The sequence below is a fragment of the Kitasatospora sp. NPDC004669 genome, from assembly GCF_040609455.1.
Taxonomy (GTDB): Bacteria; Actinomycetota; Actinomycetes; order Streptomycetales; family Streptomycetaceae; genus Kitasatospora.
In genome coordinates, this window is sequence record NZ_JBEXKB010000009.1 from 1 (window position 1) to 115,343 (window position 115,343).

100 protein-coding genes, 1 tRNA gene and 2 riboswitches (1 of these 103 running past the window's edge) are annotated in these 115,343 nt (G+C 73.0%); of the genes, 40 read left to right on the plus strand and 61 right to left on the minus strand.

Annotated elements, in window-relative coordinates; genetic code table 11:
- Window positions 1–229 precede the first annotated feature (229 nt).
- Window positions 230–553 (plus strand): nuclear transport factor 2 family protein, encoded by a 324-nt coding sequence (locus ABZW30_RS09945; RefSeq protein WP_355670551.1) that lies wholly within the window; start codon window positions 230–232, stop codon window positions 551–553.
- Between the two features lie 10 nt (window positions 554–563).
- On the opposite strand, the gene ABZW30_RS09950 is transcribed toward ABZW30_RS09945, so the two are convergent.
- Window positions 564–1,784 (minus strand): serine hydrolase domain-containing protein, encoded by a 1,221-nt coding sequence (locus ABZW30_RS09950; protein WP_355670552.1) that lies wholly within the window; start codon window positions 1,782–1,784, stop codon window positions 564–566.
- Between the two features lie 85 nt (window positions 1,785–1,869).
- On the opposite strand from ABZW30_RS09950, the gene ABZW30_RS09955 reads away from it, so the two are divergent.
- The 3 genes from ABZW30_RS09955 (at window position 1,870) to ABZW30_RS09965 (ending at window position 5,307) form a co-directional block, all read left to right on the plus strand.
- Entirely contained in the window at window positions 1,870–2,388 is a 519-nt protein-coding gene (locus ABZW30_RS09955) for an NUDIX domain-containing protein (RefSeq protein WP_355670553.1), read from the plus strand.
- Window positions 2,389–2,542: 154 nt separating this feature from the next.
- The gene (locus ABZW30_RS09960) at window positions 2,543–3,352 is read left to right on the plus strand and encodes a TetR/AcrR family transcriptional regulator (RefSeq protein WP_355670708.1); all 810 of its coding nucleotides are present in this window, start codon (window positions 2,543–2,545) and stop codon (window positions 3,350–3,352) included.
- 140 nt (window positions 3,353–3,492) lie between these two features.
- Window positions 3,493–5,307: a hypothetical protein gene (locus tag ABZW30_RS09965; RefSeq protein WP_355670554.1), complete on the plus strand. Its 1,815-nt coding sequence runs from the start codon at window positions 3,493–3,495 to the stop codon at window positions 5,305–5,307.
- Between the two features lie 100 nt (window positions 5,308–5,407).
- Here the strand turns inward: ABZW30_RS09965 and ABZW30_RS09970 are convergent, their stop codons facing one another.
- Window positions 5,408–6,397, minus strand: coding sequence for a TetR/AcrR family transcriptional regulator C-terminal domain-containing protein (locus tag ABZW30_RS09970; RefSeq protein WP_355670709.1), 990 nt, complete (start codon window positions 6,395–6,397; stop codon window positions 5,408–5,410).
- Here ABZW30_RS09970 and ABZW30_RS09975 point away from each other — a divergent pair.
- Entirely contained in the window at window positions 6,330–6,521 is a 192-nt protein-coding gene (locus ABZW30_RS09975) for a hypothetical protein (protein ID WP_355670725.1), read from the plus strand. The genes ABZW30_RS09970 and ABZW30_RS09975 overlap by 68 nt on opposite strands.
- Window positions 6,522–6,619: 98 nt before the next feature.
- On the opposite strand, the gene ABZW30_RS09980 is transcribed toward ABZW30_RS09975, so the two are convergent.
- From ABZW30_RS09980 to ABZW30_RS10030, 11 genes are all read right to left on the minus strand, one after another.
- On the minus strand, window positions 6,620–7,351 hold the full coding sequence (locus ABZW30_RS09980; protein WP_355670555.1) for a spermidine synthase: 732 nt from the start codon (window positions 7,349–7,351) through the stop codon (window positions 6,620–6,622).
- Between the two features lie 151 nt (window positions 7,352–7,502).
- The gene (locus ABZW30_RS09985) at window positions 7,503–8,552 is read right to left on the minus strand and encodes a putative sulfate exporter family transporter (RefSeq protein WP_355670710.1); all 1,050 of its coding nucleotides are present in this window, start codon (window positions 8,550–8,552) and stop codon (window positions 7,503–7,505) included.
- Window positions 8,553–8,566: 14 nt separating this feature from the next.
- On the minus strand, window positions 8,567–9,148 hold the full coding sequence (locus ABZW30_RS09990) for a cysteine dioxygenase family protein (RefSeq protein ID WP_355670556.1): 582 nt from the start codon (window positions 9,146–9,148) through the stop codon (window positions 8,567–8,569).
- Between the two features lie 76 nt (window positions 9,149–9,224).
- Window positions 9,225–10,130, minus strand: coding sequence for a LysR family transcriptional regulator (locus ABZW30_RS09995; protein ID WP_355670711.1), 906 nt, complete (start codon window positions 10,128–10,130; stop codon window positions 9,225–9,227).
- A gap of 130 nt (window positions 10,131–10,260) precedes the next feature.
- Window positions 10,261–11,127 (minus strand): amino acid ABC transporter permease, encoded by an 867-nt coding sequence (locus ABZW30_RS10000; protein WP_355670557.1) that lies wholly within the window; start codon window positions 11,125–11,127, stop codon window positions 10,261–10,263.
- On the minus strand, window positions 11,124–11,768 hold the full coding sequence (locus ABZW30_RS10005; RefSeq protein ID WP_355670558.1) for an amino acid ABC transporter permease: 645 nt from the start codon (window positions 11,766–11,768) through the stop codon (window positions 11,124–11,126). The genes ABZW30_RS10000 and ABZW30_RS10005 overlap by 4 nt, the downstream gene beginning before the upstream one ends.
- 12 nt (window positions 11,769–11,780) lie before the next feature.
- Entirely contained in the window at window positions 11,781–12,704 is a 924-nt protein-coding gene (locus tag ABZW30_RS10010; RefSeq protein WP_355670559.1) for a glutamate ABC transporter substrate-binding protein, read from the minus strand.
- A gap of 9 nt (window positions 12,705–12,713) precedes the next feature.
- Complete coding sequence (locus ABZW30_RS10015) at window positions 12,714–13,442, minus strand: amino acid ABC transporter ATP-binding protein (RefSeq protein ID WP_355670712.1); 729 nt, start codon at window positions 13,440–13,442, stop codon at window positions 12,714–12,716.
- 47 nt (window positions 13,443–13,489) lie between these two features.
- On the minus strand, window positions 13,490–13,735 hold the full coding sequence (locus ABZW30_RS10020; RefSeq protein WP_355670560.1) for a LapA family protein: 246 nt from the start codon (window positions 13,733–13,735) through the stop codon (window positions 13,490–13,492).
- 131 nt (window positions 13,736–13,866) lie between these two features.
- Complete coding sequence (locus ABZW30_RS10025; protein ID WP_355670561.1) at window positions 13,867–15,639, minus strand: ABC transporter ATP-binding protein; 1,773 nt, start codon at window positions 15,637–15,639, stop codon at window positions 13,867–13,869.
- A complete protein-coding gene (locus ABZW30_RS10030; RefSeq protein ID WP_355670562.1) occupies window positions 15,636–17,582 on the minus strand; it encodes an ABC transporter ATP-binding protein in 1,947 nt (648 codons plus the stop codon). Before ABZW30_RS10030 ends, ABZW30_RS10025 begins: the two co-directional genes overlap by 4 nt.
- 420 nt (window positions 17,583–18,002) lie before the next feature.
- Here ABZW30_RS10030 and ABZW30_RS10035 point away from each other — a divergent pair, with 420 nt between their 5' ends.
- Window positions 18,003–18,866 (plus strand): aldo/keto reductase, encoded by an 864-nt coding sequence (locus tag ABZW30_RS10035; protein ID WP_355670563.1) that lies wholly within the window; start codon window positions 18,003–18,005, stop codon window positions 18,864–18,866.
- 199 nt (window positions 18,867–19,065) lie between these two features.
- Here ABZW30_RS10035 and ABZW30_RS10040 read toward each other — a convergent pair whose 3' ends face one another.
- The gene (locus tag ABZW30_RS10040) at window positions 19,066–19,932 is read right to left on the minus strand and encodes a MarR family winged helix-turn-helix transcriptional regulator (protein WP_355670564.1); all 867 of its coding nucleotides are present in this window, start codon (window positions 19,930–19,932) and stop codon (window positions 19,066–19,068) included.
- A gap of 403 nt (window positions 19,933–20,335) precedes the next feature.
- On the opposite strand from ABZW30_RS10040, the gene fabG (ABZW30_RS10045) reads away from it, so the two are divergent.
- Both fabG (ABZW30_RS10045) and ABZW30_RS10050 read left to right on the plus strand, forming a co-directional pair.
- Entirely contained in the window at window positions 20,336–21,103 is a 768-nt protein-coding gene (fabG, locus tag ABZW30_RS10045) for a 3-oxoacyl-ACP reductase FabG (protein WP_355670565.1), read from the plus strand.
- A gap of 233 nt (window positions 21,104–21,336) precedes the next feature.
- Window positions 21,337–22,122, plus strand: a complete 786-nt coding sequence (locus ABZW30_RS10050) for a phosphatase PAP2 family protein (protein WP_355670566.1) — start codon at window positions 21,337–21,339, stop codon at window positions 22,120–22,122.
- A gap of 30 nt (window positions 22,123–22,152) precedes the next feature.
- Here ABZW30_RS10050 and ABZW30_RS10055 read toward each other — a convergent pair whose 3' ends face one another.
- The gene (locus tag ABZW30_RS10055; protein ID WP_355670567.1) at window positions 22,153–22,371 is read right to left on the minus strand and encodes an I78 family peptidase inhibitor; all 219 of its coding nucleotides are present in this window, start codon (window positions 22,369–22,371) and stop codon (window positions 22,153–22,155) included.
- Between the two features lie 77 nt (window positions 22,372–22,448).
- Here ABZW30_RS10055 and ABZW30_RS10060 point away from each other — a divergent pair, with 77 nt between their 5' ends.
- Entirely contained in the window at window positions 22,449–22,721 is a 273-nt protein-coding gene (locus tag ABZW30_RS10060) for a DUF6343 family protein (RefSeq protein WP_355670568.1), read from the plus strand.
- A 69-nt stretch (window positions 22,722–22,790) separates the two neighbouring features.
- Here the strand turns inward: ABZW30_RS10060 and ABZW30_RS10065 are convergent, their stop codons facing one another.
- From ABZW30_RS10065 to ABZW30_RS10135, 15 genes are all read right to left on the minus strand, one after another.
- Complete coding sequence (locus tag ABZW30_RS10065; RefSeq protein ID WP_355670569.1) at window positions 22,791–24,191, minus strand: aspartate aminotransferase family protein; 1,401 nt, start codon at window positions 24,189–24,191, stop codon at window positions 22,791–22,793.
- Entirely contained in the window at window positions 24,181–26,091 is a 1,911-nt protein-coding gene (dxs, locus tag ABZW30_RS10070; RefSeq protein WP_355670570.1) for a 1-deoxy-D-xylulose-5-phosphate synthase, read from the minus strand. The genes ABZW30_RS10065 and dxs overlap by 11 nt, the downstream gene beginning before the upstream one ends.
- 107 nt (window positions 26,092–26,198) lie before the next feature.
- Window positions 26,199–27,227, minus strand: coding sequence for an adenosyl-hopene transferase HpnH (gene hpnH, locus ABZW30_RS10075; RefSeq protein WP_355670571.1), 1,029 nt, complete (start codon window positions 27,225–27,227; stop codon window positions 26,199–26,201).
- Between the two features lie 2 nt (window positions 27,228–27,229).
- Window positions 27,230–27,910, minus strand: a complete 681-nt coding sequence (locus tag ABZW30_RS10080) for a 1-hydroxy-2-methyl-2-butenyl 4-diphosphate reductase (protein WP_355670572.1) — start codon at window positions 27,908–27,910, stop codon at window positions 27,230–27,232.
- The gene (gene shc, locus ABZW30_RS10085) at window positions 27,907–29,988 is read right to left on the minus strand and encodes a squalene--hopene cyclase (RefSeq protein WP_355670573.1); all 2,082 of its coding nucleotides are present in this window, start codon (window positions 29,986–29,988) and stop codon (window positions 27,907–27,909) included. Before shc ends, ABZW30_RS10080 begins: the two co-directional genes overlap by 4 nt.
- Before the next feature lie 7 nt (window positions 29,989–29,995).
- The gene (locus ABZW30_RS10090) at window positions 29,996–31,027 is read right to left on the minus strand and encodes a polyprenyl synthetase family protein (protein ID WP_355670713.1); all 1,032 of its coding nucleotides are present in this window, start codon (window positions 31,025–31,027) and stop codon (window positions 29,996–29,998) included.
- Between the two features lie 230 nt (window positions 31,028–31,257).
- A complete protein-coding gene (hpnE, locus tag ABZW30_RS10095) occupies window positions 31,258–32,685 on the minus strand; it encodes a hydroxysqualene dehydroxylase HpnE (protein ID WP_355670574.1) in 1,428 nt (475 codons plus the stop codon).
- Window positions 32,686–32,851: 166 nt separating this feature from the next.
- Window positions 32,852–33,709, minus strand: a complete 858-nt coding sequence (gene hpnD / locus ABZW30_RS10100) for a presqualene diphosphate synthase HpnD (RefSeq protein WP_355670714.1) — start codon at window positions 33,707–33,709, stop codon at window positions 32,852–32,854.
- 41 nt (window positions 33,710–33,750) lie between these two features.
- Entirely contained in the window at window positions 33,751–34,698 is a 948-nt protein-coding gene (hpnC, locus tag ABZW30_RS10105; protein ID WP_355670575.1) for a squalene synthase HpnC, read from the minus strand.
- Between the two features lie 303 nt (window positions 34,699–35,001).
- Window positions 35,002–35,811 (minus strand): ABC transporter ATP-binding protein, encoded by an 810-nt coding sequence (locus ABZW30_RS10110; RefSeq protein ID WP_355670576.1) that lies wholly within the window; start codon window positions 35,809–35,811, stop codon window positions 35,002–35,004.
- Window positions 35,804–36,745, minus strand: coding sequence for an ABC transporter permease (locus ABZW30_RS10115; RefSeq protein WP_355670577.1), 942 nt, complete (start codon window positions 36,743–36,745; stop codon window positions 35,804–35,806). The genes ABZW30_RS10110 and ABZW30_RS10115 overlap by 8 nt, the downstream gene beginning before the upstream one ends.
- 142 nt (window positions 36,746–36,887) lie before the next feature.
- Complete coding sequence (locus ABZW30_RS10120; RefSeq protein ID WP_355670578.1) at window positions 36,888–37,787, minus strand: glycosyltransferase; 900 nt, start codon at window positions 37,785–37,787, stop codon at window positions 36,888–36,890.
- 73 nt (window positions 37,788–37,860) lie between these two features.
- Window positions 37,861–38,598 (minus strand): CDP-alcohol phosphatidyltransferase family protein, encoded by a 738-nt coding sequence (locus tag ABZW30_RS10125; protein ID WP_355670715.1) that lies wholly within the window; start codon window positions 38,596–38,598, stop codon window positions 37,861–37,863.
- 88 nt (window positions 38,599–38,686) lie between these two features.
- Window positions 38,687–39,748 (minus strand): iron-containing alcohol dehydrogenase family protein, encoded by a 1,062-nt coding sequence (locus tag ABZW30_RS10130; protein WP_355670579.1) that lies wholly within the window; start codon window positions 39,746–39,748, stop codon window positions 38,687–38,689.
- Window positions 39,736–40,491 (minus strand): phosphocholine cytidylyltransferase family protein, encoded by a 756-nt coding sequence (locus ABZW30_RS10135; protein WP_355670580.1) that lies wholly within the window; start codon window positions 40,489–40,491, stop codon window positions 39,736–39,738. Before ABZW30_RS10135 ends, ABZW30_RS10130 begins: the two co-directional genes overlap by 13 nt.
- Window positions 40,492–40,979: 488 nt before the next feature.
- Here ABZW30_RS10135 and idi point away from each other — a divergent pair, with 488 nt between their 5' ends.
- Window positions 40,980–41,633, plus strand: a complete 654-nt coding sequence (gene idi / locus ABZW30_RS10140; RefSeq protein WP_355670581.1) for an isopentenyl-diphosphate Delta-isomerase — start codon at window positions 40,980–40,982, stop codon at window positions 41,631–41,633.
- 168 nt (window positions 41,634–41,801) lie between these two features.
- On the opposite strand, the gene ABZW30_RS10145 is transcribed toward idi, so the two are convergent.
- On the minus strand, window positions 41,802–42,524 hold the full coding sequence (locus tag ABZW30_RS10145; protein WP_355670582.1) for an ATP-binding protein: 723 nt from the start codon (window positions 42,522–42,524) through the stop codon (window positions 41,802–41,804).
- 336 nt (window positions 42,525–42,860) lie between these two features.
- On the opposite strand from ABZW30_RS10145, the gene ABZW30_RS10150 reads away from it, so the two are divergent.
- Window positions 42,861–42,945, plus strand: a tRNA-Leu gene (locus ABZW30_RS10150).
- A gap of 379 nt (window positions 42,946–43,324) precedes the next feature.
- Window positions 43,325–44,995: an APC family permease gene (locus tag ABZW30_RS10155; protein WP_355670583.1), complete on the plus strand. Its 1,671-nt coding sequence runs from the start codon at window positions 43,325–43,327 to the stop codon at window positions 44,993–44,995.
- A 175-nt stretch (window positions 44,996–45,170) separates the two neighbouring features.
- On the opposite strand, the gene ABZW30_RS10160 is transcribed toward ABZW30_RS10155, so the two are convergent.
- Window positions 45,171–46,160, minus strand: coding sequence for a class I SAM-dependent methyltransferase (locus ABZW30_RS10160; protein ID WP_355670584.1), 990 nt, complete (start codon window positions 46,158–46,160; stop codon window positions 45,171–45,173).
- A gap of 445 nt (window positions 46,161–46,605) precedes the next feature.
- On the opposite strand from ABZW30_RS10160, the gene ABZW30_RS10165 reads away from it, so the two are divergent.
- Together ABZW30_RS10165 and ABZW30_RS10170 are read left to right on the plus strand one after the other, a co-directional pair.
- Complete coding sequence (locus ABZW30_RS10165) at window positions 46,606–47,070, plus strand: DUF6624 domain-containing protein (protein WP_355670716.1); 465 nt, start codon at window positions 46,606–46,608, stop codon at window positions 47,068–47,070.
- A gap of 110 nt (window positions 47,071–47,180) precedes the next feature.
- Window positions 47,181–48,608, plus strand: a complete 1,428-nt coding sequence (locus ABZW30_RS10170) for an aldehyde dehydrogenase family protein (protein ID WP_355670585.1) — start codon at window positions 47,181–47,183, stop codon at window positions 48,606–48,608.
- 51 nt (window positions 48,609–48,659) lie between these two features.
- Here ABZW30_RS10170 and ABZW30_RS10175 read toward each other — a convergent pair whose 3' ends face one another.
- A complete protein-coding gene (locus ABZW30_RS10175; protein ID WP_355670586.1) occupies window positions 48,660–50,126 on the minus strand; it encodes a glycine hydroxymethyltransferase in 1,467 nt (488 codons plus the stop codon).
- A gap of 20 nt (window positions 50,127–50,146) precedes the next feature.
- A riboswitch (ZMP/ZTP riboswitch) is annotated at window positions 50,147–50,261 on the minus strand.
- A 248-nt stretch (window positions 50,262–50,509) separates the two neighbouring features.
- Here ABZW30_RS10175 and ABZW30_RS10180 point away from each other — a divergent pair.
- Both ABZW30_RS10180 and ABZW30_RS10185 read left to right on the plus strand, forming a co-directional pair.
- Complete coding sequence (locus ABZW30_RS10180; RefSeq protein ID WP_355670587.1) at window positions 50,510–50,920, plus strand: cytidine deaminase; 411 nt, start codon at window positions 50,510–50,512, stop codon at window positions 50,918–50,920.
- 163 nt (window positions 50,921–51,083) lie between these two features.
- Window positions 51,084–51,647: an EF-hand domain-containing protein gene (locus ABZW30_RS10185; protein ID WP_355670588.1), complete on the plus strand. Its 564-nt coding sequence runs from the start codon at window positions 51,084–51,086 to the stop codon at window positions 51,645–51,647.
- Between the two features lie 48 nt (window positions 51,648–51,695).
- Here the strand turns inward: ABZW30_RS10185 and ABZW30_RS10190 are convergent, their stop codons facing one another.
- Both ABZW30_RS10190 and ABZW30_RS10195 read right to left on the minus strand, forming a co-directional pair.
- Window positions 51,696–53,018 (minus strand): MFS transporter, encoded by a 1,323-nt coding sequence (locus tag ABZW30_RS10190; protein WP_355670589.1) that lies wholly within the window; start codon window positions 53,016–53,018, stop codon window positions 51,696–51,698.
- Between the two features lie 491 nt (window positions 53,019–53,509).
- Window positions 53,510–54,085 carry a TetR family transcriptional regulator gene (locus ABZW30_RS10195; RefSeq protein WP_355670590.1) on the minus strand — a complete coding sequence of 192 codons (576 nt, stop codon included), beginning with the start codon at window positions 54,083–54,085 and terminating at the stop codon, window positions 53,510–53,512.
- Window positions 54,086–54,285: 200 nt separating this feature from the next.
- On the opposite strand from ABZW30_RS10195, the gene ABZW30_RS10200 reads away from it, so the two are divergent.
- Entirely contained in the window at window positions 54,286–54,918 is a 633-nt protein-coding gene (locus tag ABZW30_RS10200; protein ID WP_355670591.1) for a dihydrofolate reductase family protein, read from the plus strand.
- Here ABZW30_RS10200 and ABZW30_RS10205 read toward each other — a convergent pair.
- The gene (locus tag ABZW30_RS10205; RefSeq protein ID WP_355670592.1) at window positions 54,845–55,930 is read right to left on the minus strand and encodes an EamA family transporter; all 1,086 of its coding nucleotides are present in this window, start codon (window positions 55,928–55,930) and stop codon (window positions 54,845–54,847) included. The genes ABZW30_RS10200 and ABZW30_RS10205 overlap by 74 nt on opposite strands.
- A 133-nt stretch (window positions 55,931–56,063) precedes the next feature.
- On the opposite strand from ABZW30_RS10205, the gene ABZW30_RS10210 reads away from it, so the two are divergent.
- The 6 genes from ABZW30_RS10210 (at window position 56,064) to ABZW30_RS10235 (ending at window position 60,602) form a co-directional block, all read left to right on the plus strand.
- Window positions 56,064–56,507, plus strand: coding sequence for a gamma-glutamylcyclotransferase family protein (locus tag ABZW30_RS10210; protein ID WP_355670593.1), 444 nt, complete (start codon window positions 56,064–56,066; stop codon window positions 56,505–56,507).
- 252 nt (window positions 56,508–56,759) lie between these two features.
- On the plus strand, window positions 56,760–57,998 hold the full coding sequence (cbiE, locus tag ABZW30_RS10215; protein ID WP_355670594.1) for a precorrin-6y C5,15-methyltransferase (decarboxylating) subunit CbiE: 1,239 nt from the start codon (window positions 56,760–56,762) through the stop codon (window positions 57,996–57,998).
- The gene (gene cobM, locus ABZW30_RS10220; RefSeq protein WP_355670595.1) at window positions 57,995–58,756 is read left to right on the plus strand and encodes a precorrin-4 C(11)-methyltransferase; all 762 of its coding nucleotides are present in this window, start codon (window positions 57,995–57,997) and stop codon (window positions 58,754–58,756) included. Before cbiE ends, cobM begins: the two co-directional genes overlap by 4 nt.
- Window positions 58,753–59,493: a cobalt-precorrin-6A reductase gene (locus ABZW30_RS10225; protein ID WP_355670596.1), complete on the plus strand. Its 741-nt coding sequence runs from the start codon at window positions 58,753–58,755 to the stop codon at window positions 59,491–59,493. The genes cobM and ABZW30_RS10225 overlap by 4 nt, the downstream gene beginning before the upstream one ends.
- 58 nt (window positions 59,494–59,551) lie before the next feature.
- The gene (locus tag ABZW30_RS10230) at window positions 59,552–60,055 is read left to right on the plus strand and encodes a DinB family protein (protein WP_355670597.1); all 504 of its coding nucleotides are present in this window, start codon (window positions 59,552–59,554) and stop codon (window positions 60,053–60,055) included.
- A gap of 40 nt (window positions 60,056–60,095) precedes the next feature.
- Window positions 60,096–60,602, plus strand: a complete 507-nt coding sequence (locus ABZW30_RS10235) for a protein phosphatase (RefSeq protein WP_355670598.1) — start codon at window positions 60,096–60,098, stop codon at window positions 60,600–60,602.
- A gap of 34 nt (window positions 60,603–60,636) precedes the next feature.
- Here the strand turns inward: ABZW30_RS10235 and ABZW30_RS10240 are convergent, their stop codons facing one another.
- Both ABZW30_RS10240 and ABZW30_RS10245 read right to left on the minus strand, forming a co-directional pair.
- Complete coding sequence (locus ABZW30_RS10240) at window positions 60,637–62,166, minus strand: UDP-N-acetylglucosamine 1-carboxyvinyltransferase (protein ID WP_355670599.1); 1,530 nt, start codon at window positions 62,164–62,166, stop codon at window positions 60,637–60,639.
- Between the two features lie 161 nt (window positions 62,167–62,327).
- Complete coding sequence (locus ABZW30_RS10245; RefSeq protein WP_355670600.1) at window positions 62,328–63,473, minus strand: cobalt-precorrin-5B (C(1))-methyltransferase; 1,146 nt, start codon at window positions 63,471–63,473, stop codon at window positions 62,328–62,330.
- Between the two features lie 351 nt (window positions 63,474–63,824).
- Here ABZW30_RS10245 and ABZW30_RS10250 point away from each other — a divergent pair, with 351 nt between their 5' ends.
- Window positions 63,825–65,564 carry a TIGR03767 family metallophosphoesterase gene (locus ABZW30_RS10250; protein WP_355670601.1) on the plus strand — a complete coding sequence of 580 codons (1,740 nt, stop codon included), beginning with the start codon at window positions 63,825–63,827 and terminating at the stop codon, window positions 65,562–65,564.
- Between the two features lie 195 nt (window positions 65,565–65,759).
- On the opposite strand, the gene ABZW30_RS10255 is transcribed toward ABZW30_RS10250, so the two are convergent.
- From ABZW30_RS10255 to ABZW30_RS10265, 3 genes are read right to left on the minus strand one after another with little or no spacing between them, the layout of a single operon-like run.
- Window positions 65,760–67,277, minus strand: a complete 1,518-nt coding sequence (locus ABZW30_RS10255) for a precorrin-2 C(20)-methyltransferase (RefSeq protein WP_355670602.1) — start codon at window positions 67,275–67,277, stop codon at window positions 65,760–65,762.
- Entirely contained in the window at window positions 67,274–67,900 is a 627-nt protein-coding gene (locus ABZW30_RS10260) for a precorrin-8X methylmutase (protein WP_355670603.1), read from the minus strand. Before ABZW30_RS10260 ends, ABZW30_RS10255 begins: the two co-directional genes overlap by 4 nt.
- Window positions 67,897–69,141 carry a hypothetical protein gene (locus ABZW30_RS10265; protein WP_355670604.1) on the minus strand — a complete coding sequence of 415 codons (1,245 nt, stop codon included), beginning with the start codon at window positions 69,139–69,141 and terminating at the stop codon, window positions 67,897–67,899. Before ABZW30_RS10265 ends, ABZW30_RS10260 begins: the two co-directional genes overlap by 4 nt.
- A gap of 292 nt (window positions 69,142–69,433) precedes the next feature.
- Window positions 69,434–69,519: riboswitch (cobalamin riboswitch) on the plus strand.
- Window positions 69,520–69,673: 154 nt separating this feature from the next.
- On the opposite strand from ABZW30_RS10265, the gene cobN reads away from it, so the two are divergent.
- On the plus strand, window positions 69,674–73,285 hold the full coding sequence (cobN, locus tag ABZW30_RS10270; RefSeq protein ID WP_355670605.1) for a cobaltochelatase subunit CobN: 3,612 nt from the start codon (window positions 69,674–69,676) through the stop codon (window positions 73,283–73,285).
- 108 nt (window positions 73,286–73,393) lie between these two features.
- On the plus strand, window positions 73,394–75,004 hold the full coding sequence (gene lnt, locus ABZW30_RS10275; protein WP_355670606.1) for an apolipoprotein N-acyltransferase: 1,611 nt from the start codon (window positions 73,394–73,396) through the stop codon (window positions 75,002–75,004).
- A gap of 36 nt (window positions 75,005–75,040) precedes the next feature.
- On the opposite strand, the gene ABZW30_RS10280 is transcribed toward lnt, so the two are convergent.
- From ABZW30_RS10280 to gdhA, 4 genes are all read right to left on the minus strand, one after another.
- Window positions 75,041–75,805: a VOC family protein gene (locus tag ABZW30_RS10280; protein ID WP_355670607.1), complete on the minus strand. Its 765-nt coding sequence runs from the start codon at window positions 75,803–75,805 to the stop codon at window positions 75,041–75,043.
- Between the two features lie 90 nt (window positions 75,806–75,895).
- Window positions 75,896–76,804, minus strand: coding sequence for an NADP-dependent oxidoreductase (locus ABZW30_RS10285; protein ID WP_355670608.1), 909 nt, complete (start codon window positions 76,802–76,804; stop codon window positions 75,896–75,898).
- A 237-nt stretch (window positions 76,805–77,041) separates the two neighbouring features.
- Window positions 77,042–77,917: an AraC family transcriptional regulator gene (locus ABZW30_RS10290; RefSeq protein WP_355670609.1), complete on the minus strand. Its 876-nt coding sequence runs from the start codon at window positions 77,915–77,917 to the stop codon at window positions 77,042–77,044.
- A gap of 119 nt (window positions 77,918–78,036) precedes the next feature.
- A complete protein-coding gene (gdhA, locus tag ABZW30_RS10295) occupies window positions 78,037–79,434 on the minus strand; it encodes an NADP-specific glutamate dehydrogenase (RefSeq protein ID WP_355670610.1) in 1,398 nt (465 codons plus the stop codon).
- A gap of 300 nt (window positions 79,435–79,734) precedes the next feature.
- Between gdhA and ribA the strand changes: the two genes are divergently transcribed.
- Window positions 79,735–80,364, plus strand: coding sequence for a GTP cyclohydrolase II (gene ribA / locus ABZW30_RS10300; RefSeq protein ID WP_355670611.1), 630 nt, complete (start codon window positions 79,735–79,737; stop codon window positions 80,362–80,364).
- A gap of 50 nt (window positions 80,365–80,414) precedes the next feature.
- Here the strand turns inward: ribA and ABZW30_RS10305 are convergent, their stop codons facing one another.
- Window positions 80,415–82,532, minus strand: a complete 2,118-nt coding sequence (locus ABZW30_RS10305) for an EAL domain-containing protein (protein ID WP_355670612.1) — start codon at window positions 82,530–82,532, stop codon at window positions 80,415–80,417.
- 142 nt (window positions 82,533–82,674) lie between these two features.
- Window positions 82,675–83,481, minus strand: coding sequence for an SAM-dependent methyltransferase (locus ABZW30_RS10310; protein ID WP_355670613.1), 807 nt, complete (start codon window positions 83,479–83,481; stop codon window positions 82,675–82,677).
- A 331-nt stretch (window positions 83,482–83,812) separates the two neighbouring features.
- Between ABZW30_RS10310 and ABZW30_RS10315 the strand changes: the two genes are divergently transcribed.
- From ABZW30_RS10315 to ABZW30_RS10350, 8 genes are all read left to right on the plus strand, one after another.
- Window positions 83,813–84,313, plus strand: coding sequence for an SRPBCC family protein (locus tag ABZW30_RS10315; RefSeq protein ID WP_355670614.1), 501 nt, complete (start codon window positions 83,813–83,815; stop codon window positions 84,311–84,313).
- Complete coding sequence (locus tag ABZW30_RS10320) at window positions 84,310–85,503, plus strand: aminotransferase class I/II-fold pyridoxal phosphate-dependent enzyme (RefSeq protein ID WP_355670615.1); 1,194 nt, start codon at window positions 84,310–84,312, stop codon at window positions 85,501–85,503. Before ABZW30_RS10315 ends, ABZW30_RS10320 begins: the two co-directional genes overlap by 4 nt.
- A 301-nt stretch (window positions 85,504–85,804) precedes the next feature.
- Entirely contained in the window at window positions 85,805–87,073 is a 1,269-nt protein-coding gene (gene egtA / locus ABZW30_RS10325; RefSeq protein WP_355670717.1) for an ergothioneine biosynthesis glutamate--cysteine ligase EgtA, read from the plus strand.
- Window positions 87,070–88,413 (plus strand): ergothioneine biosynthesis protein EgtB, encoded by a 1,344-nt coding sequence (egtB, locus tag ABZW30_RS10330; protein ID WP_355670616.1) that lies wholly within the window; start codon window positions 87,070–87,072, stop codon window positions 88,411–88,413. The genes egtA and egtB overlap by 4 nt, the downstream gene beginning before the upstream one ends.
- A complete protein-coding gene (gene egtC / locus ABZW30_RS10335) occupies window positions 88,413–89,162 on the plus strand; it encodes an ergothioneine biosynthesis protein EgtC (RefSeq protein WP_355670617.1) in 750 nt (249 codons plus the stop codon). The genes egtB and egtC overlap by 1 nt, the downstream gene beginning before the upstream one ends.
- Before the next feature lie 45 nt (window positions 89,163–89,207).
- A complete protein-coding gene (gene egtD / locus ABZW30_RS10340) occupies window positions 89,208–90,179 on the plus strand; it encodes an L-histidine N(alpha)-methyltransferase (protein ID WP_355670618.1) in 972 nt (323 codons plus the stop codon).
- Window positions 90,180–90,378: 199 nt separating this feature from the next.
- Window positions 90,379–91,803: a sugar porter family MFS transporter gene (locus ABZW30_RS10345; RefSeq protein ID WP_355670619.1), complete on the plus strand. Its 1,425-nt coding sequence runs from the start codon at window positions 90,379–90,381 to the stop codon at window positions 91,801–91,803.
- 424 nt (window positions 91,804–92,227) lie between these two features.
- Complete coding sequence (locus ABZW30_RS10350; RefSeq protein WP_355670718.1) at window positions 92,228–93,328, plus strand: nitric oxide synthase oxygenase; 1,101 nt, start codon at window positions 92,228–92,230, stop codon at window positions 93,326–93,328.
- Between the two features lie 19 nt (window positions 93,329–93,347).
- Here ABZW30_RS10350 and ABZW30_RS10355 read toward each other — a convergent pair whose 3' ends face one another.
- Window positions 93,348–94,019 carry a TetR/AcrR family transcriptional regulator gene (locus ABZW30_RS10355; protein WP_355670620.1) on the minus strand — a complete coding sequence of 224 codons (672 nt, stop codon included), beginning with the start codon at window positions 94,017–94,019 and terminating at the stop codon, window positions 93,348–93,350.
- A 175-nt stretch (window positions 94,020–94,194) separates the two neighbouring features.
- On the opposite strand from ABZW30_RS10355, the gene ABZW30_RS10360 reads away from it, so the two are divergent.
- The 4 genes from ABZW30_RS10360 (at window position 94,195) to ABZW30_RS10375 (ending at window position 99,064) form a co-directional block, all read left to right on the plus strand.
- The gene (locus tag ABZW30_RS10360) at window positions 94,195–95,358 is read left to right on the plus strand and encodes an acyl-CoA dehydrogenase family protein (RefSeq protein WP_355670621.1); all 1,164 of its coding nucleotides are present in this window, start codon (window positions 94,195–94,197) and stop codon (window positions 95,356–95,358) included.
- A gap of 36 nt (window positions 95,359–95,394) precedes the next feature.
- Entirely contained in the window at window positions 95,395–96,594 is a 1,200-nt protein-coding gene (locus ABZW30_RS10365; protein ID WP_355670622.1) for an acetyl-CoA C-acyltransferase, read from the plus strand.
- Between the two features lie 29 nt (window positions 96,595–96,623).
- The gene (fabG, locus tag ABZW30_RS10370; protein ID WP_355670623.1) at window positions 96,624–97,382 is read left to right on the plus strand and encodes a 3-oxoacyl-ACP reductase FabG; all 759 of its coding nucleotides are present in this window, start codon (window positions 96,624–96,626) and stop codon (window positions 97,380–97,382) included.
- Between the two features lie 287 nt (window positions 97,383–97,669).
- Window positions 97,670–99,064 carry a S53 family peptidase gene (locus ABZW30_RS10375; RefSeq protein ID WP_355670624.1) on the plus strand — a complete coding sequence of 465 codons (1,395 nt, stop codon included), beginning with the start codon at window positions 97,670–97,672 and terminating at the stop codon, window positions 99,062–99,064.
- Window positions 99,065–99,285: 221 nt separating this feature from the next.
- Here the strand turns inward: ABZW30_RS10375 and ABZW30_RS10380 are convergent, their stop codons facing one another.
- A complete protein-coding gene (locus ABZW30_RS10380; protein WP_355670625.1) occupies window positions 99,286–101,313 on the minus strand; it encodes a hypothetical protein in 2,028 nt (675 codons plus the stop codon).
- A gap of 387 nt (window positions 101,314–101,700) precedes the next feature.
- Here ABZW30_RS10380 and ABZW30_RS10385 point away from each other — a divergent pair, with 387 nt between their 5' ends.
- Window positions 101,701–102,207 (plus strand): HAD domain-containing protein, encoded by a 507-nt coding sequence (locus ABZW30_RS10385; RefSeq protein ID WP_355670626.1) that lies wholly within the window; start codon window positions 101,701–101,703, stop codon window positions 102,205–102,207.
- Between the two features lie 157 nt (window positions 102,208–102,364).
- Here ABZW30_RS10385 and ABZW30_RS10390 read toward each other — a convergent pair whose 3' ends face one another.
- From ABZW30_RS10390 to ABZW30_RS10445, 12 genes are all read right to left on the minus strand, one after another.
- Window positions 102,365–106,327 carry a LysM peptidoglycan-binding domain-containing protein gene (locus ABZW30_RS10390; protein WP_355670627.1) on the minus strand — a complete coding sequence of 1,321 codons (3,963 nt, stop codon included), beginning with the start codon at window positions 106,325–106,327 and terminating at the stop codon, window positions 102,365–102,367.
- A complete protein-coding gene (locus tag ABZW30_RS10395; protein WP_355670628.1) occupies window positions 106,327–106,788 on the minus strand; it encodes a hypothetical protein in 462 nt (153 codons plus the stop codon). Before ABZW30_RS10395 ends, ABZW30_RS10390 begins: the two co-directional genes overlap by 1 nt.
- Window positions 106,789–106,943: 155 nt before the next feature.
- Complete coding sequence (locus ABZW30_RS10400) at window positions 106,944–107,405, minus strand: TadE/TadG family type IV pilus assembly protein (RefSeq protein ID WP_355670629.1); 462 nt, start codon at window positions 107,403–107,405, stop codon at window positions 106,944–106,946.
- On the minus strand, window positions 107,402–107,776 hold the full coding sequence (locus ABZW30_RS10405; RefSeq protein ID WP_355670630.1) for a TadE/TadG family type IV pilus assembly protein: 375 nt from the start codon (window positions 107,774–107,776) through the stop codon (window positions 107,402–107,404). Before ABZW30_RS10405 ends, ABZW30_RS10400 begins: the two co-directional genes overlap by 4 nt.
- A gap of 35 nt (window positions 107,777–107,811) precedes the next feature.
- Window positions 107,812–108,105: a hypothetical protein gene (locus ABZW30_RS10410; RefSeq protein WP_355670631.1), complete on the minus strand. Its 294-nt coding sequence runs from the start codon at window positions 108,103–108,105 to the stop codon at window positions 107,812–107,814.
- A gap of 48 nt (window positions 108,106–108,153) precedes the next feature.
- On the minus strand, window positions 108,154–109,032 hold the full coding sequence (locus tag ABZW30_RS10415) for a hypothetical protein (RefSeq protein ID WP_355670632.1): 879 nt from the start codon (window positions 109,030–109,032) through the stop codon (window positions 108,154–108,156).
- Window positions 109,029–109,988 carry a type II secretion system F family protein gene (locus ABZW30_RS10420; RefSeq protein WP_355670719.1) on the minus strand — a complete coding sequence of 320 codons (960 nt, stop codon included), beginning with the start codon at window positions 109,986–109,988 and terminating at the stop codon, window positions 109,029–109,031. The genes ABZW30_RS10415 and ABZW30_RS10420 overlap by 4 nt, the downstream gene beginning before the upstream one ends.
- Window positions 109,988–111,616 carry a CpaF/VirB11 family protein gene (locus ABZW30_RS10425; protein WP_355670633.1) on the minus strand — a complete coding sequence of 543 codons (1,629 nt, stop codon included), beginning with the start codon at window positions 111,614–111,616 and terminating at the stop codon, window positions 109,988–109,990. The genes ABZW30_RS10420 and ABZW30_RS10425 overlap by 1 nt, the downstream gene beginning before the upstream one ends.
- The gene (locus ABZW30_RS10430; protein WP_355670634.1) at window positions 111,606–112,883 is read right to left on the minus strand and encodes a hypothetical protein; all 1,278 of its coding nucleotides are present in this window, start codon (window positions 112,881–112,883) and stop codon (window positions 111,606–111,608) included. The genes ABZW30_RS10425 and ABZW30_RS10430 overlap by 11 nt, the downstream gene beginning before the upstream one ends.
- A complete protein-coding gene (locus tag ABZW30_RS10435) occupies window positions 112,883–113,770 on the minus strand; it encodes an SAF domain-containing protein (protein WP_355670635.1) in 888 nt (295 codons plus the stop codon). Before ABZW30_RS10435 ends, ABZW30_RS10430 begins: the two co-directional genes overlap by 1 nt.
- 64 nt (window positions 113,771–113,834) lie before the next feature.
- Complete coding sequence (locus ABZW30_RS10440; RefSeq protein ID WP_355670636.1) at window positions 113,835–114,638, minus strand: hypothetical protein; 804 nt, start codon at window positions 114,636–114,638, stop codon at window positions 113,835–113,837.
- Window positions 114,639–114,766: 128 nt separating this feature from the next.
- Window positions 114,767–115,343: the 3' portion of a hypothetical protein gene (locus tag ABZW30_RS10445; protein WP_355670637.1), read on the minus strand. Its footprint extends 47 nt past the window's final position; only the last 577 of its 624 coding nucleotides appear in the window; the start codon falls outside the window, past its right edge; the stop codon is at window positions 114,767–114,769.

Sequence of the window (115,343 nt, forward strand, 5' to 3'; positions counted from 1 at the left end):
CCCTCTTGCCCGCCCCCGCGGTCAGGGTTGTGGGGGGGGCGCCCGCGGGGGGCCCCCCCCCCCCACCGCCACTCCCCGTGGCGGGCTCGGTCGGCAAATCGCCTGTTCCGGGATCCAAGCACAAGAATCCCCCGATTTTGCCGACGCGCCGCCGACATGCCCGGGCGCCCCGCGCGAACGCCGTAGACAGGACTCCCCAGTCCGCTCACCCCGTTGGGAGTCCCGGCAGATGACCATCGCCCCCGCCAAGCTCACCGACCCCGCCGTCCGCGCCTTCGTCACCGCGGTCAACGCGGGCGACCGCAACGCCTTCTTCGCCCTGCTCGCCCCGGACGCGACCATGTCCGACGACGGGTCGGAGCGCAGTCTGGCGGACTGGGTCGACCGGGAGATCTTCGGCCCGAACGGCCGGATGGACGTCCAGAGCGAGGCGAGCGGCGGCCACGCCCTGGTCGCCAACTTCACCAACGAGACCTGGGGCGAGATGCGCACCGCCTGGCGCTTCACCGTCGACGGCGGGAAGATCAGCCGCTTCGAGACCGGCCAGGCGTAGCCGACCGCCCTCAGGACAGCCCCAGGCACCCCCGCACCGCGCGGATCAGGTTGCGCGAGCGCACGTCCCCCGTCACGCCCGGCTGCATGCCGTTGGTGACGTACCCGAAGCCCAGCCCGAGGTCGGGGTCGGCGAAGCCCAGCGAACCGCCCCGGCCGGGGTGGCCGAAGCTCGCCGGGGAGGCCATCGGCGCGGTCGGACCGTGTCGCCAGAACCCCAGGCCGAAGGTGGAGTTGACGATCAGCACCCGGTCCGGGCCGTTCACCGTCGGCCCGACCGCGTGGGCCAGCACCTCCGGGCCGAGCAGCGGTGGCAGCAGCGCGCCGGAGCCGTCCGGTCGGTCGGCCGCGCCGATCAGCGCCGCGTAGAACCGGGCCAGTGAACGGGCGGTGCCGATGCCGCCCGCGCCGGGGATCTCGGCGGCCTGCACCGCCGGGTCGTTGAGGTCCACTCCGGGGCGCACCGAGGCGAAGGAGCGGGCGGTCAGCGAGGTCGGGTCCTGGTAGGCGTCCCGGACGGACTGCTTGGGCCGCAGCCGCAGCCCGCTCGGGCCGGTCCGGGCCGCCTCCGGGGCGGGCAGGTCCACCAGCTTGCCGACCCGGGGCGCGGCTCCGGCCGGCAGCCCGATCCACAGGTCCAGCCCGAGCGGCCGGGCGACCTCCTCGGCGAAGTACTGTCCGATCGTCCGACCGCTCACCCGACGCACCACCTCGCCGACCAGCCAGCCGAAGGTGTACGGGTGGTAGCCGTGCGCGGTGCCGGGCTCCCAGGCGGGCGCCTGCGCGGCCACGGCGGCGGCCGCGCGCTCCCAGGTCAGCACGTCCTCCAGGCGCAGCGGCGCGTCCAGCGCGGGCACCCCTACCTGGTGCGACAGCAGCCAGCGCACCGGCACGTCGCCCTTGCCCTGTGCCGCGAACTCCGGCCAGTACGAGGCCGTCGGCGCGTCCAGGTCGAGCAGGCCCCGCTCGGCCAGCAGCAGCGCGGTGGTCGCGGTCAGGCCCTTGGTGACCGAGCGCAGCACCTGGGCGGTGTCCGCCGTCCACGGCACCGCCGGCGCGGGCCGCCCGCCGACCTCGGGCCGGGCGTCGCCGCCCCACAGGTCGACCACCTTGCGGCCGCGCACGTAAAGCGCGAAGGCGGCGCCGAGCTCGCCGTACTCGACGAAGTTCCGCGCGAAGGCCGCCCGTACGGGCTCGAACCCCTCGGCCGTCTCGCCCCAGATCTCCACCACCGCGTGCCACCCTCAGATCATTCGCTGCCGTCCGATTCCTCGATCCCGCGTTCGAAGCGGGCCCTGAAACCCTAACCTCTAGGACATGACCAACCCTGCCGAGGAACTGCTGGACATCGTCGACGAGCACGACCAAGTGATCGGGACCGCCCTGCGCGGGGAGGTGTACCGGCAGGGACTGACCCACCGCTGCGTCTTCATCCTGGTCCGCGACCCGGCCGGCCGGATCTTCGTCCACCGCCGTACCGACACCAAGCTGTTCGCCCCCGGCGCGTACGACATGTTCGTCGGCGGCGTGGTCGGCTCCGGCGAGACCTACGCCGAGGCCGCCGTCCGCGAGGCCGAGGAGGAGCTCGGCGTCCGCGGCATCACCCCGCGCCCGCTGTTCAAGTTCCTCTTCCGGGAGCCCGACGGCGGCAGGCTCTCCTGGTGGTGCGACATGTACGAGGCCGAGTGGGACGGCCCGGTCTCCCCGCAGGAGTCCGAGGTCGCCTGGCACGCCTGGCTCACCCCCGAGGAACTGGCCGAGCGCCTCGCCCGCGACACCTTCGTCACCGACGGCCGCGAGGCCTACCGCCGCTATCTGGAGCTCCGGGCCGGGTAAACCGGCCGCCCAGACCGCATGGGCCCCCGGGCCGCCGCCGGATAGGCTGACGCGCATGGCCTCCCGTACGCCGTCGCCGACGGCCGACCGCACAGCACGGACCGCCGCCGCAGCATCCGGCCGTGCGGCGGCGGGTGAGCGGCCGCGCCGCCGGCTGAGCGTGGACGAGCGGCGGGAGCAGCTGATCGCCGTGGCGCTGGAGCTGTTCAGTCGGCGCCCGCCGGAGGAGGTGTCGATCGACGACATCGCCGCCGCCGCGGGCGCCTCCCGGCCGCTGGTGTACCACTACTTCCCCGGCAAGCAGGCGCTGTACGAGGCCTCGCTGCGCCGGGCGGGGCGGGAGCTTTCGGCACGCTTCGAGGAGCCGGCGGAGGGGCCGCTGTCCGAGCGGCTTTACCGGGTGATGGGCCGCTACCTGGACTTCGTGCAGAGCCACGGGCCGGGCTTCGCCGCGCTGCTGCGAGGCGGCTCGGTGGCGGCCAGCGCGGGCACCTCGGCGGTGATCGACGACGTGCGCCGGGCCGCACACGACCAGATCCTCGCCCACCTGGCGATCCCGGCACCGAGCCCCGGGCTGCGGCTGACCGTCCGGGCCTGGATCGCCAACGCCGAGATCACCTCGTTGGAGTGGCTGGCCGAGCGCTCGGTGCCGCTGGAGGAGCTGCAGCTGCACCTGGTGCAGGAGTTCGTCGCCTCGCTCACCCTCACCGCCGCCCGGGAGCCGGCCCTCGCCGCCGAACTGTCCTCCTTCTTCGCCGACGAGCGCCCCGACGGGCCGACCGGGCGCCTGGTCCAGGACCTCGCCGGGCTGTTCGCCGTCCCCGGCATCCTCGACGCCGTCACCGCGCTGACCGCCGGAGCACCGACCACTGAAGCACCGGCCACCGACGAACCGGCCTCCGCGCCCGTGGACGAACCGTCCGCGCAGGCCACCGAGGGCTGGGCCGCGACCTCCCACGAATGATCATCGGGTGATCCTGCGGTTCGGTGACGACGGTGGGCTCTGATAGGAATGGGCGGGGATCTGACGGCACGCCGCCCGGGCGGGCCCGGTCCCACCCGAAACCACCGACGGCAGACGGAGCAGAGCGGGGGGCTCACCAGTTGACCCAGGACGTCCAGTTCAGCGCGGAGGCCAACCCCTTCGCGGCAGCCGAGCAGGTCTGCGCGACGCTCGGCACACTCACCGACGCCCTCTTCGACGAGCACACCTCGCGCCACCCGGCGGCCTCGCTGAGCGCCCTGCGGACGGCCGGGCACCCTGCCGCCGAGGCGCTGTTCGGCCTGCCGCTGGCCCCCAACGGGCCGGTGCACGAGGCCCTCGACCGGCTCGGCACGGTGATCACCGTCGGAACCGCCCGCCCGGGCACCGGAGTCCCGGTCGCCGACCGGGTGACCACCGCGCTGCAGAACCGCTACGGCGGCGGGGCGGTGCGCGGAGCCATCGCGGACCGGGGCACCACCTCGGCCGCGCTGTTCCAGCTGCCGGTCACCGGTGAGTTCGCCGACGCCAAGCTGCGCCCGCCGTTCGCCCCGGCGCTGGCCGCGCTCGCGGCCGGGCAGCAGACCCGGCAGCCGGTCGAACTGGCCACCGGCGCGGGCACCGAGGTCCGACTGGTCGTCCCGCCGGGCTTCCACCCGCTGACCTCCCCCGGCGGGCCCGCCGGGGTCTCCGCCCGTACGGTGCCCGCGCTTGCGGACGGCGGCGACGGCGCCGATCGGGCCACCGCGGCAGCGGCCGCCGAACTGACCGGGCACCTGGCCGAGGTGGCCGAGGAGCTGTTCAGCGCCACCGGCCCGGAGCCGCGCCGCGACTTCGCGGTGATCGCCGCGACCCTGACCGACCTGATCCAGGACGCGGGCGTCTGCTACGCGGGCGTGTGCGCGCTGGAGTCGGACGGACGCGTCTCGGACGCCTCCCTGGTCGTCTCGCTCGCCCGGCACCCGCTGCCGATCACCGAGCTCGCCACCGAGCTGGCCACCGTACGGCGGCACGCCGAGGTGTGGACGGTGCTGCTGCCGGCCGGACCGGCCGCCGTCCTGGTCGAGGGGCGGACCGTCCCGGTGCCCGGACCGCTGGCCGCCGACGGGCAGCGGCGCTGGGTGGTCACCTCGGTCGTCCAGGCCTTCGTCCCGCTGCCGGACCGCGGATCGGTGCTGTGTGCCCAGCTGTCCACGGCGCGGCCGGAGGACTGGGAGCTGTACACGGAGGCGTTCGCGGAGCTGCTGAAGAGCATCCAGTTCGGCTGGGACGGCGAGGCGGTCGCGGCTGCGGCCGCGCCGGTTGCCCCGGCGGTGCCGGTGTCGGCGCCCGCCGTCCCGGATTCTCCGCCGACTGCCGCCCCCGCCCCCGTGGCGGAGGAGCCGGCGGAGAAGCCGGTGCACCTGCGTGGCACTCCGGTGCGCGTCCCGCCCGCGGACTTCAACCCCTTCGCGCCGGAGGCGGAACCGACCGCCGAGGCCGGGGCCGTCGCGGTGGACGACGAGCTGCCGAAGGGCACGCCGGTGCTGATCCCGCCGCCGGACTTCGACCCCTTCGGCATGATGGGCTTCTCCAACGAGCCCGCCGGGGAACCGGCCGCGCAGCCTGTCGGGGGTGCTGCGGCTCCCGACCCCTTCGGCACGACGATCGCCTCCGAGCAGAAGAGCGACCCGTTCGGCACCACCGTCGGCGCCCAGGGCCCGGCCGTCCCGCCGCCGCCCTCGGCGCCGCCGATCATCCCGGCCCAGGCGGCGCCCGCAGCGGACACCCCGGCGGCGAACGCGGCGGAGCCGGGTCCGGGCAAGGGCACGCCGGTGCTGATCCCGCCGCCGGACTTCGACCCCTTCGGCATGATGGGCTTCTCCAACGAGCCCGCGGGGGAACCGGAGGCGAAGGACGATGCCGACGCGGAGCCGGAGCACCGGCCGTTCGGCTGACGGACGGGGAACGACGGCTGACAGCTGACGTTTGACAGACGACAGCTGACAACCAACGGATGCCAGATGTTGTCCGCTGAAATCCGTCAGTTGTCAGCTGTCACTCGTTCCGACCTCCGCCACCGCTCCAGCCATCCGCCGCCTCTCCCCCGCGCGCCTCCATCAGCGCCGCCACCCCGTCCAACATCCGCACCATCCCGAACTCGAACAGCGCGTCCAGGCTCAGGTCGATCTCCGGCCCCCGGTTCAGCGCGTCGAACATCGGGAAGCGCTCCGGATCGGACATCAGCCGGTCGTGGTCCTCGTCATCCAGCCGGTCCATCCACTCGTCCGCGGACATGCCGCTGTCCTGCTCGGCCTGCGCCTCCCGCTCGAAGTGGACGGCCAGCCCGCAGGTGTAGGCCGCCAGCGTCACCGCGGCTTGGGCCATCTCCTCCCCGGTCAGCCCCAGCCCGGCCAGCGCGGCCATCGCCCGTTCGGTGTGCAGCGCCGCGTCCGGCGCGAGCACCGGCCGGGTGAAGGACATCGTGGACGCCAACCACGGGTGCCGCCGGTAGATCCGCCACTGCAGCCGCGCGACCTCCTCCAGCCCCGCCCGCCAACCCGGCGCCGGCGGGTCGGGCAGCGGCTGCTCACCGAAGACGGTGTCCATCATCAGCCGCAGCAGCTCGTCCTTGCCGGGCACATGACGGTAGAGCGACATGGTCGCGACCCCCAGTTCGGTGGCGACCCGGCGCATCGACAGCGCCGTCAGCCCCTCCTCGTCGGCCACCCGGATCGCCGTCGCGACGATCCGCTCCCGCCTCAGCTCCCGCTCCCCGCCCCGAGGCCGCCGCACCCCCGACGCACCCGGCCCACCAGCCGCCCGCCCGGCCTCCCGAACCGCCGCCGAACCGACGGCAGGACCAGCAGGAGCGGCAGGAGTCGCCACCGGAGCCGCAGGAGCCGCCACCACCGTCCCCACCCCCGGAACGGCCCGGACCAACCCCTCCTCCCGCAGCCGGTTGAGCACCTTGGTCGCGGTGGCCATCGCCACCCCCCACTCCTGGGTGATCCGCCGAGTCGACGGCACCCGGGAGCCCGGCTTCAACTCCCCCGCCGCGATCCGCCGCCGCAGCTCGGCCGCGATCCGCTCCGACGGTGTCCCGCTCTCCACCGCAACCACCACCGCCCGCTCGACCACCGCACTAGTGCACCGCAACCGCACACGCTAGCAGTCGAGCACCGGCCCCGGCGGAGCCCAACCGGCACGGCCCTCCGGCCAGTTGACAGTTCCCGCGGACAACGGCCGTACCCGGCCGCCCAGTTTGCTTCAGTCGGCCCGTCGCGCCAGGTGCACCACATCCGGCACACCCCGGCTGACCGGGATCTCATGGGTGGCGACATCCGAGAAGCCCGCCGCCCGCAGCACCTCCTCGAAGGCCGGGGAGGGCTGCGCGCTCCACACCGCCAACACCCCGCCGGGCTCCAGCCGGTGCCACAGCGCCGCGAGCCCGTCCGCACCGTAGAGCCCGCTGTTGGAGTCGGTGACGGTCCAGTCCGGCCCGTTGTCGATGTCCAGGCACAGCGCGTGGTAGCGCTCCCCGCCGGCCGCCGCGAGGTACTCCAGCAGATCGGCGTGGAATACCGCGACCCGCTCGTCCTCCAGTGCGCCGCCGGAGAAGGCGCCGAGCGGGCCGTTGCGGTGCCAGTCGATGATCGCGTTCTCCCGCTCGACGATCGCGATCCGCCCCCAGCGCGGTTCGGCCACCGCGTACGCGAGCGAGAATCCGACCCCCAGCCCGCCGATCAGCACCGACGGCCCGTTCGAGCCGCTGCCCTCGCCGTCACCCCCACCGCCCGTCCGGTCCAGCTCGTCCAGCGCAGCCTGGACCAGCAGCCGCTCGGAGCGGCCGTCCGCGGTGTCCATCAGGAAGCAGCCGTTGGCGATGATCTCGTAGTGCCGCCCGCGCTGCCGCAGCACCACCTCGCCGAACGGCCCCTCCCGCCGGTCGAGCGTGACGACGGCCTCGTGGCCGTCCCGTTCGGGCAGTGCGGTGGTCATGCGTCCTCCTCGACGTACTCGGCAACAGGACCGTACCGGTGCGGACGATCACCCGCCCGACAATAACCGAGTCCACCCCGCCGCCGGGTCCGGCGAGCAGCGAGGCCCGCGAAGCCGAGCCCACGAGGCCCAGCCCGCAAGGCCGCGCCCGTCAGGTCGTGACCAGCACCCCCGCGTACGACACGCCCGCGACCACCACCCACGACCCGAGCCCGAGCAGCGCGATCCGCCCGCCCGTGCGCACCATCGTCGGCAGGTGCACCGCACTGCCGAGGCCGAACAGCGCGGCGGCCAGCAGCAGTTCCTGCGCGTCGCCGGCCAGGGTGAGCGCCCGCTCGGGCAGCACTCCGACGGTCCGCAGCACGATCATCGCGAGGAAGCCGGCCACGAACAGCGGCACGATCGGCGGCCGGCTGCCGCTCTTCTCCTCACCCGCCGCAGCGGCCCCGCGCGCGTTGCGCCGCACCATCACGGCCACGCCCGCGACCAGCGGCGCCAACAGCACCACCCGCATCAGCTTGACCAGCACGGCCTCGCGCAGCGCCGCCGCCCCGCCGGTCTGCGCGGTGGCGACCACCTGCCCGACGTCGTGCACGCTGGCACCGACCCAGCGCCCGAACTCCACCTCGCCGAGCCCCAGCGGGTGCTGGAGCAGCGGCAGCACGGCGATCGCCAGCGTCCCACAGAGGGTGACCAGCGCGACCGAGGAGGCGACGTCCTCCTCCTCGCTGCCGGCCGCCTGGCTGACCGCGCCGATCGCCGAGGCTCCGCAGATCGAGTACCCGGTGGCGACCAGCAGCGGCTGGTCGCCGGGCAGTCCGAGCTTGCGGCCGAGCCACATCGTGCCGGCGAAGGTGGCCGCGACCACCGCGAGCACCATGGCGACGGTGGCCCAGCCGAGGCCGAGCACGTCGTCCAGGCTGAGCTTGAGCCCGAGCAGCACGATGCCGAGCCGCATCAGCCGCTTCCCGGCCATGGACAGTCCCGGCCGGGCGACCCCGCGCACCACCGTGCGCAGCCCGGGCAGGTGGGCCGCCGCCATGCCGAGCACGACGGCGGCGGTGAGCTTGGGCACGGCGGGGACGACCGCGTGGACGCCCAGGGCGGCTGCCACGCCGACCGCGGCGAGCAGCAGGCCGGGGGCGTCCCCGCCGAGCGGGGGAAGTGAACGGGTGCGGGTGGCCCGCTCCCGGAGGGTCAGTGCCACGCCGCCGCTCACCGCTCCTGGTCGGCGGGGAGCCGGTAGACCCGCCGGATGCTGGTGCCGAGCCGCGAGATGTCGGCGCCGTACACGTGGATGGAGATCGCCGTGCTGCTACAGGAGTTGCGCACCAGGTGGATGTCGCCGGGCGGGGCGAAGGCGGAAACCGTCCCGGCCGGGCCCGCCACGTGCTCGGTCTCGACCAGCCGCGCGCTGCGCCCGTCGGAGACCAGCCGGTAGCGGGTCTCGCTCTCCTGGCCCTGGTGGACGCCGGCCACGCACCAGGAGACGTGGTCGTGGATCGGGGTCTGCTGCCCGGGCAGCCAGACCAGGGCGACGACGGAGAAGCCGCCGTCCTCCTCGGCGTGCACGACGTGCTGGCGGTAGCAATGCGGGTCGCCCTCGCGTTGGGCGGGGGTGAGCAGCGCGTCCGGCCCGTCGGGGTCGGCGAGCAGGTGCGGGGCGAGGCGCTCGCCGACCAGGTAGGCGGTGAGCTCCGGGGGGAGCCCGCGGTCCACGACGGCGCGGATCTCACTGATCAGCGCGGTCATCCGCTCGGTGAGCCGGTCAGTGCCGACCGTGGCTGGGGGTGTCATGTCAGCAGGTTCGGACCTACCGACCTATCACGTCCAAGGAGCTTTCTTAAGCGATCCCCCCACTAGTGCTTATAGGTCAGCATCCGACCCGGCTCGCCGCCGCCTGCCGCAGGTGGTCCAGCACCAGCCCGGTGGCCGGGATCCGCCGGTGCTCGCTCAGCACGTACGCGCTCACCTGCCGGCGCAGGTGCGGTTCGACGGCCCGCCCGGTGACCTTGCGATGGCACATGAAGGAGAGCACCAGCGCGGGCATCAGCGCGATCCCGACCCCGGCGGCGACCAGGCTCTGCACCGCGAGGTTGTCGTCGGTGGAGAACACGATGTCCGGCGCGAAGCCCTCCTCCGCGCAGACGTGCAGCAGGTTGGCCCGACAGCGCGGACAGCCGGCGATCCAGCGCTCGCCGTCCAGGTCGGCGAGCCGTACGGCGTGTCGGCGGCCGAGCGGGTGCCCGACCGGCAGCAGCACGGTGAGCAGGTCCTCCATCAGCGGGATCTCGTCCAGGCCGTCCGGCACCTCGGTCGCCCCGCCCGGATACCGGAAGGCCAGCGCGATGTCGCACTCGCCACGCAGCAGCCGCTGGACGGAGTCCGGCGGCTCGGCCTCCAGCAGTTCGACCCGGACGCCGGGGTGCTCGGCGAGCAGCCGGGCCATCGCCTCGGGTATCAGGGTGGCGTTGGCACTGGGGAAGGCGCAGACCCGCACCCGCCCGGCGCGCAGCCGGGCGAGCGCGGCGAGCTGCTGCTGGGCGGCGGAGAGGCTGCCGAGGATCAGCTCGGCGTGCCGGGAGAGCGCCTCGCCCGCCTCGGTGAGCCGCAGACCGCGCCCGGCGCGGGTGAACAGCGGGACTCCGACACTGCGTTCGAGCGCCTTCATCTGCTGGGTGATGGCGGGCTGGGTGTAGCCGAGTTCCCGGGCGGCGGCCGAGTACGAACCGGCCCGGACCACCTCGTGGAACGTCCTGATGTGCCGTGAGTCGAACACCGGCTCCATGGCCCCTCCGCCCGGTCGTCGTCGCCTTCCCCGCAATCATAAGAGGAATTTGGAGGTATCGACCCAGGCCCCACCCGCACCTATGGTTCAGCCCCGAACCAAGCCTCCCACCACTGCGGGCTCACTGCACCGAGGGCGGCAACCCCATCGCGACCTCGGCCTTCACCACCGGCGCCCCGCCGCGCATGCTCGGGCTGCGCCGGCTGCGCCGCTCGACCCAGCGGGCGAGCCAGGACAGCAGCAGACACATGCCGATGTAGATCGGCGCGATCACGATCACCACCGGGATGAACGGCAGGTCGTAGTCCAGGTTGGTGGCGATCAGCTTGCCCGCGTGCAGGAACTCCTCGTAGGTGATCAGGAACCCGAGCGAGGTGTCCTTGAGCGCGACCACCAGCTGGCTGATGATGGCCGGCAGCATCGCCCGGTTGGCCTGCGGCACCAGCACGTACGCCATCACCTGGGTCTTGCGCATGCCCAGCGCGTACGCCGCCTCGCGCTGCCCCTTGGGCACCGCGAGCACGCCGGCCCGGAACACCTCGGCCAGCACCGAGCCGTTGTAGAGCACCAGCCCGGCGACCAGTGCCCACAGCGGCTGCGCCTTGAGCGCGACGAAGACGAAGAAGATCATCACCAGCACCGGCATGGCCCGGAAGAACTCCACCACCAGTGTGGCGAACCAGCGCACCACGCGGTGGTCGGACAGCCGTCCGACCGCGAACAGCGCGCCGAAGGGCAGCGCGAACAGCGCCGTCCAGCCGAAGGCCTTCAGGGTGTTGCCCAGCCCCCGCAGCAGCAGCTCCTGCACGCCGCGGTACTCGAAGGGCTCCCATTTGGCGTACGTGAACTGGCCGGTGTGGAACAGCATGTAGACGACCCAGCCGATCAGCGCCGCGATCAGCACCAGCGCGATCCCGCCGTACAGCCGGTGCCGGGCCAACGCCCTCGGGCCGGGGATGTCGTACAGCGCCGAGGATTCAACGGTCATCGGGACACCGCCACTCGTCGCTCCAGCAGGTTGAAGACGGCGCTGATGGTCAGGGTGATGATCAGGTAGCCGACGGCGATCCAGACGAAGGTCCAGACGATGCTGTAGCCCAGCTCGTTGATGGTCCGGTAGGTGCCCAGCAGTTCGGTGACGCTGAAGGAACCCGCGATCGCCGAGTTCTTCGCCAGCGCGATCATCACACTGCCGATCGGCGCCACCACCGAGCGGTACGCCTGCGGCAACACCACCAGGCTCATCGTCTGCCCGAAGCTCATGCCCAGGCTGCGGGCTGCCTCACCCTGCCCGGACGGCACGGTGTTGATGCCCGAGCGCATCGCCTCGCAGACGAAGGCCGAGGTGTAGCAGCCGAGCGCCAGTACCGCGAAGGTGTAGAAGGGCAGGGTGATGTTGAACCGGGGCAGGCCCAGCACCACGATGAAGAACAGCAGGGTCAGCGGCGTGTTGCGCAGCACCGTCACCCAGACCGTCCCGAACACCCGCAGCGGCCTCACCGGCGAGACCCGGAAGCCCGCGACCAGCACACCCAGCACCAGCGACAGCACGGCGCTGACCACGAACAGCGCGAGCGTGCCGAGGAAGCCCTCCCAGTAGGTCGACCAGTTGTCGATCAGCGTTCTCACAGGGCGGCCCTCTCAGTACCGGTTGATCGGCGGCGGGGTGGGCGCGGGCTCCCCGGACAGGCCGAGGGTCGCGTCGAAGGCCTTCTTCCAGTCGCCGTTCTGCTCGTGGTGGGCCAGCGCGTCGTCCAGCGCCATGCGCAGCACGGTGTCGTTCTTCGGCGTCCCGATCCCGTACGGCTCGGTCGAGAACAGCGGGCCGACCACCTTGAGCTCGTCCGGCACCTTGGCCGCGTAGCCCAGCAGGATCGCGTTGTCCGTGGTGACGGCGTCGACCTGGCCGGTGATCAGGTTGTCCACGCAGGCCGAGTAGGTGTCGTAGCCGATCAGGTGCGCCCTGGGGTACTGCGACTGGATCCGCTGGTACGGGGTCGAGCCGGCCGCCGAGCAGACCTTCTTGCCGTCGAGGTCCTGCGGCCCGTGGATGCTGTTGTCGTTCTTGCGCACCAGCAGCGACTGCCCGGCGATGAAGTACGGCCCGGCGAAGCCCACCAGCTTCTTCCGGTTGTCGTTGATGGTGTACGTGCCGACGTAGTAGTCCACCTGGCCGTTCTGCAGCGCGGTCTCGCGGTTGGCCGAGGCGATGGTCTTGAACTGGATCTTGTCCGGTCCGAAGCCGAGGGAGGCTCCGAGCATCTTGGCGATCTCGATGTCGAAGCCGGAGTACACGCCGGTGGCCGGGTTCTTCTGGCCCAGGTACGGCTGGTCCTCCTTGGCGCCGACCACCAGGTAGCCCCGGCGGCGGGCGGCGTCCAGGGTCGGCGAGCCGGTGATCGAGGAGGCGTCCTGTACCTGGTAGCTGGGCAGCGCGCTGGGCTGCGGGCCCTTGGGCGGCGGGGTGCCGGGTTTGCCACAGCCGGCGGCCAACGCGGTGAGCAGCAGGACGGCGGCGAGCACGCGGTGGCGCGCCCGCGCGGCGGGCGTCCTCTTACGGGTCACGGCGCCGCCTCAGTGCTTCAGGATCTTGGACAGGAAGTCCCGGGCGCGCTCGCTCTCGGGGGCGCTGAAGAACTCCTCCGGGGTACGGTCCTCCACGATCCGGCCGTCGGCCATGAACACCACCCGGTTCGCGGAGGCCCGGGCGAAGCCCATCTCGTGGGTGACCACCACCATCGTCATGCCCTCGCTGGCGAGTTGGCGCATGACGTCCAGTACCTCGTTGATCATCTCGGGGTCGAGCGCCGAGGTCGGCTCGTCGAACAGCAGTGCCTTGGGGTCCATCGCCAGCGCGCGGGCGATCGCCACGCGCTGCTGCTGGCCGCCGGACAGCTGGGCCGGGTACTTGTCGGCGTGCGCCGCGAGGCCGACCCGCTCCAGCAATGCGCGGGACTTGACGTCCGCCTCGGCCTTGGGGCGGCCGCGAACCTTGATCTGGGCGAGCGAGACGTTCTGCAGCACGGTCTTGTGCGCGAACAGGTTGAAGGACTGGAACACCATGCCGACCTCGGCACGGAGCTTGGCCAGGCCCTTGCCCTCCTCGGGCAGCGGCTGGCCGTCGATCAGGATGGTGCCGCCCTCGATCGGCTCCAGCCGGTTGATCGCCCGGCAGAGCGTGGACTTGCCGGAACCGGACGGGCCGATCACCACGACGACCTCGCCGCGGCCGACCGTCAGCTCGATGTCCTGCAGCACGTGCAGGCCCCCGAAGTGCTTGTTGACCTCGCGCATCTCGATCAACGGGGTGAAGGCCGAGGCGCCGGTCGGGGGCGGCCCGGGGGCGGTGGTCACCGGCCGCGCCGCCCCTTCATCAACCAGCCCAGCACAGCGCCGGCGACCAACGTGGCCAGCAGTGCGATCCACAGCGGCGCGGTGACGGTGAACACCCAGAACTGGATCTCGACCTTCTCGAGGTTGGCGAACAGGAACCACACCGCGAGGATCACGATGACGCCGATCCCGATGTACCGCGTGGGGATCCCGCCGATCTCGCTGCGCTGGGAGCGGGACGAGCCGTCTGAAATCTTGGTCACCGGAGCAGTCTGCTGGCCTGGACGGCGATTTGCCCGGTTACGCGCCCTTACGGGTCCGGGAGTAACCCGCACGGGGCAACCCGACCCCGTGCGGGTTTACCGATCTCCTGGGGCGTCGACTCCTCCGACCGCTATCGCTCGTCCCTCCAGGAGCGCCAGAGCGCCGCGTACGGGCCGCCGGCGGCGACCAGTTCCGGGTGGCTGCCGTACTCGCTGATCCGACCACCCTCGACCACCGCGATCACGTCCGCGTCGTGCGCGGTGTGCAGCCGGTGGGCGATGGCGATGACCGTCCGCCCCTCCAGTACCCGGGAGAGCGAACGCTCCAGGTGCCTGGCGGCCCGCGGGTCCAGCAGCGAGGTGGCCTCATCCAGCACCAGGGTGTGCGGATCGGCCAACACCAGCCGAGCCAGGGCCAGTTGCTGGGCCTGCGGCGGGGTCAGCGAGGTGCCTCCGGAGCCGACCTCGGTGTCCAGCCCCTCCGACAGGACGTCCACCCAGGCCCCGGCGTCCACCGCGTCCAGCGCGGCCCGCAGTTCGGTGTCGTCCGCCTGGGGCGCGGCCAGCCGCAGGTTGTCCCGCAGGGTGCCGACGAACACGTGGTGCTCCTGGTTGACCAGAGCGACCTGGGCGCGCACCCGCTCGGCCGGCATCCGGGACAGCGCCGCCCCGCCCAGGGTGACACTGCCCCGGCCGGGCGCGTAGATCCCGGCCAGCAGCCGCCCGAGGGTGGACTTGCCCGCCCCGGACGGACCGACCAGCGCGACCCGGCTGCCCGGGGCGACGTCCAGGCTGATCCCGTGCAGGACGTCGGCGCCCTCGCGATAGCCGAAGCGGACGTCCCGGGCCTCGACCCGCCGGCCGTCCGGCTGGACGGACTCGTCCCCCTCGTGCTCCGGCACCTCGTGCACGCCGACCAGCCGGGCCAGCGAGGCCTGACCAATCTGCAGCTCGTCGTACCAGCGCAGGATCAGGTCCACCGGGCCGGTGAGCATCTGCGCGTACAGCACGCCGGTCGTCAACTGACCGACGGTGAGCCAGCCCTTGAGGGTGAACAGCCCGCCGACCACCAGGGTGGCCAGCACTGCCGAGGTGTAGACCGCGTCGATGGTCGGGAACCAGACCGAGCGCAGCCACAGGGTGTACCGCTCCCAGGCCAGCCACTCGCGCAGCTTTCGGTCGGTCAGCCGGACCCGCTGCTCGCCCAGCCGCAGCGCCTCGACCGTCCGCCCGGCGTCCACCGTCTCGGCCAGCACGTTGCTCACCGCGGCGTATCCGGCCGACTCGTTGCGGTAGGACTGCGGCGCACGCCGGAAGTACCAGCGGGAGCTGACCAGCAGCAGCGGCAGTCCGACCAGCGAGGTCAGCGCGAGCAACGGCGAGGTGGCCAGCAGGGCGCCGAGCACCAGCAGCAACGACACGACGGCGACGGCGAGTTCGGGCGCCGCCTCGCGCACCGACTTGTCCAGCCTGTCGATGTCGGTGGTGCCCCGGGAGACCAGGTCCCCGGTGCCGGCCCGCTCCAGCACGCCGGTGGGCAGCGCGACCGAACGGACCAGGAAGTCCTCCCGCAGGTCGGCCAGGACGCGTTCGCCCAGGACGGCGCCGCGCATCCGCGACCAGCCGGTGAACGCGGACTGCACCACCAGCGCCAGCAGGTACCAGCCGACCGCCACCGCGATGGTGGCCCCGGCCGTGCCGGTGGCCAGCGACTCGACCAGGCTGCCGAGCACCCAGGGCCCGACCAGTCCGGCCAGGGTGGCCACCGAGTGCAGCGCCACCACCCCGGCGAACCCGCCCCGGTGCCGCTCCGCGAGCAACCGCAGGTACCCGCGCACGGCGGCCGGGGAGCCGACCGGCAGGGTGGTGGCCGGCCCCTGCTCCTGATGGACGGGGGGCTTCATGACGTACTCCTCACGTGCGGCACCGGACAGTTGACGTGGGCGGTCACATCGACTCCGTGACCCGCCCGCTCGTCTCCGGGCGCTTCCGGTCCGGTGCCGACGCTCTTCGCTCCGGCGCTCCTTCCTTCGTCGGTCGCTTGTCGCTCCTCACTCCCGGCACCGGCGCGCCCTTCGGCTCGGGGCGGGACCGGGGCGCTCTCCTCGTCCCGGGTGACCACGGCCCGGTACGCCGGCTCGGTGCGCATCAGCTCGCAGTGCCGCCCGGCCGCGACCGCCCTGCCGCCTTGCAACAGCACCACCCGGTCCGCCTGGTCGAGCAGCAGCGGGCTGGTCGCGAACACCACGGTGGTGCGCCCCGCCCGGGCGCCCCGCAGCCCGGTGGCGATCCGGGACTCGGTGTGGGCGTCCACCGCGCTGGTCGGCTCGTCCAGCACCAGGACCGGTGGGTCCGCCAGCAGCGCGCGGGCCAGGGCCAGCCGCTGGCGCTGGCCGCCGGAGAGCGAGCGCCCGCGCTCGGTGACGCGGGCGAGCATCGCGTCGCCCCCGCAGTCCGGCGAGCCGTCCGCCAGCGCCTCCAGCACGTCCTCGCAGCGGGCCGCGGCCAGCGCCTCGGCCGCTGGGACCCGGCCCGAGGACGGGATGTCCAACAGCTCGGCCAGGGTGCCGGAGAGCAGCACCGGCTCCTTGTCGTGGACCAGCACCGCCGCCCGGGCCTCGGCCAGCGGCACCGCGTCCAGCTCGGTGCCGCCGAGCCGGACGTAGGGAAGCGGCTCCTCGCCCTCGGCCAGCGGGACGTGCCCGCCGAGCCGCTCGGCGAGCGCCCCGGCGAAGTCCGGGTCCCCGCAGACCACCGCGGTCAGCTCGCCGGCCCGGGCGGTCAACCCGGTCGCCGGGTCGTGCAGGTCGGACTTGCCGGGCCTGGCCAGCGCGGCCTCGGCCGCTCCACTGGTCCGGCTGAGCGAGAGCACCCGCACGGCCCGCCCGGCGGAGACCCGGGCGACGCTCCAGGCGTGCGCCGCCTCACCGAGGATCCGCAGCGGCGCGGCCAGGAAGGCGGTCGCGCCGTACACCGCGATCAGGGTGCCGACGGCGAGCTCACCGGAGGCCGCCAACCTGGCGCCGTACCAGGTCACCCCGACCACGAACAGTCCTGGCAGCAGGACCTGTTGGGCCTGCATCAGCGACCAGACCCGGGCCGAGCGCACCGCGGCCGCCCGGACCTTCTGGGAGGCCGCCCGGTACCGCTCCAGGAACAGCTCCTCGCCGCCGATGCCACGCAGCACCCGCAGCCCGGCCACCGTGTCGGCGGCCAGCTCGGTGGCCTTGCCGCCGAGCACGCGCTGCTTCTCGTAGCGCCGCTCGAACGGCCCGATCAGCGGCCAGACCGAGGCGGCCAGCACCGGAACGCCGAGCAGCACCCCGATCCCGAGCACCGGTTCGACCACCAGCACCACCGAGCTGACGGCCAGCCAGACGATCATCGCGGCCCGGACCCGGGCGACCAGCTCGACGTACCAGCCGATCCGCTCGACGTCCCCGCTGCCGACCGCGACCACCTCGCCGGTGGCGATCCGCCGGGACAGCCCGGCTCCCAGGTGGGAGGCCTGCCCGGCGACCAACTGCCGTACGTGGCAGGCGGCGTGGATCCAGTTCCAGACCGCCTGCCGGTGCAGCAGCACGGTGCCGAGCGAGGCGGTCGCGGCCAGCAGCAGCGCGAGCGCACCGGCCTGCCAGATCCCGGCGGCGTCGCCGTCGACGGCGGCCTGCACGCCGTGGCCGAGCGGTATCGGCAGCGCGGCCTGGGCGCCCATCTCCACCAGCGCCCAGCAGGTGGCTCGCACCTGCCCGCGCCGCTGGGCGCGTTGCAGCCAGCGCAGGAAGGCCAGGGGTGAGGACAGGTCGGGACTGCCGGGGTCGGCCAACGGCAGGGGGGTGAGCGGCATGACACTCCGATACGGAAGGTGCGGAGGTACGAGGGTGCGAGCACGTACGGAGGGCCGTGAGGGCCCACGGGCACGGACACGACGGGATGGGCGAAGGACGCGCGGCACAGCGGCGCGGCAACGTCCACACGTCCGGAGGGAGGGGCCGGACGGACGAGGGTTGGGCACGAAGGGCCCGGGTCTCAGGAGGTCATGCCAGCGAGCCTGCCAAGCCCGATGTGATCCACGCAACAGGTTTTTCGCCGCCTCGGCCCCGGTGCCCCACCCCGGACGGCCGCGGGCCCCCGCCGACGGCCCGAGAAGTGCGCCACGCCGTCGTAAAGCTTCGCCAAAGATTCGCCCGGACGGCGGGAACAATCGTGTCGGGGCACCAGTTGCCCCCACTGGAACCAGCGGACGACCAGGAGGGCACCCCTTCCCGTGAGCAACATCCCCAGCGTCACCCTGAACGACGGCGCTACCATCCCGCAGCTCGGCTTCGGCGTGTGGCAGGTCCCGGACAGCGAGGCCACCGCCGCCGTCCGCACCGCGATCGAGGCGGGCTACCGCTCCATCGACACCGCGGCGATCTACGAGAACGAGGCCGGCACCGGTGCGGCGATCGCCGAGGCCCTGGCGGGCGGCGTCGCCCGCGAGGACCTCTACATCACCACCAAGCTGTGGAACTCGGGCACCCGTGACTGGTCCGGCGAGCAGGGCCGGGACGCGGTGCTGCGCGAGTTCGACGCCTCGCTGGCCAAGCTCGGCCTCGACTACATCGACCTGTACCTGATCCACTGGCCGCGCCCGATGCACGGCAGCTACCTGAACGTCTGGAAGGCCCTGGAGCAGCTGAAGGCGGACGGCCGGGTCAAGTCGATCGGCGTCTCCAACTTCGGCACCGAGCAGCTGACGCGGGTGCTGGACGAGGCCTCGATCGTCCCGGTGCTGAACCAGGTCGAGCTGCACCCGTACTTCCCGCAGGAGGAGCTGCGCGCCTTCCACGCCCAGCACGGCATCGCCACCGAGGCGTGGAGCCCGCTGGGCCAGGGCGGTGAGCTGCTGGCCGAGCCGGCGCTGGTGAAGATCGCCGAGAAGCACGGCCGCACGGTCGCCCAGGTGGTACTGCGCTGGCACCTGCAGAGCGGCGTGATCGCCATCCCGAAGTCGGTCACCCCGTCCCGCATCCGGGAGAACCTGGACGTCACCGGCTTCGAGCTGGACGCCGAGGACCTCGCGGCGATCGCCGCCGTGGCCACCGGCAAGCGGATCGGTCCGGACCCGCAGGGGTTCGACTGGAACTGACGCCTGCCCGGGGGCGGCGGCACCCACGGCGCCGCGCCCCCGTTAGGGCGATCACTGGCTGACAGCCAGTCATGTCGAAGAACCGCCCGCCCCGGCCAGGGACGGGCGGCGCTTCGGCGTGCCGTGATTCACCACACGGAAAGCCACGGATCTTCGGTGTGTTGGCGAATCGTTTTGGCTGGAGTTGCAGAGGCTTTGCCTAGAGCCTGGCGGCCTTGGCGATGAGTGTGAGCGCGGCCTCGTGCTCCTCCTCCGCCAGCGATGCGAGAAGCAGCCGCTGAACCTCGGCCACCCCGGCGGCCGAGCGGTGCAGCAGGTCCTGGCCCGCCGGTGAGAGCGAGAGCAGGTTGCGGCGGCCGTCCGAGGGGTCGCGCCGACGCTGCACCAGACCGCGGCGCACCAGTCGGCTGACCATCTCGGCCATCGTGGCCTTGTCCAGCGAGGCCAGCTCGCCGACCGTGCGCTGGTCCGCGCCCGGCTCCAGCTCCAGCGCGTCCAGCACGGCGTACTGCGGGGCCGTCAGCTCCGCGCCGACGTGCTCCGACCAGAGCTTGGTGTGTACCTGCTGGCCGACCCTGATCAGGTAGCCGATCGCCCGCTGGGCGTCCAGTATCGGCCGCGCGTCCGTGAAGACGGCGACCGCGGCGGGCTCCAGCCTGGCTATCTTGGCCATCACCCGGACGATCTCGATCTGCTCGTCCGGAGTGAGCGGCTCGAACAGCACCCGTTGCACGCGGACCACACCACCGGTGGCCTCGCGCACCGCCTGGGCGCCGCTCTGCGACAGCGCGAGCAGCTTGCGCCGGCCGTCGGCCGGGTCGCGCCTTCGCAGCACGAGGCCGCGGCGGACCAGCCGCGCGACCATCTCCGCCATCGTGGCCTTGTCGAGCGAGGCGCGCTCGCCCACCGTGCGCTGGTCCGCGCCCGGTTCCAGGGCGAGCACCAGCAGGACCGCGAACTGCGGAGCCGTGAGATCGGCTCCGACGTGCTCGGACCACAGCCGGGTGTGAACCTGCTGCGCAACGCGAATCAGGTGTCCGGGCGACTGCTGCAGTCGCGCGGACACGCGGGTTGTCGGGATCTCCCCCAGCACCATGTATCCGTCCCGATGTCACACCCGGTGTGTGTGGGACACCCGGGTGGGGCAGTAACGGCGAGTGGGCGTCCAGCTATGAGGGAGGGCGCTCCAGCCGTGCAGCCGGTGGCTGCTGGCGGACACTATACAAACGGCGGGCCCTCGCTGGCAGGCAGGGGCGGATAGTAGACGCAGGTTCGGCAACATTGGCATATTTACGCGCCGCCGAGCCCTTGCGGTAACCCGTTCTCAGCAGAAAGCCGACCGGCCGGTCCTTACCGACCGTCACCTGCGTCTCTCTACCCTGGCCGCCTCCCCTACCCGCCGGTAGGGTGTGGACACCCTCTCCGGGGGCACTCCCCCGGAGGCATCCCCGAGAGAGACGAGAGCGAGCATGACCGAGCAGAGCACCGCCCCCCGGGTCGCCGTCGTCACCGGCGCCGCCCGCGGCCTGGGCGCCGCCACCGCCCTCCGGCTGGCCGCCGACGGCTACGCGGTCGCCGTGCTGGACCTGGACGAGGCCACCGGCAAGGACACCGTCGACCGGATCACCGCCGCGGGCGGCCGGGCACTGGCCGTCGGCGCCGACGTCTCCGACGCCGAGCAGGTCCAGGCCGCCGTCGACCGCGTGGTCGCCGAGCTCGGCGCACCGGTCGTGCTGGTCAACAACGCCGGCGTACTCCGCGACAACCTCCTCTTCAAGATGTCCGAGTCCGACTGGGACACGGTCATGAACGTCCACCTGCGCGGCGCCTTCCTGATGACCCGCGCGGTGCAGAAGCACATGGTCGACGCCGGATTCGGCCGCATCGTCAACCTGTCCTCCTCGTCGGCCCAGGGCAACCGCGGCCAGGCCAACTACTCCGCCGCCAAGGCCGGCCTGCAGGGCTTCACCAAGACTTTGGCCATCGAGCTGGGCAAGTTCGGCATCACCGCCAACGCGGTCGCCCCCGGTTTCATCGCCACGGACATGACGGCGGCCACCGCGGCTCGGGTCGGCATGGACTTCGAAGACTTCAAGCAGGCTGCGGCCTCTCAGATCCCGGTCCAACGGGTCGGTGAGCCCGAGGACGTCGCCCACGCCATCTCGTTCCTCGCCAGCGAGGGCGCCGGCTTCGTCTCCGGACAGGTGATCTACGTGGCGGGCGGCCCCCTCGACTGAGCACCGGACCTACACAGGGTGACCACGGAGTGGGAGGCCGGCCGGACCGGCATCCCACTCCGTTTTCTTTACCGGGGCTTTTGCATAATCATTCGAAGACCACACTGGTATTCGACTCCAGAATACTGGAAATCACTCCCCGGGCCGCCTCGGGGGCGACTCAATTGTCGATTTCCCGGGAAAATGACAATTCCCTCCGGAATGGCCCCGGCCGGATGGGTAAGGTCACCCCCGTGCAATCCAGAAGTACCCCCGCCCGCATTCCGCGACAGGAGCCGGAACGCCGCACCGCCGACCCCCGGGACCTCCGGAGTCCCACCCGCGCCCCCGCGCCCGCCACCCCCCACGGCGGCGAGGTCGGCTGGCCCCCGATGAGCCGCCGCCGAGCCGCCCTGCTTGCCGCCACCTGCGGCGTCTACCTGCTGGTGCTGGCCGGTGTGCTGCTCAACACCGCCCTGGTCGACCTCGACTGGTCGGTCCGCCTGCTCCGCCCCTACGACCGGTGGCCCAGCCTGGAACCACTGCTCGCCACCTGGGTGGTCGCCGGGCAGCGCGGGCCCAGCGCGATCGCCGCCTTCGTCTGGCTCGCCTGGCGCGCCCACCGCCTCGGCCGGCTGCGCCCACTGTTGGTCATGAGCATCGCGCTGCTGCTGCTCAACATCACGGTCGGCGCGGTCAAGATCGTCACCGGCCGGCTCGGCCCGCACTACGCCCAGTACGTCGGCTCACCCGAGTTGTTCTCCGGCGGCACCATCTTCCCCTCCGGCCACACCGCCAACGCCGTGGTCACCTGGGGCGTGCTCGCCTACCTCGCGGTCCGCTGGCGGCGCACCGGCGCGGTGATCGCCGCCGCCACCGCCTGCTCGATCGGCCTGACCACGGTCTACCTGGGCACCCACTGGGTCACCGACGTCCTGGCCGGCTGGGCCGCCGGACTGCTGGTGCTGCTCTCGCTGCCGCTGCTGGAACCGCTGGTCGCCGGCGCCGAGCAGCGTCTGCACCGCCGGTTCGCACGCTGAGCCCGGCCCGCGCCCTGCCGGGCGGCAGTGCTACCCCTCCCAGCTGCGCTCGACCACACCGTCCCGCGCCAAGAGGTTGAGCCGCCCCTGCCGGTACTCCATGGTGATCATCTGCTCCGGCTCCAGTACCCGGACCGAGGCCCAGCCGTGCCTCCGGGCCAGCTCCCGGGCCCGCTCGATCCGCAGCCCCGCGTACCCCTCGGCGTCCTCCCCCATCGCACCCGCCCCCGCGGTGTCCGACCCCGTCATCGCGCCTCCCCCGGCTCGCCCCTCGGACGTACGCTGGAATCGTAGCCCCCACCCGCGTGGCTCGGAGGTGATCGGCCATGGGCACCACCACCCCGCGACGGTGGCGCAGCGGCACCGAGCCGGCCACCGCCCGCAGCGACCTCAAGCTCCGGTACCTGCTCTCGCTCACCTTCACCCCGCTGTTCGCGCTGGCCACCGCGGGCTTCGCCGTCTGGGCGGCCGTCTCCCCCGTCGACGGCGCCCCCAGCCGGGGCACCCTCACCGGCTTCGCGGTAGCCCTCGGCCTGCTCACCGTGTTCGCCGCCGTCGATCTCGTGGTGGTCATCCGGCGCCGCCGGACCGAGCTCTGACGCGGTGTCTCCCACGGAGTGGGAAGTCGGCCCGGCCGACTTCCCGCTCCCCGGTTCCAGGGCCGACCGTCAGCGGTTGCCGACCGCCTGCTTCACCAGCGTCCGTCCGAAGTCCCACATCAGGCCGTTCCCCCGGTGGGCCTCGTCCATGATCTCGGTGAACGCATCGACGAACCGATCCACATCCTGATCGGTGATGATCAGCGGCGGAATCAGCTTGATCACTTCCAGATGGTCACCGGACACCTGGGTCAGAATCCGGTGCCGCTGCAGCAGCGGCACGACCACCATCTGCGCGAAGAGCCCCTTGCGCGCCGCCTGCAGCGCCGTCCAACCGGTGCGCAGCTTCAGCGACCTGGGCCGGCCGAACTCGATGCCGATCATCAGCCCGCGGCCGCGGACCTCGGCGAGCAGCTCGTACTTGTCGACCAGCGCGGCCAGCCGCTCACGGAACCGGTCGCCGACCTGTCGGGCGTTGTCCACCACCTTCTCGTCGCGCATCACCTCCAGGGTCGCCAGCCCCGCCGCCATGGCCTGGGCATTGGACCCGAAGCTGGCCGAGTGCACCAGCACCCGGTCCATCGAGGAGTACACCTTCTCGAAGATCCAGCTCTTGCCGAGCGTCGCCCCGACCGGCACGTACCCGCCGGAGAGCGCCTTGGCCGCGCAGACCAGGTCGGGCAGCACGCCCTCCTCGCTCTGGTAGGCGAAGAACTCGCCGGTGCGGCCGATCCCGGTCTGCACCTCGTCGCAGATCAGCAGCGCCCTGTGCTCGTGCAGCAGCGCCTGCGCCGCGCGCAGCCAGCCGGGGGGCGGCGCCTGGACGCCCTTGCCCTGGATCGGTTCGACGATCAGCGCCGCGACGTCGCCCCGCTTCAGTTCCTTGGCCAGCGCGCCGATGTCGCCGAGCGGGATGGCGGTGTCCGGCAGCAGCGGGTCGAAGCCCTTGCGGAAGCCGCTCTCCCCGTTGACCGAGAGCGATCCGGTGGTCAGCCCGTGGAAGGCGTGGTCGGCATAGAGGACCCGCTTGCGCCCGGTGGCGTACCGGGCGAACTTGAGCGCGGTCTCCACCGCCTCGGTGCCGCTGTTGCCGAAGAACACCCGGTCCAGCCCGGGCGCGTACGACAGCAGCCGCTCGGCCAGCAGCCCGGGCAACGGCGAGCAGTCGAAGCGGACCAGGTCCGGCAGGTCCAGGTCCATCACCTGCTGGATCGCCGAGCGCACCACCGGGTGGTGGCGGCCGAGCGCGAAGATGCCGAAGCCGGCCAGCATGTCGAGGTACTCGTTGCCCTCGGCGTCGTAGAAGTACTGGCCCTTGGCGCGGTCGTAGTACTTGTCGAAGCCGATGGTGTGGAGCATCCGCGGCAGCTGCGGGTTGAGGTAGCGGCTGTGCAACTCGTAGCGCTCGGCGCCTCGTTCGGCGACGAGGGCGGCGAGGTCGAAGGCGGGGCGGTCTGGGTCAGCCGGCATGGCGCGGGTTCGCTCCTCGGGTCGGTAGCAGGTTCTTGGCGAAGACGGCGGTCTGTGCGGCGACCCCGGTCCCGGTCAGGCCGGTCTCCTCCAGGATCTCCCCGCGCGCGGCGTGGCCGAGGAACTCCTGCGGCAGGCCGAGCACCCGCACCGGGACGTCCACGTCGGCGTCGCGCAACGTCTGGGAGACGGCCGAACCGACGCCTCCGGTACGGCCGTTGTCCTCGACCGTGACCACCAGCCGGTGGGCGGCCGCGAGTTCGGGCAGCGCCGGGTCGACCGGCTTGACCCAACGCGGGTCGACCACGGTCGCGGTGAAGCCCTCGGCGAGCAGCAGCCGGGCGGCATCCAGGCAGGCGGAGGCGGTGGTGCCGACCGCGATCAGCAGGATCTCCGGCTCCGCGCCGGTGCGCAGCAGCACGTCCGTCCCGCCGATCCGCTCGATCGCCGCGACGGCGGGCCCGACGTTCCCCTTGGGGAAGCGGACCACGGTGGGCGCGTCCTCGACCTCGACGGCCTCGCGCAGCTGGGCGCGCAGCTGATCGGCGTCGCGCGGCGCGGCCAGCCGCAGGCCGGGGACGACCTGGAGGATCGACATGTCCCACATGCCGTTGTGTGAGGCGCCGTCCGGCCCGGTCACCCCGGAGCGGTCGAGCACGAAGGTGACGCCGAGCCGGTGCAGGGCGACGTCCATCAGCACCTGGTCGAAGGCCCGGTTGAGGAAGGTCGCGTACACCGCGACCACCGGGTGCAGCCCGCCGATGGCCAGGCCGGCCGCGCTGGTGACGGCGTGCTGCTCGGCGATCCCGACGTCGAAGGTCCGGTCCGGGTACGCCTTGGCGAACGGCCCCAGCCCGACCGGCTGGAGCATCGCGGCGGTGATCGCCACCAGGTCGGGCCGCTCGGCGCCGAGCTCGACCAGCTCCTCCCCGAACACGGAGGTCCAGGAGACCCCGGCGCTGGGCGAGATCGGCAGGCAGGTGTACGGGTCGATCGGGTTGACGGCGTGGAAGCGGTCGGCCTCGTCCTGCTCGGCGGGCAGGTAGCCACGCCCCTTGACGGTCAGGCAGTGCACGATGACCGGGCCGCCGAAGTTCCTGGCCTGGCGCAGCGCTTGTTCGACCGCGCCCAGGTCGTGGCCGTCGATCGGTCCGAGGTACTTGAGCCCGAGGTCCTCGAACATGCCCTGCGGAGCGAAGGCGTCCTTGAACCCCTTCTTGGCGCCGTGCAGCGCGTCGAAGATCGGCTGACCGACCAGCGGGGTGCGCTGCAGCGCCTCCTTGCCGAGAGCGAGGAAGCGTTCGTAGCCCTGGGTGGTGCGCAGGGTGGCCAGGTGGTTGGCCAGGCCGCCGATGGTCTTGGCGTAGGAGCGCTCGTTGTCGTTGACGACGATGACCAGCGGCCGGTCGCGGGCCTCGGCGATGTTGTTGAGCGCCTCCCAGGCGAGCCCGCCGGTGAGCGCGCCGTCGCCGATCACCGCGACGGTGTGCCGGTCGTGCTGGCCGAGCAGCCCGGCGGCCTTGGCGAGTCCGTCGGCGTAGGAGAGCGCGGTGGAGGCGTGCGAGTTCTCGACCAGGTCGTGTTCGGACTCGGCGCGCGAGGGGTAGCCGGACAGCCCGCCCTTCGTCCGCAGTTCCGAGAAGTCCTGGCGGCCGGTGAGCAGCTTGTGGACGTAGCTCTGGTGCCCGGTGTCGAAGACGATCCGGTCGTACGGCGAGTCGAAGACCCGGTGCAGCGCGATGGTCAGCTCCACCACGCCGAGGTTGGGCCCGAGGTGGCCGCCGGTGCGGGTGACGGCGTCGATCAGGAAGTCGCGGATCTCCTCGGCGAGCAGCGGGAGTTCCGATGCGGGGAGCTTGCGCAGCTCGGCCGGGGATGTGACGCGGGAGAGCAGTGACATGGGTACACCTCACGACTCGAAGTGGTGCGGTGGTGCCTCCGCCCCCAAGGGAAGGGCGGGGTCGGCCCGGGCACCGCGGCCCGGGCCGGACGGGAGCTCAACCGGGCTCAGTGCCCGCGGTTGGCGCTGACGGTCTCGGTGATGGCTCGCAGCGACTGCTGGAGCGAGCCCATGGTCGCGAGGACGGCGGTCGGCTCGTAGCCGCAGTGGGCCATGCAGTTCTCGCAGCGCGGGTCCTTGCCGCGGCCGTACTTGCTCCAGTCGGTCTTCTCGACCAGTTCGCGGTACGTCGGCACGTATCCGTCGGCCATCAGGTAGCAGGGCCGCTGCCAGCCGAACAGCGAGTAGTTGGGAATGCCCCAGGGGGTGCACTCGAAGTCGGCCTTACCCTCCAGGAAGTCCAGGAAGAGCGGGCTGTGGTTGAGGCGCCAGCGCTTGCGGTTGCCGCCGGCGAAGGCCTTGCGGAAGAGCTCCCGGGTCTGCTCGACGCCGAGGAAGTGCTCCTGGTCGGGCGCCTTCTCGTAGGCGTAGGCCGGGGAGATCATCATCTCGTCCACCTTCAACTCGTCGTTGAGGTAGTCGAGGACGTCGATGACGGTCTGCGGGGTGTCGGTGTTGAAGAAAGTGCTGTTGGTGGTGACCCGGAACCCGCGCCGCTTGGCCTCCTTGATCGCGGCCACCGCCTCGTCGAAGGTACCCTCCTTGGCCACCGACTCGTCGTGCCGCTCGCGCAGGCCGTCGATGTGCACCGCGAAGGTGAAGTACGGCGAGGGCTTGAACTTGTCGATCTTCTTGCGTAGCAGCAGCGCGTTGGTGCAGAGGAAGACGTATTTGCGGTGCCCGACCAGTTGCCGCACGATCTCGTCGATCTGCGGGTGCATCAGCGGCTCGCCGCCGGCGATCGAGACCATCGGGGCACCCGACTCCAGGACCGCGCCGACCGCCTGCGCGACGGGCATCCGCTGCTTGAGCACGCCGGCCGGGTGCTGGATCTTGCCGCAGCCCTCACAGGCGAGGTTGCACGCGAACAGCGGTTCCAGCTCGACGATCAGCGGGAACTTGTCCCGTCGCTTGAGCAGCTTCTGCTGCATCAGGTAGGTGCCGACCCGCACGGTCTGGCGCAACGGCATGGCCATGGCTAGCTCGCCTCCTGGGGGAGCGTCGAGGATGTGGGGTGGTTCAGGTCTGCGGAGCCGGTCCCGGATTCCCGTCGGTACCAGTCGACCAGGGCGGGTACCGTCGCCCGCAGGGTCCGCCAGGCGCGCACCCCGGCCGGGAGGGTGCCGGGCCGCAGCAGCTCGCGCTCGGGGGTGTCCACCACCACCCGCAGAACGGCGACGGGCAACGCCGGGCGCACCTCCCGCAGAGCGGCCAGGACGGCGGCGGCCTCCATGTCGACGGCGAGCGCGCCCTGCAGGTGCAGGGCGCGCCGCTCGATGCCGCGCACCACGTGGTCGGCGGTGTGGTGCACCCCGGTGTGGGCGGTCAGGCCGTACTCCTTGAGCGCCCGGGCCAGCTCCGGCCCGGAGTCGACCGGGTACAGGTGGCCCTCGGCATCGCGCACGCCGTCGGCGGCGACCACGTCGCCCGGCGCCACGCCCGGGCCGACGGCGGCGCCGAAGCCGGCCACCACGACCGCGCCGTAGCCGGCCGGGGCGGAGTTGAGCAGCCGTCGGACGGCCAGCCCGGCCCGCCGCCGGCCGACCCCTGTGCGCACCAGCACCGGCGGCCCACCGGCGGCGCCGCGCCAGTCACCGCCGCGCAGCGCCCACACCTCGGGGCCCAGCGCGCAGAGCACCAGCAAGGGGGCGGTGGTCACCGCGCCGCCCCGATCGCCGGGGTACCGCTCGGCTTCGCCCGGCCCGGGGCGCCGTTGAGGTAACGGCCGAGCGCGGTGACCGGGAAGACCAGCCGGTACAGGTGGTAGTTGATGGAGAAGTCCCACGGGAAGCCGGTGCCGGTGAACTGCGGCTCGTCCCAGGTGCCTTCGGGCAGCTGGGTGCGCACCAGCCAGTCCACGCCGCGTTCCACCGCCGGGTTGGCCCGGCCGTCCGGGCCCTCGCCGGCCGCGAGCAGCGCCATCAGTGCCCACGCGGTCTGCGAGGCGGTGGAGTCGCCCCGCCCGGCCCAGCGCACCGGGTCGTCGTAGGAGCGCATGTCCTCGCCCCAGCCGCCGTCGGCGTTCTGCCGGTCCTCCAGCCAGCGCACCGCCCGACGGATCGCCGGGTGCTCGTCCGGGACGCCGGCCGCCACCAGGGCGGGCAGCACCGAGCCGGTGCCGTAGATGTAGTTGGTGCCCCAGCGGCCGAACCAGGAGCCGTCCGCCTCCTGGTTGCGCAGCAGCCACTCGATGCCCCGCCGGGTCCGCGGGTCCCGGGCCCGGCCGGTCTCGGCGAGCATCTCCACCACGTGGGCGGTGACGTCCGCGGACGGCGGGTCGACCACCTCGCCGAAATCGCAGAACGGCAGCTTGTTGGGCAGCACGCTGGTGTTGTCGACGTCGAAGGCGCCCCAGGCGCCGTTCTTGGACTGCATGCCGAGGTTCCAGAGCACGCCCCGGTCCATCGCGGCGTCGACCTTGGCCGGGTCGGGGTGGGCGACCCGGCGCAGCGCGAGCACCACCTCGGCGGTGTCGTCGATGTCGGGGTAGGTGTCGTTCTCGAACTCGAAGGCCCAGCCGCCGGCCGGCAGCCCGGGCCGTTGGACGGACCAGTCGCCGCGCTTGCGGATCTCCTCGCCGAGCATCCAGTCGACGGCGGAGACCAGCGCCGGGTGGTCGGCCGGCACCCCGGCGTCGACCAGCGCGATGGTGGCCAGGCAGGTGTCCCAGACCGGGGACTGGCAGGCCTCCATCCAGCGCATGCCGTCCTCGGTGTGCACGGTGAAGCGGTCGAAGGAGGAGAGCCCGGCCTTCACCACCGGGTGCTCCAGCTCGTAGCCCTCCAGGTGCAGGGCGATCAGCGAGTAGACGGCCGGGGGCTGGATGCCGCCCCAGCAGCCGTCGGCCTCCTGCCGCTCGACGATCCAGCGGCAGGCCTGGGAGACGGCGAGTCGGCGCAGCGGCCGGAAGGCCCGGCGGTGGTAGGCGTGCAGCGCCTTGTCGAGGCGCTCGAACATGCCGTCCCAGCTGGTGGCGGGGGCGAGCGGCCGGTCGGGGTACGGGTGGTCCGGGTCGGTGTGCAGCTCGGTGAGCGCGAAGGGGGCCGGACGGACCGGGCGGTGGGCCGAGACGACGGTCAGCGGGACGATGGTCTGGCGGGCCCAGCAACCGAAGGCGTAGATGTTCAGCGGCAGCCACTTGGGCAGGAAGATGATCTCGGGCGGCATCTCCGGCAGCCGCTCCCAGGGCCACCAGCCGAAGAGCGCGAGCCAGATCCGGGTGAACACCCGGGCGGCCGCGATGCCCCCGGCGGAGCGGACGTAGCGGGCGGCAGCCAGCATGTGCGGGGCGTCCGGGTCGTCGCCGGCGAGCTTGAGGGCGACGTACGCCTCGACGGTGGTGGACAGCTCGGGCGGCCCGCCGTGGAAGGTGGCCCAGGTGCCGTCCTCCCGCTGCTGTGAGCGGATCCACTCGGCGGTGGCCCGGGTCTGCTCCTCGGTCCTGATGCCCAGGAACTGGCGGAGCAGTAAGTCCTCGGCGTCCATGGTGACGTTGGTCTCCAGGTCGCCTTTCCACCAGCCCTCGGAGGACTGCAGCGAGAGCAGGTGGGTGGTGGCGCGCGCCAGGGCCTCGCGCGCGTCGGCGGGCCGGAGTTCCGCCTCACCGGCCGGCCGGAGCCGGTCGGTGTCCTCGGGCTGCCAGCGCCCCGTGCCCAGCAGGGTCGGGGGGCGGTCGCCCACCGCGACCGGCTCGGAATCGTACTCAGGGTCGAGCCGGCCGTCCGCGGTTGCTGTCAACGTAACGTCACCTCTCTCGTACCACCACGAATTCGGCGAGTGCGACGAAGTGCTCGCGCACCTCGTCGGACATGGGCACCTCGTCCAGGGCGGCGAGGGCAGTCGTGTGCTGGCGGCGGGCCTCCTCCTGGGTCCAGGCCCGACCGCCGGCCTCCTCGATCAGCGCGGCCCGGGCGGCGAGCTCGGGCTCGCTCTCCTCGCCCCGGCCCTGCGGGTCCGCCAGCTGCTCGGCCAGCCGGCGCGAGGCCTGGCCGCCCTCGGCCAGCGCGGCGGCGACCGGCAGGGACTTCTTGCGCTGGCGCAGGTCGCCCCAGTGCGGCTTGCCGGTGACCTCGGTCGCGCCCCAGATGCCGAGCAGGTCGTCCACCGCCTGGAAGGCCAGGCCCAGGTGGTGGCCGTAGCGCTCGAGCGCGTCGGAGACCTTGTCGTCGGCCCCGGCCAGCACGGCGCCGATCGCCGAGGCGGCGGCCAGCAGTGCCGCCGTCTTGCCGCCCTCCATCTCCAGGCACTCGGCCACGGTGACGCTGTCGCGCTGCTCGAAGGCGACGTCCATGGCCTGGCCGTCGATCAGCCGGCGGGTCGCCGTGGTGAGCAGCCGGACGGCGCGCGCGGCGTCGGCGGGGCTCGTGCCACCGGTCACCACGGCGTCGAGCAGCACCTCCGTGCCGAGCGTGGCCAGGGCGTCGCCGACCAGGATCGCCTGGGCCGGTCCGAAGACCGTCCAGGCTGTGGCCCGATGCCGCCGGGTCTCGTCACCGTCCATCAGATCATCATGAAGGAGGGAGAAGTTGTGCACCAGTTCAACAGCCACCCCACCGGGCACGCCCACCTCGGCCGCCGCACCGGTGGCCTGGGCGGACAGCAGCGCCAGCGCCGGGCGCACCGCCTTGCCGCCGTCCCCCTCGACCGGGGTGCCGTCCCGGTCGATCCAGCCGAAGTGGTACGCCGCCACGGTGTCCATCGGTGCGGCCAACCGGGCGACGGCGGCCCGCAGCGGCGGGGTGCAGAGCGTACGGCTGCGGGCGAGCAGCTCCGGCACCGAGACCGGTTCGGCGTGCGCCGTGCCTCCGACGGCGAAGCCGGTGCGTGACTCCACGTGCGTTCCCTCTCCCTCGTGGTGCCGGACCGCACGGGGCGGCCGGGTACTTCCGGTGCGGCTGGTGTCGATGGTGGTGCCGAAGCGAACGGTGTCGGTGCGGCCGATCGGGCCGGTGCGGCCGACAGTACGCCCGTCGGCTCTCGCGGGCTCTCCGGCGGAGGGGCCTGCCGTCACCTGGGCCACCTCCCGTCGCCGCGGTCCACCGGCACCCGGGCGCCGGCCGCGGCGAGCGCGGCGTCGGCGGCGGCGTGGCCGCTGCGCACGGCGCCCTCCATGGTCGCGGGCCAGCCGGTGGCCGTCCACGAGCCGGCCAGCAGCAGACCGGCGACGGCCGTCGCGGCCGACGGGCGCAGCACGGCGGTGCCCGGGGCGCCGTCGAAGGTGGCGGTGCGCTCCCGGGTGGCGAAGAAGTCCAGTACCTCGGCCCCGGCTGCGGCCGGCAGCAACCGGGCCAGCTCGGGCAGGTAGCGGCGGCGCAGTTCGGCCACCGGCAGATCGATCTCGTCCTGGACGGCGGACTGGGAGAGCGCCAGGTACTGGGCGCCGGGGTGGGCTCGGCCGATCGAGGTGCCGGCCAGGCCGGAGTGGGTGGTGCGGTCGAAGACCCACTGGACCGGGGAGTCGAGCGCGGCGAAGAAGGGCCGGCGCAGCACCTTGCGGTCGTAGACCACGTGCACGTTGAGGATCGGCGCGGTGCCGAAGTCGGCCAGCCGCTGGGACACGGCCCCCTGCGGCAGCAGGCCGGCCGCGGTGTCCTGGGCGCCGGCCAGCACCACGGTGTCGGCGGTGAGCAGTTCCCCGCTCTCCAGCCGGACGGCGTGCTGGGGCGCGGCCGGCTTGAGTTCCGCGACCCGGGCGCGCAGCCGCACCTTCACGCCGGCGCTTTCCAGCTCGGCGAGCGCCCGGTCGTGGTGGATCACGCCGAGCGGGACGGCGGCGATGCCGATGTCGGCGGCGCCCGGATCGGAGAGCAGGCCGGTCTTGAACACCTTGGCGGCGAGCGCCAGCGACACCTGGTCGGCCCGGGCGTTCAGGGTGGCGATGCCGACCAGGTCCCACAGCGCGGCCGTGGTGGCAGCGTTCTGCCCGTTGCGGCGCAGCCACTCTCCGAAGGAGAGCCGGTCCAGCGCCGGGTCGTCGAGGTCCAGGCCCTTGAGGGCGAGCGCACCGCGGACCACCCGAGCGCGGTCGGCCGCCGACAGGTGCGGGTAGCGGGCGAGGCTGCCGGCCAGGTGCAGCGGGACCGGCAGGCCGGCCCTGCGCAGTCGGCCCAGGGTGCGCACCGGGGCCTCGTCGGGGCCGGTGGCGGAGAGCACCGGGACGTCCAGGCGCTCCTGCAGGTGGGTCATCCGGGTGGCGCCGAGGCGTTCCAGCAGGCCGCGGTAGGCGGTGCAGCAGCGCAGGAAGACGTGCTGGCCGTTGTCGACGGTCAGCTCGCCGCGCTGGAAGGAGAAGGCCAGCCCGCCGAGCCGGGGCCGGCCCTCGGCGAGGGTGACGTCGTGGCCGGCCTCGGCCAGCCGCAGTGCGGTGGTGATCCCGGCCAGGCCGCCGCCGACCACGACGGCGGCCGGGCGCGCGGCATCGGCTCGCCCGGTCATCGGCCCTCCCCCTCGAAGTCGCAGGACCGCGCGGCGGCGGTCGCTGTGGCCGGCATGCAGACGGTCGGCGCCGTCGTGGTCGACCCGGTCGTGGTCAACGTGGTCAACACGGATCTACCCGGATGTGATTCCCCGCTGACACAGCGTGACAGAACTGTGGCAAGAATCAAGAACGCCCCCCGGCGAGCCCGGAAAGCGCCACGTACGCCTTCTCCCAGCCCGGGAGCGAGACCCGGCCGCGCAGCACCGACTCGGGGTCGGCGGCGATCCGGCCGAGCAGCCGGTGGTAGATCCCGGCCATCGCGGCGGTGCAGGCCCGGCTGCGGCGGTCGAGCATCGGCAGCAGCCGCAGGCCCTCCTCGAAGGCGGCCTGGGCGCGGGCGGCCTCGAAGGCCACCAGGCCGGTGAAGTCGGCGCCGACCGGCGGCTTGGGCAGCGCGAAGCCCTGCTCGCAGCCGAACCGGACCAGGTCCTCGGTGGGCAGGTAGGTGCGGCCGTTCAGGGCGTCCTCGCGCAGGTCGCGCAGGATGTTGGTGAGCTGCAGGGCCAGACCCAGGGTGTCCGCGTACCGGGCCCCGCGCTCGGGGTCGTCGCAGCCGTACACGCCCAGCGAGAGCCGGCCGATCGCGCCGGCCACGCAGCGGCAGTAGACCTTCAGCTCCTCGTACGTCTGGTACTCGGCGCCCTTGAGGTCCATCTCGACGCCGTCGATCAGCTCGTCGAAGCCGCCGAGCGGGATCGGGAAGCGCCGGGCCGCGTCGGCCAGGGCGACCTTGATCGGGTCGGTGTCGTCCTCGGCCACCACCCCGGAGCGGACCTCGTCCACCAGTTCCCGGGTACGCAGCAGCGCCTCGGCCTTGCGGTCGTCCGGGAGGTCGCCGTCGCCGATGTCGTCCACCCGGCGGGCGAGGGCGTACAGGGCCGACATGGCCAGCCGCTTGGGCTCGGGCAACAGCCGGATGCCGTAGCTGAAGTTGCGCGCCTGCATCCCGGTTACTGCCTCGCAGTACCGGTACGCCGCCATGACCTGGGCCGACGCCAGTGGTGATGCCGCCACTCGGGCGTTCACCTTCCCTTCGCGAAGATGGCCGCCGCCTTCGCTGCGAGGCGGCGCTTGTCCGGCTTCGCCTGCTGGGCGAGTACGTCGTACCCGGCGTCCTCGACGGCCGCCAGGGCCGCGTAGCCGCCGGCGGTGAATCCCGCCAGGAGCAGTCGAAGCCTCCCCCGAACCGTACCTACCAATGGTGCGCCACGGTCGAGCAGGGTGCGGGCCCGTTCGGCCTCGAAGGCGATCAGCTCCCGCACCGCCCCGTTCGCGCTGGGGGCGGCGAGCTCGGCCTCGGTGACGCCGAAGCGTTCGAGGTCCTCGGTGGGGAGGTAGATCCGGCCGTGGGACAGGTCCTCGGCCACGTCCTGCAGGTGCTCGACCACCTGGAGGCCGCTGCAGACGGCGTCCGACAGCGCGATCCGCTCGGGGGTGGCGACCCCCGCGATGTCGAGCACCAGGCGGCCGACCGGGTCGGCGGAGAGCGTGCAGTAGCCGATCAGGTCGTCGTAGGTGGCGTAGCGGGTGGTGGTCTGGTCCACCCGGTTGGCCTCGATCAGACGGCGGAACGGCTCGGGGGTGAGGTCGCGCTTGTCGACCAGCGGGACGAGCGCCCGCAGCAGCGGGTGGCGGGGCCGGTCGGCGCTGCCGGGGTGCAGAGCGGTCTCGAAGACCCGGTCGAGGTCACGCTCCAGCCCGTCGAGCAGGGCGAGCCGGAAGGCGACCTCCGCCGGGCTCGGCGGGCCGGACTGTTCCGAAGGGGTGGCGGGGGGCCGCTGCTCGACCCCGAGCAGGGCTGCGATGGCGGCCGGGTCGGCCAGGTCCCCGTCGCCGGCGTCGTCGACCAGCCGGGCGAAGCCGTAGACCCTCATCAGGTCGTCGCGCCAGGCCGCGGGCAGGAAGAACGGGGCGACCGGGAAGTTCTCCGCACCCGCCTTCTCCAGGGTCTGTTCCGCGGATGGGTTCACCGGCGTATCACTGGGCTGGGCCGAAGCCGACACTGCTGTCACTCCCCCGTTCTACACCGCCGGGTATCACCGGTCCGACTCGGACACGCGTCCGAGCGCGGGCGTCACCTACGGCACACCACCCCCGCGCCTACAGCCTGACACCACGGGCCGCGCCCGAGAAGAGCGCCCCGCCCGGCGCACGGGGGCGCTCACCCCCGCGGCGGCGGGCCAGCCGGGGTACCGGTCGCCCGCATGCCGAAGGGCCGGCTCCGGAGTATTCCGGAGTCGGCCCTTCGGAGCCAGGAATTTTCGCAGCCGGGGTTACGGGCGCTCGCCGCGCTCGTAACGGCCGACGACCTCCTCGGTCGGGCCGTCCATGATCAGCTCGCCGGCCTCGATCCAGATGGTCCGCTCGCAGACCTCGCGGATCGAGTTGTTGTCGTGGCTGACCAGGAAGACCGTACCGGCGGACCCGCGCAGCTCGTCGATGCGCCGCTTGCTGCGCTGCTGGAAGGCCTGGTCACCGGTGGCCAGGGCCTCGTCGATCAGCAGCACGTCGTGGGCCTTGGCGGCGGCGATCGAGAACCGCAGGCGGGCGCCCATGCCGGAGGAGTAGGTGCGCATCGGCAGGGAGATGAAGTCGCCCTTGTCGTTGATGCCGGAGAAGTCGACGATCTCCTGGTAGCGCGCCTTCACCTGAGCCGGGGTCATGCCCATCGCCAGGCAGCCCAGGATGACGTTGCGCTCACCGGTCAGCTCGTTCATCAGGGCCGCGTTGACGCCCAGCAGCGAGGGCTGGCCGTTGGTGTAGATGCCGCCCTTCTCGGTCGGCAGCAGGCCCGCGATGGCGGCCAGCATGGTCGACTTGCCGGAGCCGTTGGAGCCGATCAGGCCGATCGCCTCGCCCTTGTACGCGGTGAAGCTGACGCCCTTCACCGCGTGCACCTCGCGCACGCCGGCGGCGCGCTTGCGGCTGATGATGCGGCTCAGCGCCGAGGTGGCGCTGCCCTTGCCGGAGCCGGCGCCGTGCACCCGGTAGACGATGTGCACGTCGTCGACGACGACGGTGGGCTCGCGGGCGACCTTCACGGCCGGGACGGCGTCGCTCTTGCTCAGGTCGGTGTCAGCCACGGCCGTACTCCTCCTCGGCCTTCCAGAAGAAGACGTATCCGATGACGAACATGCCGACGCCCCAGGCCAGACCGTACGTCCACTGGTGCGGCGGAATGGTCTGGTGCGCGGGCTGGTGCTTGTTGTAGATAATCGGCGCGAAGGCGTGCCGGAGCAGGTCCATGTAGACCGAGGCCGGGTTGAGGGCCATGATCGTCTGGATGTAGTGCGGCCAGGTCGAGACCTTGTCCTGGATGCTGAACATCACACCGGACAGGAACATCCAGGCCCGCATCACGAACGGGATCAGCTGCGAGATGTCACTGGTCTTGGAACCGATCCGGGCGAAGATCAGCGAGACGCCGGTGTTGAACAGGGTCTGCAGGAACAGCGCCGGGACGATCAGCAGCCAGGTCTTGCCCGGGGTGATGCCGGCCGCCAGCACGGTGATGACCAGCACCACCATCGAGATCAGCAGCTGCTGCAGCTGGATCACGGTGAAGGCGATCGGCAGGCTGGCGCGCGGGAAGTGCAGCGCGCGGATCAGGCCGAGGTTGTCGGAGATCGCCCGGGTGCCGGACTGCACCGCGTTCTGGGTGAACTGGAAGATGAAGACGCCGATGCAGAGCCAGGCGATGTAGGTGTTCGGCGGGAAGTTGTCCTTGCTCTTCAGGATCACGCCGAAGACCAGGTAGAACACACCGCAGTTGAGCAGCGGGGTCACGACCTGCCACAGCTGCCCGAGCTTGGCGTCGGTGTACTGGGCCACCAGGCGGGCGGTGGCGAAGGCCCAGACGAAGTGGCGCCGGGCCCAGAGCTGCTTGGTGTAGGCGAACAGACCGGGCCGTGCACCGCTCACCGACAGACGGTACTTGTCCGCAAGCTGCTTGGGGGTCAGGCCCGCGTCCGCCCCCCTCGGGGCTGAGAGGCTGACGGGTTCACTCACTGTCGACACATTCGTCCTTCACGCGGGATCGGTCGGGGCGGCCGGTCGGCGGGGGTCCGCCGGCCTTGCGCCGATGGGGATCCACTGGGATCACGGGGGGATTCCGACCGGTGTGTGGTCACCGGCCGCGGCGATCGATCACCTGATCAAATCAGATGATCGGAGGTCGGCCCATCTTGGTCAGTCGCCAGACGGTACGCCATCGCATGGGCTTCCGCGGACCGCAGGGTTCGCGGAAACCCGCCCGGAATCCGCCCAACCAGGCCTTCAGTCCCTCGGCGGAGGGGCGTCGGGCCACGGTCAGCAGAAACCAGGTTCCCAGATAGAGAGGCACCAACGGGGCCGGAAGGTTCCGCCTCGCGAGCCAGACCCTGTTACGGGCCACGTTGTGGAAGTAGGCGGCGTGCCGGGCCGGCGAGGTGGCCGGGTGGTGCAGCACCACGTCGGACCGGTAGTCGATGGCCCAGCCCGCGTCCAGTGCGCGCCACGCGAGGTCGGTCTCCTCGTGGGCGTAGAAGAACTCGGCGGGCAGCTGCCCGGCCTGCTCGAACACCTTGCAGCGCACGGCGCTCGCGCCGCCCAGGAAGGTGGTCACCCGGGACGAGCGCATCGGGTCGCTGGCGCGCAGCCGGGGGACGTGTCGGCGCTGGGTGACGCCGGTGTCCGGGTCCTCGATCCGGAAGGAGACGATGCCCAGCTCCGGGTCGGTGGTGAAGGCCTCGCGCAGCAGGCGGGCCGAGTCGGTGCGCGGCAGCAGCCCGTCGTCGTCCAGGAAGAGGACGGCGTCCACGTCCCGGCCGTCCGGCCCGAACAGCTCGATGCCGACGTTGCGCCCGCCCGGGATGCCGAGGTTCTCGGGCAGCTCGACGCTGCGCACGCCCTCCGGCAGCGGGGGCAGCTCGGCGCCCTGGCCGACCACGGCGAACTCGACGGCCGGGCCTTCCTGGGCGCGGACGGACTCGATCAGGGCGTTGAGCTCGGCGGGCCGGTTGCCCATGGTGATGACGACGACGCCGAGGCGGAAGCTCTCCGCAGTGGTGGGAGCGCTCATGCGCCCGCCTCGCTGTACTCGGCGAGGGCATTCGCCCACGCGCACCTCTCGATCATGAACTCGCTCCGCTCGTTCATCGCAGCCTGCTCGACAGGACGATGCTCAGCAGGTGCAGCACGGTCTGCAGCATGGCGATCGCCGCCAGCACCACGACCGCGAGCCGGGTGAAGAACAGCCCGCCGTGCACGGCGTCGGCGATCCCGGCCGCCAGGATGAACAGCGAGGCCTCGACCGCGCCGACCAGGCGGTGGAACTTCAGCACGGAGGCCGCCCGGCGGGCCTTGGCCACCGAGGCGGAGCGCGGCACCGAGGCGCTGTCCTCGACCGCCGTCATGCCGCTGCGGGCCCGGGCCACGTCCACCAGGTCCGTCTCGGACTTGATCAGGATGGCACCGAGCGCGGCCAGCGTGCCCAGGAACGCCCACTCCCAGTGCGAGCCGTGGCCCTCACGGTGCAGCAGGTCGGTGGCGCGCAGGCCGAGGCCGGTCAGCAGGGCCGCCTCGGACATGTAGTGGCCGACCCGGTCCAGGTAGACACCGGTGAGCGAGGTCTGCCGGCGCCAGCGGGCCACCTCGCCGTCCACGCAGTCCAGCAGCAGGTAGACCTGGATCAGCAGGGCGCCCAGGATCGCGCCGGCGATGCCCGGGACGACCAGCGCGGCACCGGCCAGGATGCCGGTGAACATCATCAGGTAGGTCAGGCCGTTGGGCGTGATCGCTGTCATGGTGGACAGCACGCGGGTGATCCGCAGCGAGATCTTCCGCATGTACAGGCGCCCGGCCCAGTGCTCGGCACTGCGGCGCTGGAGCATGCCCTCCGGGTGGATCACCGCGCGCAGTTCCTCGATCGAGGGCCGGCGGGTCAGGTCCACCGGGGGCCGCGCGCCCGCGGTGGAGGGGTCAGCTGTTGACGGCTTGGACATAGTCGGCGTACGCGTCCCTGATTGCGGAAGGGGAGAGGTCGAGGTGTTCCAGGATGGTGAAGCGCCCCGGGCGGGTGTTCGGAGCGTAGTGCACCGCCTCGGTGAACTCCGCATCGCTGAAACCCATTTGAGCCGCGGTCACCGGCAGCCCGTGGCTCGCCAGGCGCTCCACGATCAGACCGGTCAGCTCGCGCTCGCCCCGCAGGAAGCTGGCGAACGCGGCACCGAGGCCGACCTGTTCGCCGTGCTGGGCGGAACGCTTGGGGTACAGCACGTCCAGGGCATGCGAGATCTCGTGGCAGGCGCCCGAGGAGGGCCGGGTGCTGCCCGCGATGTTCATCGCGATGCCGGACAGTACCAGGGCTTCCGCGAGGGCCGTCAGGAGGTCCTGATCCTGAGTGCTTCCTGGGTGCCGCAGCAGGTTCTCGCCCGCCGATCGGGCCATCGCGACGGCCAGTCCGTCCACCGGTTCGCCGGTGACGGCGTGCGACAACTCCCAGTCCGCGCAGGCCGAGATGTTGGAGACGACGTCCCCGATACCGGCCGCCACGAAGCGCTGCGGGGCCTGCCGGATCACGTCCAGGTCGACGATGATGCCGATCGGGCCGGGCACCCCGTAGGAGCCCCGGCCGGCGTCGTTGTCGAGAGTGGAGACCGGCGAGCAGATGCCGTCGTGGGCCAGGTTGGTCGCCACCGCGACCACCGGCAGGCCGACCCGGGCGGCGGCGTACTTGGCGGCGTCGATGATCTTGCCGCCACCGAGGCCGACGACCGCGTCGTAGTGCTTGCCCCGCATCTCCTCGGCGAAGCGCACCGCGCTGTCGAGGCTGCCGTCGTCCACGTTGTACCAGTCGGCGCCGGGCAGGGCGGGCTCCAGGCGCTCGCGCATCACGGCGCCGGAGCCGTTGCTGATCGCCACCGCGATCCGGCCCGAGGCCGACAGCCGCTGGTCCGCGAGGATGCCGCCGAGCGCGTCCAGCGCGCCCGGGCGGATCTCCGCGAACAGCGGCGACGGGACCAGTCGGGTCAGTACTGGCACGCGATCTCCCGCGCCTTCGCCAGGTCGTCGTGGTTGTCGACCTCGACCCAGGACACCTCGCCGATCGGCTGCACGTCGATCCGAAGGCCCCGGTCGACCATCTCCTGGTAGCCGTCCTCGTAGTACAGCTGCGGGTCGCGCTCGTAGGTGGCGCGCAGCGCGTCGGTCAGGTCGGCGGCGGCGGCGGGGTTGATCACGGTGACACCGATGTACTCGCCGGTGGCCTCGGCCGGGTCCATCAGCTTGGTGATGCGGCGCATGCCGGCGGCCGGGTCGACGACGACCTTCATCTCCTCGTCGGCGAGCTTCTTCACCGTGTCGAGGGCGAGCAGGATGCCGGGGGCCCGGCCGTTCTCGGCGAGGCGCCGGTTGCCCTCCAGCATGGTGCGCTGGACGGAGGCCGGGTGGACGGTGTCGCCGTTGGCCAGCAGCAGGCCCTCGGAGAACAGCTCACGGGCGCACCAGAGCGAGTAGGCGTTGTTCCACTCCTCGGCCTTGTCGTTCTCGACCAGGTGAAGCTTGACGCCGTACTTGCTCTCCAGGGCGTCCTTGCGGTCGTACACCGCCTCCTTGCGGTAGCCGACGACGATCGCGGCCTCGCGCAGTCCGACCTCGGCGAAGTTGCCCAGGGTGAGGTCCAGGACGGTCCGCTCCCCGTCGACCGGCACCAGCGCCTTGGGCAGGGTGTCGGTGTACGGGCGCAGCCGGCGGCCGGCGCCGGCTGCCAGAACGAGGCCGATCATGCGGGGTCTCCTGATCCGTCGTGCGTCGTGCTGTGCGCGCGGGGATGTGCCGACGGGTCGGCGACGCTCCGGTGCGCCGGACCGGTGTTCGACCCGGCCGGGCGGCGGCGCGCCGGTACCGGCACAGATCCGGGCAGCGTGTCGTAAGTGATGGTAGGCGACCCGGGCGATCGACCCGAACGCGCCCGGTGGCGGCCAGGTGACGGTGAGGTGATCGAGCCGTGATCGAACGGACTTCGAGCGGGCTCCGAACGGTTCTGCGAATCGAATGACCCTTCCGAGGGCATCCCGGACCCTTCTCTGCCCGGATCAGGACTCCTGCAGGTCGCGATCCGCCCGGTTATGCGTGGGACCCGTCCCGACCGCCACCCATACGGCAGACTGGAGCCCGACGCCGGCGCCGGTGCCCCCGCTGTGTCCGCTGCACTCCACCCGATGCACACGACGCACCCGATGCTTCCGTTGCTCCCGCCCCCGAAAGAGGCCTCATGCCCCAGAGTCTGCCGACCGAACCGACACATTTCGACGCCGAGATCGACACCGGTCTCAACGTGGAGACAGACGTGACGGTCGACCCACGGGGCCTGTCCACCGCCCCCACGGGCACCGAGATCCTGCTGGAACTGGTCGACGACGAGGGCGTCACGATCGGCACCGCCGAGAAGCTCTGGGCCCACCGGCAGCCCGGCCGACTCCACCGGGCCTTCTCGGTGTTCCTCTTCGACCGCCAAGGCCGACTGCTGCTGCAGCGCCGGGCGCTCGGCAAGTACCACTCCCCGGGCGTGTGGTCGAACACCTGCTGCGGGCATCCGTACCCGGACGAGCCGCCCTTCGTGGCCGCCGCCCGGCGCACCGCCGAGGAGCTGGGCGTCGCACCGGCGCTGCTCTGCGAGGCGGGGACGGTCCGCTACGACCTGCCGGACGAGGCCTCCGGGCTGATCGAGCGGGAGTGGAACCACCTGTTCGTGGGACTGGTCACCGCCCCGGTCACACCGAACCCGGACGAGGTGGACGACTTCGCCTTCGTGACCGCGCAGGAGCTGCGGGAGCTGCGGGCGGAGCGGCCGTTCTCGGTGTGGTTCGAGACGGTCTTCGAGGCGGCGCTGCCGGGGATCCGGGAGATCGCCGGGCGCGACTGGTAGGGCTGTCGGTTCCCGGCTCGGCTTCCTGGTCGTTCCGGGTCGGTTTCCGGCTCGGCTTTCGGGTCGGGTTTCGACTCGGCGGCCGCATTGCCCCGGACGCTGTCGGTCGTGCTCCGCCGAGCGCCGTAGGCTGCCGGGTCGACGGCCACGCTCCCCCGAGTGCGCCCGTCAGCGCTCGGGCTCCGAGGGGACGGGCAGCGAGGCCCAGATGACCTTGCCGCCCTCCCCCGTGCGTTCGACGTCGCACACCCCGCCGGCCTGCAGGGTCACGCTCTTCACCAGCAGCAGGCCGCGCCCGCCGGTGCGTCCGGTGTCACTCTCCAGGGCCTTCGGGTGGTACGGGTCGCCGTCCTCCACCGACACCCGCACCCAGCCGCGGCGCACCGACAGCTCGGTGATCACCTCGGGTGACAGCTCGGCGGCGTGCGTCACGGCGTTGCTGACCAGCTCGGAGACGATCAGCAGCAGGTCGTCCACCAACTCCTGGTAGCGCACCCCGGCCATGCCCTGGGCCAGCAGGCGGTCCCGGACCGCGTGCCGGGTGCGCGGCACGGAGGCCTCCTCGGCGGCCGCCCGGAAGCGCCAGACGCCCTCGGCGGGGTCGCCGGAGGCCTTCCGGCCCGGTTTTCGTCCCGGCCCCCGGTCGGGCCTTGTGGGTCGGCCGGGCCGGCCCCGCTGGTCGGGCTGCTCCGGTTGCTCGGGATTCTCGGGCTTCTCGGGATTCTCGGGATTCTCGGGCTTCTCGGGTCGGTCGGGCCGGTCCGGGTGGCCGGCGTCGGTGCGCGCGCCGCCCTGGTTGCCGCGTCTCGGTTCGGCCTCCGCCGTTCCGCTGATCTGCTCCACGTCCAGCCGCCCTTCGTCCGCGACCCGGGAATCAGGCGATCCGCTCATGGCGCCCTCGGTCCACAGAGGCTAGGAGAGCGGTCGGCGCGGCCGTGGCACCGTCGACAACTTGCCCGTGTCGGATCGGTTCCGCCCTGAGCCGATCGATCACGGCACTGAAACCGACCGTTTGCTTCGCCCTCGCCACCGCTTCGGCCGGGGTTCGAGCGCCCTGGCGAGCCGTCCCACCCAGTCCGGCCAGGCCTCGGGTGCCCACCGGCCGCGCGTCCGGACGGGGCGCGCGAACATCGGGCCGAGGAAACGCAGGTGAGAAGCACTCCAGAACCCTGGTAATGTTCTCTCTGTCGCCGAGGGGACGAGAAAAAACCCCAAAGCACACACCCCGTCCGGGTGGCGGAATGGCAGACGCGCTAGCTTGAGGTGCTAGTGCCCTTTATCGGGCGTGGGGGTTCAAGTCCCCCCTCGGACACAGCCGAATTCCCCGTGGGATCCGAAAGGAACCCGCGGGGAATTTCCTTTTTCCCGGTTCGACTTCCCCGCGGGTCCGACTTCCCCGCGGGTCCGACTTCCCCGCGGGTCCGACTTCCCCGCCGGTTGGACTTCCACCGGTTCGACTTCCCTGGTCCGATCCTTGATCCACCGCCTGCGCGGTGTGGCGTCAGCCTCTCCATGGGGTCCGCCCGTCCGGAAACCGGACACGAGATGGCAACGATCGGGCGGTTTGAGCTTCCCCTGAGGTATTCGCCCCATTTCGAACCATAGGCTGCTGGGGTTTGTCCGGAATACCGACTCAAAACCGTAAAAGCTCCGACACCACCCGATGAACCCCGAGCGAGAGGACCGATACGTTGAGTGAGCCTGAATCGTCGACGGCATCGCATCAGAACTACCGGCGATCGCTCGGCACGATCAGCCTGACTGCGGTCGGGCTGGGGTCGATCATCGGATCCGGCTGGTTGTTCGGTGCCGAGCGGGCCGCCAAGCTCGCCGGGCCCGCCTCGATCCTGGCCTGGGTGATCGGCGCCGCCGTGGCGCTGACCATCGCCCTCACCTACAGCGAGCTGGGCTCGATGTTCCCCAAGGCCGGCGGCATGGTCCGGTACGGCCAGTACTCGCACGGCTCGCTGGCCGGCTACCTGGCCGCCTGGGCCAACTGGATCGCCATCGTCTCGGTCATCCCGGGTGAGGCCACCGCCTCCGTGCAGTACATGAGCTCCTGGCACTTCGGCTGGGCCAAGGACCTGTACGACGGCAAGCAGCTCACCCTCAGCGGCGTGGCGCTCGCCAGTGTGCTGCTGATCGTGTACTTCGTCCTCAACTGGTTCGCGATCACGCTGTTCGCCAAGACCAACACCGCCATCACCGTCTTCAAGGTCGTCGTGCCGACGCTGACCGCCGGCGCGCTGCTCTTCGCGCACTTCGACAGCGCCCACTTCACCAACCCCGGCGGCTTCGCGCCGAACGGGTGGAGCGCGGTCTTCACCGCCGTCGCGGTCTCCGGCATCGTCTGGGCCTTCAACGGCTTCCAGTCGCCGCTGAACCTGGCCGGTGAGGCCCGCAACCCGGGCAAGTCGCTGCCGAAGGCCGTCATCGGCTCGATCCTGATCGCCCTGGTGATCTACGTCGCGCTGCAGATCGCGTTCCTCGGCGCCATCCCGAGCGGTGACCTGTCGAAGGGCTGGAGCGGCCTCGCGTACACCTCGCCGCTGGCCGACCTGGCGATCGCCTGGGGCCTGAACTGGCTCGCGATCCTGCTATACGCGGACGCCTTCATCTCGCCGTCCGGCACCGGCATGATCTACGCCGCCACCACCTCGCGCATGATCCACGGCGTGCAGGAGAACGGCCACCTGCCGAAGCTCTTCGGCAAGGTCGACGCCAAGACCGGCATCCCGCGTCCGGCGCTGCTGCTGAACCTCGTGGTCGCCTTCCTGTTCCTCGCGGTCTTCCGCGGCTGGGGCTCGCTGGCCGAGATCGTCTCGGTGGCCACCGTGATCTCGTACATCACCGGGCCGGTCGCCGTGATGGCGCTGCGCCGCCTCGCCCCGGACCTGAAGCGTCCGGTGAAGCTCAAGGCCATGCCGGTGATCGCGCCGGTCGCGATGGTCTTCGGCTCGCTGGTCCTGTACTGGGCCCGCTGGCCGCTCACCGGCAAGGTCATCCTGCTGATGGCCGCCGGTCTGCCGATCTGGGCCTGGTACGAGCTGCGCAAGCCGTTCGTCGAGCTGAAGCCGCACCTGCAGGCGGGCGCCTGGATGGTCGCCTACCTGTTCGTGATGGCCGGGACCTCCTGGGCCGGCAGCACCGACTTCGGCGGGCAGGGCTACCTGCCCGAGGGCTGGGACCTGCTGATCGTGGCCGCGATCGCTCTGGCCTTCTACTACTGGGGCGTCGCCAGTGCCTGGAACAACCCCTCGCTGGAGGAGGTGCGCCGGGAGCTGGCGGCCGAGGAGGCCGCGGCGCCGTCCGACGCGGTGGCTGCCGGGGCGGCCGGGGCAGCAGAGCCTTCGCGGGTCTGAGCGCGTAACCGCATCGAAGGGCCGGTCGGGTGATCCGACCGGCCCTTCGGGGTTTGTGTGGGGGTGGGGTGCGCTCGGCCGGCGGGGCTCGGCTGACAGGGTTCAGCTAGCAGAGTTCAGATGACAGACTCTGAAATCTGTCAGCTGAAATCTGTTAGCTGTCAGCTGTTCGCCGTCAGCCCCGACGAGCGCGGCGGATGGCGGAGGTGACCACCGGCGGGAGCAGGTCACGGGCGGCGCGCTTGGCGACGTTGGCCGGGCGGCGCGCCTCCGCGGCGCGGGCGCGGCGGGCGGCGAGCTCCAGGGCCGCCTCGTCCTGAGCGGCCCGGATCGCCTGGCTGGCCTCCTGCGCCGACCGCTCGGCGGCCACGGCGGACAGCCGCTCCTGGTGGCGGGAGCCGCGGAACGGCCGAATGCCCTCGGAGCTGCCGGTCATCCGCAGCACCTGCTGCCCGTTGAGGGTCTCGGTGCTCAGCTGACAGCCGACCGCGAGGTCCACCCGGTCGAGCAGCTCGCGCTGGAAGGGCTCCGGGTCCCCCCAGGTGCCGTAGAACTTGCACTCGGTGAGCATGATCGGCTTGAGGCCGTGGTTGAACACCGCCTCCCAGGTCGCGGCGGCGACGCCGGGGGTGTGTTGGGAGCGGTAGTCGTCCAGCACCACAACACCCTGCTGTTGCAGCGCGACCCGGGCCACCTGGAGGTCGCCCACCACGTGCTCGTACAGGTGCGAGGCGTCGATGTGGATGAACCGGAACGCCCCGGCCGGGATCCGTCCGCCCGCGAGGACGGAGGTCGGGGCCTGGATGATCTCCGGCAGCTCGTCGTGGAAGGACAGGTAGTTGGCCTCGAAGGCCGAGCGGGTCAGCGTCTTCCGGTAGGAGACGGCCATCTCCTCGGAGTTCTCCTCGTCGGGCGCGTCCGAGTCGAAGAGGTCACAGACAGTGAACGCCTCACCCGGCTGGAGGTGCTCGCCTATCACGATGGCGCTTCGGCCCAGGTAGGCGCCCATCTCCAGCAGGTCGCCGGTGACGCCCTTCTTCTCCTGTCGGCCCAGGAACCAGTCGAAGGAGTGCCGGTCGTGGTCCCAGAACCACCCCGGAACGTCGTCCAGCCCGGCCGGCTCGATGGGCTTCTGGGATCCGCCCCTCAATGCTGCGTCGGTCACGGGATGCTCCTTAGCGGTACGAATGACCTGCGGAAACTGAGCCACGTCTCGGCGCGGTGGCGGCCCTCTCGGCTACGGACACGCACCGGACCACCGGCCGTACGCGAGTCGACCCTCCACCGACAGTAGGCCCCACCACGGAGTTCGCTGCAATCTACAGCGGCTTTACGGGCGGTGAGGAGACTTTCCGTCGACGAGTTGTCGAAGCTGCCGTTTCGCGGCCGGAGATGAGCACGGCCGGGCAGCTGGCGCACCTCCATTGTGTCCCATCGACTGCGCTGTGTCACCGGCCCGAGGAATGATCTTCGTCTCGAATCCCACGCCTACGGTGGTGACGGGCGGCCCGAGCGGAGGGCCCGAAAGCAGGGAGCGGATCGACATGGCGGCAGCACGGCAGGATCGGATGGACATTCATGATGCGCACCTGGCAGTCGAGTTGGCCGCGATGATGACCGAGGACGGCGCCCACGCGCGCTTGGCGAACAGCTCCGACCTGGCCGAACAGGCCGCCTGGCGGCGGCTCACCACCCAGCACGGGGACCGACTGGCGGAGATCACGGCCGAGCACGGCTGGCCGACCGAGCGGACCGTCGGCGCCGACGCGGCCCGGGCGGCCTGGCTGGTCGCGCAGCATGCGGACCGTCAACTGGACGTCCAGCGCAGGGCGGTGGCGCTGATGGCGGAGGCCGTGGCGAGCGGCGCGGCGAGTGCCAGGGACCTGGCGTTCCTGCAGGACCGGCTGGCCGTCAACGAGGGGCGCGCGCAGCGCTACGGCACTCAGATCGGCGCGGTGACGGACGGCCGCCCGGTGCCGTGGCCGTGCGAGGACCCGGATCGGCTGGACGAGCGCCGTGCGGAGGTCGGGATCGAACCGTTCGACGAGTACACCGCGCGGTTCGCCCCGAGGTAACCGTCCGGCCCCCGGCCGGATCGGCTCTTGCGCGCGGCCGCCCGGCCGCCTTGACTGACCCTCGACCAGCACTGTTGGTTGAAGCGGCTGACCACCCGAGAGGACGAGCTGTGCAGGAGTACGCGGAGTATGGCGACCAGTACATCGACGGCGCCTGGCGGCCCTCCGGGGACTCCGGGTCGATCACCGTGCTGAACCCGGCGACCGAGCAGGTGCTCGCCACCGTACCGGCGGGCGGGGCGGCCGACGTCGACGCCGCGGTGGCGGCGGCCCGCCGGGCGGCCCGGGGCTGGGGTGCCACCACCCGCGAGGAGCGGACCGCGCTGCTGACCCGCCTGCGGGACGGGCTCGCCGCCGCCCAGAGGGAGATCACCTCGACCGTGGTCGCCGAGCTGGGTGCCCCGGTCGGCTTCGCCGGGGCCGTGCACGCCGGGCTGCCGCTGGCGGTGGCGACCTCCTACCTGACCCTGCTCGCCGAGCACCCCTTCGAGGAGCGGATCGGCAACTCGGTGGTGCTCGCCGAGCCGGCCGGGGTGGTCGCGGCGATCACCCCGTGGAACTACCCGCTGCACCAGATCGTCGCCAAGGTCCTCCCGGCGCTGGCGGCCGGCTGCCCGGTGGTCCTCAAGCCGGCCGAGGACACCCCGCTGGTGGCCCGGTTGTTCGCCCGGCTGGTGCACGAAGCCGGCTTCCCGGCCGGGGTGTTCAACCTGGTGACCGGTACCGGCGCGGTGGCGGGCGCGGCGCTCGCGGCCCACCCGGAGGTGGACGTGGTGTCGTTCACCGGCTCCACCGCGGTCGGCCGGCAGGTCGCCGAGACGGCCGGACGCGGACTGAAGCGGGTGGCCCTGGAGCTGGGCGGCAAGTCCGCCAACGTGGTGCTGCCGGGCGCCGACCTGGCCCGCGCGGTCAACGTCAACGTCGCCAACGTCTTCGCCAACTCGGGCCAGACCTGCAGCGCCTGGACCCGGCTGCTGGTGCACCGGGACCAGTACGAGGAGGCGGTCGCGATCGCGGCCAAGGCCGCCGAGAAGTACGTTCCGGGCGACCCGACCGACCCGCAGACCCGGATCGGCCCGCTGGTCAACGCCAAGCAGCTGGACCGGGTCCGCGGCTACCTGGACAGCGCGCTCGCCGAGGGCGCCCGGGTGGTGGTCGGCGGTCCGGAGCCGCTGCCCGAGCTGCCGGCCGGCTTCTACGTCCGCCCGACCGTGCTCGCCGACGTCACCCCGGAGATGACGGTGGCCCAGGAGGAGATCTTCGGCCCGGTGCTGTCGATCCTCCCCTACCGGGACGAGGACCACGCCGCCGAGATCGCCAACGGCACGGTCTACGGCCTGGCCGGCGGCGTCTGGGCCGCGGACATCGACACCGCCGCCGCCTTCGCCCGCCGCCTGGACACCGGCCAGGTCGACCTGAACGGCGGCCGCTTCAACCCGCTGGCCCCGTTCGGCGGCTACAAGAGCTCCGGCCTCGGCCGCGAGCTCGGCCGGCACGGGCTGGAGGAGTTCCTGCAGTACAAGTCGCTGCAGTACTAGCCGAGTTGGACCGGGGCTGCCGAACTCGTCGTCGGCAGCCCCGGGTTGGGATCAGACCAGGTCGACGCCCGGGTAGAGCGGGAAGGGCGCGAGCAGGTCGGCGGCGCGCTTGGCGATGCCGTCGCGCAGGGCCTCGTCGAGGGCGTAGTTCGCCTTGGACGGGTTGCCGTTGGCAGCGGTGGTGGGGGTGGTGGCGCGCAGCACGGTGTCGATCAGGGCGGCGATCTCGTCCATCTCGGCGGTGCCCAGGCCACGGGTGGTCAGGGCCGGGGTGCCCAGGCGCACGCCGGAGGTGTACCAGGCACCGTTCGGGTCCAGCGGGACGGAGTTGCGGTTGGTGACGATGCCCGAGTCGAGCAGCGCCGCCTCGGCCTGGCGGCCCGTCAGGCCGTAGCCGGAGACGTCGGCGAGCACCAGGTGGTTGTCGGTGCCGCCGGTGACCAGCTTGCCGCCGCGACGCAGCAGGCCCTCGGCGAGCGCCTGGGCGTTGTCGACCACGGCGCGGGCGTAGGCCCGGAACTCGGGGCGGCGGGCCTCGGCGAGGGCGACGGCCTTGGCGGCCATCACGTGCGAGAGCGGGCCTCCGAGCACCAACGGGCAGCCGCGGTCGACGTGTTCGGCCAGCTCGGCGTTGCTCAGCACCATGCCGCCGCGCGGGCCGCGCAGGGACTTGTGGGTGGTGGTGGTGACGATGTGGGCGTGCGGCACCGGGTCGTGGTCGCCGGTGAGCACCTTGCCCGCGACCAGGCCGGCGAAGTGCGCCATGTCGACCATCAGGGTCGCACCGACCTCGTCCGCGATCTCACGCATCTTGGCGAAGTTCACCAGCCTCGGGTAGGCCGAGTAGCCGGCCACCAGGATCAGCGGACGGAACTCGCGGGCGGTCTCGCGCAGCGCGTCGTAGTCGATCAGGCCGGTAACCGGGTCGGTGCCGTAGCTGCGCTGCTCGAACATCTTGCCCGAGATGTTGGGCCGGAAGCCGTGGGTGAGGTGGCCGCCGGTGTCCAGGGACATGCCCAGCATGCGCTGGTTGCCGAGCTCCTGGCGCAGCCGGGCCCAGTCCTGCTCGGTGAGGTCGTTGACGTTGCGCACCTCGGCCCGCTCCAGGGCCGGGCTCTCGACCCGCTGGGAGAGGACGGCCCAGAAGGCGGTGAGGTTGGCGTCGACGCCGGAGTGCGGCTGGACGTAGGCGTGCTCGGCGCCGAACAACTCGCGGGCGTGCTCCGCGGCGATGGCCTCGACGGTGTCGACGTTGCGGCAGCCGGCGTAGAAGCGGCGGCCGACGGTGCCCTCGGCGTACTTGTCGCTGAGCCAGTTGCCCATGGCGAGCAGGACGGCCGGGGAAGCGTAGTTCTCGCTGGCGATCAGCTTGAGCGAGGCGCGCTGGTCCTCCAGCTCCTGGCCGATGGCGGCGGCGATCCGCGGTTCGACGCCGGCCACGACGTCGAGGGCGCTGCGGAAGGCGGTGTCAGCCGCGGGGACGGCGGTGGTGTGGGGCGTCTGCTCGGGCTGGGCCATGGCGGTCTCCTGGCGGGGATGCGGGCGGCCCAGGCGCTCGGCAACTCGACGTGAGGATTCACGTCGACGTGAGGATTCACGGGACCGCTTCCCGATGGTCGATTCCATCCCTACGCGCCAGTCGCGGTCCACCGGGATCGTATCAACACCGCGGGCGGCGCAGCGGCGGGAGCGCTCGGCGGAGCCGCCGGTGCCGGCCGGACCGACCGGGACGGTGGTGACCAGCGGGATGTACGGGTCGGCGGAGTCCTCCCGGACGGCGGCCAGGTCGGTGAGGTGCCAGGGCCGCAGCCGGAACGGGCCCACACAAAGGGTTGGCACGATCAGGGGCGGGGCGGCCATGATCGAAGCGTGTCAGGTTCGATCAGGGAGGACTGGCGATTATGTCCGACATCGATCACACGGGTGTCGACCAGGAGCTCGTCGCAGCGGCCCGGAAGGTGGCCGAGCGGTACTCGAGGGGCGACAACCACACCGTCGCGGCGGCCGGGCGCAATGTCGACGGGCGGATCGTCACGGCTGTGAACGTCTACCACTTCACCGGCGGCCCGTGCGCGGAGCTGGTGCTCATCGGGGCGGCGGCCGGGCAGGGGGCGTACGACCTCACCACGGTGGTGGCGGTCGCCGACCAGGGGCGCGGGGTTGTGCCGCCGTGCGGGCGTTGCCGCCAGGTGCTGCTGGACTACTTCCCCAAGGCGGAGGTCATCGTCGAGCGGGACGGGCAGCTGCGCGCCCTGCCGGTATCGGACCTGCTGCCGGAGGCGTACATCTGGGCCGACCACCAGGACGACTGAACCGGGGCGGCGGGGCGCCGCCGTTCGCCCTTCGTCCGGCCGCGCGGGGTTCGGCTGCGCGAGGTTCGGCTGCGCGAGCGCGGCTCAAGGCATTAGCGTGCTGGCGACGTGACATCGCTTGCGCGGCCCTGGAGCTGCGGAAATCGCCACCGAAGGGGGCACATTGTCGGACGACCTGCTCATCGCGAAGATCAATCACGGCTTCGACCACCTCGATGCCGACGGGGACGGGCTGCTCACCGAGCGGGATCACGTCCTGATGGGCCACTCGGTGGCCCGCTCGCTCGGCCACCAGGAAGGCTCGGAGGCGGAGGCCGTCATCGTCCGCGCCTATCTGACGATCTGGCATGACCTGCACCTCGCCGGAAAGCCCGCCGGGACGGAGGCGATCACACGGGAGCAGTTCGTCGCCTCCACCGGCTCGCTCGCCGACGACCCGGAGGCCGCCCGGGAGATCCTCGGTGCGCTCGCCGAGGCCTTCCTCGCCGTCGCGGACGCGGACCGCAGCGGGACGGTGGACGCCGGCGAGTTCTTCGTGTTCCAGCGCGGCCACTTCGCCGGGCTCTGCCGGGACGACGCCGACGAGGCTTTCCGCCACCTCGACCTCGACGGGGACGGGACGCTGTCGGCGGCCGAGTTCATCAGCGCGATCATCGAGTTCTGGACCAGCCGCGACCCGGAGGCCCCGGGGAACTGGTGGACCGGGAAGCCGCCGTACGCGTTCTGACCCGCAGGTGCCGACCGGGCCCACCCGTCCGGTGACCGGCCCGTCCGGTCAGTCGACCGGCCCGGTCGGCATCCCGCGCAGCGCCCGGACCTCGCGCGCCAGCAGCAGCGGCAGGCAGGAGAGCAGGCCGACCGCGCCGACCAGCCAGAGCGCCGGGCGCAGCCCGAGCCACGAGCCGAGCAGACCGCCGGCCAGTGCGCCGAGCGGCAGGGTGCCCCAGATCACGAACCGGATCGAGGCGTTCATCCGGGCCTGCAGGTCGGTCGGGGTGACGGCCTGGCGCAGGCTCACCTGGCCGATGTTGTAGACGGTGACGCCGTAGGCCATCAGACCGGTCGCGACCGCCACCGTGGCCGACGCGCGTCCGGGCGCGGCGGTGGCGAGGATCAGGACGGCGAGGCCGGGGAGGGACTTCGCGGCGATCAGGACCCGTCCGAGACCGAAGCGGCGGATCAGCCGGCCGGTGGCGACGGCTCCGAGCAGGGCCCCGGCATTGCCGAGGGTGAGCGCCAGGCCGAGCGCGCCGGGTGACAGGCGCAGGTCGTGGACGGCGTACGCGGTCAGCAGGGCGCTGAGCGCTCCGCCGAGGCTGGCCAGGTTGCCGATCGCGGTGGCGACGGCGAGCGGGCGCAGGGTGCGGTGGGTGAGGACGAACCGCAGGCCTTCGGCGATCCGGGCGCGCATCCGGGCCTCTGAGGCCGCCTGGGCCTCGGGGGCTGCCTGGGGTTCGGCGTGGTCGTGCCGGACGCGGACCGGACGGACCGAGCGCAGCAGCAGCGCCGAGAGCAGGTAGCTGACCGCGTCGCCGAGCAGGATCAGCGGGGCGGCGAGCACCTGGAGCAGCAGGCCGCCGAGGCTGGGGCCGGCGAGCTCGGCGGCCGAGCGGGAGAACTCCAGGCGACTGTTGCCGTCCGCCGTCCGGCCGCGGGAGACCACGCTCGGCAGCAGGGCCTGGTCGGCGATATCGAAGAAGACGGTGAACACGCCGGTGACGAAGGCGACTGCGCACAGCAGCGGCACACTCAACGCTTCGAGGGCGTATCCGAGTGGGAGGGCGCAGATCGCCACGGCGCGGCCGAGGTCCGCGACGACCATCACCCGGCGGCGGTCCCACCGGTCGAGCAGGGCCCCGGCAGGCAGCCCGACCAGCAGGAACGGGAGGGTCTCGGCGGCGGAGACCAGGCCGAGTTGGCCGGGGGTCGCGGAGAGCATGGTGAGGGCGAGGACGGGGATCAGGAAGAGGGTGATCTGACTGCCGAACTGGCTGATCGTATGGGCCGACCAGAGGGCCTGGAACGGGCGTTGACGCCATACCGGCGGCGGTGGGGCGTCGGCGGTGCGGGTGGTTCCATCCTGCTTGGTCTCCAACACGGCGCGCCTCTCCCCCGGTTCGTACGGTTGCTTCGTGCGCGATGATCGGGATGATCGTAACTTCCGCACGGCTGGCGGCCGTTCACTTCGCGGGGGTTGGCGGGTAGCGGACGCGACATTCGGGACGACGGGTCCGCCACGCGGGCGATACATCCGGTTCGTGGTCATAGTGCGCCGCTTGTGCGCCCGCATCCGATGACGACAGGACGGCCGGCCGGTGCCGGCCGGTGCCGGCCGGTCGGAACGCGGACTGGAAGCAGAGCCCCGGCACCGACCTCCGGATGTTGCCGCGTGGCGTCGAACGGGTCGGGATCGGGCCCGACGACCCCGATCCGGTGGCCTGGGCGGCGCGTTACGGCAGCGTGGTCGCCGTCGCGTACGACACCGCGACGACCGGTCGGGCCGACGGGGCCATACCCGCCCAGCGGGGCTGCGCCGGGGGCGGGGCGTCCCGGGCGGACGGGCGGTCGGGCAAACGGCCAGGCGGCCGGTCAGGCGGCCGGGACGATCCGCTCGACGATGGTGTCGATCAGCGCGGGCAGATCGTCGGCGCCCAACACCTCGGGAAGGGTGAGGTGTTCGAGGATCAGGCCGGTCATGGCGAGGTAGAGGGCCAGGACGGTCTCTCGGCCGCCGGGCAAGCCCTCGTCCAAGTGGTAGGCGATGTTGGCCTCCAGTTGGTCCCTGATGGTGCCGGTGAGCTGGGCCCGCAGTTCGGGGCGGCGGGTGGCTTCCAGGCGCAGTTCGAGCATCGCGAGGTAGCCGGCCCGGTCGGCGGCGATGCGACGGAAGAGGTCGTGCATCAGGGCCGCGACCAGCGCGCGGTCGCGGGGGGCGCGCAGCAGCTCGGCCAGGATCACCGGGTCGGGGGTGAGCCGCTGGTGAATGTGCCGGGCGGTCTGATGGAGCAGGTGGTCCCGGTTGGCGAAGTAGTTGGAGGCCGTGCCGTTGGGGACGCCGGCCTGGACGTCGACCGCGCGGAAAGTGAGGCCGCGGGCGCCCTCGCGGGCGAGGACCTCGATGGCGGCGTCGGCGAGGGCGGTGCGGCGGGCGGGGTTCTGGACCATGGGCCGATTCTCTCTCTCCTGTGCTTTTGCGCGCCTTCAGGGGCTCAGGGGTCGGGCTCGTGCTCGGGCGATTCGGGCCGAGACTCGGGAAACCCCTGGCAACCACTACGGTCGAAGTACTATAACTGGAGTGGGAGGCGAAGCGGACCGAACCGGCCCGCGCCGCCTCCCGATCCCGTTCCTCGATCCCAAGGACATGTATGCGCAAGCTCAGCTACTTCATCGGCGCCACCATCGACGGCTTCATCGCCGCCCCGGACGGCGGCTACGACTTCTACGCCCCGTTCGTCACCGAGGACTACGCCCCGACGCTCTTCGGCGAGTACCCGGAGACCATCGCCACCCCCGGCCGCACGGCGGTCGGCATCGCGGATGCGCCCAACAAGCGGTTCGACACCGTGCTCCAGGGGCGCGGCAGCTACGACGCCGGGCTGGCCGTCGGCCTCACCAGCCCGTACGCCCACCTGCGGCAGATCGTCTTCTCCCGCACGCTGGAGTCGAGCCCCGACCCGGCGGTGGAGGTCACCGCCGAGGACCCGCTGAGCGTCGTCCGCCGGCTCAAGCAGGAGGACGGGCTCGGCATCTGGCTCTGCGGGGGCGCCGACCTGGCCGGTCAGCTGCTGCCCGAGATCGACGAGCTGATCATCAAGCAGTACCCGGTGGTGGTCGGGTCGGGCATCCCGCTGTTCCGCGCCGGCTTCGAGCCGCGCGCCTTCACGCTCACCGACAACCGGATCTTCGAGCGCGGGAACGTGATCCTCACCTACGCGCGGACGTCGCCTTCGACGGACGCGGACGCGCCGGACGCCCTGAGCGCCCAGGACGCCGGCTGACGCTCACCACCAGGCACACGCCGGCCACCACGATCGCCCCTCCCGCCAGGGTCGGGCCGGTCATCGGCTCGGCCAGGATCAGCCAGCCCAGCAGCACCGCGACCACCGGGTTCACGTACGCGTAGGTGGCGACCAGGGTCAGTGGCGCCGAGCGCAGCAGCCAGGCGTACGCGGTGAAGCCGAGCAACGAGCCGAACAGCACCAGGTAGGCGAGGGCCAGCCAGGACCGGCCGGAGACGGCCGAGAGGTCGAACCCGTGCTGCTCACCGCGCGCCAGTCCGATCAGCAGATTGCAGAAGCCGCCGGCCAGCATCTGGTACGCGCTCGCGGCGAGCACATTGCCCGGCATCGGGATCCGCTTGCTCACGAAGGAGCCGGCCGCCCAGGTCAGCGTGGCGCAGATGATCAGGATCACGCCGAGCGGCTTGACCGACCCGCCGATCGCGGGAGCGGACAGCACGCCGAGGCCGACCAGGCCGAACAGCACCCCGGCGATCTCGGCGGGCTTCGGGCGCTCACCGCCGAAGGCCGTCAGCACGACCATCCACAGCGGGACGGCGGCCACCAGCAGGGCGGCCAGGCCGGAGGGGACGGAGGTCTCGCCCAGTACCACCAGGCCGTTGCCGCCGGTCAGCAGCAGTACGCCGACCAGGGCGGCGGAGGCCAGCTGGCGCCCGCTCACCCGCAGGCCGGCCGGGCCCTGGCGGACCAGCAGGTAGCCGACCAGCAGCAAGCCGGCAGTGAGGAAGCGGGCGGCGGCGGAGAGGAAGGAGGGCATCGTCTCCACCGCGATCCGGATCGCCAGGTAGGTCGAGCCCCAGACGACGTAGACCACGCCGAGGGCCAGCCAGACGGCACCGCCGAGGCGGGTGGCGGTGCCGGAGTCGGGGGACGGGGTGTCGGGAGCGGTCGGCTCGGCGGGGGTGGCGGAGATTAGGGGGTTTACGGGGGCTACGGGGGCGGCGGGGGTGCCGGGGGTCGTTGCCGGTTGGGAGGAGGCGGGCGATGTCATGTGTGTCCCCCTTGGACGCCGCTGGCCGAACATCCGACATGACAGCGCATCGGGCACCCTCTGCGCCAGTGGGTATCACGGATCGGGCAGCAGGACGTACCGTGGGCGCTCCCGCACCGAGGAGGTCGAACCCGTGTCCGCGCCCGAGGAGGCCCTGCCGGTCGAGGAGGCCCTGCCGTTCTTCGTGTACGGCACGCTGCGCAGCGGCGGCCGCAACCATGCCGTCCACCTGGCCGGGCGCTGTGCCGAGATCCGTCCGGCAGTACTCGAGGGCGCCGCGCTGCACGCGGGCCCGGGGTTCCCGTACGCGGTGCCCGATCCGACGCCCGGACGCCGGATCGTGGGCGAGCTGATCACCGTACGGCCGGGCGCGTACGTCGGGGCGCTCGCGACGCTGGACGAGTTGGAGGAGTGCCGGGCGGACGGGACGGGGCTGTACGTACGGCGGCGGTTGGCGGTGCGGACGGCGACGGGGGAGCAGCGGGAGGCCTGGGTTTACCTCGCCGGGCCGGCCGCCGAGGCGCGGCTGCGGACGCGACCGGCGCTGATCGCCTCAGGAGACTGGGCGGACCGGTGAGGGGCGGCGGGTGTCGGCCCGCGAGCAGCGGGTGACGGGTGACGGGTGACGGGTGACGGGTGACGGGTGACGGGTGACAACGTTCAGCTGACGGCTTTCAGCGTTCAAAGTCTGAAATCTGTCCGCTGAATTCTGTCCGCCGCCGCCCGTCGCCCGTCACCTCCCCGGAGACCGGCCGCAAACGGCCAGGTAGGCTGCCCCGGCTGGTAGATCCACAACGCATTGGCCCGCCGAACGACGAGGAGCCACCCGGTGCCCGAGCTGCCCCCTCCGATCACCGTCGTCGGGATCGGGGCCGACGGCTGGCCCGGCCTGGCCGCGACCTCCCGGGCCGCACTGCAGTCCGCCGAGGTGGTCATCGGCGGCCCCCGGCAGCTGGACCTGCTCCCCCATGACCAGGTCGCCGCCGAGCGCGTGCCCTGGCCGTCCCCGCTGCGCCCGGCCGCCCCCGGGCTGCTCGCCGCCCACGCCGACCGCCGCGTCGCCGTCCTGGCCAGCGGCGACCCGATGTTCTACGGCATCGGCCGCACTCTCGCCGAGACCGTCGGCGCCGAGCGGCTGCGCGTACTGCCGCACCCCTCCTCGGTCTCCTTCGCCTGCGCCCGGCTCGGCTGGCCGCTGGAGGCCACCGAGGTGATCAGCTTGGTCGGCCGCCCGCTGGACACCCTCGCGCTCGCCCTCCACCCCGGCCGCCGACTGCTGGTGCTCAGCGCCGACGCCGCCACCCCGGCCGCCGTCGCCGCGCTGCTCACCGGGCACGGGTACGGTGCCGCCCGCCTGTGTGTCCTCGAACAGCTCGGCTCCCCTGCCGAACGCCTGCTCGACGGCCCCGCCGACGGCTGGCCGCACCCGGCCGGCGATCCGCTGAACGTCATCGCCGTCGAACTCGGCGACGGCCCCCGCAGCTCCCTCGTCCCCGGCCTGCCCGACGCCTCGTACGAGAGCGACGGCCAGCTCACCAAGCGGCACGTGCGCGCCGCCACCCTCGCCACGCTCGCCCCCTCCCCCGGCGAACTGCTCTGGGACGTCGGCGGCGGCTCCGGCTCGATCGCCATCGAGTGGCTGCGCGCCCACCGCGACTGCCAGGCCGTCAGCATCGAACGCGATCCGGTCCGGGCCGAGCGCATCGCCCGCAACGCACGCCGGCTCGGCGTGCCCCGGCTTCGGGTCGCGACCGGCCCCGCCCCCGCCGCGCTCGCCGAACTCCCCAGCCCTGACGCGGTGTTCATCGGCGGCGGCCTCACCGCGCCCGGCCTGCTGGACAGTTGCTGGGCCGAGCTGCGACCCGGCGGCCGGCTGGTCGCCAACACCGTGACGCTGGAGTCCGAGGCGCTGCTCACCGAGTGGTACCGGCGCCACGGCGGGGAGCTCGTCAAACTGGCCGTCGCCCACGCCGTCCCGGTGGGCGGCTTCACCGGGTGGCGGCAGGCCATGCCGGTCACCCAGTGGTCCGCCGTCAAGCCCAACACCCCCCAGGAGGACGCCTCGTGACCGTCTACTTCATCGGAGCCGGCCCGGGCGCCGCCGACCTGATCACCCTGCGCGGCCAGCGCGTCCTGGCCCGCGCCGAGGTCTGCCTCTACGCCGGCAGCCTGGTCCCGCGCGAGCTGCTGGACGAGTGCCCGTCCGGTGCCCGTCTGATCGACACCGCCCAGCTCAACCTGGACCAGATCACCGCCGAGCTGCTCGCCGCCCACCAGGCGGGCCAGGACGTGGCCCGGCTGCACTCCGGCGACCCGTCCGTCTTCTCGGCCGTCGCCGAGCAGATGCGCCGCCTGGACGCGGCCGGCGTCCCGTACGAGGTGGTCCCCGGTGTGCCCGCGTTCGCCGCCGCCGCGGCCGCGCTGAAGCGGGAGTTGACGGTGCCGACCGTCGGCCAGACCGTGATCCTCACCAGGATCGCCAAGCGCGCCACCCCCATGCCCGAGGGCGAGGACCTCGCCACCCTGGGCCGCAGCGGCGCCCTGCTGGTGCTGCACCTGGCCGCCGGGTACGTGGACGACGTGGTCGAGCAGCTGCTCCCGCACTACGGCACCGACTGCCCGACCGCCGTGGTCGCGATGGCCAGCCGCCCCGACGAGCTGGTGCTGCGCGGCACGCTCGCCGACATCGCCGAGCAGGTCAAGGCCGCGGGCGTGGTCCGCACCGCCGTCATCATCGTCGGCCGGACGCTCGCCGCCGAGCAGTTCCGCGACAGCCACCTCTACTCGGCGGACCGCGAGCGCCCGCACGAGCCCTGCGGCGCATGACGCGGCACATCCTGATCCTCGGCGGGACCACCGAGGGGCGGGCGCTGGCCGCCGCCCTCGCCCCGTCCCCGCACAAGGTCACCAGCTCGCTGGCCGGCCGGGTCGCCCGACCCCGGCTGCCCGCCGGGGAGGTGCGGATCGGCGGCTTCGGCGGACCGGAGGGCTTGGCCGCCTGGCTGCGCGGCGAACGGGTGGACGCCGTGGTGGACGCCACCCACCCGTTCGCCGCCGGGATCTCGCACAACGCCGCCCTCGCGGCCGCCGCCACCGACGTGCCTCTGCTGGTGCTGCGCCGCCCCGGCTTCACCCGCGTCCCCGGGGACCACTGGCACCCCACCCCCTCGCTCGCGGCCGCCGCCGACCTGTTGCCGGGCCTGGGGCGGCACGTCTTCCTCACCACCGGGCGACAGGGCATCGCCGCCTTCGCCCACCTCGACGGGGTCCACTTCCTCGCCCGCTCGGTGGACCCGCCCGAGCCGCCGTTGCCACCCTCCTTCGAAGTCCTGCTGGACCGCGGGCCGTTCACGCTGGACGGCGAGCGGGCCCTGCTGCGCGAGCACCGGATCGACGTCCTGGTCACCAAGGACAGCGGCGGCGCCGCGACCGCGCCCAAGCTCACCGCCGCCCGCGAACTCCGGCTGCCGGTGGTCATGGTGGAGCGTCCGCCGGTCCCGGACGGCGTGCCGGTCGCGCCGGACGTACCGGGCGCGGTGCACTGGCTGGAGCAACTGCCGTAGGGCGTCCACCCAGTGAAATGGCCGGGCGGTCGGCGGAGCCGCCCGGCACGATGACCCGATGACCGATGATCAGCGCACCACCACCCTGCGCACCGCCGACGAACGGGCCACCCTGACAAGCTTCCTGGACCACCAGCGCGACACCCTCGCGATGAAGTGCGCCGGCCTCACCACCGAACAGCTGCGCACCCGCGTGCTGGAACCCTCCAGGCTCTCCCTGCTCGGCCTGGTCCGCCACCTCGCCGAGGTGGAGCGCAGCTGGTTCCGCAACGTCCTCAACGACGAGGCCAGGCACGGTTTCTGGAAGCACCCCGACGGTTCCCTCGCCGAGTTCGCCGTCGAGACCGCCGACCCCGAGGAGGCCTTCGCGGCCTGGCGCCGCGAGTGCGACCACGCCCGGGAACTCGTCGCCGCCACCGAGTCGTTGGACGTCCTGGGCCGTTTCGGCGAGGAGGTCTTCTCGCTGCGCTGGATCCTCACCCACATGATCGAGGAGTACGCCCGCCACAACGGCCACGCCGACCTCCTGCGCGAGCACCTCGACGGCACCACCGGCGAGTAGCGCGGCGGCACCGGGGCGGGCGGGTCAGGAGGGAGCAGGGGTGCGAACCCGCCAGAAGGAACGCAACACCCCCGGGCCGTCCGAACCCTGGAACGAGATCATCCCCGGGCTCTGGATGGGTGGGCACTACTACACGCCGCCCGGTGGCGAGCTGGAACTCGCGATCGTCCAGCGCGAGTTCGACCTGGTGGTGAGCCTGTTCACGCTCCCCGGGCACGGCCCGGCGCGACAGGTGGAGCACATCGTCCGGGAGGTGCCGGACGACCCGCTCTCCCCCGGCCAGCTGCTCGCCGTCCAGGAGGCCGCCGAGCTCACCGCGGCCGCCGTCCGCCGGGGCCGTCGGACGCTGGTGCGCTGCCACTCCGGGTACAACCGCTCGGGTCTGGTGGTCGCGCAGACGCTGGTCGACCTCGGACACGAGAGCGGCGAGGCGATCCGGCTGATCCGGGAGCGGCGTTCGCCCTGGGCGCTGAACAACCCGGTGTTCGTGGACTACCTGAACACCGGGTTGGACGTCGCCGTGCTGCTGACCGGCCTCAACGGGTGAGACCGGTCAGCTCGATGACAGATCGTCAGGACTGTCAGATGTCGCGGAAGGTCTCGATCTGCGCGCCGATCGAGTTGAGGCGCTCGGCCAGGTCCTCGTAACCGCGGTTGATGACGTAGACGTTGCGCAGGACGGAGGTGCCCTGGGCGGCGAGCATGGCGAGCAGGATGACCACGGCCGGGCGCAGCGCGGGCGGGCACATCATCTCGGCGGCGCGCCAGCGGGTCGGGCCCTGGACCAGCACGCGGTGCGGGTCGAGCAGCTTGACGTCCGCGCCGAGCCGGGTCAGCTCGGTGAGGTAGATCGCGCGGTTGTCGTAGACCCAGTCGTGGATCATCGTGGTGCCGTGCGCGGCCGCGGCTATGGCGGCGAAGAACGGCACGTTGTCGATGTTGATGCCGGGGAACGGCATCGGGTGGATGGTGTCGATCGGCGCGGTCAGCTTGGACGGGCGCACGGTGAGGTCGACCAGGCGGGTGTGGCCGTTGTGGGCCCGGTACTCCGGGGTCCGGTCATAGTCGAGGCCCATGCCCTCCAGCACCGCGAGCTCGATCTCCAGGAACTCGATCGGCACCCGACGGATCGTCAGCTCGGAGGAGGTGACCACGGCGGCGGCGAGCAGGCTCATCGCCTCCACCGGGTCCTCGGCCGGGGTGTAGTCGACGTCGCAGGTGATCTCCGGGACGCCGTGGACGGTGAGGGTGGTGGTGCCGATGCCCTCGATCTTGACGCCCAGCTCCTCCAGGAAGAAGCAGAGGTCCTGGACCATGTAGTTGGGCGAAGCGTTGCGGATGACGCTGACGCCGTCGTGCCGCGCGGCGGCCAGCAGGGCGTTCTCGGTGACGGTGTCCCCGCGCTCGGTCAGCACGATCGGGCGGTCCAGCGGGGCGCCGGGCTCGACCGAGGCGTGGTAGGCGCCGCCGGTGGTGGCGACCTCCAGGCCGAAGCGGCGCAGCGCGGTCAGGTGCGGCTGGACGGTGCGGGTGCCGAGGTCGCAGCCGCCCGCGTACGGGATGGCGAAGCGCTCGGCGCGGTGCATCAGCGGGCCGAGGAACATCAGCACGCTGCGGGTACGGCGGGCGGCCTCGACGTCCATCGCGGCGAGGTCGAGCTCGGCCGGCGGGGTGAGTTCGAGGTCACGGCCGTCGTTGATCCAGCGGCTCTTGACGCCGATGCTGGTGAGCACTTCGAGGATGCGGTAGACCTCCTCGATCCGGGCGACGCTGCGGATCGTGGTGCGGCCGGTGGTGAGCAGCGAGGCGCAGAGGATCGCCACGCAGGCGTTCTTGCTGCTGCGGACGTCGATCGCGCCGGAGAGTCGGGTGCCGCCGGTGACGCGCAGGTGCATCGGGCCGGAGTAGCCGAGGGAGACGATCTCGCTGTCGAGGGCATCGCCGATGCGGGCGATCATCTCAAGGCTGACGTTCTGCTTGCCCTGTTCGATGCGGTTGACCGCGCTCTGGCTGGTGCCGAGTGCCTCTCCGAGCTGCGCCTGGGACCAGCCACGGTGCTGGCGCGCGGTACGGATGAGGGTGCCGATACGGTTGAGGTAGTCGCCTGTCACCCGCCAGACCATATCTCATGGTTGAGATTGCGACAGAATCAAGGGCGTACACTGCGCCACTTTTGTCCGTTTCTCATCCCGTATGAGTGCCAGATCTTCACATCACCGCGCGATACTGCTGAGCTTCTGCTGCACGAGCGAGGCACTCAACTCGACGCCCCTCAGGGCCCGAGCGGTTCCGCGCGACCGACGACGGTGCCCGCGCGGTCGATGCAGATGACGTCCACCGTGACCGGCGAGCCCAGCAGCACGTCCAGCGCGGTCGCTCGGGCCGCCTCGGCGACCAGGTCCCCGAGCGGCACCCCGGCCGCACGGCACAACTGCACCGCCTCCAGCCCGGTGTTGGCACCTGCCACCGTCCGGGCCAGCTCCTCGTCCGCCCCACCGCGGCGGGCCAGTTCGGCCAGATAGCCCTTGTCCACCTGGGAGCGCGCGGAGTGCAGGTCGAGGTGGCCGTAGGCGAGCTTGGACAGCTTGGCGAAGCCGCCCGCGATGGTCAGTCGGGGCACCGGGTGGCGCTTGAGGTACTTCAGGACGGCGCCGGCGAAGTCGCCCATGTCGAGCAGCGCGTCCTCGGGCAGTCCGTGCACCGCGACGGCGACCTTCTCCGAGGTCGAACCGGTGCAGCCCGCCACGTGGGTGCGCCCCGCCGCCCGGGCCACGTCCACACCTCGGCGGATCGAGTCGATCCAGGCCGAGCAGGAGTAGGGGACGACGATCCCGGTGGTGCCGAGGATGGAGAGTCCGCCGAGGATGCCCAGACGCGGGTTCCAGGTCGAGCGGGCGATCTCCTCCCCGTGGTCGACGGAGACCTCGACCACCACGTCCCCGCTGCCGCCGTGCGCCGCCGCCACCTCGGCCACCGCGTCCCGGATCATCTGCCGGGGCACCGGGTTGATCGCGGGTTCGCCGACCGGCAGCGGCAGGCCCGCCTTGGTGACCGTCCCGACCCCGGGCCCCGCCCGGAACACCACCCCGACACCGGGTTCACCGGCCCGTACGGTCGAGCGGATCAGCGCGCCGTGGGTGACGTCGGGGTCGTCCCCGGCGTCCTTGACCACCCCGGCCATGGCGCTGACCGGCCGGCCGTCGGAGGTCTCCAGTTCCTCGGCCGCGAGGGCGAAGGCAGGCTGCTGCCCCTTGGGGAGGGTGATGGTCACCGGGTCCGGGAAGTCGCCGGTGAGCAGCGCGGTGTAGGCGGCCTTGGTGGCGGCGGTGGCGCAGGCGCCCGTCGTCCAGCCGTGCCGCAGGCCGCTGCTCTTCAGCTGGCCGGCCCGGCCTCCCGCCTCGGCTCCCGCTGCGGCCACCTGCGCCCCACTTCCGAACGTCCGAGCGTCGGACCGCGCTCGCGCGCCGTCCCGCTTGCCTCGGCGGCCGCACCGGCCGTCGCCGCCGATTTTCCCCCATCCCTCCGGCTCCGCCCCGACCGGGGTGACGGCGGGCGTCCCGGCCCGCCCACGGCGGCCGCCCCGCGTGCGAGCTGCGCGGCAGGCGCCGCCCCCCGTTCCCGAGAAGTTCTCTGCACGGGCCTAACACCCTGCTCCTACCCGTGGGTAATCTGGCGGTCCGCCAGAAGCGCGGGTTCATGACACTCAGGTCCGGTGGACGGGGCGCTCGCCCGACCGGGCCATCAGTATGTGGGGGTTTTTGTGGCAGGCATGAGACGTCGTACGTTCCTCACGGGTACGTCGGTGGCCGCCGCCTGGTCGGCCCTGTCTCTCGGTGGCGCCCAGTTCGCCTCGGCCGCGGCGCGCGATCGGGCGCTGGCGACCACGGCCGCGCGGGCGGTCAAGGTCACCGGCACCACCTTGGAGCAGGTGGCCACGCCGGTCGGCACCGGCTCCTACAAGCGGCTGACCGCCGGACCGGGCTGGCCGCTGGTGGTGCGCGGGGACCTCGCGGCGCCGGGCGCCGGGCGGGACGACCGCCGCACCGGACTGGCCAGCTTCGTCCAGTTCAGCGACCTGCACCTGGTGGACACCGAGTCCCCGGTGCGATTCGAGTTCCTGGCCAAGAGCAACGGCAGTGCCTACCGGCCGCAGGAGGCCCTGAACGCCCGCGGCGTGTCGTCCCTGGTCGAGCGGGTCAACTCGCTCGACGGCGGCCCCTACACCGGCATGCCGTTCAGCATGGTGATGGCCACCGGCGACAACACCGACAACCACGAGCTGGCCGAGCTCGACTGGTATCTCACGGTCATGGGCGGCGGGCGGATGGCCCAGAACACCGGTGACCCCAGCCGCTACGAGGGCGTGCAGAACTCCGGCAACTCGGCCTTCTGGAACCCCGAACTCGCCTACAACGACAGTTACAAGGCGAAGGGCTTCCCGCAGATACCCGGCTTCCTGTCCGCCGCCGGCCGGCCCTTCGACGCGCCGGGCCTGCGCACCCCCTGGTACACGACGGTCGGCAACCACGACGACAGCATCGAGGGCACGCTGCCGGACTTCGGGCTGCTGAACGACCTCTACACCGGCGAGTTCAAGCTGGAGGGCTGCGACGACGCGACCGCGGCCCAGCTGATGGACTCGCTGCGCCGCGACCCGGCGGGCGCCGTCCTGCTCCTCGCCAAGCTGCTCGCCAGCGGCGAGGCGGTGCGCCAGGTGACCCCGGACGAGCGCCGGCACCCGTTCACGCTCAAGGAGTTCGCCCAGGCCCACCTCGACGCGGCCGTCACCGGCGCGGGCCCGCACGGGCACGGCTTCACCTCGGACATGGTGAGCAGTGGCAAGCTCTACTACACCTTCCGGATCTCGGAGAAGGTGGTCGGCATCAGCCTGGACACCACCAACCAGGCCGGGTTCGCCGACGGCTCGCTGGGCACCGCCCAACTGCGCTGGCTGGAGCAGCAGTTGAAGGCGCACAGCGGGCACTGGTACGACACCAACGGGAACCGGGTGACGGGCGGCAGCACCGACGACCTGATCCTGGTCTTCAGCCACCACACCAGCGGCTCGATGGGCAACCTGCTGCCGGACCCGCGCAACATCTTCGAGAAGCGGCACGACGGCAACGAGCTGGTCGCCCTGCTGCAGCGCTACCCGAACGTGGTCGCGTGGGTGAACGGGCACACCCACATGAACAAGATCACGGCGCACGGCCACCAGGTGCCGGAGCGGGCGTTCTGGGAGATCAACACCGCCTCGCACATCGACTACCCGCAGCACGGGCGCATCATCGAGGTCGCGGACAACGGGGACGGCACGCTCTCCCTGTTCACCACGCTGATCGAGTCCTCGGCGCCGTACGCGACCGATTTCGACAGCACCTCGGACGCCAACCTCGCGGCGCTGTACCGCGAGCTGTCGTACAACGACCCGAACGGGAGGGTCTCGGCCCTGCTGGGCGCCGGGGAGGACCACAACACCGAGCTGCTGATCACCAAGCCGACCCGGTGACGGGCGGCAGCCGGCGGTCTGACACGGGCTGACCACCGGCGGCTGATGACCACTGCCGACCGCTGACTGCCGGCCGCGAACAGCAGACAGAAAACAGATGACAGCTGACAGATTTCGAAATCTGTCAGCTGTCATCTGTTTTCTGTCATCTGTCGACTGTCATCCGTCAGTCGTCCACCATCGGCGCCCCGCCCGTCACGCCTCCGGGTAGCGCCGAGGCGTCCAGACGACCTCCACGCCGCCGCCCCGCTCGACCGCCTGGGTCTGCGAGGAGCCGATCAGCAGGATCGTCCGCATGTCGACCAGCGCCGGGTCCAGCTCGCCCAGCTCGACGATCCGGATCCGCTCGGTCGGCCCGCCGACGTCACGCGCCATCACCACCGGGGTCTGCGGCGCACGGTACTCCAGCAACAGGTCCCGGGCCAGGCCGACCTGGGTGGTGCGGGACTTCGAGCCCGGGTTGTACAGCGCCAGCACGAGGTCCGCCTCAGCGGCGGCGCGCAGCCGCTTGGCCACCACCTCCCAGGGCTTGAGCCGGTCCGACAGCGACACCGTCGCGTAGTCGTGCCCCAGCGGGGCCCCGGCCCGGGAGGCGGCCGCGTGGGCGGCGGTCATCCCCGGGAGCACCCGCACCGGCACGTCCCGGTACACCTCCTCGCAGGCGACCTCCAGCACCGCGGTGGCCATCGCGAAGACGCCCGGGTCGCCCGAGGAGACCACCGCGACCCGGTGCCCGCGCCGGGCGAGCTCCAGGGCGAACTCGGCGCGCTCCGACTCCACCTTGTTGTCCGAGCCGTGCCGCCGCTGCCCCGGCCGCTCCGGCACCCGGTCCAGGTAGGTGGTGTAGCCGACCAGGTCGGTGGCCTCGGCCAGCGCGCCGCGCGCCTCGGGGGTGAGCCAGAGCGGCCCGGCCGGCCCGGTGCCGACCACGGCCACACTGCCCGTGCCGTCCGACAGCCGCACGGTCGGCTCCAGCGGTGCGACCTTGCTCGGCAGCACCGCCACCGAGAAGTACGGGACGGTCTCGCCGTCGACCTCCGCGAGCGGCGCGATGCGCTCCCCCGCCATGAAGGCGCGCTCGACGTACTGGGCGTCCGCCAGCCGTCCGGCCCGCTCCAGCGCCCGCCGGACGGTCGGGAAGGTGCGGCCCAGCTTCATGATCACGGCGGAGTCGGCGGAGGCGATCCGCGCCGTCAGCTCCTCCTCGGGCAGGGTGCCCGGGATGACGGTGAGCGTCTCCTCGGCCTCGGTCAGCGGCTGTCCGAGCCGGGCCGCCGCCGCACTGACCGAGGTCACGCCGGGCACCACCTCGGTCGGGTAGCGGTGCGCCAGCCGCTTGTGCATGTGCTGGTAGGAGCCGTAGAACAGCGGGTCACCCTCGGCGAGGACCACCACGTCGCGTCCGGCGTCCAGGTGGGCGGCCAGCCGGGCGGCGGCCTCCTCGTAGAACTCGTCCAGCGCGCCCCGGTAGCCGCCCGGATGGTCGGCGGTCTCGACGGTGAGCGGGTAGACCAGCTTCTCCTCGATCTGACCGCCCATCAGATACCGCTCGGCGATCGAGCGCGCGATGGAGCGGCCGTGCCGGGCACTGTGGTACGCCACCACGTCGGCCTTGCCGATGAGTTCGGCCGCACGGACGGTCACCAGCGAGGGGTCGCCCGGGCCGAGGCCCACGCCGTACAGTCGGCCGACGGTGGCCTGATGCTCCGTCACTCTTCTTCGCTCGCAATCGCGTTGATGGCGGCGGCGGCGATCGCGCTGCCACCGCGCCGACCGCGCACCACCAGGTGCTCCAGGCCGGACGAGTGCTCGGCCAGCGCCTGCTTGGACTCGGCGGCGCCGATGAAGCCGACCGGGACGCCGATCACCGCGGCCGGGCGCGGCGCGCCCGCCTCGATCATCTCCAGCAGGCGGAACAGCGAGGTCGGCGCGTTGCCGACGGCGACCACCGCGCCCTCGAGGCGGGGCAGCCACAGCTCCATGGCCGCCGCGCTGCGGGTGTTGCCCATCTTCCGGGCGAGTTCGGGTACCGACGGGTCGGTGAGGGTGCAGATCACCTCGTTGTCGGCGGGCAGCCGCTTGCGGGTGACGCCGCTCGCGACCATGTTGACGTCACAGAGGATGGGCGCACCGGCGTGCAGCGCCGCGCGTGCCGAGGCGACCACGCCGGGCGAGTACACCAGGTCCTCGACCAGGTCGACCATCCCGCAGGCATGGATCATCCGCACCGCGACCTGGGAGACGTCCGCCGGGAGGGCGGCCAGATCGGCCTCCGCACGGATGGTGGCAAAGGACTGGCGGTAGATGGACGCGCCGTCCTTCTCGTACTCGATCACTTCGTGGTCCTCCTGGCCTCGGCGACCGCCTCGGCCATCTGCTCGTTCCTCACGTCCACGGAAGAACCCGCGGTCGTCGCCGGCCCCTTGACCGTCACCCGGTAGCCGTGCCCGGTGGCGAGCACGTCCACCCATCGCCCGGCCGGGTGGCCGCAGCGCCGTTCACAGCCGGACCAGTGAACCGGCAGTCCGCCCGGTCCGGACGCCGACGCCCGGGCCGCGTCCGACTCCAACGCCCGGGCCGCGTCCGCCCGGACGTCGGCCAGCGACTTGGCGCAACCCGGCAGGCCGGTGCAGGCGGTGGCCCGCTCCCAGGCCGAGCCGGGCACGGTCCGGAAGCCGGCCGATTCCAGCGCGGGCAGCCGGTCGGCCGGAGCGCCGGGCAGCACCGCGCCGCGCCAGGGGGTCAGCCGCAGCTCACCGGCCGAGGCGGCGACCAGCGCACGCCACTGCGCGGCGCTCGCCCGCCCGAAGCGCATGCCCAGCGAGAGCCCGCCGGGCAGCGCGCCGACGGCGGGCGCCGCACCGGTGAGAGCAGGCAGCGGCACCGCGCCGGCCGGCAGCAACTCGGGCACCTCGCGCAGGTGCCAGGCCTTGCGGCCGGCGGTCCGCAGCGCGTCCAGGAAGGCGCGGGCCGCGTCCAGTACGGCCGTCACCTCCCGCCCGGGCTCGACCGGGTGCCCGTCGGCGGCGCGCCCGAGGCGCAGTACGGCGGGCCCGCCCGAAGCTGCGATCAATGTCACATCGGCGTCGAGCGCGGCGACGTCGCCCCGCCCGTCGTCCAGCGCGAACAGGAACTTGCCGGAGAGTGCTGCCGCCCAGTCGCTCGCGCACAGCCGCGCGTCCAGTTCCCGTACCCAGGCCTGCACATCGGCCGAATCGACCGGGCCCAGCCCCGCCAGCGGCGAGGCGACGATGTTGCGCACCCGCTCGTGTGTGTCGGAGGGCAGCAGGCCGACGGCGCGCAGCCGGTCGGCGAGTTCGGCGCCGCAGTCCGCGGCCAGGCCGCGGAGTTGGACGTTGCCGCGTGAGGTGGTCTCCAACTCACCGTCACCCAGGGCCTCTGCCGCCTCGGCCAGCGCCAGTGCCTGACGGTCAGTCAGCAGGCCGCCGGGCAGGCGGACCCGGGCGAGGGCTCCGTCGTCGGCCGGATGCAGACGAAGCGCCCCGGGGCAGGCGTCCGCGCGCCCCCGGTCGGGCACCGCGGCGCCCGGCGCGGTGGCGTCGGGTGTCGGTGGCATGGCGGCGAGCATACAGATGATCCGATCGGTTGCCTCCGTCCGCTGCATCACACCCGGCATCACCCGGAGCCACCCGGCAGCACACCCGGCTCGCGCCTCGGCCCGCACGCCCACTCGCACGCCCGCCGGGCGCACCGGAAGGTGCGCGGCCCCCCGCGGCCCGCCGCGACCGCCCGTACACCGCCCCCGCACCGGACGTGGCGGAGCTCGCCCTCCCCCAGATCAGCCGCACCCCGTACGATGCTGGCGGGCGGTCCCAGCGGACCGTCCGTACGCCAGCGACGGCGCAGGGGAGGAAACCGGTGCAAGCCCGGTGCGGTCCCGCCACTGTGACCGCGGTTCACCGGGAGACCGGTCGGCCGCGGGAGCCAGGAACTCCCGCCGTCCTCCACCGGCCCGGGGCGCGGACCCCGAGGAAGGCAGAAATGCACCCGCGCTGTCGCATGCCCGCGCCCGTGTCCCCGGCCACCACCGCGGCCACCCCGGCCATCCCGGCCGCCCTGGCCACCGACGAGGCCGGGAGGGCCTTCACATGATCCTGCTGCTGTCGACGTCCGACACCGACCTGCTCAGTGCCCGTGCCTCGACCGGCCCGGTCCCGTACCGGCTGGGCAACCCGGCCCGGCTGTCCCCCGAGGACCTGCCCGAGCTGCTGGAGGGCACCGAACTCGTGGTGGTCCGTCTGCTCGGCGGGCGCCGTGCCTGGCAGGAGGGCCTGGACGCACTGCTGGCCGGCCCCCGCCCGGTGGTCGTGCTGACCGGCGAGCAGGCCCCCGACGCCCAGCTGATGGAGCTGTCCACCGTCCCGGCCGGCATCGCCGCCGAGGCGCACGCCTACCTCGCCCACGGCGGCGCGGCCAACCTGGCCGAGCTGGGCGCCTTCCTCTCCGACACCGTGCTGCTCACCGGCCACGGCTTCGCCCCGCCCGCCTCCGCCCCGGCCTGGGGCCCGCTGGAGCGCACGGCCACAGTGACCGAGGGCCCGACCATCGCGGTGCTCTACTACCGCGCCCACCACATGAGCGGGAACACCGCCTTCGTCGAGACGCTCTGCCAGGCCGTCGAGGACCAGGGCGCCCAGGCCAGGGCCTACTACTGCGCCTCGCTGCGCGGCGCCGAGCCCGAGCTGCTGGCCGCGCTCGGCGAGGCCGACGCGATCGTCACCACGGTGCTGGCCGCCGGCGGCACCCGCCCGGCCGACGCCCAGGCCGGCGGCGACGAGGAGGCCTGGGACGCCGGCGCGTTGGCCGCGCTGGACCGCCCGATCCTGCAGGCGCTCTGCCTCACCTGGTCGCGCGCCCAGTGGGAGGCCAGCGACGACGGCCTGTCCCCGCTGGACACCGCCACCCAGGTCGCGGTGCCGGAGTTCGACGGCCGCCTCATCACCGTCCCGTTCTCCTTCAAGGAGCTGGACGAGGACGGCCTGACCGTCTACGCCGCCGACCCGGAGCGCGCCGCCCGCGTCGCCGGCACCGCCGTCCGGCACGCCCGGCTGCGGCACACCCCGGCCGCCGAGCGCCGCCTCGCGCTGGTGCTGTCCGCCTACCCGACCAAGCACGCCCGGGTCGGCAACGCCGTCGGCCTGGACACCCCGGCCAGCGCGGTGCGCCTGCTGGAGCGGCTGCGCGCGGAGGGCATGGACCTCGGGGACGACCTGCCCGTGTTCGACGACGGCGAGGGCGGTCACGAGGGAGACGCGCTGATCCACGCCCTGATCGCGGCTGGCGGCTACGACCAGGACTGGCTGACCGAGGACCAGCTGGCCCGCAACCCGGTCCGCATCCCCGCCGCCGACTACCGCCGCTGGTACGCGACGCTCCCGCAGGGCCTGCGCGAGCAGGTCGAGGAGCACTGGGGCCCGGCCCCCGGCGAGCTGTACGTCGACCGCTCGCAGAACCCGGACGGCGACATCGTGCTCGCCGCGATCCGCTCCGGGAACCTGCTGGTGCTGATCCAGCCACCGCGCGGCTTCGGCGAGAACCCGGTCGCCATCTACCACGACCCCGACCTGCCGCCGAGCCACCACTACCTGGCCGCCTACCGCTGGATCGAGGCCGCGCAGGAGGACGGCGGCTTCGGCGCCCACGCCGTCATCCACCTCGGCAAGCACGGCAACCTGGAGTGGCTGCCCGGCAAGACCGCCGCGCTGTCCGCCGAGTGCGGGCCGGACGCCGTGCTCGGCGACCTGCCGCTGATCTACCCCTTCCTGGTCAACGACCCGGGCGAGGGCACCCAGGCCAAGCGCCGCGCCCACGCCACCCTGGTCGACCACCTGGTGCCGCCGATGGCCCGCGCCGACTCCTACGGCGACATCGCCCGCCTGGAGCAGCTGCTCGACGAGCACTCCAACATCGCCGCGATGGACCCGGCCAAGCTGCCCGCGATCCGCGCCCAGATCTGGACCCTGATCCAGGCCGCCAAGCTGGACCACGACCTCGGCCTGGACGAGCGCCCCGAGGACGACGGCTTCGACGACTTCCTGCTGCACGTCGACGGCTGGCTCTGCGAGGTCAAGGACGCCCAGATCCGCGACGGCCTGCACGTCCTCGGCCAGGCCCCGGCCGGCACCGACCGGGTCAACATCGTGCTCGCCATCCTGCGCGCCCGGCAGATCTGGGGCGGCGTGAGCGCACTGCCCGGTCTGCGCGAGGCGCTCGGCCTGGACGAGGCCGCGCTCACCCTCGGCGCCACCGACGCGGCCGAGGCGCAGGCCCGCGCCCTGGTCGAGGCGATGGAGGCCGAGGACTGGGTGCCCGAGGCGGTGGAGAAGGTCGCCGCAGGGCAGCCGGAGGCCGTCCGCGAGGTGCTGACCTTCGCCGCCACCCAGGTGGTGCCGCGCCTGTCCGCCACGACCGACGAGCTGGACGCCGTGCTGCACGCGCTCCAGGGCGGCTTCGTCCCCGCCGGGCCGTCCGGCTCGCCGCTGCGCGGCCTGGTCAACGTGCTGCCCACCGGCCGCAACTTCTACTCCGTCGACCCGAAGGCCGTGCCCAGCAAGCTCGCCTGGGAGACCGGCCAGGCGCTCGCCTCCTCGCTGATCGACCGCTACCGGGCCGACAACGACGGCGCCTTCCCGCCCTCGGTCGGGCTCTCGCTCTGGGGCACCAGCGCGATGCGCACCGCCGGTGACGACATCGCCGAGGCCTTCGCCCTGCTCGGCGTCCGCCCGGTCTGGGACGACGCCTCGCGCCGGGTCACCGGCCTGGAGCCGATCCCGCTGGACGAGCTGGGCCGCCCGCGCATCGACGTCACGCTGCGCATCTCCGGCTTCTTCCGGGACGCCTTCCCGCACGTGGTCGCCCTGCTGGACGACGCGGTGCGCCTGGCCGCCGCCCAGGAGGAGGCCGACGCGGACAACTTCGTCCGGGCCCATGTGCAGGCCGACCTCGCGGTGCACGGCGACGAGCGCAAGGCCACCGTCCGGGTCTTCGGCTCCCGGCCGGGCACCTACGGCGCGGGCCTGCTCCAGCTGATCGACAGCCGGGACTGGCGCACCGACGCCGACCTGGCCGAGGTGTACACGGTCTGGGGTGGCTACGCGTACGGCCGCGGGCTGGACGGGCGCCCGGCGCGCGAGGAGATGGAGACCGCGTACAAGCGGATCACCGTGGCCGCGAAGAACACCGACACCCGCGAGCACGACATCGCCGACTCGGACGACTACTTCCAGTACCACGGCGGCATGGTGGCCACCGTCCGCGCCCTCACCGGCAAGGCGCCGACCGCCTACATCGGCGACTCCACCCGCCCGGAGACGGTCCGCACCCGCACCCTGACCGAGGAGGCCGCCCGCGTCTTCCGCGCCCGGGTGGTCAACCCGCGCTGGATCGAGGCGATGCGCCGCCACGGCTACAAGGGCGCCTTCGAGATGGCCGCGACGGTCGACTACCTGTTCGGCTACGACGCCACGACCGGTGTGGTCGCGGACTGGATGTACGAGAAGCTGACCCAGGAGTACGTCCTCGACCCGGTCAACCGGGAGTTCCTGGCCGGCGCCAATCCGTGGGCGCTGCACGGGATCAGCGAGCGTCTGCTGGAGGCGGCCGGACGCGGGCTGTGGGAGCAGCCGGACCCGCAGCTGATCGAGCAGCTGCAGGCCGCGTTCCTGGAGACCGAGGGCGACCTGGAGGGCGACGAGGGCTGACCGCCCCGTCGGCCCGAGGCCCGCGTGTTCGAAACGTGGTGTTCCCGTCATCCATTCGGGTGACGGGAACACTGGTGGCGCTCTGCGCCCAAGCGGACAATACGGGGCATGTCGCGTCGCATCGCTCCCGCCGGCCAAGCCCTGAGCACGACCGCCACCCCGGACGCCACCTCGCCCTCCACTTCGCCCGCCGGGGAACGGGAACCGCGCGCGCCGCACCGGTACCGGGCGCGGCTCGGGGCGCTTGCGGCCGGGGCGGTGCCGGTGCTGGCGTTCCCCGCGCCGGGACAGGCCTGGCTGGCGTGGGTCGCGCTCGTCCCCGGGCTGCTGCTGATGCAGCGGGCGCCGTCCGGGCGGGAGGCGGCGGTGCGCGGCTGGTGGTTCGGGGCGGGGTTCATCCTCACCGCGATGTACTGGCTGGTGCCGTCCATCGGGCCTGGGCTGCCGGTGCTCGCGGTGCTGTTCGGGGCGCTGCAGGCGGCGGTCGGGTACGCGGTGCACCGGCTGCTGCGCCCGCCGCTGGCCACCCGTCGGGCGCTGCTGGCGCTGCTGGTCGTCCCGGCGGTGTGGGTGACCACCGAGTACGCGCGCTCCTGGCAGGCGCTCGGCGGGCCGTGGGCGCTGCTCGGCGCCACCCAGTGGCAGCACCCGGCGATCCTCGGGCTGGCCTCGGCGGGCGGGATCTGGCTGGTCAGCGCGGCGGTGGCGGCGGTGAACACCGCGGTGCTGATCGTGCTGACCGCCGTGCACCGGCAGCCCCGGGCGGCCGCGGCGATGGCCGCCGTGCTGGTGCTGGCCGCCGGTCCGCTGCTGTTCGCGCTGCGCCAGGCGCCGGTCCGCACCGGCGCCGTGACGGTGGCGCTGGTCCAGCCGGGCACCGTGGAGGACCCGCAGGCCCGGTTCGACGCGAGCGCCCAGGCCACCGCCGCCCTGGTCGGGCAGCCGGTGGACCTGGTGGTGTGGGGCGAGAGCAGCACCGCCGCCGACCTGGACCACGACCCGGTCACACTGGACGCGCTGCGCCGGCTGGCCGCGACCACCGGCGCCGAGATCATGGCCGGGGAGGACGCGCGCAAGGCGGACGGCCGGATCTCCAAGGACGCGGTGCTGGTCTCCCCGTCGGGCGTGGTGGACCGCTACCGCAAGATCCGGCTGGTGCCCTTCGGCGAGTACATCCCGCTGCGGCCGGCGCTCGGCTGGATCGCCGGGGTCAGCCGGGCGGCGGGCGAGAACCGGGTGCCCGGCACCGCCTTCCACCTGCTGCCGGCCGTCGACCGGGCGGGCGGGCCGCTGCCGGTCGGGGCGCTGGTCTGCTTCGAATCGGCGTTCCCGGACATGGCCCGGACGGCGGCGCTCGACGGCGCCCGGGTGCTGGTCTACCAGTCGTCGACCTCGACCTTCCAGCACACCTGGGCGCCCCAGCAGCACGTGGCACTCGCGGCGATCCGGGCCGCCGAGACCGGACGTCCGGCCGTACAGGCCTCGCTGACCGGCGTCTCCGCCGCCTTCGACGCCCAGGGGCGGGAGCTGGCCCGGCTCGGCACCGACGGCACCGGGGCACTGACCATACGGCTGCCGCTCACCGCGTCCGGGACGCTGACCTGGTACGACCGGATCGGCGACGTGGTGCCGATGGGCGCGCTGCTGGTCACGGCGGGGGCGGCGGTGGGCGGGTGGCGCGCGCGGGCCTCGCGGCGCTCGGCTCGTCGCTTCGGCTAGAGCGCTCTGCTCGGGGCCTGCGCCGGAGCCCTCCGCTCAACTGTCCGCGGGAGCGCTGTAGACACCGAACGCGGCGCCCTGAACGTCGCGCAGCACGGCGATCCGCCGGCCGCCCGGCATGGAGTAGGAGGGCATCAGCACGTCCGCGCCGAGGCTGACCGCCCGGTCGACGGTGTTGTCGACGTCGGCCACCGAGAAGTACGGCAGCCAGTGCGGCGGCACCGACGGAGGGAAGTCCTCGCCCATCACCAGCATGCCGCCGAAGTCCTGGCCGTCCAGGCCCCACTGGGTGTAGCGCTCGGACGGGGCGACGGACCAGCCGAAGACCGCCGGGTAGAAGGCGGTCGCGCCGGCCCGGTCGCGGGTGAGCAGTTCCACCCAGCCGAGCGAGCCGGGCTCGTTGAACACGTCGGCGCCCGGGAAGGCGCGGGCCTGCCAGAGGATGAAGACCGCGCCCGACCGGTCGGCGGCCACCGAGAAGACGCCGAGGTCGAACACATCGGTGGGCTCCTTGAGGATGCGGCCGCCCTCGGCCTCGATCCCCGCGGCGGTGGCGGCGGCGTCGGCGACCGCGAAGGCCACCGTCCACGCGATCGGCTGCTGCGGCCCGTAGCGCGGGGTGATGGCGGCGGCCGAGGCGTCGCCGAGGAACATCTGGGTGTAGTCGCCCGCGTCGGGGCGGACGCCCCTGTCCGGGCGCCAGCCGAACAGCTCGCTGTAGAAGGTCGTGGCGGCGGCCGGGTCGGAGGTGCCCAACTCGACCCAGCACGGGGCGTTGGTGGTGACGGAGGTCTGCTTCATGGCTCTTGCTCTCCGGATGCTGTTTCTTCGTCAGGCTTGTTTCGGGTCGAGCTTGTACGGCGTTGTACGGCGATCAGGCTTGTGCGGCGGTCAGGCGACTTCGAGGACGACCTTGCCGCGGGCGTGCCCGGACTCGACCGCGGCGACCGCCTCGGCGGCGTGGGTGAGCGGGTAGCGGCCGGTGACCTGGGGGTCCAGGTCACCGGCGGCGACGAGTGCGGCCAGGGCGGCGAGGGTCTCGGAGGTGGTGGAGCGGGTGACGTACCGGCCGCCGAGTTCGGCGACGACCGCCGGGTCGGCGGTGCTGACCAGCTCGGTGCGGTCGCCGATCACGCCGGCCACGGCTCGCAGGGCGTCGCCGCCGATCAGGTCGAGGATGCCGTCGACGCCGTCGGGGGCCGCCGCGGCGATGCGCTCGGCGACGCCGTCGCCGTAGCGGACCTGGGTCGCGCCGAGGGACTCCACGTACTCGCGGTTGGCATCGCTCGCGGTGCCGAGCACGGTCAGGCCCTGGCTGCGGGCGATTTGGGCGGCGGCGCTGCCGACCCCGCCGGCGATGCCGAGGATCAGCAGGGTCCGGCCGGCACCGAGGCCGAGTTGACGGACGGCGTCGTCGGCGGTGGCGACCGAGACGCAGAGCGTCGCGGCCCGGTCGAAGCCGACGGCCTCGGGCTTGAGGGCGCTCAACTCGGCGCGCAGCAGGGTCTGTTCGGCGAAGGCCCCGGCGGCGACCAGGCCGAACACCTCGTCGCCCGGAGTGAAGCCGGTGACCCCGGGGCCGACCTGCTGCACCACACCGGAGGCCTCCTGGCCCATGACGGTGGGGAGTTGGCGCTCGCGGCCGAGGAAGCCCCGGCGGACCTTCCAGTCCACCGGGTTCACCCCCGCGGCGCGGACCACGATCGCCAGTTGGCCGGGGCCGGCCTCCAGCGCGGGGCGGTCGAGGAACTCCTGTGTCTCCGGTCCGCCGTAGTCGACGAAGCCGAACGCCTTGGCCATCGGTGATCCCACTCCTCGGGTAGCGGCCTGCGGCCCCTGCTCCCCCGCCCCAGCATGCGGGGCGTGACGGGGCGGCGGCGGGCGCTGGTGGGCCGAACGGGGGTGGGGCGAGTGGATGGACGGCCGGGCGGGCCAGTGGGCGAACAAAAGACAGTCGACAGATGACAGATTTCGAAATCTGTCATCTGTCGACTGTTGGTTGTCAGCGGTCAGCCGTTACCCGCCACCCGCCGACCGTCAGCCCCGCACGGCCCGCGCCACCGGGATCCAGAGCTCCGCCTCGGCGTCGCCCGTCCCCGGGACGAAGCGGGTCTTCAGGACCTCCGGGCCCGGCCGGGCCTCGTACGGGTTGGACGGGAACCACTGGCTGGCCACATCCCCCCACATCTCCTGCAGCGCCTGCGGGAACGCCCCCTTGTTGGTGAACACCGCCCACGTCCCGGCCGGGACGTGCAGGACCTCCAGGTCGTCCGGGACGACGGCGTCCTCGCGCGCCACCACCGCGTGCCAGTAGTCGAGTTCGGAGCCCTCCTCGCGGTTGGGCGAGAAGTCGTCGGTCACCGAGACGATGCCGATCGGGTCCTTGCCGGTCAGCGCCGTGATCCGCTCGACGGTCTCCGCGCCGAGCCCCTTGATGAACTCCGCGATGTGCGGGTTGACCCCCAGGTAGATCAGGGGCACCCGGGCCTTCCGGCCGACGATCCGGAAGTCCGGCTTCTCGACGATCCGGTATTCCATACTGCTGCTTCCCTCCACGATGAGTCGGAAGGACATCCGGGCCTGGGAGGTGAGCACCGCACCGTCACGCCGGGCCTCCCCCGGCCCGACTCCGTGCATCGCCCGGAACGCCCGGGCGAACGCCTCGCCCGAGGTGTAGCCGTACCGGACCGCGATGTCGAGCAACGTCCGCTCACCGTCGAGCACTTCGGCCCCGGCGACGGTCAGCCGCCGACGCCGGATGTACTCCGACAGCGGCATCCCGGCGAGCATCGAGAACAACCGCCGGAAGTGGTACTCCGACGTCATCGCGATCCGCGCCAGCTCGGCCACGTCGATCTCACGGTCCAGGTTCCGGTCGATGCTCTCCATCGCCCGGTTCAGGTGCTCCAGCACGCCGACCCCGCCCTTCCCTTACTGATCACCACCGTAGGAAGGACCCACCTTGCCGCACCCGACAATCGGTGCCCGCTCCGGTCGGGTACCGATCGCCGGGTGACCGGCACAGGAGGGGCTCAGACCACACCCTGGGCCAGCATCGCGTCCGCGACCAGCTCGAACCCCGCGATGTTGGCGCCCACCACGTAGTCACCGGGGTGGCCGTGGCGCTCGGCGGTGGTGAAGCAGGAGTCGTGGATGTGCTTCATGATCCCGGCCAGCCGCTCCTCGGTGCGCTCGAAGCTCCACGAGTCGCGCGAGGCGTTCTGCTGCATCTCCAGCGCGCTGGTCGCGACGCCACCCGCGTTCGCCGCCTTGCCCGGGCCGAAGGCCACCCCGGCCTCCTGGAACACCCGCACCGCCTCGGGGGTGGTGGGCATGTTGGCGCCCTCGGCGACCGCCAGCACGCCGCTGCGCACCAGGGCGAGCGCGTCGGCCTCCGTCAGCTCGTTCTGGGTGGCGCAGGGCAGCGCGACGTCACAGGGCACGCTCCACACCCCCGGGCCCTCGACGAACCGCACGTGGCTGCCGCGCAGTTCGGCGTACTCGGCGACCCGGCCGCGCCGGACCTCCTTGACCTCCTTGAGCAGGTCGAGGTCGATGCCCTTCTCGTCCACCACGTAGCCGGAGGAGTCGGAGCAGGTGAGCACCGTCGCGCCGAGCCGCCGCGCCTTCTCGATCGCGTACAGCGCCACGTTGCCGGAGCCGGAGACGACCACCCGGCGCCCGTCCAGGCTCTCGCCCCGGCTGTGCAGCATCTCGGCCGTGAACAGCACGCAGCCGTAGCCGGTGGCCTCGGTCCGGACCTGCGCGCCACCCCAGCCGAGGCCCTTGCCGGTGAGCACGCCGGCCTCGTAGCGATTGGTGATGCGCTTGTACTGGCCGAAGAGGTAGCCGATCTCCCGGCCGCCGACGCCGATGTCACCGGCCGGGACGTCGGTGTGCTCGCCGAGGTGGCGGTACAGCTCGGTCATGAAGGACTGGCAGAACCGCATGACCTCGGCGTCCGAGCGGCCCTTGGGGTCGAAGTCGGAGCCGCCCTTGCCGCCGCCGATGGACAGGCCGGTGAGCGCGTTCTTGAAGATCTGCTCGAAACCGAGGAACTTGACGATGCCGAGGTTCACCGAGGGGTGGAAGCGCAGCCCGCCCTTGTACGGGCCGAGGGCGCTGCTGAACTCGACCCGGAAGCCGCGGTTGACGTGGATGTCGCCGGAGTCGTCGGTCCACGGCACCCGGAACATCAGCTGCCGCTCGGGCTCGCAGATCCGTTCGATGATCCGGGCGTCGCGGAGTTCGGGGCGGTGCGCGAGCACCGGGGCGAGGGTCTCCAGCACCTCGTGGACGGCCTGGTGGAACTCCGTCTCGCCCTTGTTGCGGCGGACCACGTCCGCGTAGAGGGCCTCGATCGCGCGCTGTTCGGCGTCGAACCGGGGCTGGGTGGCGGGGGCGGAGGTGGTGACGCGGCTCGTGGGCATCTGATCAGGACCTTCCGTGGTCGTCGGTGGTCGTGCGCGAAGCGTTCCCGTGCCCAGGAAACGGGAGGAAGTCTCGCAGTGTCCACACCTCGGCTCCCACCACTTCCACATCTTGGAACGCCGGACGGGAACAGGTGAGACGGCTGGGGTGTTGTCCGCCTCCGCAGTCGGGCCGGTCACCGGCGGTACGCAGTTGTTCAAATTGGAACGACCGAGTACGGTCGACATCCGACCCATCCGGATCCCTCCGGATCCGGGCCGATCCAACCCGGTCCACCCCCGATCGACGGAGGCCCACCCATGCCTCAGCCCGGCTCCGCCACGGTGCGCTCGCGCGTGCGCATCCCGCTGACGTTCCCCGACGGCTACCGCACCGAAGCGGAGGTGTTCACCTTCCACGGTCTCGCCGACGGTGCCGAGCACCTGGCGCTCGCCCTCGGCACGGTCCCGGACGGCGGGACGCCGCTGGTGCGGCTGCACTCCGAGTGCCTGACCGGCGACGTCTTCGGCTCAGACCGCTGCGACTGCGGCCCGCAGCTGCGCGAGTCGGTGGAGCGGATCAGCGAGGCCGGCGGGTACCTGCTCTACCTTCGCCAGGAGGGCCGGGGCATCGGGCTGTACAACAAGCTCGACGCGTACGCCCTCCAGGACTCCGGGATGGACACCTACGACGCCAACACCGCCCTCGGCCTGCCCGAGGACGGTCGGGACTACACCGCGGCCGCCCAGATGCTCAACACGCTCGGCGCCCCCGGCATCGACCTGCTGAGCAACAACCCGGACAAGGCCGCCCAGTTGGCCGACCTCGGCATCACCGTCCGGCGACGGGTGCCGACCGGCGTCCACCTGTCGGCGAGCAATGTGCGGTACCTGACGGCGAAGGTGGAGCGGACGGGGCACTCGATCGAGCTCTCCCGGCTGGTGGGCTGACGGCCGGCAGCCGGCAGAGACCAGCGGACGGATACGGCCCCGAGGGCGGCTCAGCCCTCGACGGGACGGCCCTGCGGTTCCTCGACGATCCGGCGGGCGATCTCCGCCGGCCGCACCGGGCGGCCGAAGTGCCAGCCCTGCGCCCAGTCGCAGCCCATGGTGCGCAGCCGCTCGGCGTCCTTGCGGGTCTCCACGCCCTCGGCGGTGACGGTCAGCCCGAGCGCGTGTGCCATCGACACCAGGCCGCTGACGATCCGCCACCCGGTCGCGCCGTCCTTCGCCGGGTCGTGCAGGTCGCCGACGAAGGACCCGGCGATCTTCAGCCCGGAGACCGGCAGGTCGCGCAGGTAGGCGAGGTTGGACCAGCCGGTGCCGAAGTCGTCCACGGCCAGCGAGACGCCGAGGTCGACCAGCCCGTGCAGGGTGCGCAGCGCCTCGTCCTCGGGGCCGACCACGGTCGACTCGGTGATCTCCAGCTGCAGCCGGGACGGGTCCAGGCCGGTGCTGTCCAGGATCCGCCCGAGATCGGTGACCAGCGCGGCGCTGCGCGCCTGGCGGACCGCCAGGTTGACGTTCAGCTGCGGCGCGGCGTCGCCGTACTGCTTGATCCAGTCGGCGGCCTGGCCGCAGGCCTGCTCCAGCACCCAGCGGCCGAGCGGCATGATCAGCCCGGTCTCCTCGGCGGTGGTGACGAACTCGTCCGGGCCGAGCACCCCGAGTTGCGGGTGGCGCCACCGGACCAGCGCCTCGACGGCGGCCATCCGGCCGTCGGCGAGTTTGTAGAGCGGCTGGTAGTCGATGAAGAACTCGCCGCGGTCCAGGGCAGCCGGCATCCGGACCGACACCGCGTAGCGGCTGACCGCGCGGGCGTTCTCCTTCGGGTCGAACAGCGTCCAGCGGCCGCGGCCGGCCTCCTTGGCCCGGTAGAGCGTGAGGTCGGCGGCCCGGACGGCGGCGCCGGGGGTGGTCGTGGACACCCGCCGCTCCAGCACGCCGACGCTGGCGCCGACGGCGAGCTTGTGATCGCCGATCAGCACCGGCCCGGCCAGCGACTTGAGCACGGTCTTGGCCGCGGCCACCGCCTCCTGCTCGCCCCGGCAGTTCTCCAGCAGGACGACGAACTCGTCGCCGCCGAGCCGGGCCACCAGGTGGCCGAGCGGGTTGAGGGCGGCCTTCAGCCGGGCGGCGACCGCGGACAGCAGCTGGTCGCCCATGTCGTGGCCGAGGCTGTCGTTGACCACCTTGAAGCCGTCGAGGTCGACGTAGCAGAGGCCGAACCGGGCGCCCGGTTCCGGCTCCTCGAAGAGCTTCTCCAGCCGTTCGAAGAAGGCGGCGCGGTTGGGGAGGCCGGTCAGCGGGTCGTGCGTGGCCTGGTGGCGCAGCCGCTCCTGGAGCCGGTAACGGTCGGTGATGTCCTCCAGCATCGCGACCTGGTACTGCGGGACGCCGTCGTCGTCGCGGATCAGCGAGACGGTCAGGTGGGTCCAGACCACCTCCCCGTCCTGGCGGTAGTACGGCTTGTCGAACTGGAAGTACTCCCGCTTGCCGCTGATCAGCTCCCCGTACGCCTCCCAGACGCCCGGGGTGTCCTCGGGGTGGACGAGGTCGTCGACCCGGCGGCCGATCATGTCGGCCGGGCCCGCGCCGAACAGTTCCTGCACGGCCTTGTTGACGGCCAGGATGTTGCCGTCGGTGTCGCCGATGGCGATGCCGATCGCGGCGCTCTCGAACAGGGCGCGGAACCGGGCCTCGGAGGCGCGCAGCGCGCGCTCGGCCTCCTTGCGGGCGGCGTCGGCGGCGGTGCGGATGGCCTCCTGCTCGCACAGGGTGCGCTCGCGCAGGGCGTTGGCCCAGCCGGCCGCGAAGGCGCCGGTCAGCGCGGGGCCTCGCTCGTCGCCGATCGGCTGGGACTGGAGCAGTTCGACCGCACGCGCGAGCAGGGCCGGGTCGGTGAAGTGCGCGTCGATCAGTTCGGCGCCGGCCTGGGCGGCCAGCCGGGGCTCGAAGGGCTCCTCCCGCTGGGCCCGGTGGAGCAGTGCGGCGGTGCGCGCGACCAGCCGGCCGAGCAGGCCGGGGTGGACGGCGATGCCGTGGTCGGTGGAGAGCAGCCGGGACCAGTCCTCGTGGAACCGCTCGGCGGTGCCGTTCACCGGGGTGGTGCCGCTCATCCGACCCCCCCGGTTCTGCGGGCCGTTGCGCGCGTTCGCCGGCCCGCCGTACGCGTTCGCCGGCCGGTGGTGCACGCGACGGGAGAGCCGACGGCCGCCGCTCGGGGCGTACGGCCGTCGGTTGCTCTCCCGTGGCGACCGCTCAAGGGCGGAACCCCACGCCCGCCACCCCGGCGATCCGCTCGGGGTGCTCGCCGACCGTGTCCGGCTGGTCCGGGCGCCACTGCGGCAGGTGGACCACGCCCGGCTCGACCAGCTCGAAGCCGGCGAACATCTCGTTGACCTGCTCGCGGGTGCGCATGGTCAGCGGGGTCGGGGTCATCCGGTAGAGCTTCTGGTGGTCCTCGGCCTGGTCCGGGCGGGCCTCCAGGGAGGCGTGCGAGAGGACCAACGCACTGCCGGCGGGGAGCGCGTCGCGGATCACGCCGATCAGCTTCCAGGGGTCATCGTCGTCGCTGACGAAGTGGGCGACGGCCACCAGCAGGACGGCCACCGGCTCGCCGCCGGACAGCAGCCCGGTCACCTCGGGGCGGGCCAGCAGGTCCTCGACGTCGCGCAGGTCGGCCTGGACGACGGCGCTGTGCGGGTCGTCCAGGAGCAGCAGGCGGCTGTGGGCGACGGCGACCGGGTCACGGTCCACGTAGACGACCTCGGCCTCGGGCCGGATCGCGCGGGCGACCTCGTGCACCGCGCCGAAGGTGGGGATGCCGGAGCCGATGTCCAGGAAGCGGGTGACGCCGCGCTCGGCGAGGAAGGTCACCGCGCGGCGCAGGAACGCCCGGTTGGAGCGCATGGTCTGCGGCAGCTCGGGCCACAGGGCCAGCGCCTTGCGGGCCATCTCCCGGTCGACCTCGAAGTTGTGCGAGCCCCCCAGGTAGTAGTCGTAGACCCGCGCGGCGTTCGGTTTGTCCAGGTCCGTGCCCTCCGGTACCCAGCTCGGTCGCCGCATGCCTGTGACTCCTTCACTCCGGTTCCGGTGGTGCAGCGCCTGGGGAATGCTGCCGTGACTGATGAGACTACAAGCACGGAAGATCCTCCCCCGCACCCCGAACGGGTGCAAGCGGAGTGCGCCCTTCCCCGCGAACTGCGTTCTTTGCGTGGCGTTCACCCGTCGTTCGGGGCCCGGGAGGTGCCGACGAAGGACTCCCGGGCAGCGGGTCCGTACGCCGGGGTCCGTATGCCGGGGTCCGTATGCCGGGGCCCGTATGCCGGACGCCAACTCGGCTGCGGTCCATCAGCATTCCGCCCTGGCGCGGCACCGGCCCGGTTAGGGTGGGCGGGTGGACCCCAACCACTACCGTTTCCGGGGCGTGTGGCGGCTCGCGGCACCGGCGTCGGCGGTGTACGCGGCCCTGGAGGACGTGCGGAGCTACCCGCTGTGGTGGCCGGAGATCCGCGAGGCCCGGGAGATCGACGAGGAATCCGGCGAGCTGGTGGTCCGCGCGCTGCTGCCGTACCGGCTGGTGATCGGCCTGGAGTCGACCCGCCGTGACCCGGCCGCCGGGGTGCTGGAGGCGGCGATGCGGGGCGACCTCAACGGGTGGTCGCGGTTCACGGTCGCGGCGGACGGACCGGGCGGCGCGCGGAGCCGGGTGCTGTTCGAGGAGGACACCCGGCCCGGCAAGTCCCTGCTGCGGCGCCTCGCGCTGCCGCTGCACCCACTGTTCCGGGCCAATCACGCGGTGATGATGTATCGGGGGCGGCGGGGGCTCTCGGCGTATCTGACGGGCGGCGGAGCAGACGGCGCGGGCGCCGGCGGACAGGGGACGGCGGACCGATGACGGACGACGGATTCCAGCGGACAGCTGACACCCTTCGAAATCCGTCAGCTGTTCGCGGTGCGCCCGGCCCCGCCTTCGACACCCCCTTCGACCGCACGGGCACCGGCAGCAGCAAGTGGACCCGGGCCAAGGCCCCCGGGGTGATCCCGATGGGCCTGGCCGACATGGACCTGCCCGGCCCGCCCGCCGTCGCCGAGGCACTGGAGCGGCGCGCCCGCCACCGCGCGTACGGCTACACGGTCTGCGATCCGGCCGGGCGGACCCTGGTCGCCGACTGGTACCGCGCCCGGCACGGCGTGGCGGTGGACCCCGACTGGGTCCTGCTGCTCCCCTGCGGTCCGCGCACGGCGCTACGCCTGCTGCTGGACACCCTCCACCCGCAGGCGCCCGTCCTCTTCCCCACCCCCGAATGGGGCGGCTTCACCCAGCTCTGCCGCGCGGCCGGGATCGACCAGCGCGAACTGCGGCTCCCCCTCGGCCCGGACGGCTACCGCCTCCCCGACGGCCCGCTCCCCCGCCCCACCGCCGCCGTCCTGCTGAGCAGCCCGCACAACCCCTCCGCCCGGGTCTGGCCCGCCACCGAACTGCGCGCCCTGGCCGAGCGGGCCGCCGAGGCGGACGCACTCCTGGTCTCGGACGAGGTGCACGGCGACCTCACCCATCCCGGACACGTCCACCCCGTGGCGGTCACCACCGTCGACCCGGCCGTCCGGCACCGCACGGTCACCCTGAACTCCGTCGGCAAGACCTTCAACTGCTCCGGCATCCCCAGCAGTTTCGCGCTCGTCCCCGACCCCGCCCTGCGCGCCCGGCTCACCGACACCCTGGCCGGCTACGGCCTCTGGGAGGGCGGCCTGCTGGAGCAGACCGTGCAGCAGGCCGCGCTGCGCGAGGGCGGCCCGTGGCTGGACGCCCTGCTCGCCCACCTCGCCGCCGCCCGCGACCGGCTCACCGAGCACCTGGGCCCCGCCGTCCGCTCGGCGCCGCAGGCCTCCTACCTGCTCTGGCTGGACGCCGCCGCCCTCGGCCTGCCGCCCGCCACCGCCCGCCGGGCGCTGCTGGAACGTTGCGGCCTGGAGGCCTCCGACGGCGCCGACTTCGGCCCCGGCGGCTCGGGCGCGCTGCGGCTGAACTACGCCCTGCCGGGCCCGGTGCTGGACACCGTCCTGGCCCGGCTGGACCGTCTGTGACCCGGGCATGTGCCCATGCCGAGAGCGACCCCCACACCCCGCGCACACCCCGATCCGAACCCTCGCATTCACCCGATCGCCATGCCACCGACCTGCGAAAACGAACATTCACGCGATATTTGCGAAGCGCCCCGGCATGCTCCGTAGCAGACTGGGCAGGGTAGACCGGGCCGCAATCGTGATCCCGAGGATGGTGAGTCCGGTGACACCGATTTCCCGCACCACTCCGCCCGACCGGCAGAGCGCACCGACGCCCCCGACGGGGGTGACCCCGTTGACCGAATCGGGGGCGCGCAGCCATGTGTCGGGCGTCTGTTTCAAGATCGGACCGCCTCGACTGGTGGGTGTCGAGGTCGAGTGGTTCGTCCATGACGACCGATGTCCCACCCGACCCGTCCGGCCCGAACTGCTCCACGCCGCACTGGAGTCGCTGCCCCTCGGCGGCCCGGACGGCACCTCGCTCCCCTCCGGTTCGCGCCTCACGCTCGAACCCGGCGGACAGGTCGAGCTCAGCTCCCCGCCCGCCTCCGGCCTCCTGGCCTGCGTCGGCGACACCCGACGCGATCTGACCGCCCTGCGGGCCGCCTTCGCGGCGCAGGGCCTGCGCCTCACCGGCACCGGGACGGACCCGCTGGCCCGCCCCCGGCGGATGGTGCTGGACCACCCCCGCTACCTCGCGATGGAGCGCTTCTTCGACTCGGCCGGCCCGTGGGGCCGGATCATGATGACCGGTACCGCGTCCGTGCAGGTGTGCCTGGACGCCGGTGACGCGAACGGCCCGCACACGGTGGAACGGCGCTGGCAGCTGGTCCACCGGCTGGGCCCGGTGCTGGTCGCCGCCTTCGCCAACTCCCCGCTCCTGGACGGCAGGCCGACCGGCCACCGGTCCACCCGGCAGACCGTCTGGTCCCGGATGGACCCGACCCGCACCCTGGCCCCCGAGCCGGACCACGGCGACCCCCGCGAGGCCTGGGCACAATACGTGTTGGACGCCGAAGTCCTGTGTGTGCAAAGGCCGGAGGGCATGCCGTGGACGGTTCCGTCCGGGCTGACCTTCCGCGACTGGATCCGCGGCGGCGGCGAACGCCGTCCCACGCTCGCCGACTTGGACTACCACTGCACCACGCTGTTCCCACCGGTGCGCCCGCGCGGCCACCTGGAGCTGCGGATGATCGACGCCCAGCCCGGTGACGGCTGGGTGGTGCCCACCACCCTGGTCACCGCGCTGCTGGACGACCCGGTGGCCGCCGACGCCGCGCTCGCCGCGCTGGAGCCGCTCGACTCCTTCGACCGGCGGGAGGGGGCGACCGGCCCGCGCCCGCCGCGCAGCGACGTCTGGCGCCGCGCCGCCACCCTGGCCGTCGCCGACCCCGAGCTGCGCCGCGCCACCCTCACCTGCTTCGCCGCCGCCGACGCCGCGCTGGGCCGCCTACCCGGCGCCGGGCGGTTGCGCACCGCCGTCGCCGAGTTCGCCGAGCGCTACCCCGCGCGCGGCCGCTGCCCGGCCGACGACCAGCTGGACGCCCTGCGCTCCGGCGCCCGACGCACTCCCCCGGAGGAGGCACCATGACCGACGTCCGACCGCCCGCCGACCCGGGAACGGGAACCGAGGCGCTGCGCGAGAGCATCGCCGCCGAGCTACTGGCCGCCCGCGCCCGGACCGCCGCGTTGACCGACTGCGTCGAGGACGCCGATCTCACCGCCCAGCACTCGCCGTTGATGTCCCCGCTGGTCTGGGACCTCGCACACATCGGCAACCAGGAGGAGCTCTGGCTGCTGCGCAACGTCGGCGGACGCGACCCGATGCACCCCGAGATCGACCCGCTGTACGACGCCTTCCAGCACCCCCGGGCCGAGCGCCCCGGCCTGCCGCTGCTGCCGCCCGCCGAGGCCCGCGCGTACGCCCACGAGGTGCGCGGCCGGGTGCTGGACCTGCTGGCCTCCAGCCCGCTCGTGGGCGCGCCGCTGCTGGACGCCGGCTTCGCCTTCGGGATGATCGCCCAGCACGAGCAACAGCACGACGAGACGATGCTGATCACCCATCAGCTCCGCAGGGGCGAACCCGCCCTGGCCGCTCCCCCGCCGCCGCCCGTGCCCGCCGACGCGGCCACCCTGCCCGCCGAAGTCCTGATCCCCGCGGGCCCGTTCACCATGGGCACGGACACCGAGCCGTGGGCGCTGGACAACGAGCGCCCGGCGCACGCCGTCGACCTACCGGCCTACTTCCTGGACACCGCCCCGGTCACCAACGCGGCCTTCCAGCGCTTCATCGCGGACGGCGGCTACGACGACCCGCGCTGGTGGACCCCGGAGGGCTGGGAACACCGCCGCCGGGCCGACCTGACCGCCCCGCTGTTCTGGAAGCGGCAGGACGGCCAGTGGCTGCGCCGACGCTTCGGCACGGTCGAGCCCGTCCCCCCGAACGAGCCGGTACTGCACGTCAGCTGGTACGAGGCGGACGCGTACGCCCGCTGGGCCGGGCGGCGCCTGCCGACCGAGGCGGAGTGGGAGAAGGCGGCCCGGCACGACCCGGCCACCGGCCGCTCGCGCCGCTACCCCTGGGGCGACGGCCCGCCTGGCCCCGAACACGCCAACCTCGGCCAGCGCCACCTGCGCCCGGCCGCGGCCGGCAGCTATCCGCAGGGGCAGTCCCCCTACGGTGTCCGGCAGTTGATGGGCGACGTGTGGGAGTGGACGGCCAGCGACTTCCGCTCCTACCCGGGATTCCGGGCCTGGCCGTACAAGGAGTACTCCGAGGTCTTCTTCGGCCCCGAGTACAAGGTGCTGCGCGGCGGCTGCTTCGCGGTGGCGCCGGTCGCCTGCCGGGGCACCTTCCGCAACTGGGACTACCCGATCCGGCGGCAGATCTTCGCCGGCTTCCGCACCGCCCGCAGCCCGGAGGAGGCCTGATGTGTCGTCACATCGCCTACCTGGGCGAACCATTGGCGCCGCGGGAGCTCCTGGTGCACCCGCCGTACGCGCTGTACCGCCAGTCCTGGGCACCCCGGACCCAGCGGCACGGCACGGTGAACGTGGACGGCTTCGGCCTCGGCTGGTACGCGGACGGCGACGAGCTGCCCGCCCGCTACCGCCGGGCCGGGCCAATCTGGGCGGACCCGACGTTCGCCGACCTCGCCCGGGTGATCCGCACCCGGGCGCTGCTGGCGGCCGTCCGCTCCGCCACCGAGGGCTGCGCGGCGGGCGAGAGCGCGGCCGCGCCGTTCGCCGCCGGGCGCTGGCTGTTCAGCCACAACGGCGCGATGGCCGGCTGGCCCGGCGAACTGGACGCGCTCGCCGCCCTCCTCCCGCCGGCCGAGCTGCTGCAGCTGGAGGCCCGCACCGACTCGGCGCTGCTGTGGGCCCTCACCCTGCACCGACTGCGCCGGGGCGCGGACCTCGGCGAGGCGCTGGCGGGCACCGTCGCGGACGTCGCCGCGCACACCACCGGGCGGCTCAACCTGCTGCTCACCGACGGCACCGCGATCGCCGCGACCACCTGGGGCGACACCCTGCACCACCGCGCCCTGCCGGGCCTCGGAACGGTGGTGGCCTCCGAGCCGTACGACGACGACCCGGGCTGGACGCCCGTCCCGGACGGCTCCCTGCTGCTGGCCGACGCCCGGGGCGTCACCGCCCGGCAGCTTCCCGGCCACTCCTGACCGTCCACTCTCCCTTCATCTTCTGAACAGAGGAACCACCCTGTCATGGACACATTCGATCTCGCCCGACTGCTGCCCGCCGACCACTTCAGCACCGCGCTGCGCCACGACGTGCAGCACGGCCTGACCTCCGAACCCAAGCGGCTGCCGCCCAAGTGGTTCTACGACGCACGGGGCAGCGAGCTGTTCGAGGAGATCACCCGACTGCCCGAGTACTACCCGACCCGCGCCGAGCGGGCCATCCTGACCGCCCGAGCCGGCGAGATCGCCGCCGCCACCGGGGCCCGCACCCTGGTCGAGCTCGGATCCGGCTCCTCGGAGAAGACCCGGCTGCTGCTGGACGCGCTGCGCTCGCGCGACACCCTGGAGACCTACGTCCCGGTGGACGTCAGCGAGAGCGCGCTGACCGCCGCCGGCACCGCGCTCGCCGCCGAGTACCCCGGACTAGCCGTGCACGGCGTGCTCGCCGACTTCACCGCCCGGCTCGGCCTGCCCCCGGACGGCGGCCCCCGGCTGGTCGCCTTCCTCGGCGGCACCCTCGGCAACCTGCTGCCACAGGAACGCGCGGCCTTCCTGCGCGGCCTGCGCGCCGCCCTCGACCCGGGCGACTTCCTGCTGCTCGGCACCGACCTGGTCAAGGATCCGGCGGTGCTGGTCGCCGCCTACGACGACAGCGCCGGGGTGACCGCCGAGTTCAACCGCAACGTACTCAACGTGCTCAACCGCGAGCTGGGCGCCGACTTCGACCCGGACGCCTTCGAACACGTCGCGCTCTGGGACCCCGAGCAGGAGTGGATCGAGATGCGGCTGCGCTCGCTGCGCTCGCAGACCGTGAAGATCCCGGCGCTGGACCTGCCGGTGCACTTCGACCGGGGCGAGGAGCTGCGCACTGAGGTGTCGGCCAAGTTCCGCCGGGAGCGGGTGGCCGGGGAGCTGGCGGCGGCCGGGCTGCGGCTGAGCCACTGGTGGACGGACCCGGAGGGCCGGTTCGGACTGTCCCTCTCGGCCCCGGCCTGAGCGGACGCCCGCGACGACCGCCCGGGCGCGGGCGCCCGGGGGCGGCCGCACCGGCGCCCAGGGCACGGGGAGCCCAATTTGCTTTTTCACCTTACGAATTCGCAAAGCGGCCTTGAGGTCCCCGGTGTACAAGACTTAAACGAATAGGGGTTACGATCGCGACTACCGAGCTCAGTGTTGAGTACCAGGAGTCAAGATCGTGAGCGTCACCCAGAAGCCCTCCGGGGCGGTCGAGGCCCCCGCGCCCGGCCGCCTCGGCTTCGTCGTCTTCATCACCGCCGCAGCGGCCCTCGGCGGCTTCCTGTTCGGCTACGACAGCTCCGTGATCAACGGCGCCGTCTCCGGCATCCAGGGGAAGTTCGGTGTCGGCAGCGGCGAGACCGGCCTGATCGTCTCCTCGGCGCTGCTGGGCTCGGCGGTCGGCGCCGCGCTGGCCGGCCGCTTCGCCGACCGCTACGGCCGCATCAAGGTCATGAAGGCGGGCGCGCTACTGTTCGCGGTCAGCGCCGTCGGTTCGATGCTGCCCTTCTCCCCCTGGGACCTCGCCCTGTGGCGCGTCCTCGGCGGCGCGGCCATCGGCATCGCCTCGGTGATCGCCCCGACCTACATCGCCGAGGTCGCGCCGACCAAGTACCGGGGCCGGCTGGCCTCCTTCCAGCAGGCCGCGATCGTGCTCGGCATCGCGATATCCCAGCTGGTCAACTGGGTGCTGGCGGACGCCGCCGGCGGTGACACCCGCGGCCACCTGCTCGGCCTGGAGGCCTGGCAGTGGATGCTCGGCATCTGCGTGGTCCCGGCCGCGGTCTACTTCGTGCTCTCCTCGGTGATCCCCGAGTCCCCGCGCTACCTGATCCAGGCCGAGCGCCTGGACGACGCCCGCAAGGTGCTGGCCGAGGTCGAGGGCGAGGGCGTGGACGCCGATGCCCGGATCGCCGAGATCCAGTCGCTGATCGCCTCCGACCACCGCCCGCGCTTCCGCGACCTGCTCGGCGGCCGCTTCGGCCTGCTGCCGATCGTCTGGGTCGGCATCGGCCTGTCGGTCTTCCAGCAGCTGGTCGGCATCAACGTGATCTTCTACTACTCGTCGATCCTGTGGCAGTCGGTCGGCATCGACCAGAGCAACTCGCTGCTGATCAGCTTCATCGGCTCGGTCATCAACATCCTCGGCACCGTGATCGCGATCCTGCTGGTCGACCGGATCGGCCGCAAGCCGCTCGCCCTGATCGGCTCGGTCGGCATGGCCGTCACCCTCGCCGCGGCCGGCTGGGCCTTCTCCTCGGCCACCGGCACCGGCGACAACGTCTCGCTGCCCGACCTCCAGGGCAGCGTCGCCCTGATCAGCGCCAACGCCTTCGTGCTGTTCTTCGCGATGTCCTGGGGCGTGGTCGTGTGGGTGATGCTCGGCGAGATGTTCCCGAACCGGATCCGCGCCGCGGCGCTCTCCGTCGCCGCCTCCGCGCAGTGGATCGCCAACTGGGCGATCACCGTCTCGTTCCCGTCCCTCTCGCGCTGGAACCTCTCGGCGACCTACCTGGTGTACGCGGCCTTCGCAGCGCTGTCGACCGTCTTCGTGGCCAAGTTCATGAAGGAGACCAAGGGGATCCGACTGGAGGACATGGGCTGATCAGCCTTCCATGGGCTGATCCGACGGTCGGACGGGCCCCCGCACCCTAGCGCGATCAGCGCGGGTGCGGGGGCCGAATCGTTCACTCTCTGCGGCGGATCAGCCACCTCAGGTACTCCTGTGCGGCAGGAGGGATGTGTCCTTGATCTTCAACCGGCTTCGCCCCCGCAGAACCGCCGCCGCCCCGAGCGGCGGCTGTCCGTACGCCCACGCCCACGCACCGGGCGCGTTCCCACAGCCCGTTCCCGCGGTGTTCCCGCAGACCCCGCAGACCCCACAGACCGTTCCGACGCCCGCGGCACAGACGCCCGCGGCGCAGACGTCCGCACCCGCACCCGCACCCGCACCCGCACCCGCACCCCAGACGCCCGCAGCGCAACCGCCCGCAGCGCAACCGCCCGTACCGCAGCTGCCGGACCCCCGACTGCCGCCCGCGCCACCGCCGTTCACCGACCCGGGCCAGGCCGCCGAGTTCATCCGCCAGTTCCACCACGAGCAGCCCGCCGCCGGTGACCCGCAGCCGCGACTGCGCGCCGTCCTGGACGAGATCGACCGCACCGGCAGCTACCGGCACACCCCCGCCGAACTGACCTACGGCGCCAAGCTCGCCTGGCGCAACGCCGCCCGCTGCATCGGCCGGCTCTACTGGCGCAGCCTGGTGGTCCGCGACCTGCGCCACCTCTCCTCGGCCGACGACATCGCCACCGAGTGCTTCGAGCACCTGCGCACGGCCGGCAACGGCGGCCGGATCCGCCCGGTGGTCTCGGTGTTCGCCCCCGACCGCCCGGGCCGTCCGGCCGCGCGCATCCTCAACCAGCAGCTGGTCCGCTACGCCGGACACCGGGTCGAGGACGCCGTGGTCGGCGACCCGGCGGGCGCCGTGCTCGCCGCCCGGGCCCGCGACCTCGGCTGGAAGTGCGCCGAGGACCGCTTCGAGGTGCTGCCGCTGATCATCCAGGAGGGCCCCGGCGAGCGCCCGGTCTGGTACGGGCTGCCGGACGACACCACCCTGGAGGTGCCGCTCGGCCACCCCGGGTACGAGTGGTTCGCCGAGCTCGGGCTGCGCTGGTACGCGGTCCCCGCGATCAGCGACATGACCCTGGAGATCGGCGGCGTCCGCTACCCCACCGCACCGTTCAACGGCTGGTACATGGGCACCGAGATCGGCGCCCGCAACCTGGCCGACGCCGATCGCTACGACATGCTCGGCACGGTCGCCGAGCGGCTGGGCCTGGACACCTCCAGCGACCGCACGCTCTGGCGCGACCGCGCGCTGATCGAGCTCAACATCGCGGTGCTGCACTCCTTCCAGGAGGCCGGGGTGACGATCGCCGACCACCACACCGAGTCGGAGCGCTTCCTCAAGCACGTCGCCCAGGAGAGGCGGCTGGGCCGCCCCACCCCGGCGGACTGGAGCTGGATCGTGCCCCCGGTCTCCGGCGGGCTGACGCCGGTCTACCACCGGTACTACGACCCGGTGGACCCCGATCAGCGGCCGGCCTTCGTCGCCCGCGAGCCCTGGTAGGAGCGGCCAGGCGCCGGGGCTACGAACGCGCGGCGAGGCGCTCGAAGCGCAGCACGAGTCCGTCCAGCAGCGCCTCCAGGCCGGTCTCGAACGCGCCCTCGTCCACCGCCCCCCGGTGCCCGGCCAGCCGGTGCGCCTCGCCGAGGTGCGGGTAGTCGGCCGCGTCGTAGACCCCGGCGTCCGCCGGGAAGCCGGCCGCGAAGGAAGCGAGCGCGGAACCGGTGACGAAGTAGCGCATCAGCGCGCCGATCCGGGTGGCCTGGCCGCGCGGCCACCCGGACTCGACCAGGTGCCCGAAGACGGCGTCGGCCAGCCGCAGCGCGTTGGGCCGCCGCCCCGGGCCCTGGGCGAGCACCGGGACGATGTTGGGGTGGGCGGCCAGCGCGGCGCGGTAGGAGCGGGCCCAGTCGCGCAGCGCCTGCGGCCAGGGCGTCGTCAGGCCGACCGGGAGGCCGGGGTCCGCGTCGCCACCGAACATCGACAAGTCGACTTCACCGATGACGCTGTCCACCACCGCGTCCAGCAGTTCGTCCTTGGTGGCGAAGTGGTTGTAGAGCGAGGGCCCGCTGACCGACAGCACGGTGGCCAGGCGGCGGGTGGAGAGGGCGTCCAGCCCCTCCTCGTCGATCAGCCGCAGGGCGGCGGTGACGATGCGCTCGCGGCTGAGCAGCGGGGTGCGCGGACGGGCCATCGCGGTGACTTCCTCCGATTCCTCCGGCCGGCTCCCCCGGTCGGGTGGGTGGGGGACCGATTCTGGCAGGTGCCTCTTCCCAGCGCGGGCCACCCGGGGCTACAGTCCCCCCGTAAAACTTGCAGCGCTAGTTTATCGGCCTGCAGCCTCCACCGGGCCTGAGTCGGGAGCCGCCGTGAATCTGGAGTTGTCCGACGAGCAGAGCGCCGTCAGGGACCTCGCCGCCGCCTTCGCCGACCGCGAGATCGTGCCGTACGCCGCCGAGTGGGACCGCGTGGAGTCCGTGGACCGGTCGATCATCGGCAAGCTGGCCGAGGTCGGCTTCCTCGGTCTGACCATCCCGGAGGAGTACGGCGGCAGCGGCGGCGACCACCTCGCGTACTGCCTGGTGCTGGAGGAGCTCGGGCGCGGCGACTCGGCCGTGCGCGGGATCGTCTCGGTCTCGCTCGGCCTGGTCGGCAAGTCGATCAACAGCTACGGCACCGAGGAGCAGAAGCGGCACTGGCTGCCCCGGCTCGCCTCGGGCGAGGCGCTCGGCTGCTTCGCGCTCACCGAACCCGGCACCGGCTCGGACGCCGCCAATCTGACCACCCGGGCCGTCCGGGACGGCGACGACTGGCTGATCAGCGGCGCCAAGATGTTCATCACCAACGGCACCTGGGCCGACGTCGCGCTGGTCTTCGCCCGCACCGGCGGCAGCGAACCCGAGCAGCGGGGCCACCGGGGCATCACCGCCTTCCTGGTCCCCACCGACCTGCCCGGCTTCAGCCGCACCACCATCCACGGCAAGCTCGGCCTGCGCGGCCAGGCCACCGCCGAACTCGCCCTCGACGACGTCCGGGTGCCCGACGGCGCCCGGCTCGGCGAGGTCGGCAAGGGCTTCACGGTGGCGATGGCGGCCCTGGCCAAGGGCCGGATGTCGGTCGCGGCCGGCTGCGTCGGCATCGCCCGCGCCTGCCTGGAGGCCTCCGTCCGCTACGCGGGCGAGCGCGAGCAGTTCGGCCGGCCGATCGCCTCGCACCAGCTCGTCCAGGAACTGCTGGCCGGCATCGCGGTGGACGTCGAGGCCGCCCGGCTGCTCACCTGGAAGGTCGCCGACCACATCGAACGCGGCCTGCCGTTCGCCACCGAGTCCTCGATCGCCAAGCTCTACGCGAGCGAGGCCGCCGTCCGGGCCGCGAACAACGCGCTCCAGGTGTTCGGCGGCTACGGCTTCATCGACGAGTACCCGGTCGGCAAGTACCTGCGCGACGCGCGCGTGATGACCCTCTACGAGGGCACCAGCCAGATCCACCAGCTGCTCATCGGGCGTGCCCTGACCGGCGTCAACGCCTTCTGACCCTCCTCCCCCCGCTAACCCGATTAGGAGCACGACGTGCGTCCTGTCTACTTCGCCGCCGCCCGCCGCACACCCATCGGCCGGCTGCGCGGAGCGCTCGCCACGGTCCGCCCGGACGACCTCTCGGCCACCGTGCTGCGCGCCCTGCTCACCGACGTACCCTCCCTCGACCCGGCCCGGATCGACGACGTCTACTGGGGCGCCGCCAACCAGGCCGGCGAGGACAACCGCAACGCCGCCCGGATGGCCGTCCTGCTGGCCGGCCTGCCGGAGACCGTCCCCGGCGCCACCGTCAACCGGCTCTGCGCCTCCGGCCTGGAGGCCGTCACCCTCGCGGCCCGGGCCATCGGCTCCGGCGAGGCCGACGTGGTGCTGGCCGGCGGCTGCGAGTCGATGACCCGCGCGCCCTTCGTCCTGCCCCGCCCCGACGAGGCGCTGCCGCACCGGATCGAGACCTACGACACCCGGCTCGGCTGGCGGCTGACCAACCCCCGGATGGCCGAGCTGCACGGCGTGCTCAGCATGGGCGAGACCGCCGAGGAGGTGGCCGGCCGGTACGGCATCGGCCGGGAGCGCCAGGACGCCTTCGCGCTGCGCAGCCACCAGCGGGCCGCCGCCGCCCGCAAGGACGGGCACTTCGACGCCGAGCTGATCCCGGTCGAGCGGCCGGACGGGGTGACGGTGAGCCAGGACGAGGGCATCCGCGAGGACACCAGCCTGGAGAAGCTCGCCAGGCTCAAGCCGGCCTTCCGCCCGGGCGGCACCGTCACGGCCGGGAACGCCTCGCCGATGAACGACGGCGCGGCCGGGTTGGTCCTGGTCGGCGAGGAGGCGCTGCGCGACCTCGGGCTGCAGCCGCTCGGCCGGTACGTGGCCGGGGCCTCGGCCGGGGTGCACCCGGACGTCATGGGCATCGGCCCGGTGCCCGCGACGCAGAAGGTACTCGGGCGGGCCGGCTGGACGCTGGCCGACCTGGACACCGCCGAGCTCAACGAGGCCTTCGCCGCCCAGGCGCTGGCCTCCGCCGACGGCATCGGGTTCAGCCCGGAGCAGGCGGACGAGGTGGTCAACCCCAGCGGCGGGGCGATCGCCCTCGGCCACCCGCTGGGCGGCTCGGGCGCCCGCATCCTGACCACCCTGCTGCACCGGATGCACCGCACCGGCGCCCGGCGCGGCCTGGCCACGATGTGCGTGGGCGTGGGGCAGGGTACGGCCGTGCTGGTCGAGAACGTCTGAGGGAGTTTCCAGTGATCGGAGGAACTGACATGGCCCGTTTCGCGGGGAAGGTCGCCGTGGTGACCGGCGCGGCGCAGGGCATCGGCGCGGCCACCGCCCGCCGGCTGGCGGAGGAGGGCGCGACGGTCGCCGTGGTCGACCTGACCGCCGAGCGGGCGGCCGGGACGGTCGCCGAGATCACCGCCAAGGGCGGCACCGCCCGGGCGTACGGCTGCGACGTGGCCGACTACGACTCCGTCGACACGGTGTTCGCGCGGGTCGCGGAGGACCTCGGCGGGCTGCACATCCTGGTGAACAACGCCGGCATCACCCGGGACAACCTGTTCTTCAAGATGCCCAAGGCCGACTGGGACGCGGTGCTGACGGTCAACCTGACCAGCGCGTACAACTGCAGCCACGTGGCGCAGAAGTACATGGTGGCGCAGAAGTACGGGAAGATCGTCTCGCTCAGCTCGCGCTCCGCGCTCGGCAACCGGGGCCAGGCCAACTACGCGGCCGCCAAGGCCGGCATCCAGGGGCTCACCGCGACCCTGGCGATCGAGCTCGGGCCGTTCAACATCAACGTCAACGCCGTCGCCCCCGGCTACATCGCCACCGCGATGACGGCGGCCACCGCCGAGCGGGTCGGCGCCACCGCCGAGGACCACCAGACCGAGGTGGCCGCCCGCACGCCGCTGCGCCGGGTGGGGCAGCCGGAGGAGATCGCGGCGGTGGTGGCCTTCCTGGCCAGCGAGGACGCCTCGTACGTCAGCGGGCAGACGCTGTACGTCAACGGCGGGGCCCGGTGACCTGACAGAGGCTTACCAGAGGCCGGTCAACTTGGTAAACTTGGCCAACTCGGTGAAAACTGTGAAACCGATGAGGCCTTGCTGACGAATCGTCAGCCAACCGTCCCAGGTGCGGGGTTACCTTCACCTGGGACGGCCTTTACCTTTTCGCGTGGCCGAGCATGACCATGTCGTCGATCGGACTACCCCACCAAATGACTATGGCATGATCATGCGGCAGTCGATGGGATGGCCGGACCGACCCGACCGGTCCAAGGTCGGGCCCTGCGTCCCCCTCAAGGAGTCCCATGGGCAGCCCCGCTACCCTCCGCCGCGCCCTGGCTCTGCTCGCCACGGGGGCCACCGCCCTCACGGCCGGCACCATCGCCGTACCGGCTGTCGGCGCCGCGACCGCCGCCCCCTCGCACGACCTCGCGGGTGTCCACGTCCGCCCCGCCTCGGCCGGACACCACCTCGCCACGGCCCGCCCGGCCCCGCTGAGCACCACCCAGTGCGTCAGCCAGATCGGCATCCACTGCTACTCGCCGCTGCAGTACCGCACCGCCTACAACCTGAACCCCCTGTACAAGGAGGGCATCACCGGTAAGGGCCGCACGATCGTCATCGTCGACTCCTTCGGCTCGCCGACCATCCAGCACGACCTGGAGGTCTTCGACAAGCAGTGGGGCATCCCGGACACCCAGGTCGAGGTCAAGAAGTGGGGCAACGTCCCCGTCTTCGACCCGAAGAACCCCGACCACACCGGCTGGGCCGGCGAGACCACCCTGGACGTCGAGTACGCCCACGCGATCGCCCCCGACGCGCACATCGTCCTGGTCGAGACCGGCGTCGCCGAGACCGAGGGCGTCACCGGCCTGCCCGAGATGATGGACGCCGAGAAGGACCTCATCAAGAAGGGCGTCGGCGACGTCATCTCGCAGAGCTTCGGCGCCACCGAGAACACCTTCCCGGGCTACGACAAGGGCGACTTCAAGTCGCTGACCGACCTGCGCTACGCCTTCAAGGCCGCCGCCGACCGCAACGTCACCGTGCTCGCCGCCTCCGGCGACAACGGCGCGACCGACGCGCAGCTCAACGGCACCGACCTGTACCCGTACAAGGTCAACTCCTGGCCGTCCTCGGACCCGCTGGTCACCTCCGTCGGCGGCACCCAGCTCACCCTGGACGACAACGGCAAGCGCACCGCGGCCGACAAGGTGTGGCACGACAAGTCCGGCGCCGGCGGCGGTGGCGTCTCCGGCATCTTCGAGCGCCCGTGGTACCAGGCCGGCGTCGCGAACGTCACCGGCGACCACCGCGGCACGCCCGACATCAGCATGAGCGCGGCCGTGGACGGCGCCGCCTGGACCTACGAGTCCTACGACCCGACCGCGGTCGGCTGGCACCTCACCGGCGGCACCAGCGAGGCCACCCCGCTGTTCTCGGGTGTCGTCGCCCTCGCCGACCAGCTGGCCGGCCACCGCCTCGGCCAGCTCAACTGGCGCATGTACGGCCTGAGCCTGCTGCCGAACCAGTGGAGCGGCATCGTCGACGTCAAGGACGGCGACAACGGCTGGAACGGCGTCACCGGCTACAACGCCACCGAGGGCTACGACCTCGCGAGCGGCCTCGGCACCATCGACGGCGCCAAGTTCGTCCACGCGCTCGCCGGCGATGTGCAGGGCGACGAGGACCAGCAGTAAGCAGGGGTCGGTGCGTGACGACTGGCAGCTGGCAGCAGCCGACAGCCGTCAACTGACAGCTGACAGCTGACAGCTGACAAACAACAGCGAACGGATAACAGATTTCGAAATCTGTTATCCGTTCGCTGTTTGCTGTCTTCTGTTCGCTGTTCGCCGTCAGGTGTTGGCGGTCAGCGCTTGGCCGCCGGTTTCAGCCGACGGACGGTAGCTGGGTTCAGGCCTTACTCGACCGGGGCCGGGGCCGGGGCAGCGGCCAGCTGGGCGAGGTAGCGCTCGGCGGCGCGGAGCTTGCGGCCGTCGGGGCCCGGGAGATAGGCGCGCAGCTCGATGATCTCCGGGGCGATCCGGATGGCCTCCGCACGGTCGCTGATCGAACGCCAGCAGGCCTCGGCGTTGGTGGCCGCCTGCTGGGTCTCCCGGTGGTCCGCGCCCAGCGAGCGGAGCAACGTCAGGGCCACCTCGCGGTAGATGTCGGCCGCCTCAGCCGGTCGGCCCGCGAGCCGGCACACGTGCGCGCGCACCTGGCGCACCTGGAGGACGGGCCCGGAGACGGCCCCGTGCTCGGCGATCGCCTCCAGTTCGAGCGCGAAGGCGAGATCGGTGGCGGCGGCGTGGTCCCCGGCCTCGGCGCTGCGGACGATCCGTCCGATGACCTCGCGGTAGTCCGCGCGAGGCGCGTTGGCGGCCGGGGCTTCGGCGACAGCCTCGGCGGGAGCTTCGGCAGGAACGTCGGCCGGCGCAGGCAGCTGATCGGCGGGCGCCTCCTCGGCCGGGGCCCGGTCCTGCGGCACCTCGTCCGCCGGCGCCGCCTCGACTGCTTCGACCTCGACCTCGACCGCCACGACCTCGGCCTCGGCCTCGGACGCTACGACCTCGACAGCTTCAACCTCGGCCGGGACGGCGTCCTGGGGCTCCTCCGCGACCGCCGTCTCAGCGACCCCGGCGACCTCGGCGACCGCCTCGACGCTCTCCTCGACGACCTCAGCCGGCTCGACGGCCCCGCCCAGCGTCACCGGCTCCGGCTGCGCCTTGCGCAGCGTCACGCCCGCCGGTCGCACGGCGTCCGCCACCGACACCTCGGCCTCGGCCGAACCGGGCTTGCGCAGGCTCACGTTCGACGCCTCGGCAGGCTTATCGCCCGCCTTCAGCAGGCTGACCGGCCGGGCCGGTCGCGGCGGGGTGGGCGGCACGCCCGACTTGATCAGGCTCACCAGGCCGTCGGCGGGCGGGGTCGGCACCGGCCGCTCGGCCACGGCGTCCTGCGGCCCGGCCTGACGCGGCAGCGGCGGCACCGGGGGCAGCAGATGCTCCGTCGGAACGGCGTCCGACACCGACCCGGCGTCAGCCATCGGTACGGCGTCAGCCATCGGCACCGCGTCGACCGTCCGCAGCGCGTCCGTCATCGGCACCGCGTCCGACATCGGCGGAATCCCGGCCACCGGGGTCTCGCCCCGCCGGGCTGTGTTGCGGAACACCGGGCGGTCCGGCACGTGCGTGGCCAGGATGACCACGTCCGGCCGCAGCACCGAGTACACCTGCTGCCGCAGCTGCTCGGGCGCCAGCACGTCGCCCGCGCCGGGGCGGCCGCCGTGCAGCGCCTCGATCAGGGCGCGGGTGAAGGTGCCGATCTGCTCCGGGTCCGGGCTGACGACCGCCCACAGCGGGATGCCCTCGCTGAGCGGCGAAACCGTGCCCTGGAGGTACGGCCAGGCGTTCTGGTCGGCGCTCAGGTCGGCGATGACCAGGGTCTGCCACTCGGCCGGACGGTGGCTCAGCTCGGCGGCGACGGCCTGCCAGGGCAGTCCGTCCTGCTTGGAGTCGCGCAGGGTCAGCTGGAGCTGGCCGCCGCGCTTGTCGGCGACCACGTGTCCGCCCAGGTGCACCAGCAGCGGCCCGGGGTGCCGGGAGGCGGCGCGCAGGTGGGCGAGGACGGTGTGCGGGTCGCCGGCGCCGGGGAGGTGGACGGCGTCCACCGCGTCCGCGGCGAGCAGTACCTGCGGGGAGACGGCGGCGAGCATCGCCGACAGCACCGGTGCCTGGGTCGGACCGCCCCGGCCCCAGGTGCGGCGGCCGGAGTTGCCGTACCCGCCCTCGATCACCAGGATCCGGCCGCGCGGCGCCGCGCCCAGCCCGCCGGTGCCGGCGGCCGCGCCGCCCGGGACGACGAACGGCGGCGCCGTGGCCGAGGACGGCACGCCCGCGGCGGGCAGGCCGGTGAGGGTCCATCCGGTGGGTGCAACCGGCGGCACGGGTGCCACCGGCGGCGCGGGCGGTACCGGAGCCGGCGCTACCGGGGCGGACGCGGCCGGGGGCGCCGGGGGCGTGGGCGGCGGCTCGTACAGTGCGGCGGGCCCGGGCGGGTGCTCCTCGACGGACTGGCGCGCGGGCGGCGGCGGTACGGCGTCCCAGGGGCCCGAGTCCGCAGCCGGCTCGGGACCTCCGGAAACAGCTGTCGTCTCCGCCATCTTCTGGTCACCGCCCCGCCCCGCCGCTTCCGCGACGTCTGATGCCCTTGCCTGCGTGGTGCCTGCCACCACGTTCCGTGCGCGCCACCCTACGAGATCCCGGCACACCCGATCCAGGCCGGGTACCGATCGGCGCGCCACGCCGCCCGCAGTCCCCGCTACCGTGCCGTCATGACCGGCTCTGGCACGCCCCTGCTCTTCCTCGACGTCGACGGCCCTCTCATCCCGTTCGGCGCCCCGCCCCCGGGCGGCTACCCCACCTACCCGGGCCCGGGCCCGTACGACAACCCGCTGGTGGCCCGCGTCGACCCGGCGCTCGGTCGGCACCTGCTGGCCCTGCCCTGCGAGCTGGTCTGGGCCACCACCTGGCTGGAGGACGCCGACGACTGTCTCTCACCCCGGCTTGGCCTGCCACAACTACCCTTCGTGGATTGGCCGATGACGGACGACGAGGACGGCGGCCACGGCGGACCACCGCACTGGAAGACCCGCCCGCTGCTCGCCTGGGCGGCCGGCCGCCCGTTCGCCTGGGTGGACGACGAGATCGCCCCGGCCGACCGCCACTGGGTCGAGGCCCACTCCCCCGCCCCCGCACTGCTGCACCGCGTCGACCCCCAAGTCGGCCTCACCGACACCGACTTCGCCACCCTCGACAGCTGGCTCCGGGCAGTTTCCTGAACCGTGGGCGAACCATTGGTGGAGCGTCGGCGGGGATGGCGAAGGCGATGCGCCGGGAATCGCAGAGCGCGCAACGGAAAACAACGAGAACGCCGAACGCAAGGAGCGGGGGCCGACATGCCGGCCCCCGCTCAAGCCCGTCGCGTGGCCGACCGGTTCAGGAGCCGGCCAGCAGGTCGCGCAGCAGGGCTACCGTGTCGGAGTCCAGGTCGCGGCCGGTGCGGCGACTCAGGGCGTCGAGGCGGTTGACGGCACGCAGGAGTTGGTCGCGGGCGCCGGCCGAGGCGTAGGCGTAGAAGAGGTCCCGGTGCAGGAGTTCGACGTCCGGGGCGACGGCGAGGCCTCGGAAGACGGCGGCCTCGGCGCTGCGGTGGTCGCCGTACTGGAGCCGGCGGGCGGCCAGTTCGTGGGCGGTGTCGACGATGGCGGCGATCATGTCCTGGCGTTCGGCCTCGGCCCAGCCGTAGGAGGCGGGCGGGGCCTCGGCGAACGGTGCGCCGCGCACCAGGGCCAGGGCGTGGGCGAGGGCCGCGTCGGCCGTGGCGCTGGTGCTGCGCATGCCGCGCCGGTAGAGGCTGCGGAACTCGTCCCAGTCGCAGGTGACCGCCGGGGCGAAGGCGTAGCCGTCGGTGGGCTCGGTGGACAGGTAGGCGCGGCCCTCGGCGGAGGTACCGAACCAGCCGGCCAGGTCGGCGAGTTTGGCCGGGAGCGGGCTCTTGGCGTCGGCGGCGGTGGGGTGCGGGTCGAGGTGGGCGGCGCCGGGGTGCAGGTCGTGGTCGAGCGCGTGGTGGTCGGAGCCGGGGCGCAGCGCGAGGTAGACGGCGAGCTCGGTGAGCCGGGGCAGCGCGCCGGGTTCGACCGTGCCGATGGTGCCGGCCACGTCGACCGGGCCGAGCAGCCGGATCCGGGGGGCGTTGCGCGGCGTGTGCGCCTCCGGGGATCGCAGGATGGCGAGCAGGTCGTCGCTGTCGCTCCGGCCGGGGCTGGTCCGGGCGACCGGGGCGACGGCGGCCGGTCCGGGCTCGACCTCTGTTTCCACCCGCACCTCGGCTTCGTCCGGGCGCTCCGCGACCGAACCGGGCTCGGGCTCGGGCTCGGGCTCGGGCTCGGGACCAGGCTCCGGCTCGGGACCAGGCTCCGGCTCGGGACCGGGCTCCGGCCGGGACGGGATGCGCGGGTCGGTGCCGGTGGGCGCGGGCGCGCTCTGGTGCGTCGGGGCGGGCTCGGCGGACGGCTGCGGCACCACGGGCTGGACGGGCAGGACGACCACCGGGGCGTCCGCCGGCACCGCTTGCGCCGCCTCGGCCGCGTCCACAGCCGTGTCCAGGGCCGGGTCCGGGACCTGGTCCGCCGCTGGGGCCGGTTCGCCCGGCAGCCGCAGGTCTCGGGTGGTCTCGTCGGTGGCCTGCTCGGTCTCGGCGGCCGCCTGGCGCCCCTGCCCGTTGACGGCGAACCGCGCCGGGCCGGCCGGCGTGGGGACGGGGGCCGGGGCGGGGGCGGGCGTCACCGGGTCGGTGCCCGCGAACGGGCTCGCGCCGGTGCCGATGACCCGGGCCAGCAGCCGGGGTCCGGCGGCGGTGTCCGCGTCCGCCTCCGCCTCGGCCTCCTCGGCCGGAGCGCCGACCACGGCCAGCACCGGTACGGCGGGCGGCAGTTCGGCGGTGTCCGGGTCCTCGTCCGGACCCGGGTCGAGGCCGGGACCGTCCAGGGTCCAGGCGGGCGCCGGGTGCTGGGTGGTGTCGTCGGCGGCCCGGAGCAGTTCGGCGACCTGGTCGTACTGGTGGGCGTCGAGCCGCTGGAGTTCGACGGTCAGGTGCAGGCCGGGGATGGTGGCCTGGCCGGTGGCCGGCAGGGTCCAGCGGGCGACCGGGCCGGTGCCGCGCTCGGGGGCACGGGTGATGACGGCGACGCAGGTGCGCGGGCGGGCGTCCAGCAGCCGGCCCAGCTCGGCGGGGATGTCGCCGTCGGGCTGCTGGGCGCAGAGCACGATCTCCGGCACCCAGGACTCGTCCGCCTGGCCACGGCTGCGGGCCTCCCGCGGGCTGGCGGCCTCGGCGGCGATCAGGGTGGCACGGGCCTTGGCGGTGCGCGGGCCGAGCGCGGCCAGCGCGGCCTCCAGGGTGGGGTGGCGGTGGACGCGCTCGGCGGCCGGACCGCTGATCGACACCTCCTCGGCGAGGTCCACCAGGTGCAGGTGGAGCCGGTCGGCCAGCGGGCTGTGGACCAGTTCGACGGCGAGCGTGCGCAGCACGTCGCGGGCGTCGTCGGGGTGCCCGGAGAGGTGGAGCAGCCGGACGGCCTCCAGGTCGGCGAGGACCACCGAGCCGTCGGGCGAGGTGCCCAGGGTGACCAGCGCCGGGTAGGGCGCGGCGGTCTTGCGGGCCTGGGCGGCGCTGAGCAGGTCGCCGGACTCCTCGCCGCACCACCAGACGTTGGCGGCGTGCGCGGCGCGGAACGGTGCGATCGGCGTGGCCGGGCCGGACAGGTGCAGCTCGATGGTGTGGCCGGGGGTGATCCGGGCCGCGACGATGGCCGGCAGGCGCTTGCCACCGCGCACGGTGTTGCGGGCCAGGGTGCGCAGGGCGCGGTCCAGCAGTTCGAGCCCGGCCTGGTCCTGGCGGACCATCAGCTCGTTCTCGAAGGCGGCGGCCCCGGCGGCGGGCAGCGCGATGCGGTGCCGGGGGCGGCGGGCGCGCAGCTGGGTGCCGCGCTTGTAGGCGACGGTGCCGACCATCATGGCGGCGAGCAGGACGCCGACGGTGGAGGCGGCCAGGGCGACGGTGTAGTCGCCGTCGGACGCCGGGTCGGCGTGCCCGGCGGGGGCGGGCGCGGGCGTGTGGGCGGGCGTCGACGCCGGCGCCGGGGCGGCCTGAGTGGGCGCGGGGGCCGGTGCCTGGGTGGCCGGGGCCTGACCGGGGGCGGGCGTCGGTGACTGTTCCGGGGCTGGGGCCGGGGCCGGGGCTGGAGCGGGCGTCCGGGCGGCCGGGACGGCCGCCCCCGGCACCGTGAGCACCATCCCCGGCTCCAGCACGTCCGGGTCGGTCAGCCGCTCCCCGTCCGGCGCCTGCACCCCCTTGTTGGCGTCGAACAGCTTCGGCCAGGCCTCGCCGTCCCCCAACTCCCGCTGGGCGATGGCCGACAGGCTGTCCCCGGCCTGGACGGTCACGGTCTTCGGCCCGCCCGCACCCGGTTCCGTCCCGGTCTGTGGCGCCTGCGTCTGCCCGGAAGCGGGGACGGGGGCGGGGGCGGGTGCCTGCGCGGGCGCCTTCACCTCGTCCGGCTTGGCATCCGCCGGCATCAGCAGCTCCCACCCGGGCTGGATCGGCCGGTCCGCGTCGAAGCGGACACCCGAATCGTCCATCACCCGTCCGTCGTTGAGCTTGGCGATCTCCACCCACCGCTCACCCGAGCCCAGTTGGCGATCCGCGATGGACCACAGGCTGTCCGCGGGCCGGCTGTCCCGGACGGTGTACGTGGGGTGCTGCTCCGCCGCCGGGCTCAGCGCGGGCGCGGACTGGGCCGCGGGCAGCGCCGCCCGCTGCACACCGGGGGTCAACTGCGCCTGGGTGACCGGGTTGTGGGTCAGCTCGGGCACCGCGGCGAAGGCCGAGCCGGCCACCGGCAGCAGCGCGAGCACCGAGCCGACCAGCCCGGCGGCGAGCCGCTGGCTCCAGCCGAAGGCCGGGATCCGGCGGGCGATCCGGCCGCGCAGCTGGGCGGGGATCTCCAGCAGGACGGAGAGCGCGAAGCACGCCCAGGCCAGCCAGCCGACCACCACCAGCAGCCAGAGGAACAGCCGTCCGTCGTCCGGACCGGTGAGCGCCTCACCCACCCCGCCCGGGGCGACCTCGCCCATCGAGGCGACCGCGTGGGTGCCGTACAGCAGCAGCGCGGGGACGCCGAACAGCAGGGCGAGCAGGGCGACCAACGCGGCGAGCGCGGTGATCAGCGCGCCGCCACGGCCGCGTCCGGCCCGGTGCGCGCTTCGACTCCGATCCCTCGCGGTCCGGCTCCTCGCGGTTCGGCCCCTCGCGATTCGATCCTGGTCGTTCCCGGTCCCGGTCCGGCCGCTACGGGCCGGGGCGGTTCGGGCCTGGTCCTTGGCACGTGGCGCGGCCATCAGTCGGTCTCCGCTTTCTCGACTCCGTGGACGAGGGTCGCACTGCCCTTGCCCGTTACCTTCCGCTCCCCGAGGGCGCCCAGCAGGACCGGCCGGTAGTCGGCCTGCACGGTGACGGTGACGACCTTGCCGTCACCGGAGAACTCGACGACACCGGCGTGCAGCCCGTACAGCCCGAGGTAGGCGTCGGCGGCCTGCTTGACGTACGCCTGCTGCACCTTGAAGCCCTTGCCCTGCAGCACCGCCGCCTGGTCGAGCTGCTGCCCGCCGACCCGCGCGGCCTCCTGGGCGTAGGCGTCGGTGCGCTCGGCGACCCGCAGTCGGCCGCCGGCGTCGATCACCAGGGCGATGACGAGCACCAGATAGGCCGCGCAGATCGCCACGAAGAGGGCGACCGCGCCCCGGTCCGACCGGCGCCGACCGGCACGAAGGCCCCGTCGCAGGCCGCTCAGCACTCGCATCCTCTCCCCCCGATCCGCACGATGTCTCCCCACCGGCCCCCGCACCGGGCGCCACTCGGTGCCGTTGCGTCATCCCCCGAGCGCTCTCCGCTTGCGTCTCCCCCGCGGGGCCCGTCCCCAATCCCCCCGACCGTCCGTCGCGGCCGCCGCGGCCGTCATGTGCCCCGGTAACGGTCCACCACCGAGGTGAACTCCCCGACGAGGTGCTTCGTCACGGGCACGCCGGACGGTCCGCCGAGCAGATCGGCGAGTTCGACGTCGCACACCACGGTGACCCTGACGGTCGCGACCGGACCGTCCGGCAGGTCCAGCTCGCCCTTGTCCACCTGGACGTCGCCGTTCCGGCAGGAGACGCCCTGCTGGCGCAGTGTGGCGAAGGCGGAGTCCTTGGCCGGCGCGTCCATCCCCGCGACGCTGCGCTGCAGCGAGGCGGTCCGGGCCCCGGCGCGGGCGGCGGCCTCGACCGTGCCGGCCGCGGTCTGCACCCGGCCGGCGGCGATCGCCAGCAGGACCAGCCCGACCACGCCCGGCACCACGATCGCCGCCTCGATCGCGATCCCGCCGCGGTCCCGCCGACGCGGACGCCACCGCGGCCACCGCCGGCCGGCGCGGGTCACTTCGCCACCACCGGCGGGACGAAGCGCTCGCGCGGCGCCTCGGCGTACTGCCGGATCCTGGGCGCCGTGAGCCCGGGTATCAGCAGCGGGGGCGTCAGCTCCACGGTGACCCGGATCGTCTCGGGCGTGCTGTCGCCGGTCCGCACCTCGTACGCGTGCACGCCCTGGCGGTCCAGGAAGTCCCGGGCCTGCCGTTCGGCGGCCGCGTTCTTCACCTCGTCCGTCGCGTTCCCCTGTACCCGCCCGGCGTCCACGCCCTCACGGGCGGCGGTGAGCGCGACCTGTCGGTCGTACCACCACAGCGAGGCCTGGACGACGAGCAGCACGAGCAGCAGGACGACCGGGAAGACGACGGCGAGGCTGATGCTCATCGACCCCCGGTCGCCGCGGCGGCGAGGCAGGCGGATCACTTGGAGGCGCCACCCGCGCCGCCCGCGCCACCCGGCATGTTCGGGTCCTGCTCGACCTTGGTGACCACCTTGTCCTTCAGCAGGTACAGCGCGGTCGCCACGGCACCCGCGACGAACACCAAGGCGATGATGGCGAGGGCCAGTTCGATGCTGATGGCGCCCCGGTCGCCGCGCGCGCGGGCGGCCCGCAGCCGGCCCAGCCGGAGCGTGAACAACAGCAGGGCGAACTGCACGGGCAGCAGGACGGGCCGCAGCACCCGGCCGGCCAGCTGGGCGAGTCGTACGGTCATCGGGTTCTCCCGGGGTGTGGTGTGGTGTCAGCTGCTCGGGTGCAGGCATCAGTTGAGCATCTGGTGGAGCGCGGGAAAGACGATCAGGACGGTCATCAGCAGGGTCAGGGCGGCCCCGGGCGCGACCATCCGCTCGCTGTCGGCGTTGGCGCGGGCGAGGTCCTCGGCGAGCAGTTCGCCGCGCAGGCCCTTGGCGCGGGCCCGCAGGGTGTCGTACACGGCGGCGCCGTCGGTGCCGGACAGCCGCATGATGTCGGCCACGTCCTGGAGCGGGCTGAGGCCCAACTCCTCGGCCAGCGCGTCGAGTCCGGCCCAGGGCGGGAGGCGGTCGGTGGCGGCGCGCTCCAGCGCGTCGCGGATCCGGCGAAACACCACACCCTGTCCGACCGAGGCGGCGCGGCGCAGCGCCTCGGCGGGGCCGCAGTCGGCGGCCCGCTCCATGGCGACGAGTTCCAGGTAGGCGGCGATGCCGTGCAGGTACTCGGTGCGTGCCTCCTTGGCCTCGCCGCGCACGATCGCGTCCGGGACGAAGAACAGCAGCCCGGCCAGCAGCGGTCCGGCGACCAGCGGCAGGGCGAAGGGCAGGGCGACGTCCATCAGCACGACCATCGCGCCGAGGTAGGCGGGCAGCACCAGGCCGAGCGCGGCGAACAGCAGCTTGTGCACCATGAACCGGGCCGGGGTACGGCCGATCAGGGCGAGTTCGCGGCGCGGGATGGAGACCCCGCGCAGGGTGAGCGAGCGCTCGCCGATCCGGTCGTACCAGCGCGGCCGCTCGTCCGGGTCCTGCGGCCGGTCCGCCGGGGCTCGGTGCAGCCGGTCCAGCGCCTGGCGCAAGTCCGGCGGCGCGGGCCGCAGTTCGGCGATCAGCAGGGCGAGGCCGCCGGCCGCGGCGGCGCCCGCGAGCACGGACCAGGGGGAGATCACCGGGCCTCCCCGAGCTGCTCGACGGGCTCCTGCTCGGGGCCGGGCAGGCGGCGCCCGCCCTTGCTGCGCCGGTCCGGCGTGAGCAGCCGGGGCACCGGCGGATGCGAGGCCAGCGCCCGCATCCAGGCGATGATCGCGACGAACAGGGCGGCGACCACGGCGAGCACGGTCTGCCCGAGGAAGGTCCCGTAGGGGCGGGTGTACTCGGTGTTGAAGGAGCCGACCGTGACGACCAGCACGATGATGCCGACCAGCCAGCGGATGGTGGTGCGGTGCTTGGCCCGGTCGGCCTCGATGGCGCGGCGCTGGCGGACCTCCTCGCGCACCGAGTCGGCCATGTCGCAGAGCGTCCGGGCCAGGCCCGGTCCGCTGTCCCCGGCCCGCAGCACGAGGGCCGCGAGCACCTTGTCGGCGGTGGCGTCGGCCAGACTGTCGGCGAAGGCCCGCAGCGCCTCCTCGGGTCGCCAGCGGGCCTGCAATCGGGCGGCCAGCTCGCCGATCTCGTCCTCCAGGGCGGCGGGGGCGGTGCGGCGGCTGGTGACGATGGCCTGGTTGAGGCCGACGCCGAGCAGCAGCACGTCGGCGATCCGCTGGGTCCACTCGGACAGCGCCTCCAGGCGCTCGATCCGGTGGGTGTCCGGGCGGGTGGTGTCGAACAGCCAGGGCAGGCCGAAGACGGTCAACGGCACCAGCAGCGCGGTCAACGGGATGCCGGTGAACAGCCAGGCCGTCGGCGCTCCGGCGAGCGCCAGGGGCAGCTGGATCCGGCGCAGCCGCACCATCCGCAGCGAGGCCGCGCCGGGGGCGCCGTACCAGAAGACGTGGGCGCGGCCGGCCAGCGGGTTGTCCCGGCGGCCCGGCTCGCCCTCGTCGGCGGGCTCGCTGCCGCGGGCCCAGGCCACCAGGGCGACCAGGCCGCCCGCGACCGCCAGCCCGCACAGGGCGAACAGCAGCATCACCGCGCGCCACCGCCGATCCGCAGCTGCAACGGGGTGGCCCAGCCCCCGTACCGGGAGCCGAGCAGCGAGGCGTCGAAGCCCGCCCGGCGCAGGTCGTCCAGGCACTGCGGCGGGGTGTGCGGGACGGCGCGCGGCTCACCGAGGTCCGGCCGGGGGCCGAAGACGGTGTTCAGCGCGGGCCGGCCGCTCTCGCCGAGGCCGGTGACCTCCAGGACGTGCGAGACGAAGCGGTGCCGACGGCCGCCGACGGCGGTCTCGTCGACCATGGTGACGTGCACGATGAGGTCCAGGGCGTTGGCGGTGAGCCGGTAGGCGAGGGCGTCGGTCATGTGCGAGCCGTACTCCAGGCAGAGTTCGGCGATGCGGTCGACCACCATGTGCGGGCCGCGGGCGTGCAGGGTGCACATCGAGCCGCCCTCACCGTTGGTCATGACCCGCAGCATCGGGACGACCTCGCCGGAGCGGACCTCGCCGACGATGATCCGGGAGAGGGTCATGCGCAGCGCGGCCGGGATGAGGTCGCCGATCGTCAACTCCCCGGCCAGACGGCCGTCGACGCGCTCGCCGTTGCCCTCGCGGGCCTCCATCGGGACGACCTGGCGCAGGTGGCCGAGGGTGTGCAGCCAGAGCTCGAACTCCGACTCCAGGGTGCCGATCCGCTCGTCCGGCGGGATCTCGGCGGCCATCGCGCGCAGCAGGCTGGTCTTGCCGACGCCCTGGGTGCCGGTGATCATCACGTTCTTCCGGGCCCGGATCGCGGCGGCCAGGAAAGCGGCCAAGGTTCCGTCCAGGGTGCCGAGTTCGACCATCTCCGGCAGCGTCGCCGAGGCCACCCGGTGGCGGCGGATCGCCACGTACGGGCGGGGCGTCACCTCGGTGAGCGCCTGCAGGCGCATGCCGCCCTCCAGGCGCAGGGCGAGCGTCGGGCTGGCGGTGGACAGGCTGCGCTCGCCGCCGCCGTGCTGGCGGGCCAAGTCCTGGAGCAGCTCGATGAGTTCGGCGTCGCTGTCGGCCACCGGCGGGACCTGGCGCAGGGGTTGGTGCACCTTGGAGACCCAGACGTCGTCACAGCCGTTGATCAGGATGTTCTCGATCTCCGGGTCGTCCAGGTAGGGCTGGAGCCGGCCGGCCCGGAACAGCAGGTCGAAGACGGCCTCGGCGAGGGCGCGGTCCTGCTCCCGGGTGGGCGGGATGCCGTGGGTCTGGGCGTAGGCGTCGGACCAGCGGGCGACCGCCTCCTCGATCAGCGCGCGGCCGCGCTGGCGGCGGGTGGCACGGTCCGGCTCGGAACCGGAGCCGGCGGTCAACCGGCTGATCTGCTGGTGTAGTTCGGCGGCGACCTGTCGCTTGAGTTCGCGTGCGACCTGCGGGTCGACGGCCGGGCGGGTGGCGGCGCCGCGCAGGTCCAGCGAGGGCAGTTGGGAGGGTACGGCGGTGGGCCCGGCCGCACCGCCGTGGGCGGAGGCGACGGGCTGGGGCGCGACCGGGCCGGGCTGGTACGCCTGCGCGGGCCGAGGCGGCGCGGGTGCCGGCGTGGACATGGGTGCGGACGTGGGCGCGGGTGTCGGCCAGGGCAGGGCGGCCGGGTCGGCCGTCGGGTGCTGGTGCAGGGGGCTACCGCGCACGGAGCACCTCCCCGGGGCTGTACGGGTACGGCCGGCCGTCGATCTGGCGCTCCGTCACCATTGGTTGCTGAAGCGGGTACTGCCCATCCTCGTCGGCCGGTCGCGGCGCCTGGGCGTGCGACTGGACATGCGCCGGGAACGGCGCCGGGGCGGCCGGCTGCGGCGCCAGCCCGGCCAGCGGTGCGACCGGTCCGGTGGTGATCAGCGGCGGGGCGTACGAGGGCTGCTCACCCTCGACGGGGCCGTAGGCAGGTTCCGCGTAGGGCTGCGATCCTAACGGCGGCTGTCCGTAGGGCGGTTGTCCGTACGGCTGCTGCCCGTACGGGGCCGGGGCGGCCATCGGCGGCAGCGGTGCCACCGGCCCCGGGACGGGAACCGGCGCCGGGGCCGGCACAGGCACGGTGGGCGCGGCCGGGGCGGGCGCGGCCGGCGGGTTCGGCGCCGTGAGCTGGGCGGGCGCGGGCGTCGGCGCGGCGTTCGGGGCGAGCCGCTGGCGCCGTCGGCGGACCAGCAGCTGCAGCTCGTCGGCCGCCGAACGGGCCGTGCGCATCAGCTCCGAGCGGATGAACCGCCGGTCGGTGGTGTCCCCGCCGTCGGAGAGCACCCGCGCGGTACGGGCGGCGTGCGGCAACACCCCGAGCACCGGCAGGCCGAACTCCCGGGACACCTCCGCCCCCGGGTACGGCCCCTCGGCGACCAGCAGCAGCCCGAGCGCGTCCGCCCCGGTCCCGCCGGCGGTCAGGTCCTCGGCGAGGGCGGCGAGCCGGGGGCGGGCCGCGCTCAGCCCGCGCAGCGTGGTGCGCACCGTCGCCGCCACCACGTCCGCGCGACGGGCCAGCACCGCGCTCGCCCCGGTGGCGCCGGAGCGGCCGAGGTCCAGGATGACGTCGTAGCCCTGCTGCTCGATGCCGTGCAGCAGGTCGACGAGCGGCTCCCAGGTGTAGGCGAGGCCGGGCGCCTGGGCCGGGTCGGTCAGGCCGGGCAGCAGCAGCCGCTCGGCGTTGCCCTCGGGAGAGAGGTCGATCAGCTGCTCCCAGATGGTCTGGGCGAGCAGCCCGCGTCGGTCGGCGACGGCGAGATTGCGCAGGCCGTACACCGCGTCGACCCGGCCCTCCAGGGCGCCCGCGAGCACCGCGCCGCCGTCCGGGTCGGCCTCGACCAGCAGGATCCGTCGGCCGGGTTGCAGCGGCCAGGCCAGCAGCAGCGCCAGCGCGGTCGTGGTCGCGCCCGGCGCGCCCGGACCGCCGACCACCGCGATCACCGCCATCAGGCGCCACCCGTCCCGGCCGGGGCACCCGTTCCGGCCGGGGTGGCGGGCGCGGTGGCCGCGCCAGTGGCCGCGCCGGCGGCCGCACCGGTGGCCGCACCGGTGGCCGCACCGGTGGCCGCACCGGTGGGTGCCGCCGACGGGGAGGCCGGGGAACCGGCCCCGGCACCGCCCGGGGCGGCGCGCGGCGCCAGCAGTACCTGGATCCGCCCGCTCGCCACCCACTGCGCCAGCCGGGGCCCGTCCGCCGCGCCGACCGCCACGTCGATCACCTGGCTGCCGTCGGTGTCCACCCGGCCGACCGTGATGACCGTCGCCGGCAGTGAGTCGGCCCGGCCGTTGTCGGGGGTGTCGACCACGACGATCTGCACCCCGGGCTGGAGCCGGCTGGCGGGCAGCTGGGTGCGCTTGGCCGACACCCCGACCACGATCTGCCCCGGCTGCACCGACAGGCCCTGCGCCAGGTCCGAACCGGTCAGCATGGAACCGCGCTTGAGGTCGGTGGCGGCCCGCATGCCGACCGCCTTGGCCCGATCCTGGGCCGACACCGGCCGCAGCGCCGGATCGCCCGCGATCCGGGCCACCACCAGGTCGTCCTCGGTGATCACCTGCCCCCAGGGCACGTCCCGGGCCAGCGCCAGAACCGCGACCCGCTGCCCGGTGCTGTTGTAGAGGGCGGCGCCGCCCAGCCCGCCGGCCGCGATCAGCGCGACCGCCATCGCCAGCACCGCCGGGCGCCGCCGCCGGGCCCGCATGGTCCGTCCGGGCGCGTGCGGCGCGGCACGGCCGCGGCCGCTGCCCCGCTCCTGCTGCTCCGGGGGCGCCACGGACACCGCGGCGCCGGCGGGTGTGCCGGATCCCGGCGTCGCGAATGTACGGTTCTCCACCGGGTTCCGCCCTTCCTTGTCGTGGTTGCGCCTCGTCGCTCTTCGAACGGGCGCCGGAGCGAGATCAGTTGAGGACCTGGACCTCGGCGACCTTGAGCGTGAAGTCCGTCGCCCGGGGCATCGGCAGGTCGAAGGTCTGCGCATTCGGCCCGGTGATCACCACATGGGCCTGCCAGTGCGCGGTGACCGTGCCGGTGAAGACACCGCCCTGTCGGGTGCCCGAACCGACCGAGAACTCGTAGCCGCAGTCAGGGGACGTGGCCGCGCCGTACTTCGGGTCGTACGGCGTGCCCGCCGTGGCGCAGTCCACCGACATGCCCGGGCCGAACTCCCAGGTCATGCCATCCAGTCGGGCGGTGACGGTGACCGAGACACCCGGAAGGACCAGCGGGTCGGCGTGGGGTGCCGCCATGCCGTCCGCCCACAGCCAGACCGGAGCCTTCACCACGGCCGTGTCCTTGGGGGCGACGCCCGCCACCGGCGCCGGAAAGGCCATCCGGCCGGCGATCAGCTTCCCTTGGACCACCGGGTCGATCACCTGTTTCGCGCCCGCCGCGTTGGCCTGGAACACGGTCGCCAGACCGCCCTGTCCGCCGTTGGTCTGCGGGCAGACCTGCGAGTAGACGGACCCCTCGGACGGCTTGTGCCCCTCCCACGCCGAATCTCCCTCGGCCGGCTGCTTGTCCAGGGGACGGTAGTAACAGCCGTCGCCGTCGTTGAAGTAACCGCGCTCCGGGTCGTAACAGGCCCAGGAGACACTGTGGTAGCTGCAGACTTGGGGCCCGCTGCTCCCGCTGTCGCCGGAACTTCCCTGCGAGGGGCTGGGAGCCGGGGTGTTCCCGCCAGTTCCGGCGTGCGAGCAGATCACGCTCGGGGAGCATTGTTCGGCTCCGGCATCCGGTGGTTCGTCCGCCGTCGCCGTTGCCGCCGAGGACAACAACAACCCGGCGGACAACGACGCGACGAACGCGAACCGCCGGGCCGGTTTCCGCGAGTTCAGCATGTCCGGTCCACCTCCCGCTTGAAGTCGTAGATCAGCCAATGCGCTTGGAACCAGCGCAGGGACACGGTCGCGACATAGCGGTTCAGTCGGTCGGCCGGTTCCTTCGCCGCACGGGTGACGGCATCGACACGATGCCAGTCGGACAGGTCGACGCAGTCCTCGATCACGGCGGTCCGCGGATCGGCTTTCAGGTCAATGGCCTTGACCACGGCCGAATTCCTCGGTGTTCCGGTCATCACCAGTTTGGCGTCGTGCAGTTGACGGAGGCCGACCAGGGTGTCGGTCAGGGCACGTCCGGAGGAGTACGCCTCCAGCGCGGTGCCGTCCGAATCCGTACGCCCGAAAGCCTCGGCCTGCGCCTGCCACCAGTTCTGATATGTGTTCACCGCCAACCGCCCCATCGCCCCTTCCGGGCCGTCGGTCGGCGCGATCGTGGCGTTTACCGAACCACCCGAAGGAGTTAACGGATTCACTCCCGCAACAGTGGGCGCGGCCGAACCGAGACGATCGACGGAACCGTCCGCACCACCGCTCGCACAAGCGCCGAGCAGCAACACCAGAACCGCCCCA

Excerpts from the sequence above, each read along its gene's own strand:
- ABZW30_RS09945 (WP_355670551.1), top strand. The coding sequence starts at position 230 with ATGACCATCGCCCCCGCCAAGCTCACCGACCCCGCCGTCCGCGCCTTC.
- ABZW30_RS09955 (WP_355670553.1), top strand. The coding sequence starts at position 1,870 with ATGACCAACCCTGCCGAGGAACTGCTGGACATCGTCGACGAGCACGAC.
- ABZW30_RS09980 (WP_355670555.1), bottom strand. The coding sequence starts at position 7,351 with ATGACCACCGCACTGCCCGAACGGGACGGCCACGAGGCCGTCGTCACG.
- ABZW30_RS09990 (WP_355670556.1), bottom strand. The coding sequence starts at position 9,148 with ATGACACCCCCAGCCACGGTCGGCACTGACCGGCTCACCGAGCGGATG.
- ABZW30_RS10000 (WP_355670557.1), bottom strand. The coding sequence starts at position 11,127 with ATGACCGTTGAATCCTCGGCGCTGTACGACATCCCCGGCCCGAGGGCG.
- ABZW30_RS10025 (WP_355670561.1), bottom strand. The coding sequence starts at position 15,639 with ATGAAGCCCCCCGTCCATCAGGAGCAGGGGCCGGCCACCACCCTGCCG.
- ABZW30_RS10030 (WP_355670562.1), bottom strand. The coding sequence starts at position 17,582 with ATGCCGCTCACCCCCCTGCCGTTGGCCGACCCCGGCAGTCCCGACCTG.
- fabG (WP_355670565.1), top strand. The coding sequence starts at position 20,336 with ATGACCGAGCAGAGCACCGCCCCCCGGGTCGCCGTCGTCACCGGCGCC.
- ABZW30_RS10055 (WP_355670567.1), bottom strand. The coding sequence starts at position 22,371 with ATGACGGGGTCGGACACCGCGGGGGCGGGTGCGATGGGGGAGGACGCC.
- ABZW30_RS10060 (WP_355670568.1), top strand. The coding sequence starts at position 22,449 with ATGGGCACCACCACCCCGCGACGGTGGCGCAGCGGCACCGAGCCGGCC.
- ABZW30_RS10065 (WP_355670569.1), bottom strand. The coding sequence starts at position 24,191 with ATGCCGGCTGACCCAGACCGCCCCGCCTTCGACCTCGCCGCCCTCGTC.
- dxs (WP_355670570.1), bottom strand. The coding sequence starts at position 26,091 with ATGTCACTGCTCTCCCGCGTCACATCCCCGGCCGAGCTGCGCAAGCTC.
- hpnH (WP_355670571.1), bottom strand. The coding sequence starts at position 27,227 with ATGGCCATGCCGTTGCGCCAGACCGTGCGGGTCGGCACCTACCTGATG.
- hpnE (WP_355670574.1), bottom strand. The coding sequence starts at position 32,685 with ATGACCGGGCGAGCCGATGCCGCGCGCCCGGCCGCCGTCGTGGTCGGC.
- hpnD (WP_355670714.1), bottom strand. The coding sequence starts at position 33,709 with ATGGCGGCGTACCGGTACTGCGAGGCAGTAACCGGGATGCAGGCGCGC.
- ABZW30_RS10120 (WP_355670578.1), bottom strand. The coding sequence starts at position 37,787 with ATGAGCGCTCCCACCACTGCGGAGAGCTTCCGCCTCGGCGTCGTCGTC.
- ABZW30_RS10125 (WP_355670715.1), bottom strand. The coding sequence starts at position 38,598 with ATGCTCCAGCGCCGCAGTGCCGAGCACTGGGCCGGGCGCCTGTACATG.
- ABZW30_RS10135 (WP_355670580.1), bottom strand. The coding sequence starts at position 40,491 with ATGATCGGCCTCGTTCTGGCAGCCGGCGCCGGCCGCCGGCTGCGCCCG.
- idi (WP_355670581.1), top strand. The coding sequence starts at position 40,980 with ATGCCCCAGAGTCTGCCGACCGAACCGACACATTTCGACGCCGAGATC.
- ABZW30_RS10145 (WP_355670582.1), bottom strand. The coding sequence starts at position 42,524 with ATGAGCGGATCGCCTGATTCCCGGGTCGCGGACGAAGGGCGGCTGGAC.
- ABZW30_RS10165 (WP_355670716.1), top strand. The coding sequence starts at position 46,606 with ATGATGACCGAGGACGGCGCCCACGCGCGCTTGGCGAACAGCTCCGAC.
- ABZW30_RS10175 (WP_355670586.1), bottom strand. The coding sequence starts at position 50,126 with ATGGCCCAGCCCGAGCAGACGCCCCACACCACCGCCGTCCCCGCGGCT.
- ABZW30_RS10180 (WP_355670587.1), top strand. The coding sequence starts at position 50,510 with ATGTCCGACATCGATCACACGGGTGTCGACCAGGAGCTCGTCGCAGCG.
- ABZW30_RS10195 (WP_355670590.1), bottom strand. The coding sequence starts at position 54,085 with ATGGTCCAGAACCCCGCCCGCCGCACCGCCCTCGCCGACGCCGCCATC.
- ABZW30_RS10200 (WP_355670591.1), top strand. The coding sequence starts at position 54,286 with ATGCGCAAGCTCAGCTACTTCATCGGCGCCACCATCGACGGCTTCATC.
- ABZW30_RS10205 (WP_355670592.1), bottom strand. The coding sequence starts at position 55,930 with ATGACATCGCCCGCCTCCTCCCAACCGGCAACGACCCCCGGCACCCCC.
- ABZW30_RS10225 (WP_355670596.1), top strand. The coding sequence starts at position 58,753 with ATGACGCGGCACATCCTGATCCTCGGCGGGACCACCGAGGGGCGGGCG.
- ABZW30_RS10230 (WP_355670597.1), top strand. The coding sequence starts at position 59,552 with ATGACCGATGATCAGCGCACCACCACCCTGCGCACCGCCGACGAACGG.
- ABZW30_RS10250 (WP_355670601.1), top strand. The coding sequence starts at position 63,825 with ATGAGACGTCGTACGTTCCTCACGGGTACGTCGGTGGCCGCCGCCTGG.
- ABZW30_RS10265 (WP_355670604.1), bottom strand. The coding sequence starts at position 69,141 with ATGCCACCGACACCCGACGCCACCGCGCCGGGCGCCGCGGTGCCCGAC.
- cobN (WP_355670605.1), top strand. The coding sequence starts at position 69,674 with ATGATCCTGCTGCTGTCGACGTCCGACACCGACCTGCTCAGTGCCCGT.
- lnt (WP_355670606.1), top strand. The coding sequence starts at position 73,394 with ATGTCGCGTCGCATCGCTCCCGCCGGCCAAGCCCTGAGCACGACCGCC.
- ABZW30_RS10280 (WP_355670607.1), bottom strand. The coding sequence starts at position 75,805 with ATGAAGCAGACCTCCGTCACCACCAACGCCCCGTGCTGGGTCGAGTTG.
- ABZW30_RS10285 (WP_355670608.1), bottom strand. The coding sequence starts at position 76,804 with ATGGCCAAGGCGTTCGGCTTCGTCGACTACGGCGGACCGGAGACACAG.
- gdhA (WP_355670610.1), bottom strand. The coding sequence starts at position 79,434 with ATGCCCACGAGCCGCGTCACCACCTCCGCCCCCGCCACCCAGCCCCGG.
- ribA (WP_355670611.1), top strand. The coding sequence starts at position 79,735 with ATGCCTCAGCCCGGCTCCGCCACGGTGCGCTCGCGCGTGCGCATCCCG.
- ABZW30_RS10305 (WP_355670612.1), bottom strand. The coding sequence starts at position 82,532 with ATGAGCGGCACCACCCCGGTGAACGGCACCGCCGAGCGGTTCCACGAG.
- ABZW30_RS10310 (WP_355670613.1), bottom strand. The coding sequence starts at position 83,481 with ATGCGGCGACCGAGCTGGGTACCGGAGGGCACGGACCTGGACAAACCG.
- ABZW30_RS10320 (WP_355670615.1), top strand. The coding sequence starts at position 84,310 with ATGACGGACGACGGATTCCAGCGGACAGCTGACACCCTTCGAAATCCG.
- egtB (WP_355670616.1), top strand. The coding sequence starts at position 87,070 with ATGACCGACGTCCGACCGCCCGCCGACCCGGGAACGGGAACCGAGGCG.
- egtC (WP_355670617.1), top strand. The coding sequence starts at position 88,413 with ATGTGTCGTCACATCGCCTACCTGGGCGAACCATTGGCGCCGCGGGAG.
- egtD (WP_355670618.1), top strand. The coding sequence starts at position 89,208 with ATGGACACATTCGATCTCGCCCGACTGCTGCCCGCCGACCACTTCAGC.
- ABZW30_RS10355 (WP_355670620.1), bottom strand. The coding sequence starts at position 94,019 with ATGGCCCGTCCGCGCACCCCGCTGCTCAGCCGCGAGCGCATCGTCACC.
- fabG (WP_355670623.1), top strand. The coding sequence starts at position 96,624 with ATGGCCCGTTTCGCGGGGAAGGTCGCCGTGGTGACCGGCGCGGCGCAG.
- ABZW30_RS10375 (WP_355670624.1), top strand. The coding sequence starts at position 97,670 with ATGGGCAGCCCCGCTACCCTCCGCCGCGCCCTGGCTCTGCTCGCCACG.
- ABZW30_RS10385 (WP_355670626.1), top strand. The coding sequence starts at position 101,701 with ATGACCGGCTCTGGCACGCCCCTGCTCTTCCTCGACGTCGACGGCCCT.
- ABZW30_RS10390 (WP_355670627.1), bottom strand. The coding sequence starts at position 106,327 with ATGGCCGCGCCACGTGCCAAGGACCAGGCCCGAACCGCCCCGGCCCGT.
- ABZW30_RS10395 (WP_355670628.1), bottom strand. The coding sequence starts at position 106,788 with ATGCGAGTGCTGAGCGGCCTGCGACGGGGCCTTCGTGCCGGTCGGCGC.
- ABZW30_RS10405 (WP_355670630.1), bottom strand. The coding sequence starts at position 107,776 with ATGAGCATCAGCCTCGCCGTCGTCTTCCCGGTCGTCCTGCTGCTCGTG.
- ABZW30_RS10410 (WP_355670631.1), bottom strand. The coding sequence starts at position 108,105 with ATGACCGTACGACTCGCCCAGCTGGCCGGCCGGGTGCTGCGGCCCGTC.
- ABZW30_RS10420 (WP_355670719.1), bottom strand. The coding sequence starts at position 109,988 with ATGCTGCTGTTCGCCCTGTGCGGGCTGGCGGTCGCGGGCGGCCTGGTC.
- ABZW30_RS10430 (WP_355670634.1), bottom strand. The coding sequence starts at position 112,883 with ATGGCGGTGATCGCGGTGGTCGGCGGTCCGGGCGCGCCGGGCGCGACC.